The 113,913-nt window shown below is 72.2% G+C and carries 97 protein-coding genes, 5 tRNA genes and 4 pseudogenes (1 of these 106 running past the window's edge); 56 read left to right on the top strand and 50 right to left on the bottom strand.

Annotation, left to right across the window (positions count from 1 at the left end; all coding sequences use genetic code 11):
- From guaD to ACZ45Z_RS19990, 5 genes are all read right to left on the bottom strand, one after another.
- Positions 1-348, bottom strand: partial view of a guanine deaminase gene (gene guaD, locus ACZ45Z_RS20010; protein WP_468363895.1) — the start only. The gene continues 1,020 nt to the left of window position 1, outside the view; the window shows 348 of its 1,368 coding nt (coding positions 1-348); it begins with the start codon at positions 346-348; its stop codon lies beyond the left edge, outside the window.
- Positions 349-540: 192 nt separating this feature from the next.
- A complete protein-coding gene (locus tag ACZ45Z_RS20005) occupies positions 541-1,329 on the bottom strand; it encodes an Fpg/Nei family DNA glycosylase (protein ID WP_468363892.1) in 789 nt (262 codons plus the stop codon).
- A gap of 234 nt (positions 1,330-1,563) precedes the next feature.
- Positions 1,564-3,804, bottom strand: coding sequence for a terpene synthase family protein (locus ACZ45Z_RS20000; protein ID WP_468363890.1), 2,241 nt, complete (start codon positions 3,802-3,804; stop codon positions 1,564-1,566).
- A gap of 132 nt (positions 3,805-3,936) precedes the next feature.
- On the bottom strand, positions 3,937-4,812 hold the full coding sequence (locus tag ACZ45Z_RS19995) for an ATP-grasp domain-containing protein (protein ID WP_468363888.1): 876 nt from the start codon (positions 4,810-4,812) through the stop codon (positions 3,937-3,939).
- Positions 4,812-5,747, bottom strand: coding sequence for an ATP-grasp domain-containing protein (locus tag ACZ45Z_RS19990; RefSeq protein WP_468363885.1), 936 nt, complete (start codon positions 5,745-5,747; stop codon positions 4,812-4,814). The genes ACZ45Z_RS19995 and ACZ45Z_RS19990 overlap by 1 nt, the downstream gene beginning before the upstream one ends.
- Positions 5,748-6,629: 882 nt before the next feature.
- Between ACZ45Z_RS19990 and ACZ45Z_RS19985 the strand changes: the two genes are divergently transcribed.
- Positions 6,630-7,916 (top strand): amidohydrolase family protein, encoded by a 1,287-nt coding sequence (locus ACZ45Z_RS19985; RefSeq protein ID WP_468364188.1) that lies wholly within the window; start codon positions 6,630-6,632, stop codon positions 7,914-7,916.
- A 198-nt stretch (positions 7,917-8,114) separates the two neighbouring features.
- On the opposite strand, the gene ACZ45Z_RS19980 is transcribed toward ACZ45Z_RS19985, so the two are convergent.
- Entirely contained in the window at positions 8,115-8,879 is a 765-nt protein-coding gene (locus ACZ45Z_RS19980; RefSeq protein ID WP_468363882.1) for a GntR family transcriptional regulator, read from the bottom strand.
- A gap of 334 nt (positions 8,880-9,213) precedes the next feature.
- Between ACZ45Z_RS19980 and ACZ45Z_RS19975 the strand changes: the two genes are divergently transcribed.
- The 3 genes from ACZ45Z_RS19975 (at position 9,214) to rocD (ending at position 12,139) form a co-directional block, all read left to right on the top strand.
- Positions 9,214-9,720: an Lrp/AsnC family transcriptional regulator gene (locus ACZ45Z_RS19975; RefSeq protein WP_468363879.1), complete on the top strand. Its 507-nt coding sequence runs from the start codon at positions 9,214-9,216 to the stop codon at positions 9,718-9,720.
- A 326-nt stretch (positions 9,721-10,046) separates the two neighbouring features.
- A complete protein-coding gene (gene ddaH, locus ACZ45Z_RS19970) occupies positions 10,047-10,856 on the top strand; it encodes a dimethylargininase (protein WP_468364186.1) in 810 nt (269 codons plus the stop codon).
- Positions 10,853-12,139 (top strand): ornithine--oxo-acid transaminase, encoded by a 1,287-nt coding sequence (gene rocD, locus ACZ45Z_RS19965; protein ID WP_468363876.1) that lies wholly within the window; start codon positions 10,853-10,855, stop codon positions 12,137-12,139. Before ddaH ends, rocD begins: the two co-directional genes overlap by 4 nt.
- Positions 12,140-12,170: 31 nt before the next feature.
- Here rocD and ACZ45Z_RS19960 read toward each other — a convergent pair whose 3' ends face one another.
- The gene (locus ACZ45Z_RS19960) at positions 12,171-12,737 is read right to left on the bottom strand and encodes a TetR/AcrR family transcriptional regulator (protein ID WP_468363874.1); all 567 of its coding nucleotides are present in this window, start codon (positions 12,735-12,737) and stop codon (positions 12,171-12,173) included.
- 179 nt (positions 12,738-12,916) lie between these two features.
- Between ACZ45Z_RS19960 and ACZ45Z_RS19955 the strand changes: the two genes are divergently transcribed.
- On the top strand, positions 12,917-13,396 hold the full coding sequence (locus tag ACZ45Z_RS19955) for a nuclear transport factor 2 family protein (protein WP_468363872.1): 480 nt from the start codon (positions 12,917-12,919) through the stop codon (positions 13,394-13,396).
- 19 nt (positions 13,397-13,415) lie between these two features.
- Here ACZ45Z_RS19955 and pdxR read toward each other — a convergent pair whose 3' ends face one another.
- The gene (gene pdxR, locus ACZ45Z_RS19950; protein WP_468363869.1) at positions 13,416-14,957 is read right to left on the bottom strand and encodes a MocR-like pyridoxine biosynthesis transcription factor PdxR; all 1,542 of its coding nucleotides are present in this window, start codon (positions 14,955-14,957) and stop codon (positions 13,416-13,418) included.
- A 28-nt stretch (positions 14,958-14,985) separates the two neighbouring features.
- Here pdxR and ACZ45Z_RS19945 point away from each other — a divergent pair, with 28 nt between their 5' ends.
- Positions 14,986-15,858 carry a methyltransferase domain-containing protein gene (locus ACZ45Z_RS19945; protein WP_468363866.1) on the top strand — a complete coding sequence of 291 codons (873 nt, stop codon included), beginning with the start codon at positions 14,986-14,988 and terminating at the stop codon, positions 15,856-15,858.
- 64 nt (positions 15,859-15,922) lie between these two features.
- On the opposite strand, the gene ACZ45Z_RS19940 is transcribed toward ACZ45Z_RS19945, so the two are convergent.
- Positions 15,923-16,801, bottom strand: a complete 879-nt coding sequence (locus ACZ45Z_RS19940; protein ID WP_468363863.1) for a helix-turn-helix transcriptional regulator — start codon at positions 16,799-16,801, stop codon at positions 15,923-15,925.
- A gap of 129 nt (positions 16,802-16,930) precedes the next feature.
- On the opposite strand from ACZ45Z_RS19940, the gene ACZ45Z_RS19935 reads away from it, so the two are divergent.
- Complete coding sequence (locus ACZ45Z_RS19935) at positions 16,931-18,427, top strand: MFS transporter (protein WP_468363861.1); 1,497 nt, start codon at positions 16,931-16,933, stop codon at positions 18,425-18,427.
- Between the two features lie 100 nt (positions 18,428-18,527).
- On the opposite strand, the gene ACZ45Z_RS19930 is transcribed toward ACZ45Z_RS19935, so the two are convergent.
- Positions 18,528-18,959, bottom strand: coding sequence for a nuclear transport factor 2 family protein (locus tag ACZ45Z_RS19930; RefSeq protein WP_468363858.1), 432 nt, complete (start codon positions 18,957-18,959; stop codon positions 18,528-18,530).
- 102 nt (positions 18,960-19,061) lie between these two features.
- Between ACZ45Z_RS19930 and ACZ45Z_RS19925 the strand changes: the two genes are divergently transcribed.
- Positions 19,062-19,652 (top strand): PadR family transcriptional regulator, encoded by a 591-nt coding sequence (locus ACZ45Z_RS19925; protein WP_468363855.1) that lies wholly within the window; start codon positions 19,062-19,064, stop codon positions 19,650-19,652.
- A gap of 1 nt (position 19,653) precedes the next feature.
- Here ACZ45Z_RS19925 and ACZ45Z_RS19920 read toward each other — a convergent pair whose 3' ends face one another.
- Positions 19,654-20,574 (bottom strand): helix-turn-helix domain-containing protein, encoded by a 921-nt coding sequence (locus ACZ45Z_RS19920; RefSeq protein WP_468363852.1) that lies wholly within the window; start codon positions 20,572-20,574, stop codon positions 19,654-19,656.
- A 118-nt stretch (positions 20,575-20,692) separates the two neighbouring features.
- Here ACZ45Z_RS19920 and ACZ45Z_RS19915 point away from each other — a divergent pair, with 118 nt between their 5' ends.
- Together ACZ45Z_RS19915 and rpmF are read left to right on the top strand one after the other, a co-directional pair.
- Positions 20,693-21,751 (top strand): NAD(P)-dependent alcohol dehydrogenase, encoded by a 1,059-nt coding sequence (locus ACZ45Z_RS19915; RefSeq protein ID WP_468363850.1) that lies wholly within the window; start codon positions 20,693-20,695, stop codon positions 21,749-21,751.
- A gap of 174 nt (positions 21,752-21,925) precedes the next feature.
- A complete protein-coding gene (gene rpmF / locus ACZ45Z_RS19910) occupies positions 21,926-22,096 on the top strand; it encodes a 50S ribosomal protein L32 (RefSeq protein WP_468363848.1) in 171 nt (56 codons plus the stop codon).
- A 64-nt stretch (positions 22,097-22,160) separates the two neighbouring features.
- On the opposite strand, the gene ACZ45Z_RS19905 is transcribed toward rpmF, so the two are convergent.
- On the bottom strand, positions 22,161-22,994 hold the full coding sequence (locus ACZ45Z_RS19905; RefSeq protein WP_468364183.1) for an alpha/beta fold hydrolase: 834 nt from the start codon (positions 22,992-22,994) through the stop codon (positions 22,161-22,163).
- Positions 22,995-23,430: 436 nt separating this feature from the next.
- Here ACZ45Z_RS19905 and ACZ45Z_RS19900 point away from each other — a divergent pair, with 436 nt between their 5' ends.
- The 3 genes from ACZ45Z_RS19900 to ACZ45Z_RS19890 all read left to right on the top strand — a co-directional run bounded on the left by ACZ45Z_RS19900 (position 23,431) and on the right by ACZ45Z_RS19890 (position 25,618).
- Positions 23,431-24,210 carry a DUF4232 domain-containing protein gene (locus tag ACZ45Z_RS19900; RefSeq protein ID WP_468363845.1) on the top strand — a complete coding sequence of 260 codons (780 nt, stop codon included), beginning with the start codon at positions 23,431-23,433 and terminating at the stop codon, positions 24,208-24,210.
- A gap of 233 nt (positions 24,211-24,443) precedes the next feature.
- Complete coding sequence (locus tag ACZ45Z_RS19895) at positions 24,444-24,740, top strand: type II toxin-antitoxin system VapB family antitoxin (RefSeq protein WP_006604254.1); 297 nt, start codon at positions 24,444-24,446, stop codon at positions 24,738-24,740.
- Positions 24,741-24,964: 224 nt separating this feature from the next.
- The gene (locus ACZ45Z_RS19890) at positions 24,965-25,618 is read left to right on the top strand and encodes a LytR C-terminal domain-containing protein (protein ID WP_468363842.1); all 654 of its coding nucleotides are present in this window, start codon (positions 24,965-24,967) and stop codon (positions 25,616-25,618) included.
- Positions 25,619-25,715: 97 nt separating this feature from the next.
- Here the strand turns inward: ACZ45Z_RS19890 and upp are convergent, their stop codons facing one another.
- The gene (gene upp, locus ACZ45Z_RS19885; RefSeq protein ID WP_468363839.1) at positions 25,716-26,354 is read right to left on the bottom strand and encodes a uracil phosphoribosyltransferase; all 639 of its coding nucleotides are present in this window, start codon (positions 26,352-26,354) and stop codon (positions 25,716-25,718) included.
- 177 nt (positions 26,355-26,531) lie between these two features.
- On the opposite strand from upp, the gene ACZ45Z_RS19880 reads away from it, so the two are divergent.
- The 4 genes from ACZ45Z_RS19880 (at position 26,532) to ACZ45Z_RS19865 (ending at position 28,404) form a co-directional block, all read left to right on the top strand.
- Positions 26,532-26,738, top strand: coding sequence for a hypothetical protein (locus ACZ45Z_RS19880; protein ID WP_468363837.1), 207 nt, complete (start codon positions 26,532-26,534; stop codon positions 26,736-26,738).
- Between the two features lie 190 nt (positions 26,739-26,928).
- Positions 26,929-27,477 (top strand): tRNA adenosine deaminase-associated protein, encoded by a 549-nt coding sequence (locus ACZ45Z_RS19875; RefSeq protein ID WP_468363834.1) that lies wholly within the window; start codon positions 26,929-26,931, stop codon positions 27,475-27,477.
- 202 nt (positions 27,478-27,679) lie between these two features.
- On the top strand, positions 27,680-28,246 hold the full coding sequence (locus ACZ45Z_RS19870; protein ID WP_468363832.1) for a nucleoside deaminase: 567 nt from the start codon (positions 27,680-27,682) through the stop codon (positions 28,244-28,246).
- 68 nt (positions 28,247-28,314) lie between these two features.
- Positions 28,315-28,404 (top strand) — tRNA-Ser (locus ACZ45Z_RS19865).
- A gap of 128 nt (positions 28,405-28,532) precedes the next feature.
- Here the strand turns inward: ACZ45Z_RS19865 and ACZ45Z_RS19860 are convergent.
- The gene (locus ACZ45Z_RS19860; RefSeq protein WP_468363829.1) at positions 28,533-29,267 is read right to left on the bottom strand and encodes a GAF domain-containing protein; all 735 of its coding nucleotides are present in this window, start codon (positions 29,265-29,267) and stop codon (positions 28,533-28,535) included.
- A gap of 345 nt (positions 29,268-29,612) precedes the next feature.
- Between ACZ45Z_RS19860 and ACZ45Z_RS19855 the strand changes: the two genes are divergently transcribed.
- Entirely contained in the window at positions 29,613-29,828 is a 216-nt protein-coding gene (locus ACZ45Z_RS19855; protein WP_468363827.1) for a hypothetical protein, read from the top strand.
- 81 nt (positions 29,829-29,909) lie between these two features.
- On the opposite strand, the gene ACZ45Z_RS19850 is transcribed toward ACZ45Z_RS19855, so the two are convergent.
- Entirely contained in the window at positions 29,910-30,344 is a 435-nt protein-coding gene (locus ACZ45Z_RS19850) for a hypothetical protein (protein ID WP_468363824.1), read from the bottom strand.
- Between the two features lie 413 nt (positions 30,345-30,757).
- On the opposite strand from ACZ45Z_RS19850, the gene ACZ45Z_RS19845 reads away from it, so the two are divergent.
- The 6 genes from ACZ45Z_RS19845 to ACZ45Z_RS19820 all read left to right on the top strand — a co-directional run bounded on the left by ACZ45Z_RS19845 (position 30,758) and on the right by ACZ45Z_RS19820 (position 35,118).
- A complete protein-coding gene (locus ACZ45Z_RS19845) occupies positions 30,758-30,922 on the top strand; it encodes a hypothetical protein (RefSeq protein ID WP_468363821.1) in 165 nt (54 codons plus the stop codon).
- A gap of 61 nt (positions 30,923-30,983) precedes the next feature.
- Positions 30,984-31,277: a Dabb family protein gene (locus tag ACZ45Z_RS19840; RefSeq protein ID WP_468363818.1), complete on the top strand. Its 294-nt coding sequence runs from the start codon at positions 30,984-30,986 to the stop codon at positions 31,275-31,277.
- A gap of 366 nt (positions 31,278-31,643) precedes the next feature.
- Positions 31,644-32,453 (top strand): RNA polymerase sigma factor SigF, encoded by an 810-nt coding sequence (locus tag ACZ45Z_RS19835; protein ID WP_468363815.1) that lies wholly within the window; start codon positions 31,644-31,646, stop codon positions 32,451-32,453.
- 190 nt (positions 32,454-32,643) lie between these two features.
- On the top strand, positions 32,644-33,480 hold the full coding sequence (locus ACZ45Z_RS19830; protein WP_468363813.1) for an RNA polymerase sigma factor SigF: 837 nt from the start codon (positions 32,644-32,646) through the stop codon (positions 33,478-33,480).
- Between the two features lie 170 nt (positions 33,481-33,650).
- Positions 33,651-34,457, top strand: a complete 807-nt coding sequence (locus ACZ45Z_RS19825; protein ID WP_468363810.1) for a hypothetical protein — start codon at positions 33,651-33,653, stop codon at positions 34,455-34,457.
- A gap of 187 nt (positions 34,458-34,644) precedes the next feature.
- Positions 34,645-35,118, top strand: coding sequence for a VOC family protein (locus ACZ45Z_RS19820; protein ID WP_468363807.1), 474 nt, complete (start codon positions 34,645-34,647; stop codon positions 35,116-35,118).
- A gap of 130 nt (positions 35,119-35,248) precedes the next feature.
- Here the strand turns inward: ACZ45Z_RS19820 and ACZ45Z_RS19815 are convergent, their stop codons facing one another.
- Positions 35,249-35,470, bottom strand: coding sequence for a hypothetical protein (locus ACZ45Z_RS19815; protein WP_468363804.1), 222 nt, complete (start codon positions 35,468-35,470; stop codon positions 35,249-35,251).
- Between the two features lie 262 nt (positions 35,471-35,732).
- Here ACZ45Z_RS19815 and ACZ45Z_RS19810 point away from each other — a divergent pair, with 262 nt between their 5' ends.
- The 4 genes from ACZ45Z_RS19810 (at position 35,733) to ACZ45Z_RS19795 (ending at position 41,372) form a co-directional block, all read left to right on the top strand.
- On the top strand, positions 35,733-36,206 hold the full coding sequence (locus ACZ45Z_RS19810; RefSeq protein ID WP_468363801.1) for a MarR family winged helix-turn-helix transcriptional regulator: 474 nt from the start codon (positions 35,733-35,735) through the stop codon (positions 36,204-36,206).
- A gap of 89 nt (positions 36,207-36,295) precedes the next feature.
- The gene (locus ACZ45Z_RS19805; RefSeq protein WP_468363798.1) at positions 36,296-38,827 is read left to right on the top strand and encodes an MFS transporter; all 2,532 of its coding nucleotides are present in this window, start codon (positions 36,296-36,298) and stop codon (positions 38,825-38,827) included.
- Between the two features lie 249 nt (positions 38,828-39,076).
- The gene (locus tag ACZ45Z_RS19800) at positions 39,077-40,015 is read left to right on the top strand and encodes a YceI family protein (protein ID WP_468363795.1); all 939 of its coding nucleotides are present in this window, start codon (positions 39,077-39,079) and stop codon (positions 40,013-40,015) included.
- 280 nt (positions 40,016-40,295) lie between these two features.
- Positions 40,296-41,372, top strand: a complete 1,077-nt coding sequence (locus ACZ45Z_RS19795; RefSeq protein ID WP_468363793.1) for a YVTN family beta-propeller repeat protein — start codon at positions 40,296-40,298, stop codon at positions 41,370-41,372.
- 244 nt (positions 41,373-41,616) lie between these two features.
- Here ACZ45Z_RS19795 and ACZ45Z_RS19790 read toward each other — a convergent pair whose 3' ends face one another.
- From ACZ45Z_RS19790 to ACZ45Z_RS19765, 6 genes and pseudogenes are all read right to left on the bottom strand, one after another.
- On the bottom strand, positions 41,617-42,393 hold the full coding sequence (locus ACZ45Z_RS19790) for a TetR/AcrR family transcriptional regulator (RefSeq protein ID WP_468363790.1): 777 nt from the start codon (positions 42,391-42,393) through the stop codon (positions 41,617-41,619).
- 201 nt (positions 42,394-42,594) lie between these two features.
- The gene (locus ACZ45Z_RS19785) at positions 42,595-44,241 is read right to left on the bottom strand and encodes an MFS transporter (protein ID WP_468363787.1); all 1,647 of its coding nucleotides are present in this window, start codon (positions 44,239-44,241) and stop codon (positions 42,595-42,597) included.
- Positions 44,242-44,373: 132 nt separating this feature from the next.
- Entirely contained in the window at positions 44,374-46,788 is a 2,415-nt protein-coding gene (locus tag ACZ45Z_RS19780; protein WP_468363784.1) for an ArnT family glycosyltransferase, read from the bottom strand.
- A 172-nt stretch (positions 46,789-46,960) separates the two neighbouring features.
- Positions 46,961-48,205: pseudogene (locus ACZ45Z_RS19775) on the bottom strand (bifunctional glycosyltransferase family 2/GtrA family protein); the annotation flags it as partial.
- 196 nt (positions 48,206-48,401) lie between these two features.
- The gene (locus tag ACZ45Z_RS19770; RefSeq protein WP_468364181.1) at positions 48,402-50,003 is read right to left on the bottom strand and encodes a sensor histidine kinase; all 1,602 of its coding nucleotides are present in this window, start codon (positions 50,001-50,003) and stop codon (positions 48,402-48,404) included.
- A gap of 399 nt (positions 50,004-50,402) precedes the next feature.
- Positions 50,403-51,107, bottom strand: coding sequence for a response regulator transcription factor (locus ACZ45Z_RS19765; RefSeq protein WP_468364178.1), 705 nt, complete (start codon positions 51,105-51,107; stop codon positions 50,403-50,405).
- A gap of 626 nt (positions 51,108-51,733) precedes the next feature.
- Here ACZ45Z_RS19765 and ACZ45Z_RS19760 point away from each other — a divergent pair.
- The gene (locus ACZ45Z_RS19760) at positions 51,734-52,297 is read left to right on the top strand and encodes an NADPH-dependent FMN reductase (RefSeq protein WP_468363782.1); all 564 of its coding nucleotides are present in this window, start codon (positions 51,734-51,736) and stop codon (positions 52,295-52,297) included.
- 131 nt (positions 52,298-52,428) lie between these two features.
- On the opposite strand, the gene ACZ45Z_RS19755 is transcribed toward ACZ45Z_RS19760, so the two are convergent.
- The 3 genes from ACZ45Z_RS19755 to ACZ45Z_RS19745 form a co-directional block, all read right to left on the bottom strand.
- Complete coding sequence (locus ACZ45Z_RS19755) at positions 52,429-53,304, bottom strand: amidohydrolase family protein (RefSeq protein WP_468363779.1); 876 nt, start codon at positions 53,302-53,304, stop codon at positions 52,429-52,431.
- Positions 53,305-53,349: 45 nt separating this feature from the next.
- Positions 53,350-54,423 carry a DUF2797 domain-containing protein gene (locus ACZ45Z_RS19750; RefSeq protein WP_468363777.1) on the bottom strand — a complete coding sequence of 358 codons (1,074 nt, stop codon included), beginning with the start codon at positions 54,421-54,423 and terminating at the stop codon, positions 53,350-53,352.
- A gap of 406 nt (positions 54,424-54,829) precedes the next feature.
- Complete coding sequence (locus ACZ45Z_RS19745; RefSeq protein ID WP_468364176.1) at positions 54,830-55,783, bottom strand: GlxA family transcriptional regulator; 954 nt, start codon at positions 55,781-55,783, stop codon at positions 54,830-54,832.
- 429 nt (positions 55,784-56,212) lie between these two features.
- On the opposite strand from ACZ45Z_RS19745, the gene ACZ45Z_RS19740 reads away from it, so the two are divergent.
- A complete protein-coding gene (locus tag ACZ45Z_RS19740) occupies positions 56,213-57,007 on the top strand; it encodes an NAD(P)H-dependent oxidoreductase (RefSeq protein ID WP_468363774.1) in 795 nt (264 codons plus the stop codon).
- A gap of 103 nt (positions 57,008-57,110) precedes the next feature.
- On the opposite strand, the gene ACZ45Z_RS19735 is transcribed toward ACZ45Z_RS19740, so the two are convergent.
- The 5 genes from ACZ45Z_RS19735 to ACZ45Z_RS19715 form a co-directional block, all read right to left on the bottom strand.
- Positions 57,111-57,184, bottom strand: a tRNA-Met gene (locus ACZ45Z_RS19735).
- A gap of 96 nt (positions 57,185-57,280) precedes the next feature.
- Positions 57,281-57,727 carry a hypothetical protein gene (locus tag ACZ45Z_RS19730; protein ID WP_468363771.1) on the bottom strand — a complete coding sequence of 149 codons (447 nt, stop codon included), beginning with the start codon at positions 57,725-57,727 and terminating at the stop codon, positions 57,281-57,283.
- 451 nt (positions 57,728-58,178) lie between these two features.
- Positions 58,179-59,600 (bottom strand): hypothetical protein, encoded by a 1,422-nt coding sequence (locus tag ACZ45Z_RS19725; protein ID WP_468363768.1) that lies wholly within the window; start codon positions 59,598-59,600, stop codon positions 58,179-58,181.
- 37 nt (positions 59,601-59,637) lie between these two features.
- Positions 59,638-61,329, bottom strand: a complete 1,692-nt coding sequence (locus tag ACZ45Z_RS19720; protein ID WP_468363766.1) for a hypothetical protein — start codon at positions 61,327-61,329, stop codon at positions 59,638-59,640.
- A gap of 372 nt (positions 61,330-61,701) precedes the next feature.
- Complete coding sequence (locus tag ACZ45Z_RS19715; RefSeq protein WP_468363763.1) at positions 61,702-61,848, bottom strand: hypothetical protein; 147 nt, start codon at positions 61,846-61,848, stop codon at positions 61,702-61,704.
- A 266-nt stretch (positions 61,849-62,114) separates the two neighbouring features.
- Here ACZ45Z_RS19715 and ACZ45Z_RS19710 point away from each other — a divergent pair, with 266 nt between their 5' ends.
- Positions 62,115-62,276, top strand: coding sequence for a hypothetical protein (locus ACZ45Z_RS19710; protein ID WP_468363760.1), 162 nt, complete (start codon positions 62,115-62,117; stop codon positions 62,274-62,276).
- Positions 62,277-62,378: 102 nt separating this feature from the next.
- On the opposite strand, the gene ACZ45Z_RS19705 is transcribed toward ACZ45Z_RS19710, so the two are convergent.
- A tRNA-Arg gene (locus ACZ45Z_RS19705) sits at positions 62,379-62,451 on the bottom strand.
- 528 nt (positions 62,452-62,979) lie between these two features.
- Positions 62,980-63,070 (bottom strand) — tRNA-Ser (locus ACZ45Z_RS19700).
- Positions 63,071-63,312: 242 nt separating this feature from the next.
- Between ACZ45Z_RS19700 and ACZ45Z_RS19695 the strand changes: the two genes are divergently transcribed.
- A complete protein-coding gene (locus ACZ45Z_RS19695; protein ID WP_468363757.1) occupies positions 63,313-63,894 on the top strand; it encodes an SSI family serine proteinase inhibitor in 582 nt (193 codons plus the stop codon).
- Between the two features lie 429 nt (positions 63,895-64,323).
- The gene (locus ACZ45Z_RS19690; RefSeq protein WP_468363755.1) at positions 64,324-69,063 is read left to right on the top strand and encodes a PAS domain-containing protein; all 4,740 of its coding nucleotides are present in this window, start codon (positions 64,324-64,326) and stop codon (positions 69,061-69,063) included.
- A gap of 170 nt (positions 69,064-69,233) precedes the next feature.
- On the opposite strand, the gene ACZ45Z_RS19685 is transcribed toward ACZ45Z_RS19690, so the two are convergent.
- From ACZ45Z_RS19685 to ACZ45Z_RS19675, 3 genes are all read right to left on the bottom strand, one after another.
- Positions 69,234-70,883: a long-chain fatty acid--CoA ligase gene (locus ACZ45Z_RS19685; RefSeq protein WP_468363752.1), complete on the bottom strand. Its 1,650-nt coding sequence runs from the start codon at positions 70,881-70,883 to the stop codon at positions 69,234-69,236.
- 237 nt (positions 70,884-71,120) lie between these two features.
- The gene (locus ACZ45Z_RS19680) at positions 71,121-71,654 is read right to left on the bottom strand and encodes a SigE family RNA polymerase sigma factor (protein WP_468363749.1); all 534 of its coding nucleotides are present in this window, start codon (positions 71,652-71,654) and stop codon (positions 71,121-71,123) included.
- 144 nt (positions 71,655-71,798) lie between these two features.
- On the bottom strand, positions 71,799-72,257 hold the full coding sequence (locus tag ACZ45Z_RS19675) for a hypothetical protein (RefSeq protein WP_468363747.1): 459 nt from the start codon (positions 72,255-72,257) through the stop codon (positions 71,799-71,801).
- A gap of 128 nt (positions 72,258-72,385) precedes the next feature.
- Here ACZ45Z_RS19675 and ACZ45Z_RS19670 point away from each other — a divergent pair.
- Positions 72,386-73,243 (top strand): annotated as a pseudogene (locus ACZ45Z_RS19670) (MmyB family transcriptional regulator); the annotation flags it as partial.
- Between the two features lie 103 nt (positions 73,244-73,346).
- On the opposite strand, the gene ACZ45Z_RS19665 reads toward ACZ45Z_RS19670, so the two are convergent.
- The 5 genes and pseudogenes from ACZ45Z_RS19665 to ACZ45Z_RS19645 all read right to left on the bottom strand — a co-directional run bounded on the left by ACZ45Z_RS19665 (position 73,347) and on the right by ACZ45Z_RS19645 (position 79,353).
- Positions 73,347-74,522 carry an anhydro-N-acetylmuramic acid kinase gene (locus ACZ45Z_RS19665; RefSeq protein ID WP_468363744.1) on the bottom strand — a complete coding sequence of 392 codons (1,176 nt, stop codon included), beginning with the start codon at positions 74,520-74,522 and terminating at the stop codon, positions 73,347-73,349.
- Positions 74,523-74,590: 68 nt separating this feature from the next.
- Positions 74,591-75,946 carry an MFS transporter gene (locus ACZ45Z_RS19660; RefSeq protein WP_468363741.1) on the bottom strand — a complete coding sequence of 452 codons (1,356 nt, stop codon included), beginning with the start codon at positions 75,944-75,946 and terminating at the stop codon, positions 74,591-74,593.
- Complete coding sequence (locus ACZ45Z_RS19655) at positions 75,943-77,121, bottom strand: lipid-transfer protein (protein ID WP_468363738.1); 1,179 nt, start codon at positions 77,119-77,121, stop codon at positions 75,943-75,945. Before ACZ45Z_RS19655 ends, ACZ45Z_RS19660 begins: the two co-directional genes overlap by 4 nt.
- A 548-nt stretch (positions 77,122-77,669) precedes the next feature.
- Positions 77,670-78,707, bottom strand: a pseudogene (locus ACZ45Z_RS19650) (bifunctional MaoC family dehydratase N-terminal/OB-fold nucleic acid binding domain-containing protein); the annotation flags it as partial.
- Between the two features lie 340 nt (positions 78,708-79,047).
- Positions 79,048-79,353 (bottom strand): hypothetical protein, encoded by a 306-nt coding sequence (locus ACZ45Z_RS19645; protein ID WP_468363736.1) that lies wholly within the window; start codon positions 79,351-79,353, stop codon positions 79,048-79,050.
- Between the two features lie 442 nt (positions 79,354-79,795).
- Between ACZ45Z_RS19645 and ACZ45Z_RS19640 the strand changes: the two genes are divergently transcribed.
- Entirely contained in the window at positions 79,796-80,890 is a 1,095-nt protein-coding gene (locus ACZ45Z_RS19640; RefSeq protein ID WP_468363734.1) for a bifunctional DNA primase/polymerase, read from the top strand.
- Between the two features lie 335 nt (positions 80,891-81,225).
- Positions 81,226-82,827, top strand: coding sequence for an ABC-F family ATP-binding cassette domain-containing protein (locus tag ACZ45Z_RS19635; RefSeq protein WP_468363731.1), 1,602 nt, complete (start codon positions 81,226-81,228; stop codon positions 82,825-82,827).
- Positions 82,828-82,941: 114 nt separating this feature from the next.
- Here the strand turns inward: ACZ45Z_RS19635 and ACZ45Z_RS19630 are convergent.
- The 4 genes and pseudogenes from ACZ45Z_RS19630 to ACZ45Z_RS19615 all read right to left on the bottom strand — a co-directional run.
- Positions 82,942-83,319, bottom strand: a pseudogene (locus tag ACZ45Z_RS19630) (SAM-dependent methyltransferase); the annotation flags it as partial.
- Positions 83,320-83,393: 74 nt separating this feature from the next.
- Positions 83,394-83,897 (bottom strand): GNAT family N-acetyltransferase, encoded by a 504-nt coding sequence (locus ACZ45Z_RS19625; protein WP_468363728.1) that lies wholly within the window; start codon positions 83,895-83,897, stop codon positions 83,394-83,396.
- Between the two features lie 136 nt (positions 83,898-84,033).
- A tRNA-Ser gene (locus ACZ45Z_RS19620) sits at positions 84,034-84,120 on the bottom strand.
- A 42-nt stretch (positions 84,121-84,162) separates the two neighbouring features.
- Positions 84,163-85,779, bottom strand: coding sequence for a S1C family serine protease (locus tag ACZ45Z_RS19615; protein ID WP_468363725.1), 1,617 nt, complete (start codon positions 85,777-85,779; stop codon positions 84,163-84,165).
- Between the two features lie 314 nt (positions 85,780-86,093).
- Between ACZ45Z_RS19615 and ACZ45Z_RS19610 the strand changes: the two genes are divergently transcribed.
- The 3 genes from ACZ45Z_RS19610 to ACZ45Z_RS19600 all read left to right on the top strand — a co-directional run bounded on the left by ACZ45Z_RS19610 (position 86,094) and on the right by ACZ45Z_RS19600 (position 88,961).
- The gene (locus ACZ45Z_RS19610) at positions 86,094-86,939 is read left to right on the top strand and encodes a glycerophosphodiester phosphodiesterase (RefSeq protein WP_468363722.1); all 846 of its coding nucleotides are present in this window, start codon (positions 86,094-86,096) and stop codon (positions 86,937-86,939) included.
- Between the two features lie 54 nt (positions 86,940-86,993).
- Positions 86,994-87,671, top strand: coding sequence for an ATP-binding protein (locus ACZ45Z_RS19605; protein ID WP_468363719.1), 678 nt, complete (start codon positions 86,994-86,996; stop codon positions 87,669-87,671).
- Positions 87,672-87,959: 288 nt separating this feature from the next.
- A complete protein-coding gene (locus ACZ45Z_RS19600) occupies positions 87,960-88,961 on the top strand; it encodes a DUF5926 family protein (protein ID WP_468363716.1) in 1,002 nt (333 codons plus the stop codon).
- A 284-nt stretch (positions 88,962-89,245) separates the two neighbouring features.
- Here ACZ45Z_RS19600 and ACZ45Z_RS19595 read toward each other — a convergent pair whose 3' ends face one another.
- Positions 89,246-89,914: a hypothetical protein gene (locus tag ACZ45Z_RS19595; RefSeq protein ID WP_468363713.1), complete on the bottom strand. Its 669-nt coding sequence runs from the start codon at positions 89,912-89,914 to the stop codon at positions 89,246-89,248.
- A 154-nt stretch (positions 89,915-90,068) separates the two neighbouring features.
- Positions 90,069-90,779 carry a bifunctional DNA primase/polymerase gene (locus ACZ45Z_RS19590; RefSeq protein ID WP_468363710.1) on the bottom strand — a complete coding sequence of 237 codons (711 nt, stop codon included), beginning with the start codon at positions 90,777-90,779 and terminating at the stop codon, positions 90,069-90,071.
- A 653-nt stretch (positions 90,780-91,432) separates the two neighbouring features.
- Here ACZ45Z_RS19590 and ACZ45Z_RS19585 point away from each other — a divergent pair.
- Positions 91,433-93,007 (top strand): PP2C family protein-serine/threonine phosphatase, encoded by a 1,575-nt coding sequence (locus ACZ45Z_RS19585; RefSeq protein WP_468363707.1) that lies wholly within the window; start codon positions 91,433-91,435, stop codon positions 93,005-93,007.
- 136 nt (positions 93,008-93,143) lie between these two features.
- On the top strand, positions 93,144-94,613 hold the full coding sequence (locus tag ACZ45Z_RS19580) for an aminopeptidase P family protein (protein WP_468363705.1): 1,470 nt from the start codon (positions 93,144-93,146) through the stop codon (positions 94,611-94,613).
- Positions 94,614-94,706: 93 nt separating this feature from the next.
- Here ACZ45Z_RS19580 and ACZ45Z_RS19575 read toward each other — a convergent pair whose 3' ends face one another.
- Positions 94,707-95,333 carry a TetR/AcrR family transcriptional regulator gene (locus tag ACZ45Z_RS19575; RefSeq protein WP_468363702.1) on the bottom strand — a complete coding sequence of 209 codons (627 nt, stop codon included), beginning with the start codon at positions 95,331-95,333 and terminating at the stop codon, positions 94,707-94,709.
- Between the two features lie 648 nt (positions 95,334-95,981).
- Here ACZ45Z_RS19575 and ACZ45Z_RS19570 point away from each other — a divergent pair.
- From ACZ45Z_RS19570 to ACZ45Z_RS19560, 3 genes are all read left to right on the top strand, one after another.
- On the top strand, positions 95,982-96,185 hold the full coding sequence (locus ACZ45Z_RS19570) for a cold-shock protein (RefSeq protein WP_468363700.1): 204 nt from the start codon (positions 95,982-95,984) through the stop codon (positions 96,183-96,185).
- A gap of 357 nt (positions 96,186-96,542) precedes the next feature.
- A complete protein-coding gene (locus tag ACZ45Z_RS19565; RefSeq protein ID WP_468363697.1) occupies positions 96,543-98,060 on the top strand; it encodes a DEAD/DEAH box helicase in 1,518 nt (505 codons plus the stop codon).
- A 123-nt stretch (positions 98,061-98,183) separates the two neighbouring features.
- Positions 98,184-98,495, top strand: a complete 312-nt coding sequence (locus ACZ45Z_RS19560; RefSeq protein ID WP_468363695.1) for an SCO5918 family protein — start codon at positions 98,184-98,186, stop codon at positions 98,493-98,495.
- A 58-nt stretch (positions 98,496-98,553) separates the two neighbouring features.
- Here the strand turns inward: ACZ45Z_RS19560 and ACZ45Z_RS19555 are convergent, their stop codons facing one another.
- Together ACZ45Z_RS19555 and ACZ45Z_RS19550 are read right to left on the bottom strand one after the other, a co-directional pair.
- A complete protein-coding gene (locus ACZ45Z_RS19555; RefSeq protein WP_468363692.1) occupies positions 98,554-98,931 on the bottom strand; it encodes a hypothetical protein in 378 nt (125 codons plus the stop codon).
- A gap of 84 nt (positions 98,932-99,015) precedes the next feature.
- Complete coding sequence (locus tag ACZ45Z_RS19550; protein WP_468363690.1) at positions 99,016-99,480, bottom strand: ATP-binding protein; 465 nt, start codon at positions 99,478-99,480, stop codon at positions 99,016-99,018.
- Positions 99,481-99,726: 246 nt separating this feature from the next.
- On the opposite strand from ACZ45Z_RS19550, the gene ACZ45Z_RS19545 reads away from it, so the two are divergent.
- The 9 genes from ACZ45Z_RS19545 to ACZ45Z_RS19505 all read left to right on the top strand — a co-directional run bounded on the left by ACZ45Z_RS19545 (position 99,727) and on the right by ACZ45Z_RS19505 (position 109,997).
- Complete coding sequence (locus ACZ45Z_RS19545) at positions 99,727-100,590, top strand: hypothetical protein (protein ID WP_468363687.1); 864 nt, start codon at positions 99,727-99,729, stop codon at positions 100,588-100,590.
- 132 nt (positions 100,591-100,722) lie between these two features.
- A complete protein-coding gene (locus ACZ45Z_RS19540; protein WP_468363684.1) occupies positions 100,723-101,532 on the top strand; it encodes a YcnI family copper-binding membrane protein in 810 nt (269 codons plus the stop codon).
- Positions 101,533-101,607: 75 nt separating this feature from the next.
- Complete coding sequence (locus tag ACZ45Z_RS19535) at positions 101,608-102,249, top strand: SCO family protein (protein ID WP_468363681.1); 642 nt, start codon at positions 101,608-101,610, stop codon at positions 102,247-102,249.
- Complete coding sequence (locus ACZ45Z_RS19530) at positions 102,246-102,752, top strand: copper chaperone PCu(A)C (RefSeq protein ID WP_468363679.1); 507 nt, start codon at positions 102,246-102,248, stop codon at positions 102,750-102,752. Before ACZ45Z_RS19535 ends, ACZ45Z_RS19530 begins: the two co-directional genes overlap by 4 nt.
- Before the next feature lie 70 nt (positions 102,753-102,822).
- Positions 102,823-104,850 carry a copper resistance CopC/CopD family protein gene (locus tag ACZ45Z_RS19525; RefSeq protein ID WP_468363676.1) on the top strand — a complete coding sequence of 676 codons (2,028 nt, stop codon included), beginning with the start codon at positions 102,823-102,825 and terminating at the stop codon, positions 104,848-104,850.
- On the top strand, positions 104,850-106,163 hold the full coding sequence (efeB, locus tag ACZ45Z_RS19520; protein WP_468363674.1) for an iron uptake transporter deferrochelatase/peroxidase subunit: 1,314 nt from the start codon (positions 104,850-104,852) through the stop codon (positions 106,161-106,163). Before ACZ45Z_RS19525 ends, efeB begins: the two co-directional genes overlap by 1 nt.
- Before the next feature lie 98 nt (positions 106,164-106,261).
- Positions 106,262-107,188 (top strand): prephenate dehydratase, encoded by a 927-nt coding sequence (gene pheA / locus ACZ45Z_RS19515; protein WP_468363671.1) that lies wholly within the window; start codon positions 106,262-106,264, stop codon positions 107,186-107,188.
- Between the two features lie 683 nt (positions 107,189-107,871).
- Positions 107,872-109,170, top strand: a complete 1,299-nt coding sequence (gene serS / locus ACZ45Z_RS19510; protein ID WP_468363668.1) for a serine--tRNA ligase — start codon at positions 107,872-107,874, stop codon at positions 109,168-109,170.
- Positions 109,167-109,997, top strand: a complete 831-nt coding sequence (locus tag ACZ45Z_RS19505) for an HAD family hydrolase (RefSeq protein ID WP_468363665.1) — start codon at positions 109,167-109,169, stop codon at positions 109,995-109,997. Before serS ends, ACZ45Z_RS19505 begins: the two co-directional genes overlap by 4 nt.
- Here the strand turns inward: ACZ45Z_RS19505 and ACZ45Z_RS19500 are convergent.
- Positions 109,985-110,779, bottom strand: coding sequence for a rhomboid-like protein (locus ACZ45Z_RS19500; protein WP_468364173.1), 795 nt, complete (start codon positions 110,777-110,779; stop codon positions 109,985-109,987). The two genes, ACZ45Z_RS19505 and ACZ45Z_RS19500, sit on opposite strands and share 13 nt — an antisense overlap.
- A 276-nt stretch (positions 110,780-111,055) precedes the next feature.
- Here ACZ45Z_RS19500 and ACZ45Z_RS19495 point away from each other — a divergent pair, with 276 nt between their 5' ends.
- From ACZ45Z_RS19495 to ACZ45Z_RS19485, 3 genes are all read left to right on the top strand, one after another.
- The gene (locus tag ACZ45Z_RS19495; RefSeq protein WP_468363662.1) at positions 111,056-111,370 is read left to right on the top strand and encodes an SAV_915 family protein; all 315 of its coding nucleotides are present in this window, start codon (positions 111,056-111,058) and stop codon (positions 111,368-111,370) included.
- 17 nt (positions 111,371-111,387) lie between these two features.
- Positions 111,388-112,869 (top strand): diaminopimelate decarboxylase, encoded by a 1,482-nt coding sequence (gene lysA / locus ACZ45Z_RS19490; protein WP_468363659.1) that lies wholly within the window; start codon positions 111,388-111,390, stop codon positions 112,867-112,869.
- A 287-nt stretch (positions 112,870-113,156) separates the two neighbouring features.
- Positions 113,157-113,867 carry a FadR/GntR family transcriptional regulator gene (locus ACZ45Z_RS19485; RefSeq protein ID WP_468363657.1) on the top strand — a complete coding sequence of 237 codons (711 nt, stop codon included), beginning with the start codon at positions 113,157-113,159 and terminating at the stop codon, positions 113,865-113,867.
- Positions 113,868-113,913 lie beyond the last annotated feature (46 nt).

Here is a 113,913-nt window from a genome sequence, read left to right as displayed (position 1 = left end):
GAAGCGCAGTTCCTCCGCGTACGTGTAGCGGTTGAGCCAGTCGATGAGTTCGGCCCCGAAGGAGGCGATGACGCCGGTCTGTACGTAGTGCAGGTGGGTGTCGACGAATCCGGCGCTGATCACCTGGCCGGGGTAGTGGACGGGCGTGACGCCGGCCGGCAGTCGCGGGCGCAGGGCGGTGTGGTCGCCCGCCGCGGTGATCCGGCCGTTCTCGCAGATCAGCAGGCCGTCGGGCTCGTACGCGAACGCCTCCTCGTAGGGGGTGCGGAACGGGTCCGCCCGGAAGTGGACGAGGGTGCCTCGTACGGCGGTGACCTGGGGGGCGGGAACTCCGGGCTCGCTCGTCATCGTCTGCACTCCCGCACTTCAGGGTCGCTCGTCATCATCCGCACTCCCGCACTCCCGCACTTCGGGCTCCTTCGTCATCGTCCGCGCTCCTTCTCGCGCCTCATCGCCCGCACTCCTCTCTCGCGTGTCAATCGCCCGCGCTCCTTTCTCGGATCACCTGCCGGTCTCATACGGGCAAAGGCCGCCTCGCCCTCAGGGAGCCTGGGGCTGGCAGCGGGGGCACCACAGGGTGCCGCGGCCGGCGATCCGGGCGCGGCCGAGCGTCTCGCCGCAGCGTGGGCAGGCCGGGCGGGCGTCGTCGCGGTGGCCGGTGAGCCAGGACGGGTGCGGGGGGACGCAGCCCTCGCGGACCGCCGGCCGCAGCGTGCGGCGCATGTCCGTATACAGGCGGCGCCGTTCGTCGCCCGTCAGGTCACCGGACCGGCGCGCGGGGTGCAGTCGGGCGCGCCAGAGGATCTCGTCGGCGAGGAGATTGCCGAGACCGGCCAGGATCGACTGGTCCATGAGGACGGCCTTGACGCTGCCGCGCCGCCCGGCGAGCGCGTCCTCGAACGCCGCACGGGTCACCGTCGCGGCGTCCGGTCCCTGCGGCCCCATGATCCGGGTGATGCCGGCTTCGTCGTCGGCGAGCCAGAGGCCCTTGAGTTTGCGCTGGTCGCGGTAGCGCAGTTGCCGGTCGCCGCTCAGCGCGAACGTGATCCGGTCGTGGGGGTGGGGCGGGTCGCCGGGATCGGCGCACACCAGGCGCCCGGTCATCCCGAAGTGCAGCAGCACGGTGGGGCCGTCGGTGCGGGCGAGCAGCCACTTGCCGTGCCGTCGCGCCTCGGCGAAGTGGCGGCCTTCCAGCGCCTGGCGCAGCCGCCGGGCGCTCACCTCGTGCAGCACGCCCGCGTCGTGCACGTCGACCCGCCGGATCAGCCTGCCCCGCGCACAGGAGTCGAGGATCTCGCGGAACGCTTCGACATCGGGCAGCTCGGGCATCCACGGTCACCGCCCCTCCTGAGGGTCCCGGCTGAAGGTCCCGACGGCCGGTTCCGGCGCCGGTCCCCCATTTTTACCCGTAATCGGGACATTCGGGAGATTCGGGAGAGTGGGAGGGCTTTCTTCGGAGGGCCGGACGCGGCGGGGGCCGCCCCGGCCCGCCCGAAGCTCTTCGGGCGGGCCGGAAGACGGCTTCCGGCCTCGACGGGCCGTGCGGCCGTGCGGCCGCGGGCGCTACCCCGCCCGCAGAGCCGGCCACGGGGCGCGCGCCCCCGAGGTGCCCAGGCCCGTGGGGCCGGGGAGCCAGGACGGGGTGCCCGGTGCGTGGTGCAGGTCTTCCTCGCGGTAGCGGCGGCATTCCCGGTGCCAGGTGAGGATGCCCGACAGCCAGTTCTCCAGCTCCCGCACATATCCGTCGAGGGTCGCGCGGGCCTGTGCCGACAGCTTGAAGTCGTCGTAGACGACGGGCAGTTCGTTGGCGGCGACGTGCTGGAACTCGCGCATGCGGGAGTTCATCAGGTCGTGGATGACGGCCAGCCCGGTGGCGTAGTCGCAGCCGAAGAAGTTCTGGACGACGAGGATGCCGTTGTGGACCTCGCCCTCGTACTCGATCTCCTTCTGGTACGAGAAGACGTCGTTGAGCAGGGCCGCGTAGTCGGAGGCGGCGTTCTCCAGAGCGCGCATCGGACCGGTGCGGTAGATCTCCGGCGGCACCTCGCGGCCGTGCCCGAGGCGGCTCAGGCTCATCGTGAGGTCGGAGCCGAAGGTCGCCCGGCGCATCTCGATGTAGTCCACCGGGTCGGGGATACGGTTCTGCGCCTGGTTGTCCAGCTCCCAGAGCCAGCTCGCGGTCATGGTGTCGACGGTGGCGCGGAAGGTGCGCCGTGCGTCGGGGGCCATGGGTCCGGCCGTGCGGACCCACAGGTCGGCCAGGGCCCGTTCGAGGGCGCCGACGGGTTCCGGCACCGGGGTGGCGGAGTCGAGCGGCATGAGGGCGGACAGGCGTGCGGTGCAGACCTTGGCCGCGGCCAGGTCACGGGTCCGGCCGAAGACCGCGGGGTAGTAGTCGTCGGCGTACGTGCCCCAGGTCAGCCACTGGGAGCCGAGGTCGAGCTCCTCGGGGGTGGCGTCGGGGTGGAGACCGGCGGCGCACAGCGGCAGGTCGTACCCCACCAGCGCGTCCTCGTCCCAGATGTCGGAGAACGGCACCCCGGGCTGCGGCTCCAGCAGGCCCATGCGGTGCGACCAGGTGACGATGTTGCGCCGGGCGGCGTCCAGATGCGGGCTGAGCCGGGCCTCGAACGGCATGTGGATGTCGGGGATCCGGGAGGGCCCCACCCGCGTCGGCACGTGGCTGTGGCCGCGCAGGCGGGGTCCCACGGCGGTCGCGAGGGCTGCGCTCAGGTCCGCGGCCGAGGTGCCGAGTCCGCCGACGGCGAAGGGCGACCAGGGCGCGGACGCGTCGGCGGGTCCGGCCGCGGTGCCGCCGCCGTTCATGTAACGGCTGGAGCGCATATGCCATTCGTGGCCTCCGGACTGCCAGTCCTGGAGCCCCTTCGCGTACGCCAGGACATCCGCGCAGGCGTGCGGGTCGAGGCCCTTTTCCAGGAAAAGCGCGGGGAGTTCGGTCACGACGGTGTGTTCGAACTGCTGGAGACGTGAGGTGATGAGGTCATTGACCGCGTCCGCGGCTTCCTGGGTGGTGCAGCCGAGGAATTTCTCCAGGACGAGGACGCCATTGCTCAGCTCCCCCTCGTCCTCGGTTTCCCGCTGGTAGGAGAAAAGGTCGTTGCGCAGATGCACACCGTCGGAAAACGTGTCCTTCAGGACGCGCAGGGGCCGGGATTCGGCGACGGCCGCCGGGACCTCGGCGCCGGTCGCGTACTCCACCAGGCCCGCGGACCAGGGCGCCCCGCCGACCTTGCGGCGCATTTCGATGTACTCGACGGGGTTGGGGACGCGATGGATATTGATGTTCGACAGTTCCCACAGCGACTCGTTGAGCAGATGTTCGGTGCTCTCGGCGAATCGCGCCCGCCACTCCAGGGACATGTCCGGCACCGTGCGGGCCCAGAGGTCGGCCAGGCCCGCCTCGACGGGGTTGGTGGGCTCGGGGACGGGCGTGGCCAGGTCCATCGGCATGAACGCCGGCAGCCTGTCGAGGTACTTCTTGCCGCCCTCGCGGTCCAGGGTCCGCTTGAACTTCTCCAGGAAATGGTCGTCGAAGAAGAAGACCCAGACATACCAGTCCGTGACGAGCGAGAGCGCACGGGCGGGGGCGTCCGGGTGGGTGTAGGAACACAGCAGCGCGTAGTCGTGGGCGTCGAGGTCCCGCTCTTCCCAGATATTCGAGCCCTCCAGCATTCCCATGCCACGGGCCCACGCCTTCGAATGCGCGCGCGCCTCCTCCAGGTGCGGATTCAACCGCGCCGGGTGCGGCGTGTAGAACTTCGGCAATTCGAATGGCTGTGTCACTGTTGCCGGCCTTTCGCGATGCGTGCGGAAGGAAGGCGTGGCGGTACGCCCCCCTGACGGCACAGCACTACCCGGGGCGGCCGGAAAGTAGACTCATCTGCTCGCGAACTTGCGTGCGGGGGTGGGTTGTTGCTAAGGAAATTCGGGCACGCTCGTACGCGTATTCGGTATTCCCGCCGGTGTCGGCGCCTTGTGGTGTCCCGATGCGGCCCTGAGGGCCAGGTCCGCAAGCGCCTCGGGCGCGCCCGACTGGCCGCGGATGCCCGGGAAGGCGTTGATGTCGACGATGAGCGGCGTGCCGTCGCCCGCGTCGAGAAGGTCCACGCCGTAGACGTCGAGCGCGAAGGTCTCGCCTACGCGAAGCACCAGGTCGGCCCAGCCGTCGGGCAGTTCGCCGAGCGCGAGGGGACGGGTCGGACCACGGCCGCCGGGGGCCAGCTCCGAGCGGCGCAGGCCGGCGAAGAGCCGCCCGCCGATCGCCCACAGCTTGTGGTCCCAGCCGTCGTTCGGGGTGAAGCGCTGCGTGATCACGGGCTCTTCGGGCCAGACGGCGGCCAACTCCCGAAGGCGCGCGGCGGTGTCGGCGAGGACCACCAGGTCGTGGCGTCGGCTGAACCGGCTCTTGACCACCAGCGGACCGGCCGGTTCGCCGTCCCGCGCCAACCGCCCCAGCGTGGTCGGGGCGGTGGTCCCGGCGAACGGCAGACCGGCCTCGCGGGCCAGCCGGGCCATGGCGACCCGGTCCTGGCAGAGCGCGGTGGCCGCCGACGAGTTGAGCACCGGCGCGCCGCTCGCCTCCAAGGCGGCGGCGAGGGCCAGCGCGCGGGGCGTACGGGACTTGAGCAGGTAGACGTCGGCCGGCGCGGCCGAACCGGTCGGCGCGCCGGGTGGTACGCGGCCGGGCGCGCCGGGGTCCAGGTGCTCGACCCGGTGCCGGGGGGTCAGCAGCGCGGTGGCGGCGGCCAGCAGCGGGTGCCCGGGCTCGGGCGTGATCAGGCAGATCCGCATCAGGCACCGCCTACGGCCGCGGCGGACCGGGCGGGAAGCGGCTCGGGCTCCGTGGGGAGCGGCTCGGTGGGGAGCGGCTCGGTGGCCGGGCCCCTGCCCGCCCCCGGTCCCACTCCCGCCCCCGTTCCCGTACGGGCGAGACGCAGCACGGCCGCCGAGACCCGCGCGACCGCGTCCGGGACCTGCCGGAAGCTGGGGAAGTCGTTGATGTCGACGACCACGGGCCCGTCGGGGCCAAGCAGGATGTCGGCACCGTAGAGGTCGAGGCCGAAGACCGTACCGATGTCGGTGGCGATCCGGGCGACTTCGCGGGTGAGCGGCACCCGGCGTTCGCGGACCGTACGGCCGGGGTGGAGCGGGGAGCACCGCTCGGTCGCGAAGAGTTCACCGCCGACGCAGTAGACCTTCAGGTCCGTACCGGAGTTGGGGACGTAGGGCTGGGCGATGAGCAGGCCGCCACCGGCCGGCTCCGCCTCCGGGCCGGTCAGCCGGTCCGGCGTCGCCACCAGGCGTACGGCGCGCCCGGCACTGCCGTCGGCGGGCTTCACCACCAGGGGGAAGTCCGCCTCGGGTATCGCGGCGAACTCCTCGGGCCGGGCCGCCGCGTAAGTGACGGGAACGGGCAGCCCGCTGCCGCGCGCGATGACCGCGGCCAGCGCCTTGTCGCGTACGCCGCGGATCGCCCGGGCGTCGTTCACCGTGGTCAGCCCGACGGCGGCGGCCGCCTCTAACAGCGTCAGGCCGGGCCCGCCGGAGACGGTCTTGAGGACCCAGGCGTCATGGCTGCCCGCGCGTATCGCCTCGGACATGCGGATCAGCGAGCGGCCGGGGCGCAGGACGTCCACCTGGTGGCCCCAGGCGGTGAGTTGGCGGATCACGTCCAGCGGCATGCCGTCGTAGCGGTACTGCTCCTCCACCAGGAAGCAGAGTCTCATCGGTACATCCTCGAAATATCGCCGCACGTCCACCGTCCGTCCGGCAGATCCAACGTACGAGCATCCCATGCGTTCCCGTGCGTCGATCACGGGGAAGCGGGCGCGGCTCACCGGCCGCTCCGCGTGTTTCGGCGAAGTTACGCCACCTCGGGAAGGCGGGACGACGGGCCTGACCAGGGGCGCGTCGAAGGCTGTCGAGCGTTGCGCCACCGGCCCGCCCCGAAGCGAAAATCCCGCATGCCGGAAGCCTTGTTCCGCTTCTGGGGCGGTTCTAGGGTCGGGCCACCCGGCGCGGCTGACCTCGTTCACGGGTGTTTTCCGGGCTTCGTCGCGTGCACAGCACCACCCCGCTGCTGCCCGTGCGCGGACGCCCCAGGGACGAACGTGCTCAGTGAAATCGCAGGCCAGTTAGTTGGTCAGAAGGACCGGAAGCGGGCGAGCGGGTTGGCGAACGAAGAGAAGGACCAGGGAATGCCGTCGGGTGGCGAGCGGCCGGAGAGAACGGACCGGCGGGACGGAACGGACCGGCGGGAAGGAACGGACCGGCGGGAAGGAACGGACCGGCGGGACGGAACGGACCGGCGGGACGGAACGGACCGTCAGGAGTGGGCGTATCTGCCGGAGAGCGTGAACCAGGCGGAGGGGGCGGACCCGGCGGGCCCGGCGAGCCAGGCGGACCCGGCGGGCCAGGACCCGGCCCCGGCCGCGCCACCCGGCCGATTCGACCGGCGGAAGTTCCTCGTCAAGGCCGGGCTGACCGGCGCGGGCGGGTTCCTCGGCGCGTCGGTGGCCGGTGGCGGGAGCGCGGCCGCCGCCACGCCGCCCCCGGCACCGGGCAGGGCGCGTACGCCGCGGCCCGAGCAGTTCAGCGGCGCGAAGCAACTGCTCGTGCCCGAGCTGCTGCTGTTGCCGGACGGGCTCGCGCGCGGGCGGGCCGTACTCGTCGAGGGCGGCAGGTTCCGCGACATCGGTCCGGCCGAGCGGCTGATCGCCAAGTACCCCTCGCTGCGGCCGGTGCGCCTGGACGGCCACCTGCTCATGCCCGGCTTCGTCGACGCGCACCACCACCTGACCCAGAGCTTCGGCAAGGCCCAGTCGTTCGGGCAGCCGTCGGAGATCTTCAAGACCGTCTGGGAGCCGCTGGAGCATGCGCTGGACGAGGAGAGCGCCTATCTGTCGGCGAAGTTGGCCGCGCTGGAGGCGCTGCGCGGCGGCTTCACGACCGTCGCCGATGCCGGGACGCGGGCGCCGGTCGACGTGGCGGCGGTGGCCAAGGGCACGGAGGAAGCCGGCATCCGGTGCGTCCTGTCCAAGATCGTCTCCGACGGGAAGGGCGGTCCGGCGCACCTGGGACGCTGGGACGGGCATCCGCTGGTCCATCCCTCGCTGGCGATAGCCGTCCCCGAGGACGCGCCCGCCGAGGTGATCAAGAGGACGGCGGCTCTGTGCGCCGACGCCGACGCGGTGCTCCAGATCCACGTCAACGAACATCTCGCCTCCGTCGAACGGTCGTTGAAGAGTGTGGGCCGGCGGCCGCTGGAGTACCTGCACCACATCGGCGCCCTGGGGCCGCACACCCTGGGCGCGCACGCCACCCTGCTCACCCCCTCGGAGATGCGCCTGCTCGCCGACTCCGGTGCGGCGATCAGCTACAACCCCGTGGCCAGCGCCTGGAAGGGCAACGGCGTCACCCACGCCACCATGCTGGCCGCGATGGGCGTACGGTTCGGCACCGGCACCGACGGCACCCGCGGCGACGGCTTCCGGCTGATCGACGCCGCGGAGACGGCACAGCGGCTGGCGTACGGCATGGGGGCGGGCGACTCCGTCTGCGGCACCGGACGGCTCTGGCTGGAGCACGCCACCTCCCTGAGCGCCGACGCCCTCGGGCTGGGCCGCGTCACCGGGTCGATCGCCGTGGGCAAGGCCGCCGACTTCCTCGTCGTCGACATCGACGTCCCCGAGCTCACGCCCTCCTACGACCTGGGGTGGGAACTCGTTCGCCTGGCGAACCGCGACCAGATCGCCGCGGTCGTCGTGGGCGGCCGCCTGCGCCTGTGGCACGGCTGGCCGCCGGACTGGGACGGGCCGGCGCTGGTGGCGCGGGCCGCGAAGACGGGTCCTGAGGTGGTACGCCGGGCGAACATCCAGCGGGTCGAACCGAGGTGAGCCGGCGGCCCACGAGGTGAGCCGGTCCCCGAGGTGAGCCGCCCCCTCAAGTGAGCCGACCCCAAGTGAACCGACCCCTTTGACCCCTGTCACGGAGGCCCGGCCCCCTGTCACGGAGGTCCGGGCCTCGGCCGCCGCCACGATCACGAGTGGCCCGGGCTCGGCCGCCCCCCCGATCACGGGGGTGGCCGAGGCCCCCTACTTCCCCCGCGCCATCGTCGCGTGCAGGGTCAGCCGGTCCCCCCGCAGGTGGATGAACTCCAGGTCGGCGGGCCGGCCGTCGGCGAGCCGGGTGAGGCGTTCGACGGCCAGCACGGCGCCGCCCTCGGGCATCGCCAGCACCGCGCACGTCGCCGGATCCGCGACCACGGCCCGTACCGACACCTCGGCCGTGCCCAGCGGCGCCCCGGCCGCCGACTCGATCAGGTCGAAGACGTCCTGGTGCTCCAGGGTGTCCCGGGCCAGCGCCAGCAGCGGTTCGCCCACCTCGGGGAGGAGGTAGGTGCAGTCCAGGGACAGCGGCACGCCGTCGACCCGCCGCAGTCGTTCCAGATACACGGCCGGGCCGCCCTCGGGCAGGCCCAGCCGGCGGGCGACCGACCCCGGCGGCCGTACGGTCCGCGCCTCGCGGACCTCGTTGACGACCACGCCGTGCCGCTGGAGGACCTCGGCCAGCCCGGACAGTTCGCCGAGCGGATGCGCGTACGTGCGCCCGGCCACGACCGTGCCCACGCCCCGGCGGCGCACCACCAGCCCCTCGTCGCGCAACAGCCCCAGCGCCTCCCGGACGGTGTTGCGGGAGGTGGCGAACTCGGCGACCAGCGCCCGCTCGTCGGGCAGCACACCGGTGGGAAAGGCCCCGCCCAGCACCTGCCCGCGCAGGACGTGCGCCACCCGCCGGGCCCGGTCCGCCCGCGTCAGCGGCTCACCGGGCGCGCCCGCACCCGCCGTCGGCCCGTCCATGGCGCCTCCCCTCCCCTGACTGACACCCCCGCGGCCCCGACGCTAGGCGACCGACGTTGCGGCGAGGTTACGCCACCCACTCTGACCTGCATCGATGCCTGACCTGCGGGTCCGGCGTACGCGGCGCGGGCAACGCCACCGGGCACGCCGCCCCCGAACCCGCGCCCCGCCCGCGCCCGGGTCTCGCTCCCCCGCCCGCGCCCGGGTCTCGTTCCCCCAGGTGTCGGCCGCGTCCGCGCCCCGGCCGTATCGCTACCGTGGGGCGACTCCGGGCCGATCACACCCGATGGGGGAGCGCCGACGATCGCGGAGTGGAACAGGAGGGTCGCCCGTCATGACCACCAAGGCCGCGCCGTTCGACGACTTGGACCGCAAGATCGTCGCGGCGCTGATCGAGAACGGCCGGGCGAGCTTCGCGGAGATCGGCGCCGCCATCGGCCTGTCGGCCACCGCGGTCAAACGCCGCGTCGACCGGATGCGGGAGACCGACGTCATCACCGGCTTCACCGCCACGGTCCGGCCCGCCGCGCTCGGCTGGCTCACCGAGGCGTACGTCGAGGTGTACTGCGACAGCGCCGCACCGCCCCGGCGGCTGGCCGAGGTCGTCCGCAACCATCCCGAGATCGCCGCCGCCATGACCGTGACCGGCGGGGCCGACGCGCTGCTGCACGTCAGGGCCACCGATGTCGAGCACTTCGAGGAAGTGCTGGAGCGCATCCGGGCCGAGCCCTTCATCCGAAAGACGATCAGCTACATGGTCCTCTCCCACCTGCTGCCGGAGAGCCCGGAGGCCGGGGCCCGTCACCCGTCCGCCCCAGCCGACGCAGCAAACCTGCGCTGACCAGGCAGATCACGCAGGATTCCGGCGCCGGCACGCAGCGTTCGACGCTTGTCGCGCGACGACTTCGCTCCTTACCGTGGGGACACACCCGGACACCGCCCGTCACCCCTGGCCGTCTCCGGGCATCCCGCAGCGAGCGAAGGGATCCTTCATTGCCGACGAGCCTCCTGCCACCGGACCTGCCGCCGGATCTGCCGCCCGACCCCCTGCCCCCGGGCACCCCCGGCGTCCTCCCCACCGGCACCCTCCCCGCCGACGCCCCGCCGGACGGCGCCGCGGCCCTCGTCCCGCAGCCCACACCGCGCGAGGCGCTCCCCCGGCAGTTCCTGGTCTGCGCACCCCGCCACTTCGACGTGCGGTACGCCATCAACCCCTGGATGCGCGAGGACGCGCGGGTGGACACCGCTCGCGCGCGCCACCAGTGGGAGACCCTGGTCCGCGCCTACCGCGACCACGGCCACACCGTGCGGACGGTGGAGCCGGTGGCCGGCCTGCCGGACATGGTGTTCGCGGCCAACTCGGCCCTCGTGCTGGGCGGCCGGGTCTTCGGCTCGCACTTCCACGCGCCCCAGCGGCGGCCGGAGTCCGCAGCGTACGAGAGCTGGTTCCGGGCCGCCGGCTACGACGTCCACCGGCCGGAGTCCGCCTGCGAGGGCGAGGGCGACCTCGTACCGGCCGGCGGCTGGATCCTGGCGGGCACGGGCTTTCGCACCACCCGGGCGGCCCACGCCGAGGTCCAGGAGTTCTTCGGCGTCCCGGTCATCGGACTGCAACTGGTGGACCCGTACTTCTACCACCTGGACACCGCCCTGTTCGTCCTCGATCCGTCCGCCGACGACGGCCCGCCGGACCCCGCCCGCCCCCGCGTCGCCTACTACCCCGAAGCCTTCTCCCCCGGCAGCCGCGAGGTGCTCCGCCGCCTGTTCCCGTATGCCGTGCTCGCCACCCGGGACGACGCCATGGCCTTCGGCCTGAACTCCGTCTCCGACGGCCGCCACGTCTTCGTCGCGCCCGGTGCGACGGCCCTCATCGACCAGCTCGCCCACCGCGGTTACGTCCCCGTCCCCGTCGACCTGTCGGAATTCCACAAGGCCGGCGGCGGCATCAAATGCTGCACCCAGGAGATCCGTCCATGACCGCTCCCACGTCCGTCACCGGCACCCAGGCGACGCCCCTCCCGACCCCCGCCACCACCACCCCCACCCCACGTTCCTCCCCCTACTCCTCCTCCGCGGCCGTCATCCGCGCCGAGGAGCCGGTCCTGGCGCACAACTACCACCCCCTGCCCGTCGTCATCGCGCGCGCCGAGGGCGTGTGGGTCGAGGACGTCGAGGGCCGGCGCTACCTCGACATGCTCGCCGGATACTCCGCCCTCAACTTCGGCCACCGCCACCCGGCGCTCATCGAGGCCGCCCACCGCCAGCTCGACCAGCTCACCCTGACCTCCCGCGCCTTCCACCACGACCGCCTGGCCGGCTTCGCCGCCGCCCTGGCCGAGTTGACCGGCCTGGACATGGTGCTGCCGATGAACACCGGCGCCGAAGCGGTCGAGAGCGGCATCAAGGTGGCCCGCAAGTGGGCGTACGACGTCAAGGGCGTCCCGGCGGACCGCGCCACCATCGTCGTGGCCGCCGGCAACTTCCACGGCCGTACGACCACCATCGTCGGCTTCTCCGACGACGAGACCGCCCGCGCCGGCTTCGGCCCCTTCGCCCCCGGCTTCCGCGTGGTCCCCTACAACGACCTCGCCGCCCTCGAAGCCGCCCTCGACGAGACGACGGCCGCGGTGCTGATCGAGCCCATCCAGGGCGAGGCCGGCGTCCTCATCCCCGACGACGGCTACCTCACCGGCGTACGCGACCTGACCCGGCGCGCCGGCTGCCTCTTCATCGCCGACGAGATCCAGTCCGGCCTGGGCCGCACCGGCCGCACCCTCGCCGTCGACCACGAATCCGTCGTCCCCGACGTCCTGCTGCTCGGCAAGGCGCTGGGCGGCGGCATCGTCCCGGTCTCCGCCGTCGTCGCCCGCCGCGAGGTCCTGGAGGTGCTCGGCCCCGGCGCCCACGGCTCCACCTTCGGCGGCAACCCCCTGGCGGCCGCGGTCGGTTCGGCCGTCATCGACCTGCTGAACACGGGCGAATTCCAGCGCCGCGCCACCGAACTGGGCGAGGTCCTGCGCACCGGCCTCGCCGCCCTGACCGGCAAGGGCGTCACCGGCTTCCGCACCCGCGGCCTGTGGGCCGGCGTCGACATCGACCCCGCCCTCGGCACCGGCCGCGCCCTCAGCGAACGCCTCCTGCACGAAGGCATCCTCGCCAAGGACACCCACGGCTCCACGATCCGCCTCGCCCCGCCCCTGACCATCACCCACGAGGAACTCCAGTCGGCCCTGGCGGGCTTGGAACGGGCGCTGGGGTAGCGGAAGGGGGCCGGCTCCCGGGCCGGCCCCCTCATCCGCCCGCCGCCGCCACCAACACCCCCGCCGCCGCCCGGGCGTGGTCGGCGGTGGTGGGGTCGCCGGTGAGGGCGGCGGTGGTGAGGGCGCCGTCGATGAGGAGGGCGAGTTGGGTGGCCAGGTGGGCGGGGTGGGGGACGGGGAGGTCGCGGGCGAGGTCGGTGAGGTAGGCGTGCAGCGCGTGCTTGTGGGTCCGGGCGGCGTGGGTGACGGCGGGTGAGGTGGGGCCCAGTTCGCCGAAGGAGTTGATGAAGGCGCAGCCGCGGAAGCCGGGCTCGGCGAACCAGGCGGCCAGCCAGTCGAAGACGGCGGCCGGGCGGTCCTGCGGGGTGGCGGCGTGCTGGGTGACGTACGCGGCGAGGGAGGCGCGCCAGCGGGTGTCGCGGCGGCGGAGGTAGCCCTCGACCAGGTCGTTCTTGGAGGGGAAGCAGGCGTAGAGGCGCTTGAGGGAGACCCCGGCGGCGGCGCGGAGTTCGTCCATGCCGACGGCCTGGATGCCGCGCTCGTAGAACAGCTTCTCGGCGGCGTCGAGTATCCGCGTGCGGGCTTCCTCGTGGTCCATCGTGAGCCTCCTCGCTCGGGCGGGTCTCATCCGGGGCTGCCAGGTCTCCGGGCTTCCGACGTTCGGCTCCCGGCGTCCCTTCCCAGGAGAACGAACGTTCTCTAGGGTAGCCGGACGGGATGGAGAACGACCGTTCTCCCTCTCCTCTTCCGGTTGTCCACACGAGCGAGGAGTCCGCCATGTCACCACGGCCACCGTTTCCGCCCCGTCCGCCCCTTCCGCCGTTCGACGAGCAGAGCGCGAGACGGAAGGTGCGGGCCGCCGAGGACGCGTGGAACACCCGCGACCCCGAACGCGTCGCGCTCGCGTACACCGAGGACTCGGTCTGGCGGAACCGCGACACGTTCCTGACCGGACGGGAGGCCATCGTCGCCTTCCTGCGCGGGAAGTGGGCGCGCGAGCTGGACTACGCGCTGCGCAAGGAGCTGTGGTCGTTCAGCGGGAACCGGATCGCGGTGCGGTTCCAGTACGAGTGGCACGACGCCGGCGGCCAGTGGTGGCGCAGCCACGGCAACGAGTTGTGGGAGTTCGCGCCGGACGGGTTGATGCGGCGCCGCGAGGCCGGCATCCACGACGTTCCGATCGGGGAAGCGGAGCGCCGCATCTTCGGCCCGCGCCCGGCGGAGGAACGGGAAGGCGCCGCGCTTCCCGTGCGATGAGAGGAAGGACGGGGGTCCGTCATGTGCGTCCGCGCGTCAGGGGGCGGAGCGCCGTGCCGAGGGTGGCCATGGCTTCGGTGAGGTCGTCGGGGGTGCGTGCCGCGTAGCCGAGGACCAGGCCGGGGTGGGCCGGGCGCTGGGTGTGCCAGGACAGTGGCTGGACTTTCACGCCCCGTTCCAGGGCGGCGGCGGCCAGGTCGGTGTCGGCGAACCCTCCGGCCGCGAAGGTGATCGTCAGGTGCAGGCCCGCCGCCGCGCCGTGCACGCGGGCGCCCGGCAGATGTCGACGGATCGCGTCGGTCATGGCGTCCCGGCGGCGGCGGTGCCGGCCGCGCACCAGCCGCAGGCGGCGTTCCAGCTCGCCCGACTCCATCAGCCGGGCGACGACCAGTTGGGGCAGGAGGGGGTTGCCGAGGTCGGCGAAGCGCTTGGCTTCGATGAACGCGTCCCGGTACTGAGGCGGGGCGAGCAGCCAGCCCACACGCACGGCGGGCGCCAGGATTTTGGAGACGCTGCCGGCGTAGCAGACCCGCTCGGGGAGCAGGGCGCGCAGGGCCGGCACCGGAGCCCGGTCGTAGCGGTGCTCGGCGTCGTAGTCGTCCTCGATGACCAGGCCGCCGTCGCCGGCCCAGCGCATCAACTCGCGACGTCTGGGGCCGCTGAGCACCACCCCGGTCGGGAACTGGTGGGCCGGGGTGAGCAGGACGGCTCGCGCACCGCAGGCGCGCACCGCGTCGACGCGTACCCCCTCGGCGTCGACCGGGACCGGCGGCGTCGCCATCCGCCCGTACCGCAGGTGCTGACGGGCTCCCAGCGAGCCGGGGTCCTCCACCGCGAGGGCGTCGAGACCGTCGGCGCGCAGCACCCCCGCGATCAGCCCAAGTGCCTGTGCGGTGCCCGCGACGACGAGCACCTCGCCCGGGTCGGCCCTGATACCGCGGTTACGGGCCAGCCAGTTGGCGACGGCGACGCGCAGCGCCGGGGCGCCCCGGGGATCGCCGTATCCCAGGTCGGCCGCCGCCAGGTCGGCGAGCACCGCGCGTTCGGCGCGCAGCCAGGCCGCGCGCGGGAACGCGGTCAGGTCGGGGACACCCGGCGTGAGATCGATCCGGGCGGGCGCGGCGCGCAGGGCGTCGTAGACGTCCGCGCCGGGCGCCGCGTCGAACAGGGCGGCGGGCGCGGCTTCGGCCGGGGACGCACCGCCCGGCGCGAGGTCGTGCGCGGCCGGAGCGGTGACGGGTGCGGCCACGACCACCGTTCCGCCGCGCCCCCGCCCCGCCACCTGCCCGTCCTCGCTCAGGCGTTGGTACGCCTCGGTGACCACACCTCGGGAGACGCGCAGGTCGGCGGCGAGCACTCGGCTGGCGGGCAGCCTGCTCCCCACCGGCAGGCGGCCGTCGGCGATGGCGAGCCGCAGGTGCCGGGCCAGCCAGTCGGCGCGCCCACCGGCCGGCGCGTCCTCTATGGCGAGTTGGAGGAAGTCGGAGCCGCCGGTGGTGGCGGGCGCGCCGGACGCGTCGATTATGGACCGGTCATCGAGGTGATCTTTGGACCTGTTCACCGGGCCATTGTGGGACCACGGTGAACCCATGGACACAGCGAGGGAAGACATGGCCGACATGGCGGTACGGGCGGTCGCGAGCGGATACGTGCACGGCTACTCCGAGGACGAGGCGCGGCGGCTGGCGGACCAGGCGGACACGCTGGCGGCTCTCCTCCATGACGGCACGGCGTATCCGGCCGGCAGCCGGGTACTGGAGGCGGGCTGCGGGGTGGGCTCACAGACAGTGCGGCTGGCCGGCAGCAGCCCCGGGGCGCGGATCGTCGCGGTGGACCGGGACGAGGCGTCCCTCGCACGGGCGCGCGCACACGTGGCGGCCCACGCACCCGCGGCGAACGTGACGTGGCAGAGGGCCGACTTGCTCCAACTCCCCTTCACCGGCGGCTCGTTCGACCACGTTTTCCTGTGCTTCGTGCTGGAACACCTGCCGGACCCGGTCCGGGCACTGGTCGAACTGCGGCGTGTGCTGCGGCCCGGCGGCACGCTCACCGTGATCGAGGGGGACCACGGCTCGGCCCTCTTCCACCCGGACAGCCGCCGGGCCCGGGACGTGATCGCCCACCAGGTCCGCCTGCAAGCCGCCGCCGGCGGCGACGCGCTGATCGGCCGGCGGTTGCGGCCGCTGCTCACCGCCGCCGGGTTCGGACAGGTGGCGGTCCGTCCCAGGACCGCCTACGCCGACGGGAGCAGGCCCGCGCTGGTCGACGGCCTCACCCGGAAGACCTTCATCGCCATGATCGAATCCGTGCGGGAGCGAGCGCTGGGCGCCGGCCTGACCACTGCCGCCGACTGGGACCGGGGGATCGCCGACCTGCGCCGGGCCGCGGACGACGGGGGCAGCTTCCACTACACGTTCTTCAAGGCCGTCGCCGTACGGGAGGGGGCAGGCGGCCGCCCGTAAGCTCCCGGGAGACCGCCGCCTCCTCACTCCGCCCCCACCACCGCCCGGGCGGTGATCAGGCGCATCACGCGCGCGAGGCCGCCAGCTCCTCCACGGCGTCCGCCGCAGCCGCCGCGCCCGCCGCGCAGCGCTGGAGCGCGGGCAGTTTCCCGGCCGTCTCGGCGTCCCCCGGCATGCAGGCGAAGAGCTTGACGCCGGGTGCGTCCAGCGCCGCCAGCTTCACGTAGTCGAAGGCCAGCCGCCCGACCCAGGGGTGGTCGAACTCCCGGCGGTTGCTGCCGAAGTCCGCGAGGTCGTGCGCCTCCCACCACACCCCGAACTCCGCGCTCGCCTCCCGCAGCGCGGCCGTGAGCCGCTGGAAGCGCGGATCGCCCAGGCGCCGCTGGGTGTCCGCCCGGAACTGGGCGAGCAGATTCCGCGCCTGCGCCTTCCAGTCGACCATCAGCGTGCGCATCGCCGGATCGGTGAACACCAGCCAGATCAGGTTGCGTTCGTCCGGCGCGAGCGTGCCCGGGTCGCCGATCAGGCCCGCCTCGGCGCGATTCCAGCCGACCAGGTCCCAGTTGGCGTCCAGGAGGTAGGCCGGATGCGGTTCGAGCGCGTCCACCAGCCGTTGGAGGGCAGGCCCCGGTCCGCGGCCGACCGGCTGCTCCGGCGCCTGCACACCGGCCAGCGCGAACAGGTGCCGGCGCTCGACCGAACTGAGCATCAGGGCGCGCGCCAGGCTGGTGAGGACCTGCCGGCTGACGGTGATGTCCCGCGCCTGCTCCAGCCACGTGTACCAGGTGACGCTGACCCCGGAGAGCTGGGCGACCTCTTCGCGCCGCAGCCCGGGCGTACGCCGCCGGGGCCCGGCAGGGATGCCCGCGTCCTTCGGCGTGATCCGCTCCCGGCGCGAGCGCAGGAATTCCGCGAGAGCGCGCCGTCGCTCCTGGTCAGCCATCGCGCTCCCGTTCGCAGCCGTCTCCGCCGGTGCCGGCCGGACCGCGGCCCGGACACGGAAAGGGGGTGGTAGCGACACCAGCATAAGCGGTCTCTGTATCTCCGGTCCGGCCTCAACGACCCTTGCGGCATGACCCAGACCCAACCCTCAGACGCCACCGGGCAGCAGGCCGCGCCGACGTCACCGGCGGTGCCTGAGGCCGACCGGCGATCCGGTGCGGACCGGGGTGCGGCGCCGTGGCGGGCCCTGACCATCGTGCTGGTCGGGGCCTTCATGGCCGTTCTCGACACGTTCATCGTGCTCGTCGCGGCCCCCGCCATCCAGGCCGACCTGCACGCGAGCGCCGCCGACATCCAGCTCATCCTGGCCGGCTACCAGCTCACCTACGCCATCGCGCTGATCACCGGCGCCCGCCTCGGCGACCGCTACGGCCGCAGGCGGATGTTCGTGATCGGCATGGCGCTGTTCACGCTGTCCTCGGTGGGCTGCGCGCTCGCCCCCGACCCCGGCAGCCTGATCGCCGCCCGGCTGGTGCAGGGGCTGAGCGCGGCCGCGATGTTCCCGCAGGTCTTCGCGATGATCCAGGTACTGGTCCCGGCCGAGAAGCGGCCCAAGGCGTTCGGCGCGCTCGGCGCGGTCATCGGGATGTCCACGATCGTCGGCCAGTTGCTCGGCGGCGTACTGATCTCCGCCGACCTCTTCGGCTCCTCATGGCGCCCGGTCTTCTGGGTCAACGTCCCCATCGGGGTGGCCACGATCCTCCTGGCGCTGCTGTTCGTCCCGGAGTCGCGGGCCCCCGAGGCCCGGCGGCTCGACCTGCCCGGCGCCCTGGTCCTGACCGTGGCCCTGTTCCTGCTTGTTGTGCCGGTGGTCGAGGGCCGCTCGTACGGCTGGCCGCTGTGGACCTGGCTCAGCCTGGCCGGCAGCGTCCTCGCCTTCGCGGCGTTCGGCCTGGTGGAGCGGCGGGTGGACGCGGCGGGCGGAGCGCCGCTGGTCCGGCTCCAGTTGCTGCGCGAGCGGCCGTTCGCGGTCGGCATGACCCTGGTCGTGCTGGCGTACGCCGGCATCAACTCCTTCTTCCTCATCCTCTCGCTCACCCTCCAGGACGGCCTGGGGATGGACGCGCTCGGCGCCGGCCTGGTCTACACCCCGCTCGCCGTCGCCTTCTTCGCGGCCAGCCTCGTCGCCGGCCGACTCGCCCGCTTCGGGCGCCGCGTCCTGCAACTGGGCGCGCTGGTGGGCGCGGTGGGCTTCCTCGCCACCATCGGCCTGGCCGTGAGCGCCGGTTCCGCGCTGACCGCCTGGTCGCTGGCGCCGACGCTGGTCCTGGTCGGTGCGGGCAACGGGCTGCTGGTCACCCCGCTGCTCAACGCGGTGCTCGTCAACGTCGGCCCCAAGGAAGTGGGCATGGCCTCCGGCGTGCTCTCCACCGGCCAGCAGGTCGGCGGCGCGGTGGGCGTGGCGCTCGTCGGTGTCCTCTACTACAGCGCCCTGGGCGGCGCGGCGCACAACGACACCGGCGCGTACGGCCACGCGCTGACCGTCGCCGTCGTCTTCAACGTCGTCCTGTCCGCGTCGATCTCGGCCCTGCTGCCGGCCCTGCCGCACGCCACCCGCCGCACCTGACCCCATCCGCCCCCACCCACCCCTCTACGCCGGTCCTTCCGCGTCCCCCGTCGCGGAAGGACCGGTCCCGCTTTCCGGGACACCGCACCCCTCGGCTCCGCTACGGCTGCGGCACGAGCCCGTCGGCGACCAGGCCGGCGAGTACCGCCTCCCCCAGGGCCAGCACCGCCGACTGCGGTCGCACCATCACCGTGAATTCCTTGACCAGGCCGGCCTCGTCGAACTGCAGCAGGTCGATGCCGTGGATCTGCTTGCCGTTCACGGTGGCCCGGAAGATCAGGACCGCCGACTCGGCCCGGCCGGCGTCCGCGCCGGCCGCCGTTTCGGCGTCGCCGGTCAGCTCGCCCACGTAGCGGAAGTCCTCGAAGGTACGCAGCAGCACGCCGAACAGGCCGAGCACCATCGGCCGGCCCTCGAACGGCGTGAACTTCACCGGGCTGAAGAGGCGGATGTCCTCGGTGAAGAGCTCCTCCAGCGCCTCCAGCCGTCCCTCTTCCACCGCTGCCCTGAACCGGTCCGTCGTCGTCGCCATGACGCCTGCCTCTCTCTGCCCGAAGCCCGCTAGCCGCTAGTCATGGATATGATTAGTCAGATTCTTGAGTATGGGAAGAGGGAACGGGGAGGAGGTCGCGCGATGGCTCTCAAGCACGCGGTACTGGCGGCCCTGCTGGACGGTGAGTACAGCGGTTACCAACTGGCCAAGGCGTTCGACGCCGGTGTCGCCAACTTCTGGCACGCGCTGCCGCAGCAGCTTTACGCGGAACTGGCCCGGCTGGAGTCGGAGGGGCTGGTCGCCGGCCGCGAGGTGGTGCAGGAGACCCGGCCCAACAAGCGGCTGTTCCAGGTCACCGACGCCGGCCTCGCCGAGCTGGAGCGCTTCGCGGCGGCCGCCTCGAAGCCGTCGTTCATCCGTGACGACCTGCTGGTCAAGGTGCAGGCGGTCGACGGGATCGACGCCGCCCCGGTCATCGCCCAGTTGACCGAGCGGGCCGCGGTCGCCGCCGCCAAGGTGGAGGTGCTGGACAAGCTGCTGACCCGGCTGCGCGGCGACCGGGACGAGGCCGCGTTCCTGGCGCACGGCACGCGGATCGGCCCGTATCTGACGTGTCTGCGGGGTGTGGGATTCGAGCGGGAGACCCACGACTGGTGCCTGCGGGTCGCGGCGGTGTTGCGGGCACGGCACGGGGACGACGGCGCCAACGATGCGGCACGGCAGGGGAGTTGACCTACGAGGGGCCCGCCGCATCTTCGGGCCCACGGCGGCCGCGCCCTGGACCATCCGCGTCCAGCGTCCACGACAGCAGCAGCCGCAGCGATTCGGCCGACGCCGATCCCGGCCGCGCGTGGTAGGTGATCAACTGCCGGCCCGGGTCGGCGGGCAGCGTCAGCGTCTCGTAGGCCAGCGACAGCCGGCCGACCAGCGGATGCCTGAGGTGCTTGACGCCGAAGCCCTTGTCCTGGACGTCGTGCCTGGCCCACAGCCGGCGGAACTCCGCGCTCTTGACCGACAGTTCGCCGGTCAGCGAGGCCAGCTCGGGATCGTCCGGATCTCGGCCGGCGTCACGTCGCAGAAAGCCGACGACATCGGCCGCCTTGTCGTCCCAGTTCTCGTACAGCTCGCGCGCGGCGGGGTCCAGGAACACCAGCCAGGCCATGTTCCGCTGCCGCGGCGGCAGGGCGGAGAAATCGCCGAGCAGCGCGCGGGCCGGCCGGTTCCAGGCCAGGATGTCCAGCCGCCGCCCCACGACGTAGGCCGGCACGCCCTCCATCGCGTCGATCAGGTCCCACACCGCGCGCCGCACCCCGTTCCCGGCCGCCGCGCAACGGCCGCCGGCGCCGGTCCGCCCGGCGGGCCGCAGCCGGTGGGAGACCGGGCGGGCCAGGTGGCTCAGGTGATCCCGCTCGGCGTCGGTCAGCCGCAGCGCGTTGGCGATGGCGTCCAGCACCGCGGCCGAGACGTTCCGGCCGCGGCCCTGTTCGAGGCGGATGTAGTACGCGACGCTGACGCCGGCGAGCTGCGCCAGCTCCTCGCGCCGCAGCCCCGGCACCCGCCGCAGCCCGCCGCGCTCGGGCAGGCCGACGTCCCCCGGCCGCAGCCGGGCCCGCCGTGAGCGCAGGAACTCGCTCAATTCGGTGCGCTGGTCCATGGCCGAAAGTATGCGGCGCTTCCTGGATGGCTGGGTGGTCCCGTCAGTAGTAGGAACAGCGTGCATATGTTGAACGGGGCACTGGTTAGGCATCCGCGAACGGCTCATTCTCGATGCCATGACCACCCATACCTCTGTCGCCGCGTACGCCGCGCCCGCCCCCAAGGCACCGCTGGAGCGGACCACGATTCCGCGCCGCGAGCTGGGTGCCCACGACATCCTGATCGACATCAAGTTCGCCGGTATCTGCCATTCCGACATCCACACCGTGCGCGCCGAGTGGGGCGACGGCGGGACCTTCCCGATCGTTCCCGGCCACGAGATCGCCGGTGTGGTGGCCGAGACCGGCTCCGCGGTCTCCCGCTACCGGGTGGGCGACCGGGTCGGCGTCGGCTGCTTCGTGGACTCCTGCCGCGAGTGCGAGAACTGCCGGGCCGGCCTCCAGCAGTACTGCACCGGCGAGCTCGGCAACGTCGGCACCTACGCCGCCACCGGCCGCGACGGCCTGCCCACCTACGGCGGCTACTCCACCCACCTCGTCGTCGACGAGAACTACGCCCTGCGCATCCCCGAGAGCATCCCGCTGGACGCCGCCGCCCCGCTGCTGTGCGCGGGCATCACGCTGTACTCCCCGCTCGCCCACTGGCAGGCGGGCCCCGGCAAGAAGGTCGCCGTCGTCGGCCTGGGCGGCCTCGGCCACATGGGCGTGAAGCTCGCGCACGCGATGGGCGCGGAGGTCACCGTCCTGAGCCAGTCGCTGCGCAAGAAGGACGACGGCCTGCGGCTGGGCGCGGACCACTACTACGCGACCTCCGACCCGGCCACCTTCGAGCAGCTCGCCGACACCTTCGACCTGATCCTCAACACGGTCTCCGCGGACCTCGACCTGAACGCCTACCTGGGCCTGCTGCGCACCGACGGCACCCTGGTCCAGCTCGGCGCCCCCGAGAAGCCGCTCGAGATCGCGCCGTTCGCGCTGATCCCGAAGCGCAGGTCGTTCGCCGGCTCGATGATCGGCGGCATCCCGCAGACGCAGGAGATGCTCGACTTCTGCGGCGAGCACGGCCTGGCCGCGGACATCGAGGTGATCGGCGCGGACCGGATCAACGAGGCGTACGAGCGGGTGCTCGCCAGCGACGTGCGCTACCGCTTCGTGATCGACACCTCCACCATCTGACGGGCGGGGACGACGCCCGGGGCGGCCTGCGACGGGCCGCCCCGGGCGCTTTGTGTGCCGCGACCCCTCGGCACGCCGGTCCCCGGCGGCATTCCGGGGACTCTTTGAAAACGGTACCCATTTCCATATAGCCTAACCTTCGGACGCCCACCGCCCCGAAGGAGGCCCGAATCCATGGCCGTACCCAAGCGCAAGCTCTCCCGCAGCAACACCCGCCACCGCCGCGCCCAGTGGAAGGCCACCCCGCCCCAGCTCGTGCCCGTCACCGTCGACGGCTCGGTCTACCAGGTCCCGCGCCGCCTCGCGAAGGCCCACCGCCTCGGCCTGATCGACCCGCAGGGCTGACCGGCCCCGCCCCGGGCTGCGGGCCACCCTGGCCCGCAGCAACGCAGCCCGCCCGCGGGCCCGCTCACACGGCCGTAGGCGCACCCGTGTGCGCGACGATCGCCGCCGCCAGTTCGCCGTGCGTCTCGGGCGGGAGCGTATGGCCCATACCCTCGACGGCGAGGAACGTCGCTCCGGGGATCGCCTCGGCGATCAGGCGTCCGTGCCCGGGCTTGACCGGTTCCTCGGTGCCCTCGATGACGAGGGTGGGGGCGCGTACGCCGCCCAGCGCACCGGCCGGTTCGAAGTCGGGGTCGGCGGCCCAGGCGAGGCGGTGGTTGGCCACCGCCGCCGGGTTCCGGGCGCGGTCGAACAGCCGCTCCTCGAAGCGCCGTTGCGCGGGCGCGTCGAACGGAAGGGCCGTGCCGTGCAGCACCCGGGCCACCTCGACCTGGAAGTCGATCAGCTCGTCCCGTCCGGCGGGCGGCGGAGCGACCGCCGCCTTGGCGAACAGTTCGACGAACGCGGGCAGGGGCACCGGAAGGCTGCCCGCCGGCTGCGGCTCACCGGTCAGCGCCCGCATGACGACCCGGCCCTCCCGGCCGCCCAGCGGTGACGCCCCGATGGTGGTCAGCGTCGCGACCCGCTCGGGATGCTCGGCCGCGATCCACTGGGCGAACAGCCCGCCCGCCGAGTGGCCGACGAGATGCGCCCGCTCGATGCCCAGCGCGTCGAGCAGGCCCACCGCGTCATCCTTGAGGGCGGCACAGGTGTAGGGGTGCGCGGCGAAGTCCCGGGAGGTCGAGGCGGTGGTCGTAACGGATGACGCGCCGGCCGCCGGCGACCAGTCGGCCGACGAGTGCGTCGGGCCACAGCAGCCCTTGGGACATCGATCCCATGAGGAGCAGCACCGGCGGATCGGACGGATCGCCGTACTCCTCCGTCCACAGTTCGACCTCCCCCACCGGCACCATGCGACCGACCTGCATCATGGGGGCGTCCCCGGAGAGCCCGTCCGGCCTCTCCACCCCGTCCGTCCCGTCCACCCCATGCGCCCCGTCCGGCCGGTGCGATCCCTCAGTTGTCATGGTCTGCTTCCCCCTCGCAGCGACGATGCCGATGCGCGGGACTCTACCGAGTGGCGAACCGACCCCCCGGGGGCGTGCGTCACTCGTCATACGACCCCACGGCCCGCGCCGCCGTCGGCGCGCGTTAGCCGGGCGTTAGCGGATCGCCAGCGACCGCGCTGAAGATCGTGCACACGTCACCCCCGGTGGCCGTGCCGGCGGCCGGCGCCCGCGGGGCCGCACCCGCCGTACTCGCGTCACCCGCAAGCCCGTCCCAGGGGAGCCCAGATGTCGTCCTCCGTCAGCACCCGCCGCGGTCGCCGGTTCGCCGCCGTCGCGCTGGTCGCCGCCGCGCTCTCGCTCTCCGCCTGTCACGGCGACGGCGGCAAGGCGAACGCCGCCTCACCCGCCCAGTCCGCCCCACCGTCCTCATCCACCACATGGCCCGTCTCCCCCACCTCACCCACCGCACCGCCCGGCGCCTCCTCACCGGCGGACGGCGGTACCCGCTCCCCCGGTGGTCGCGTCGCGTGCACGCCCGACATGCTCGGGTTCCACGCCGGCGCGGTACGGCGGCCGGCCCACCGCATGCTGCTGAGCGTCACCAACCTCTCCGACCGGACCTGCGACTTCGCCGCCCAGCCCTATCCGTTGCTGCGCTTCGACGGGGAGCAGCGGGCGGCCACCCCGGTGATACGGGCCAGCGCGCCGCCGGCCGTGGTGTCGCTGGCTCCCGACGCGACCGCGTACGCCGCGATCACCACCTGCGCCGGTCGCCCGGGCGGCCGGCATGCCGGTGGCGGGTCGCACCACCAGGACGGCGCGGACCCGACACCCCACCGGGGCGGGTCGCACCACCAGGGCGCCGCGGACCCGACGCCGCACCAGGGCGGCGCGGACATCCCCGGCGACCGCGGCCAGAAGATCTCCCAGTTCGGTGTCGCGCTGGCCCGCCACACCCCGCCCTCCCAGGTCGGCCTCGACAGCGGCGCGCCCGTATACGTCGACCGGGACACCGCCGAGGTCACGTACTGGCAGTCGCGCCGCGCGGACGCCCTGCGGTGGTGAGACGCAGGGCCACGCGCCGCCCGGCGCCGGAACGCGCCACGCCGCGGTAGCTCTTTCGGGTGTCGGAGGGGCGGCATGCGAACGCCACCGGCCACGGCGCGCCCTGGCCGCCCGCAGCGGCCGGAAACGGGATACACCGACCCGGGCAATGCACCCGTTTTGCGGCACTTCGAGCTCATCACGCTCCCGTGGCATGGCTGCGCCCGGTGCCGCTCGCCCGGTAGGCTTTCCGTGTGATCTTCAAGCGCATCGGAAATGGGCGGCCGTACCCGGACCACGGCCGGGAGAGCACCCGCCAGTGGGCGGACGTCGCCCCGCGCCCGGTACGCCTCGACCAGTTGGTGACGACCAAACAGCAGCTCGATCTCGAAACGCTGCTCGCCGAGGACTCGACGTTCTACGGCGACCTCTTCGCGCACGTCGTGAAGTGGGAGGGCGACCTCTACCTGGAGGACGGTCTGCACCGCGCCGTCCGCGCCGCCCTCCAGCAGCGCCAGGTCCTGCACGCGCGCGTCCTCGAACTGGACTGACCGCCGGACGGACGCCGCCGGACGAACGCCGCCTGCCGGACCGACCACCGGCGACCGCCGCACCCCCGCGCCCGGCCCTGGCGCCTTCGCGACCGGCCCTCCCCGCACCCCTCCCGGCCCGCCCGGCGCCCGCCCCTGCCCGGATTGATCCTTTTGGGTTGGGTCTCGCGCCACGCGTTGATCATTTAGTAGGCATGGCCCCCGCCCCGCACTACGCTGCGCCCATGAGCATGCTGACGCCCCCAGGCATGGGCGGTAAGAAGTACCGCATCACGGGCGACAGGTACCCGAGGATGCGCCGTCCCCGACACCGCCGCCGCATTGCCCTCACCATCGTGGCCGCCGTCTGCGCCCTCGGCCTCGTCGGCTGGGGGACCCTGCAGCTCATCGATGTCTTCGGTGGCAAGGGCAGGACCGCCCAGGCCGCCCCGGGCAAGCACAAATGCCGGGACGGCGCCCCCGCCGGCGGCCCGCACGCCAAGCCCGCCGCCGCCAAGCCGCTGCCCAAGCCGGGCGCGGTGACCGTCAACGTCTTCAACGCCACCTCGCGCGGCGGCCTCGCCAAGCAGACCGCCGACGAGCTCAAGAAGCGCGGCTTCAAGATCGGCAAGGTGGGCAACGCGCCGCCCGCCTACGACAAGAAGGTCAAGGGCGCCGGGATACTGCTCGGCCCCAGGACCGCGGACGGCGGCGCGATGAAGGTGCTGGCCACCCAGCTCGCCGGCACCGAGCAGAAGACCGACGCGCGCAAGGGCACCGAGATCGACCTGATCATCGGCGACGGCTTCAAGGCGCTCGCCAAGCCGCAGGACGCCGAGAAGTCACTGGCCCTGCTGACCCACCCGTCCCCGGCCCCCTCGGGCCTCGACAAGTGCTGACACCGCACCGCCCCCGCACCGCACACGCTCGGGCCCCTCGCCAACCTGTGGCGAGGGGCCCGAGCGGTGCAGAGGGGCGGGGGGAAACGGGTGGGCCTCAGCCGCCCGCCGTGCCGTACATGCGGTCGCCCGCGTCGCCGAGCCCCGGCACGATGTAGCGGTCGGCGTTCAGCCGCTCGTCGACCGCCGCGGTCACCACCGTCACCGGCGCGCCCGCCAGCTCCCGCTCCATGACCTCGACGCCCTCCGGGGCGGCCAGCAGGCAGATGGCGGTCACGTCGTCGGCGCCGCGCCGGATCAGCTCCCTGATCGCCGCGACGAGCGTGCCGCCGGTGGCGAGCATCGGGTCGACGACGTACACCTGGCGGCCCGAGAGGTCGTCGGGCATCCGGGTGGCGTAGGTGTGGGCCTCGTAGGTCTCCTCGTTGCGGACCATGCCCATGAAGCCGACCTCGGCGGTGGGCAGCAGCCGGACCATGCCGTCCAGCATGCCCAGACCGGCCCGCAGAATCGGTACGACCAGGGGCTTCGGGTGCGAGAGCCGCACGCCGGTGGTCGCCGTCACCGGCGTCTCGATGTCGACCTGCTCGGTGCGCACATCACGGGTGGCCTCGTAGGCGAGCAGGGTGACCAGCTCGTCGGCGAGCCGCCGGAAAGTCGGGGAGTCGGTGCGCTTGTCGCGCAGTGTGGTGAGTTTGTGCGCCACCAGCGGGTGGTCGACGACGTGGATCCGCATGGCATCGACAGTAGCCGAGCCGGAAGGCACCCCGTGCCCGTCGCGCTGTACCCGGTGGCCGTCCCGGGTACGCGGTATCGCTGGCATCAAACCACCGAATGGAGGGAAAGTTGGCACGTACGCCCGATTAGTCGTCTCGGCATCGGGCGAGAACCTCGGCCGAGGTGGTGTGTGCGCGTGCCCGATCGCAAGCGGACCGACGACATACGAAGCGCCCCGTCCCGCGCCCGGGACAGCGAGGACGACGCGGCGCGCCGAAGGCGCCGATCGCAGTTCCTGCGCGAACTGCACGAGGCCAAGGAGCTGCGGGACCGGGTCCAGCCGCGCCGCGCCCGGGCCGCCCGCATGCGTCAGGCCATGCGGATGCGCACCTTCCGCTGGTAGCCGCACGCCCCCGCGCCCCCGCTCACGCTCCGGCACGTGAGCGACATCTCTCACAACCAGCTCACGACGCAGCGCCGAAGACCCCGCGCGAACGCGTTGTTTCTGCCACGATTCCGAAGGGGCGGGTCCCGCGGCGCACCAGCGTCGCCCCGCCCGGCCCGGCACGCCTATGACCAGTGGGAGAGTCACGGTGTACTTCGCCGCACTGCTCGCGCGCACCGAAGACGGGTGGGAAGCGAGCGATACGGAGCTCGACGATGTGGAGACCCTGACCGATCTGGCCGATCTGGCCCGAGAGGCGGCGGTCGACGACGACACAGTGGTGGCGTTCATCGAGCAGGAGGGCGCCTGGTTCGGCGTCATCCGGGTGGACGGCGAGGACGACCCCCGGGTCTTCCTCTCCAACGCAGCCGCCGCTGCCAAAAGCTCGTACGGCGCGATGCTGACCGACGAGCTCCTCGGCCGCGAGGAGGACGACGCGGCCGATCTCGACAGCCTCGACCTCGACGGTACGGAGGACGGCGAACCCGAATCGGACGACAACGTTGATGACGACAACACCCCGGACCCGGTGAGCGGCCCGACCGGCCTCGTACCGCCGGCCGGCCCGCTCGGCGACGCCGAGCTCCTGACCGATCTCGGCGTCAGCGGCAAAGAGCTGCTCACGCTGGACAGCGACGCCCTCTCCACCATCGTCGACCTCCTGGGCTGCACAGAGGTCCTGGAAGCCGTGCGCTGACCCGGCCGGGCCCGTGTCGACCGCGCACGGCCCGGCACACCGACCGCACCGACCCCGGCACGGCTCCACGTGCCGGGTCCGTGCGCTACCCACGGGGTCGGGCGCGAGCCGCCGCGCCCCCGTCGCCCCACCTGTCCACCCAGCCCGGCACGCCTTGGCCCGGGCCTCCTGCCCCGCCCCGCCCGTCCCCGACACTGGGGACATGACCGTGCACTCCTCCGCCTCCCCGCACTCCCCCGAGCCCGCACCGGGCCCCGATCCGCTGCGCGATCCCTGGATCGCACCGATGCGGCGGGCGCTGGCGGAGGCCGCGCGCGCGCCCGCAACCGGCGACGTCCCGGTCGGCGCCGTCGTGCTGTCCCCGGACGGCCGGGTGCTCGGCACCGGCCACAACGAACGCGAGGCCACCGGCGACCCCACCGCGCACGCCGAGGTCCTCGCCCTGCGCGCGGCGGCCCGCGCGCTGCGGGAGGAAGCCCTGGGTGCGACTCCCGGCCAGGAGGGCGGCGTCCGGCGGCCGGGCGACTGGCGGCTGACCGGGTGCACCCTGGTCGTCACCCTGGAACCGTGCACGATGTGCGCGGGCGCGAGCGTCCTGTCCCGCGTCGACCGCGTCGTCTACGGCGCCCGCGACGCCAAGGCCGGGGCCGCCGGGTCGCTTTGGGACGTCCTCCGCGACCGCCGCCTCAACCACCGCCCCGAGGTCATCACCGGCGTCCTCGAAGCCGACTGCGCCGCCCTTCTCACCGCCTTCTTCCGCGACCGCTGACGTCCCGGCCGGCCCCCACCCGTAATCCGATTTCGGAGCACGGCCCCCCGTGGGCTAAGCTCTCTCTCGGTAGCGTGTCCGAGCGGCCGAAGGAGCACGCCTCGAAAGCGTGTGAGGGGGCAACTCCTCCGTGGGTTCAAATCCCACCGCTACCGCCAGCAACACCCCTCCGACCTGCGGAAACGCGGTCGGAGGGGTGTTTTTTGTGCGGCGTACGCACACACGACGAGGCCGGCGCATCATGGCGCCGGCGCCCCCGTCGGACTTCGCTCGACCGGTCTCCCGGTTACTTCTTCACGGCCAGCGCGACGCCCAGCATGCGGGCGAAGACCCCGACCATGGTCACATCGTCCTGGTGCAGGTCTCCCGGCCGGAGACAGTCGACCGCCAGTATTCCGAACGATTCGTCCCCCGCCGTCACCGCACAGGCGATATACGACTTGTAGGTGTCGCTGTCGGGCTTTAACGCGTCGGGTAATTGGTCCACGTTTTCGACAAACGTACTGGTGCCGTCATCGAGCAGCTTCAATAACTCCTTGCCCCGGAGATCCGTCTCCCGGAACGTCGTCACCGGTGCCACATTCCGGCCCGACCAAAGGCTGTTACGGCATTTCACCTCGCGCTGCCCGGGCGGCGTACCGGGCACCTGCTCCAGAAAGCAGGCCCGCACGTCCTGAGGGCCGATCAAAGAGGCGGTGAGGGAAACGATCGCCTGCTTGGTCTGCTGCTGGAGCGCCATCCGTTCGGCCTTGGTGGAGGCCGAAACGATCTGTCCGAGGTTGGCCGCGAGCGGAACGAGTACGTCCTCAAAGGCGCGCCGCTGATTCTTCGTCGCGGCCGTGGCCGCTTCGTTGGCGGTGGTCACCCGGCGACTGGCCAGCCAAACGGTGGCCACTGTGGCCACACTTCCCACACCCGTGATCACCCAGAACAGCCACGTGGCCATATCCAGGCCGATGACCATTTGCGCCACATATGCCAGCACCGCCAGCGCGCCGGCGGAAAACGCACCCCACCCCATGTGCAACCCCTCCCCTGTCCCCAACCGAAGGCTGCTGTGTGTGCTGTCACGCAGGATACACGCAGAGTAGTTCCATTGGGCGAAATCCGTTTAGTTCCGGGGTTGTTCGGGTATCCCTCGGCTAGTGTGTGATGCAGGTAAGGACGATGTGCTCGGCTTACCCAGTGTGCACGTCGTGATCATGACCGTTCATGATCGGAACATGAGCGGGCAGTGGTAGTGATCTCGCCGTGGTGCGGAGGAACAGGCCGCGACGGGTCTTCACCTCGGGGGTTAGGGATGGAACCTGTGCCCAGCCACCGCGACAAACGCGCACGCGATGCAGAATCCTGGGGGGATTCAGTCATGAGTACGACTGCAGGTGTCTGGAACGGTGTGGCCTTAGAAACCGACCCGCGCATCGGGGAGTTTCAGGCCGACCCGGCCGCCTATATGGAGCAGCGCGCCGGAATCTTGCGCTCAGGTGACCTCGCGCAGGAGCAGGCCCGCATCCTCAAGCAGAAGAACCAGTCACTTCGACTGACGTTGAAGACCCTGCTGGGCCGCTTCCGCACCAAGTGACACGGCTCGGGCGGCAGTCGGCCGCGATGAGACGGCGAAGGCCCCGATCCGCTGGGATCGGGGCCTTCGCCGTTTCCGCCGCTACCCGCGGCGCAGTGCGCGCCGGATGAAGTGGACGATCAGCCAGACCGCCGCGACGGCGAGGATCAGGAAGACGACGAAGAGCACGATGGCGAAGATGCCGAGCTTCTTGAAGAAGCCGCGCTTCTTCTTCACCTTCGACTTCCACTTCGACTTGGACTTCGACTTGGCATCCGACTCCCACGTCGCCTTCGAGAGGCGGGCGTGCGAAGAGGTGCTCACAAGGCCGGCGGAGCCGGCGGCGGCCCGGTCGGTGGTGGCGGCGGTCGTCCGCGCGTCGGTGACGGTGTGCGGGGCGGCGGACGGCGCGTGCGCCGCGGCGGGTGCGGCGGCCGCCGCGAACAGGCCGATGAGCAGGGCCAGGACGACGGCCGGCCGGCGGCGCGCCGAGCGTCCGGCGGCACCTGAACGGGCCTCGCGGTGTGCGGAGTTCATGGGCATGGAAGTCTTCCCCCTCGGATGATGTGGCTCAGCCATTATGGGCAAGCACGGGCATCCCCGCGGAAGCCGGCGAAGTGGCGGGCCACCGGGGCGGATCACGTCGGCGTTCTCGTGCGGGTTCTCGTCGTACGGGGTGAGGGACGCGGGGCGCCGTCCGGCCGGTTGCACGGCGGCGGGTCGGGTCGGGGTCCGTACTCCCCCTGGGCGACCCCCGCGTTCCCCAAGAGGCGGGCGCGCCACCCGCCTTGGCAACCTTCCGCCCGTGGAGGCGGGATCGGGGGCCGGGCCGCCCGCGGCCGCGCCGCCCCTCGGCGGTGGGCTCGGCTGCCGCCGGTCGAACACGTGTGGTTACACTCGCCCGACTGCGTCCGGGAACTGCGGGTACGGCCATAGGAGAGACGGGACTGATGGTGCAGGCGAAGAAGATCGCGTTGTATTTGGTCATCGTCTTCGTGCTCTACACGATCATCACGTCCCCGCAGCGGGCCGCCGACCTGGTCCAGATAGGCTTCGAGGGCATCTCGTCCGCCGCTCAGGGCGTCGGCGAGTTCATGACCCAGCTGATCAGCTAGACCGGCTGCGCCCGGTCGGCCGGCGCGGCAGGCTCGTCTCGTTCGCCGCACGGAGGCCCCAGTGATCCGCCACCTGGTCCTGTTCAAGCTCAACGAAGGTGTCTCCCGTGACGAGGAGCGCGTACAGGCGGGCGTCCGCGCGTTCGCGGAGCTGGAAGGGCTGATTCCGGAGCTCCAGTTCTGGGAGTGCGGCTGGAACGTCACCGATCGCCCGATCGCCTACGACTTCGCGATCAACTCCGCCGTGGCCGACACCGACGCCCTCAAGCGTTACCTGGAGCACCCGGCCCACCAGGCGGCCGCGGGCCAGTGGCGAGAATTCGCCACCTGGGTGATCGCCGACTACGAATTCTGAGCCGTCACCCCGACGCGCCACCGCCCCTCGCCCCTACGGGCGGGGGGCTTCGTCATGCCGCCGTGGCGACTTCCCACCCGCGCGCACCCGGCCTCCCGCGCCCCCGTACGGCCCGTACGCGCCCTCGCACCCCGTTCGCCCCTCCGGGGGACTCGGAGGGCTGAGCGGGCCGCGCCGCCCCCGTACCGGCGCGCCACGACCCTCCCTGGCGCTGCCCACCTTCCCCATGCACCCCTCACGTCACACTCGCCACCCTCTCCTCAGCCAACTCTGCGCCCAACACGGAGTTATGGGGTGCTTGCACACAGTGCACATGTCTTGTGATGCTATGACCGCTTTTGCCGGATACATGCACTGAAGGGTGGCGTGACCGTGACGGCCCGTACTGCGCCCAAGGCTCCATCCCGCGAGAGCCGAAGCGCGGACACGCGGGCGCTCACGCAGGTGCTGTTCGCGGAACTGGCGGGTCTCGAACCGGGCACCCCCGAGCACACCCGGGTCCGCGCCGCCCTGATCGAGGCCAACCTGCCGCTGGTCCGCTACGCCGCGGCGCGCTTCCGCAGCCGGAACGAGCCGATGGAGGACGTCGTCCAGGTCGGCACCATCGGGCTGATCAACGCCATCGACCGGTTCGACCCGGACCGCGGCGTGCAGTTCCCCACCTTCGCGATGCCGACCGTCGTCGGCGAGATCAAACGCTACTTTCGAGACAATGTCCGCACGGTCCATGTACCGCGCCGGCTCCACGAGCTGTGGGTGCAGGTCAACGGGGCCACCGAGGACCTGACCGTGCTGCACGGACGGTCGCCCACCACCGCGGAGATCGCCGAGCGCCTGAAGATCGGCGAGGACGAGGTGCTGGCCTGTCTGGAGGCCGGCCGGTCGTACCACGCGACCTCTCTGGAGGCCGCCCAGGAGGGCGACGGGCTGCCGGGCCTGCTGGACCGCCTCGGCTACGAGGACCCCGAGCTCGCCGGCGTCGAGCACCGCGACCTCGTGCGCCACCTCCTCGTCCAGCTTCCCGAACGCGAACAGCGAATCCTGCTCCTGCGCTACTACAACAACCTGACGCAGTCACAGATCAGCGCGGAATTGGGGGTGTCGCAGATGCATGTCTCGCGGCTACTGTCGCGGAGCTTCGCCCGTCTCAGGTCCGCAAACAGGATCGAAGCCTAACCGGGACGAGCGACGCAGTCCTGCGCAGATATGTCGACTTGGCGCTACAGCGTGTTGCCGACATGTGACATTCTGCAGGAACCGCGTTTGCCGTGGCGCTGCTTCCGGTATTCAGGTGGAGGCATAACTTCCCGGTCCGCCTCGGTCCGGGGACGCCGCAGCGACCCGACCGCGACCTCAAGGGGGTGGCATGTCCGTAGAACTGGGCAGCTCGAAGGTGCTTCCCGCGATTCCCGCGCCAGCACCGCACGTGCATGACGACGACGCCATCAACACCCGCACGCTCTCCCGCTCCCTCTTCCTGCGGCTGGCCACGCTCGACAAGGACTGCGCGGAGCGGACGTACGTCCGCGACACCCTCATCGAGCTCAACCTCCCGCTGGTCCGCTACGCGGCGGCGCGCTTCCGCAGCCGGAACGAGCCGATGGAGGACATCGTCCAGGTCGGAACCATCGGCCTGATCAAGGCAATCGACCGTTTCGACTGCGAACGCGGCGTGGAATTCCCGACGTTCGCGATGCCGACCGTCGTCGGCGAGATCAAGCGCTTCTTCCGCGACACGTCCTGGTCGGTGCGGGTGCCGCGCCGGCTCCAGGAGCTCAGGCTCGCCCTCACCAAGGCCAGCGACGAGCTCGCCCAGAAGCTGGACCGCTCCCCGACCGTCCCCGAACTCGCCCTGTGCCTGGGGGTGTCGGAGGAAGACGTCGTCGACGGCCTGGCGGTCGGCAACGCCTACACCGCCTCCTCCCTCGACTCGCCCTCCCCCGAGGACGACGGCGGCGAGGGCTCCCTCGCGGACCGCCTCGGCTACGAGGACACCGCGCTGGAGGGCGTCGAATACCGCGAGTCCCTCAAGCCGCTGCTGGCCAAACTCCCGCCCCGCGAGCGGCAGATCATCATGCTGCGCTTCTTCGCCAACATGACGCAGTCCCAGATCGGCGAGGAGGTCGGCATCTCCCAGATGCACGTCTCCCGTCTCCTCACCCGCACGCTGGCGCAGCTCCGCGAGGGGCTCATCGCCGACTGAGGTCCGGTCCGCCGAGGGGCCACTCGCACCTCGCCTCTCGCGCCACTCGGCGGACAACTCGACGAACCACTGCCGGCTCCCGCGCCGGCACCCGTACCCGACGACCGCACCCGTACGCGGCCCCTTGCGCGCCCCTGTACTTCTGACGGCCCGTCATCAACACTGGCCGCATGCGACGGACGACGACTGTTGCCTCCGCCACGGCCGCCCTGGCGTGCCTGAGCGTCCTGCTCACCGGCTGCGGCAGCGCGCCGGAGCAGGGCTACGCGGCGGTCGGCGCCGCAGGTCCCGACGAGGGACGCGGCCCGGCGAAGTCCGGCCCGCCCGCGGGCGGAGTCGAGCTGACGCCCCTGGACGGTGACGACGGCGGACGCGCCGGCACCGGGCCGGGCGCCTCCTCCCGGACGGGCGAGAACGGCAAGGACGGCCCCGGCGCCGCTTCGGACGGCCACCGCACCGGCGGCTCCCCCGCGCCCGCGACGTCACCCGCGCCTCCCGGTTCCCCGGCTTCCCCCAACGCGCCTTCCCCGCCCGGCGATTCCCGGCCATCCTCACCTGGCGGATCCAGCCCCTCCAACCCCTCCCGCCCCTCCGACGGCGGCGCGGACGACGGGCCGGGCACTCCCCTGCCACCCGCCCCCTCCCCCACCGTTCCGGCCGGACCGGGCGCCCCCGCCGGCCTGGTGATCGGCAGGCCCGCCCTCGCCGACACCGGCGTCCGCTGGTGCGAAAGGGTCTCGTTCGTTCTCCTGAACACCGGCGGACGCCCGGTCACCAGGGGCACCGTCGCGTTCGGCACCCACGTCATCGGCGGCCTCGGGGTCGACTGGGCCACGATCCGCTCCACCCGCGACCTCCCCCTGCCGCTCGCCCCCGGGGAGCGGCAGACCGCCACCTGGCGACTGTGCGTGGACGCCTGGCGGGTGCCCCTGGGTATGCACATCGACACCCAGGACGTGTCCTTCACCTGGAAGTGAGCCCCGGAGGCCCGCCCCGGAGACCGGCCCCGGAGACCCACCGGGAGACCGATCCTGAGATCCGGCCCGCCGAACCGCCTCAGTCGACCGAACCGCTTCCTGGGATAGCGATGACTTCCGACCGGTGCGACGGTCTAAAGAGGGACAGGCACAGGCACGGCAGCGACACCGCTACAGGGAGAAGACCATGCCGAAGATCATCCCCAACCTCTGGTTCGACACCGAGGGCCAGGAAGCCGCCGAGTTCTACTGCTCGGTCTTCCCGAACTCGAAGATCACGGACGTCACGCACTACAACGAGGCGGGCCCGCGGCCGGCCGGCACCGTACTGACCGTCGAGTTCGAGCTCGACGGCCAGCCGTACATCGCGATCAACGGCGGCCCCGAGTTCTCCTTCAGCGAGGCGATCTCCCTCCAGATCGACTGTGCCGACCAGGAAGAGATCGACTACTACTGGGCCAAGCTCACCGAAGGGGGCGAGGAGGGACCCTGCGGCTGGCTGAAAGACAAGTACGGCTTGTCGTGGCAGGTCGCCCCGGGCGGTATGGCGGAGATGCTGAACGACCCGGACCAGGAGCGCGCCGTACGCGCCATGAAGGCCATGTTCGGCATGAAGAAAATCGACATCGCCGCCCTCCAGGCCGCCGCCGACCAGGCATGACGCACTGACGTGAAAGGGGCCCGGCGGTGCCGGGCCCCTTTGTGTGCGGAAGTTCGTGTGGCGGGGTGTCGACCGGGCCGTCCGTCGCCGGTCGCCCCTCGGCTCTCGCGCGCCGTGGCGGCGGGCCGGGTCAGGACAGGGCGAGCCAGGCCGCACCCGCCACGACCAGGAGGGCGACGATCACGCCGGCGATGAGGCCCACGCGCGGGCCCGAAGAGGACTGCTGCGCGGCCGCGGCGCGGCGGGCGCCGGCCGGGGCGGGGCCGCCCTCGTCCACGAAGGCGCGGAACATCTGGGTGCTGCCCGCCGGATCGTAGTTGCCGTCGGCCGGGTTCTGCGGGTTGGTCGCCATGGGGAAGGACCCTAGCGAACGGGGGGCGGGGAGGCACCCCTGGGGCGCGCGTCGGGGGTACGGGGCGCAGGTGCGGGCGAACGGCGGGGGCTGCGACGCCACATCGTCTGACCAGGCCCTTTACACCTCGCATACGCGATTTGACCAGCCGCCACCCCAGACTTTTCGCTCCCTTTACCCACCCCGGCCCCGAATCGTTTGCCTTCAGCAACCAACCAATCTATGGTTGCCTAAAGCAACAAAAGATCGCGGGGAGGAGCCCATGGCCGCTCACAGTCAGTACGAGGAGCTGGCCAGGCAACTCAGTGCCATCGGTGCCGTGAAGCGGGAGATGGGCCGGGTCCTGCCCCAGGACTGCCCGCCGGCCTCCGCCGGAGTGCTCACCCTCCTCGACCGGCACGGCGAGATGCGGATGAGCCAGCTCGCCGAGCTGCTCGCGATCGACATGTCGGTGACCAGCCGGCACGTCGCGCATGTCGCGGATCGCGGCTGGATCGAGCGTGAGCCCGACCCGGCGGACAAGCGGTCGCGGCTGCTGCGCCTGACGCCGAGCGGAAAGAAGCTCCTCGCGGAGCTCGCCGCGCGGTACACCCAGTCGCTTGCCCGGTATCTGGACGACTGGACCGACGCCGACGTCGGGCACCTCATCGAGCTGCTCGCCAGGCTCCGTACGAGCTTCGGCGACTGCCGCACCCGGGCGCATCACGACTCCACCACCCGTACACCCGCAGGATGAAAAGGAACCACATGGCTACGACCACACCAGCCGGTGTGCGGGGCGGCCACGCCAAGCATGGGGGCCACAGCGCCTCCCACGGGGCGCCCATGACGCATCGTCAGATCATGGAGGCACTGTCCGGGCTGCTGCTCGGCATGTTCGTCGCCATTTTGTCGTCGACGATCGTCTCGAACGCCCTGCCGGAGATCATCCACGATCTCGACGGCGGCCAGAGCGCCTACACCTGGGTCGTGACGGCCTCGCTGCTGGCGATGACGGCGACCACCCCGCTGTGGGGCAAGCTGTCCGACCTCTTCAGCAAGAAGCTGCTGGTCCAGTTCGCCCTCGTCATCTACGTCGCGGGCTCCGTCGTGGCCGGGCTGTCGCAGAACACCAGCATGCTGATCGCGTGCCGTGTGGTGCAGGGCATAGGCGTGGGCGGTCTGTCCGCCCTGGCCCAGATCGTGATGGCCGCGATGATCTCCCCGCGCGAGCGCGGCCGCTACAGCGGCTACCTCGGCGCCACCTTCGCCGTCGCCACCGTCGGCGGCCCGCTGCTCGGCGGCGTCATCACCGACACGAGCTGGCTGGGCTGGCGTTGGTGCTTCTACGTCGGCGTGCCGTTCGCCGTCATCGCGCTCATCGTGCTCCAAAAGACCCTCAAGCTCCCCGTCGTCAAGCGCGAGGGCGTCAAGGTCGACTGGGCGGGCGCCTTCTTCATCAGCGCGGCCGTCTCGCTGCTGCTGGTGTGGGTGACGCTGGCCGGCGACAAGTACGACTGGCTGTCGTGGCAGACCGCCGCGATGGTCGGCGGCTCGGTCGTGCTCGGCGCGATCTTCGTCTTCGTGGAGTCGAAGGCGAAGGAACCGATCATCCCGCTGCGGCTGTTCCGCAACAAGACGATCACCCTGGCCTCGCTGGCCTCCCTGTTCGTCGGCATCGCGATGTTCTCCGGAACCGTCTTCTTCAGCCAGTACTTCCAGCTCGCGCGCGGCAAGTCGCCGACGATGTCGGGCGTCATGACGATCCCGATGATCGGTGGCCTGTTCATCTCCTCGACGGTCTCCGGCCAGATCATCACCAAGACCGGCAAGTGGAAGGCGTGGCTGGTCGCCGGCGGCGTGCTGGTGACGGCGGGCCTGGGCCTGCTGGGCACCATCCGCTACGACACCGAGTACTGGCACATCGCCCTCTTCATGGCCCTGATGGGCCTGGGCATCGGCATGATGATGCAGAACCTGGTCCTGTGCACGCAGAACCAGGTCGCCCCCCAGGACCTCGGCTCCGCCTCGTCCGTCGTCACCTTCTTCCGCTCCCTGGGCGGTGCGGTCGGCGTCTCGGCGCTCGGTGCGGTGCTCGCCAACCGCGTCACCCACTACGTCAAGGACGGCCTGAGCGAACTCGGCCCGAAGGCGGCGAAGGCGGCCACCCAGGGCGGCACCGGCGGCGGCATCCCGGATCTGGACGCCCTGCCCGCGCCGCTGCGCACCGTCATGGAGAGCGCGTACGGCCACGGCGTCGGCGACGTCTTCCTGTACGCGGCGCCCTGCGCGCTGCTCGCCTTCCTCTTCACCCTGTTCATCAAGGAGGTCGCGTTGAAGACCCGCGGCGGACTGGCGCAGAGCGCGAGCGGCGAGGAGGGCGGCACGGCCGCGGCCACGGCGCCCGCCACCGCTGCCGCCTCGACCGCCGCCCCGGCGCCGGTCGAGGACCGGGAGCCGGCACTCGTCGGCGCGCCTCCGGCCGGCTCCGACTCCTCCGGCGAGGACGGCCGCACGCCGTCCTGGGCACAGCCGGCCGCGGCGGCGGCCACCCAGCCCCTGGCGGCGCAGGCGTCGGCCGGCGGCGGTGACGGCGCCCCGACCGGTTCCGCGATCCACGGCTTCGTGCGCAACGCGGAGGGCAATCCCGTACCGCGCTCGGCGGTCACGCTGATCTCGCTCGGCGGGCGCCAGCTCGGCCGTTCGGTCGCCCAGGCCAACGGCTCGTACGTCCTGAACGCCCCCGGCGCCGGCTCGTACGTGCTGATCGCGGCCGCCGACGGCCACCAGCCGCAGGCGTCCACGGTCGTCGTCGGCGACCAGCCGCACGGCTACGACATCCTGCTCAGCGGCACCAGCGGCCTCGGCGGCCAGGTCCGCAGCGCGGTCACCGGGGAGCCGGTCGAGGGCGCGATGGTCGTCGTCACCGATGTCCGCGGGGAGGTGCTGGCCACCGGAAAGACCGGCGCCGAGGGCCACTTCGCCTTCGACGAACTGACCACCGGGACCTTCACCGTCGCCGTGAACGCGCCGGACTTCCGGCCCACCGCGCTGCCGGTCGAGGTCGGCGGCCAGGGCACCACCCGTATCGAGGTGGAACTGCTGGCCGGCGCCCGGCTCCAGGGCACCGTGCGCGCGGGCAGCCCGAGCGGCACCCGCCGCCCGCTGCCCGACGCCCGGGTCACGCTGGTGGACGCGGCGGGCAACGTCGTCGCCACCTCCACCACCGGTGAGGACGGCGCGTACGCCTTCACCGACCTCGACGCCGGCGACTACACGGTCATCGCGAGCGGCTACCCGCCGGTCGCCACCGGCCTCGCCGTCGAGGCACACGGGGTCGATGGCTACGACATCGAACTCGCCCACCCCGGGGACTGACCCGGACGCCCGGCACGACCGGCCGGGCGGCGAAAACCCCGGGCCGGGGCGCGCGTCGAGCGGAGACGCGCCCCGGCCCGGACCACAGGGCTCCGGCGGCGGCCGTGCGCACAGGCAGGGGACGGCCTGCACGCCGCCGCCCGGAGCCCGACACTCCCCCGAGCTCTCGGCTTCCCCACTCTCGGCTTCGCTCCGAGCGGGGAGCCCCCATGTGCCGGGGCACCCCATCAGGCAACAACGGGAGAGGTAATGACTTCGACGGGCGCGGGAGCGGGCAGCGGAGCCGGATCGGACACCGGAGCGGCATCGGGAGCCGTAGCGGCGTCGGGAGCCGGGACGGGCGCGGGCACGGGGGCCGGCGCGGGCACCGCGGGCGTGCGGGCGCAGATCCGGACGCGGGACGGCTGGGCGGTCCAGCACGCCGTGCTGACCGTCACCGACATGACGGGCGCGCAGGTGCTGCGCGTCGCGGCCGACGACGAGGGCGCCGTACGCAGCGCGCGGCCGGTGCCCGCCGGCCCGTACACCGTCATCGTGACCGCCGTCGGCTACGCGCCGGTCGCCTCCACCGCCATCGTGACGGCGAGCGGCCGGATGGACGTCGGCCAGGTCGTGCTCGCGCGGCAGGGCGGCGCGGAACTCCCGCCCCCCGGCGCCTGGACGATCGACCCGATGCACTCGACGGTGGCCGCGGTCGCCCAGCATCTGGGGATCTCCAGCGTGCACGGCCGGTTCACCGACTTCGGCGGCCGGATCGAGATCGCCGAGGACCTGGCGAGGTCGACGGTCCAGGCGTCCCTCCAGGCCGCGTCGATCGACACCGGCAACGCGATGCGCGACGGCCATCTGCGGTCGGCGGACTTCCTGAACGTGGCGGAGTTCCCGGAGATCACCTACCGCGGCACCGGCGTGGAACCGGCCGGCCCGGACCGCTGGACGGTGCACGGCGAGCTGGCGCTGCACGGCGTCGTACGGCCCGTGGACCTCGGCCTGAGCTACCTCGGCACCGGCCCCGACCCGTGGGGCGGCGTCCGCGCGGCCTTCCGGGCCACGGCCGAGCTGCGCCGCGAGGACTTCAAGATGAACTACAACCAGGTGGTCGCGGCCGGCATCGCGGCCATCGGGACCACGCTGAAGGTCGAGCTGGACATCCAGGCGGTGCGGGGGGAGAGGCTGCCGATGGGGTGAGCGGCGGGGGAGCGTGGGGCGGGCGGCGACGGCGGGCCGGCTGCTCCGGATGGCTTCAGAGCACCCTCCTGTCACTCTGTGCAACGATTTGCCGTTTTCCGCGGACTTCTGGCGACGTTGAGTGAGGGCCGGATGGCGGGCACCCGCCCGGCCCGAGTAATCCTCCCGCGTGGCAGCAAGGGGATGCATGGGCGCATACGGATGCGAATGTCTGTATCGGTGTGTTCGACTGCGGCTGGCTTCCCCCCTCAAGCCGCCGCCCCGGAAGGACTGACCCCGCGTGCCACGACCCACCGTTTCCCCCGCCTCCTCGTCCCTCGGCCTGCCACCCCACCGGGCAGCGTCCGCACCGCCCCCGCGTCACCGCCGAACGCGGTGGCTGGTCACGGCCATCGCCGTGCTGGCCACCCTGCCGGCGGTCATGGGCCCGGCCGGGGCGAGCACCGCAGAGAACTCCGCCAAGGCCCAGTGGCCGGCGCGGATCAACGCCTTCGTCGCCAACAGCGGCTCGCACGCCGTCTCGGTGTACGACACCCGCCCCGAGCGCCCGCTGGGATCCACGCGCGTGGGGGCGGCCCCCACCGGGGTCGGCGCGGCGCCGGACGGCAACACCGTCTACGTCGCCAACAGCCAGTCTGACAACGTTTCCTTCCTGGACACGGCCACCCGCATGGTCACCGCCACCGTGCCCGTGGGCGACCGGCCCTTCGCCGCGACGCCCACCCGGGACGGCGACGAGGTGCTGACGACCAACTTCGGTGCCGACACCGTCTCCGTGATCAGCGTCCGCGCCCGCCGCGTGATCGCCAAGGTGCGCGTCGGCCGCCTCCCGCACAGCGTCGCCACCACCCCGGACGGCTGGGCGTACGTGACGAACAGCGGCTCCAACACGGTGACCGCCATCGATCCCGACCACCACGCGGACCGGGTCATCCCGGTCGGGGACTTCCCCAGCGGCATCAGTGCCACCACCGGGGGAGACAAGCTCTACGTTTCCAACACCGGCTCCGGAACCATTTCGGTCATCGACACCGAGACGGGCAGGGTGAGCCGGACCATCCCGGCCGGTAAGGCCCCGCTCGGCAATGTGGTCAGCCCCGACGGGTCATGCCTGTACGTGGTCGACACCGCGACGAACACCCTGCTGATCATCAACGCCCGCAGGGGAGCGATCGTCGCCCGCGTCCCCGTAGGGCTGAACCCCCAGGGCGTCGCCGTCACCCCCGACGGCAGCCGGGTCTGGGTCACCAATGAGGACTCCCACACCGTGTCCGTCATCGAACCGGCGATCGCGAGGGTCCGCACCACGCTTCCCACCGGGATCAAGCCGGAGGGCATCGCGATCACGCCGCGATAAGGGGAGGAGGGGAGAGAGGGGAGCTCCCCCACCTCACCGGCCTCCTCCGTCGCCTCGTCCGCCCCTTCGTCGCGTCAGCTCACCGCGTCAGCGCCGGTCGTCGCGTCAACCCCTGCGTCGCGTCAGCCCCTGCGTCGTGTCAGCCCCTGCGTCGTGTCAGCGGCGCTCGTCTCGTCAGGCCCCTTCGTCTCGACAGCCCTGGCCGGCCTGTCGCTTCGTCAGCTCTGGCCGTCCTGCCGATACGTCAGCCCTGGCCGTCCTGTCCATCCCGCATGGCCTCGATGCCCGCGATCTGGAGGTCGAGCGCGAAGGCGAATTCGCTGTCCAGCATCTCCAGAGCGCTGCGCCCCTCGCGGGCGTACGCGGCCCTGATGGACAGCTCCATCGTCTCGGCGAACTCCGGACGGTCCGAGATCGCGGCGACGACCTGCGCGAAGTAGTCGTCCAGGCTGATGCCCGCCGCCCGGCAGCGCGCCTCGTGCAGGCCCCGGATCGTGGAGAAGCCGTAGACGAAGTGGAAGACGGAGGCCAGCGCGCCGGACGTGCGCTCGGCGTCCAGGCCGCTGCGGCCCATCACCCGCAGCGTGGCGTTGGAGAAGGCCGTCGCATGCGGGCCGACGTTGATGAACTCGCCCAGCAGCCGCGCCGCCCAGGGATGGCGCAGCAGCATGTCGCGGTAGGCGACGGCCAGGACGCGCAGGTGAGCGCGCCAGTCGGCGTCCGCGTCCGACTCGTCGGGCAGCGTCATCTCGCCGGCCACCGCGTCCAGGGCCAGCTCCAGCAGGTCGTCCTTGGTGTCGACGTACCAGTAGACCGACATGGCGGTGACGCCGAGTTCGGCGGCGAGCCGGCGCATCGAGAACTTCGCCAGGCCCTCGGCGTCCAGCAGCCGCACCGTCGCCGCGACGATCTTGTCGAGGTCCAGTCCGGCCGGCTGGTCCGCCTTGCGTTTCAGGGGAGGGCGCTCGGTCAGCCACACGCTTTTCGGCCGCTCCCTGCCGAGCCCGTTCGTCGCTGCCATGGCGCCCCTTCCCTTCGCTGCCCTTGCCGGACGGGCCCTGCGGGCGTTACCCACCGAGGTACGTGCATGACCCACCGAGGTAGGTACGGTCGGTCGCCGGCGCCGCCCCATACGGATCTGGATACGGATCTGGATACGGATCTGGATACGGATCTGGCGCCGTCCCCGTACGGACCATCCCGTCACGGCCCGTACGGATCTTCACCGTCGCGGCCCGTACGTACCGTCACCGTCACGGCCCGTACGGATCTTCACCGCCGATGCTATTCCGCCGGGGCCGGGGTCCGTTCCGGGGTGAGGGTCGACGCCTTCCCCGCCGCCGCGTTCCGCCCGGCGCAGCAGTACCGCGGCGAGCAGTCCGCCCAGGAACACCGCGGCCGCGCCGACGAGCTGGCTGGTGCCGATGCCGGCCGCGAACGCGTCGTGGACGGCGGCGCGTTCGGCGTCCGTACGGGTGCGGGCGAAAGCCGCGGGCAGCGAGCCGGCGCCCGCGGCGACCAGCGGCAGCAGCGCCACGAACCGCGAGTTGAGGACCGCGCCCAGAACGGCCACGCCGAGACCTTGGCCGAATTCCATCAGTGTGCCGTTGACGCCGGCCCCCACACCGGCCTTGGCCGGGGGTATCGCGGACATGATGGCGTTGGCCATCGTCGGCATGGCGAGCGCCACCCCGACGCCCATCACGACGAGGCCGGCCAGCATGCCGCCGTAGCTGTCACCGCCGAGCGTGGAGACGGCGGCGAGGCCCGCCGCGAGCAGCGTCATCCCGGAGACGATCATCCCGGGGGTGCCGAGCTTCGGCGTCAGGCGGGCGCCGAGGCCGGTGAAATTGACCAGGATGACGGTGACGGCGAGCGGCGCCATCCGCAGCCCCGCGTCCAACGGGCCGTATCCCAGGACCAGTTGAAGATGCTGAGTGAGCAGGAACATCGAGCCGCCCATACCGAAGGCGACGAGGATGCCGCCGGAGACGGCGCCGATGAACCGGCGGTTGCGGAAGAAGTGCATGTCCAGCATCGGGTGCGGGACGCGCAGCTCCCACAGCGCGAAGACGGCGAGGCCGGCGAGGCCGATGGCGGCGGAGAGCAGTACCCGGCCGGACAGCCAGCCGGACCCCGGGCCGGAGATGATCGCGAAGACGACGCCCACCATGCCGATCATGGAGAGCAGCGCTCCGACCAGGTCCGGGCGGTCCCCGCCGGTGCTCTTGGACTCGGGGACGAGGGTGACGACGGCCGCGAGCGCGACGAGCGCGACCGGCAGGTTGATCAGGAAGAGCGAACCCCACCAGAAGTGGTCGAGCAGTGAGCCGCCGATCAGCGGCCCGGCGGCGAATCCGAGGGAGTTGACCGAGCTCCAGATGCCGATGGCCTTGGGGCGCTCCGCGTCGTCGAAGATCTGCATGACGACGGCGAGCGTGGTGGTCACCAGCAGCGCGCCGCCGACCCCCATGCCGGCGCGGGCGGCGATCAGTTGGCCGGGCGACTGGGCGAGGGCGGCGCCGAGCGAGGCGAGACCGAAGAGGACCAGGCCGACGGCGAGCATCTTCTTGCGGCCGTAGCGGTCGGCGGCGTTGCCGGCCGTCAGCAGCAGTCCGGACTGGACGAGCGAATAGGCGTTGATCATCCACTGGACGTCGGCGGTGGTCGCGCCCATTCCCCGGGTGAGCGAGGGGACCGCGACGTTGAGCACCGTGTTGTCGAGGACAACGGTGAGCTGGGCTACGCAGATGACGGCGAGGATCAGCCAACGGGTGGCGTGAGTGGGAAGGGTGGGTGGGGTGGGAGGGGCAGGAGGGGCGGTACCGGCCGGGGTTTCCGTCGGGGTGGAGGGGGAGGGGGTGGGCATGCGGCTCCCTGTACGGTGCGGGCGGGGTGCTTTACACCGTACAGGGGTTACTTATACGCCGTACATTTGTTTTTGGGTTGAGGGTCTGAGGACTCGTGTCTGGGGGCTGGGCCCCTGGGGAGGCTCGGCCGGCTAGTCCACCGTCCGCGTCAGGTCGTAGAACGTGGCACTGCCGGACGTGGCACTGCCGACGGTGGCACTGCCGACGGTGGCCTTCTTGAAGGTCTTCTCCACCCAGGAGGTGATCTTCGACGCGCCGCCCGCGCCGCTCCCGGGACCGCCACGACCGCCCTGCGCGCCCTGCGCGCCCGCGATGAAGTAGTGGATCTTCCCCTCCCCCACATACCTCTTGAACTGCGCGAGGCTCGGCGAGGGATCGCTTCCGTTGAAGCCGCCGATCGCCATCACCGGCTTCTCGGTGGCGAGTTGGTAGCTCGCGGCGTTCTGCGAACCGATGGCGGCGGCCGCCCAGGTGTAGTCGTCCGCGTCGTGCGCCAGCAGCGCCTTGACCGCGCCGCTCACCTTGCTGCCGTTGAGCAGACCGCCCATGCCGCCACCCATCCGGCCGCCCCGCTCGGCGAATCCGCCCGCCGGGCCGCCGCCGGGAAAGCCCTGCGGGGCGCCGGCCTGGTTGCGGCCGGGGCCTGCGGCAGTTCCTGGGGGCAGGCCCTGGTTCCGACCCTGCCCGGTCCCGGGTTGGCCGGGCGGTCCGGGCGGTCCGGGCGGCGTACCGTCGGCGGCCATCCGGCCGCCCCCTCCACCGGCACCCGGGAATCCGCCCCCGCCACCCAGGCCGCCCCGGCCACCCACGACCGAAGGCCCGGCCGTGATGATCGATCCCCCCTTGGGGGTGTTGACCGTGCTGAGCGTGTACGCGAGCGGTCCGGCCAGCGCCGTGGCCACCCCGAGCGCCGCCGCGAACATCGCGACCCCACGGCCGCCCCTGGCCGTACGGCCGCCCCGTGCCGCCGCCGGCAGACCCGGCGCCCGCAGCAATCCGAGCGCCGCCAGCAGTCCGAGCGCCAGTACGGTCCAGCGCAGCCACGGCAGCCAGTCCGGCGAACGGTTCAGCAGCACGTACGACCATCCGGCGGTCGCCGCGACCGTCACCGCGAGGACAAGTGGGGCGAGCCGTCCGCCGCGCCGCCACAGCAGCGTCGCGCCCATGCCGACCAGCGCCGCGATGTAGGGCGCCAGCGCGATGTTGTAGTACTGGTGGAAGATCCCGGACATGAAGCTGAAGGTCACGAACGTCATCAGCAGCGCACCGCCCCACACCAGGAACTCCGCCCGCTGACCGGCCTGTTCGGCCGCGTCCGACCGCTGACCGGCCTCGTCCGCACACCGGGCCGCATCCGCGCGCCGCGCCCGCCACAGCACACACACGGCGGCGACCAGCAGGATCAGCGCGGCGGGCAGCAGCCAGGAGATCTGCCCGCCCATGTCGGACGAGAACAACCGGGTGACGCCGGTCTCGCCCCAGCCGCCACCCCCTGTGCCACCGCCGGGGCCACCCCCGCCGACGCTCCCGGTCTCGTTGCCGCTGATCCGGCCGAGTCCGTTGTAACCGAAGGTCAGCTCCAGAAAGCTGTTGTGCTGCGAGCCGCCGACGTACGGACGCGACGACGCCGGCCACAGCTCGACGATCGCCACCCACCAGCCGCCGGAGACCACGATCACCAGGCCGGCGAGCAGCAGTTGCCCGAACCGGCGCCGCCGCGCGACCGGCGCGCATGCTGCGTGGACAACGGCCAACGGCGGCAGGATCAGCCACGCCTGGAGGGTCTTGGTGAGAAAGCCCAGCCCGAAACAGAGCCCGGCCAGCAGCAGCCACTTGGTCCGCCCGTCCTCCAGGGCGCGCAGGACGGCGGCGATGGCACAGACCATGAGCAGGCACAGCAGCGCGTCGGGGTTGTTGAAGCGGAACATCAGGGCGGCGACCGGCGTCAGCGCCAGCGCCGCGCCCGCCAGCAGTCCGGCCGCCGCACCGAACCGGCGCCGCACCGCCCCGTACAGCACGCCGACCGTCGCGACCCCCATCAACGCCTCGGGCACCAGGATCGCCCACGAACTCAGACCGAAGAGCCGTACGGACAGCGCCATCGGCCAGAGTGCGGCGGGGGGCTTGTCGACGGTGATGGAGTTCGCCGCGTCGGACGAACCGAAGAAGAACGCCTTCCAGCTCTCGCTGCCGGCCTGCACGGCGGCCGAATAGAACTGGTTGGCGTAACCGGAGGCGGACAGGTTCCAGAGATAGAGCACGGCCGTGACCAGCAACAACGCCAGCAGCGCGAGCCGCGCCCCACGCGGATCCATCGGCCGCCCGCGAACGATCCGCTCGATCGGACCGCGCGGCTGGCTGCGGGGCTCGTGGGCACGTGCGGGCGGTGCGGGCGCCACGGCCGCCTTCCCTGCGGCCGCCTCCACGGCGGGCTCCGACGCGGACGTCTCCCGAGGAACGGCGACCGACGCCAGCGCTCTTTCCTGCGCGGGGAGCGGTGGCGGGTGGGGCGGATCGGCGGGAGTAGCGGGCGGCTGCGGGGTCATTTAGGGCTCCTGGTGGGGTGTTGGGGGCGAGGGTCTCAGAGGGGCTCATGGGTTGGTTGGGGGAGGGGGGTTGCTTGAGGGAGGGGAGGTGGTTGGGGGAGAGCGGCTTATCGGGAGTGAGGGGGTGGCTCCGGGTGAGGGGGTGACGCCGCTCGGGCTCCCGCTCCCGCTCCCCCTCCTGAAAGACCCACGCGCGGAAGAGCAGGAACCGCAGCACCGTCGCCGCGAGGTTGGCGGCGACCAGCACGGCCAGTTCGGTGCCGTGCGCCGGGCTTCCCGTAGCCGCGTCCAGAGCCGCGAGGGAGCCGCTGGTCAGGGCCAGTCCGATAGCGAAAACCACCAGCCCCTGCGCCTGGTGGCGGACCGCCCGGTCCCGCCCGCGCACCCCGAACGTCAGCCGACGGTTGGCGGCCGTATTGCCCAGGGCGGAGACCAACAGTGCCGCCGCATTGGCCAGTTGAGCGCCCACTCCGAGCCGGAAGAGGGAGTACAGGCCGAGATACAACAGCGTGCTGAGCGCGCCGACGACGCAGAAGCCGACGACCTGGCGCGCCAGCCCACCCGGCACCCCGGACAGCTCACGGTCGCGCGGGTCGTCACCGAAGGGCCGGGCCAGCCGGTCGAGCGGCAGCCGACCGGTCGCCAGCGCCCGCCCGACCCGCCAGACTCCCTTGAGATCCTCGGCGGCGGTACGCACCAGGTGCACGGTGCTGTGCGGGTCGTCGACCCAGTCCACCGGCACCTCATGGATCCGCAGCCCCGCCCGCTCCGCCAGCACCAGCATCTCGGTGTCGAAGAACCAGCCCGTGTCCTCCACCATCGGCAGCAGCCGCTCGGCGACATCGCCGCGTACGGCCTTGAATCCGCACTGCGCGTCGGAAAACCGGGCCGCTAGCGAGCCGCGCAGGATGAGGTTGTAGGTACGCGAGAGGAACTCGCGCTTGGGCCCGCGTACGACCCGCGAACTGCGCGCGAGCCGCGAGCCGATCGCGAGATCGGAGTGGCCGGAGATCAGCGGCGCGACCAGCGGCAGCAAGGCGTTGAGGTCGGTGGACAGGTCGACGTCCATATAGGCGAGCACCGGCGCATTGGAGTGCGTCCACACCGTGCGCAGCGCCCGGCCGCGCCCCTTCTGCTCCAGCCGTACGGCCGTGACCTCGTCGAGCGCGTCATCGAGCCGGGCGGCGACCTCGGGAGTACGGTCCGTGCTCGCGTTGTCGGCGATCGTGATCCGGAAGCCGTACGGGAAGGTGCGGGTAAGGTGGTCGTGCAGCCGCCGCACGCAGGGTTCGAGGTCGGCCTCCTCGTTGTAGACGGGAATCACTACATCGAGGACCGTCTCGATCTGGCCGAGACGCAGATGCGCGCGTGGCGGCAGGGAGCCCAGCGGTGCGCGGGCCGGCTGTGTCGTCGTCATGCCAACGACACTCGCCGCGCCCGCTGTCATGAGGGTGTGCCGAGCCTGTGCCGGGGCTGTGAGTGGGGAGGACGGGGTGACCGACTACAGGGGTCGGCGAACGGGGAGGGGCTGGCCGACTACCGGGTCGACGGGGACAGGGTGACCGACTACGGGGGACGACGGGCCAGGGGTGACCGACTACAGGGGTGACCGACTACAGGGGCGACGCACCCGCCCGCGCCCGCACACCTACGTCCGCATCCGCATCCACATCCGCGTTCGCATCCGCACCGGAGCCCGGCCCCGTACGCACTCCCGCACCGGCATCGGCGGCACCCGCAGCCACAGCCTCCCTCACACCCGGCTCACCCGGATCACCCGGATCACCCGCACCCAGATCGCCCACCCCTGGCAGCGTCACCGTGAAGACCGTCCGCCCCGGCTCGCTCTCCACCTCCACCGTGCCGCCGTGCGCGGTGACCACCGCCTGCACGATGGCCAGGCCGAGGCCCGTACTCCCGGCGGCACGCGAACGGGAGGCGTCACCGCGCGCGAACCGCTCGAAGACGTGCGGGAGCAGGGCGGCGGGGATGCCCGGCCCGTCGTCCCGCACCTCCATCCGTACGGCGCTCCCCCGTCCCGCGCCGCGCACCCGGGCGGTGACCGTGGTCCCTTCCGGGGTGTGCGTACGGGCGTTGGCCAGCAGGTTGACGAGAACCTGGTGCAGCCGCGCGGCGTCCCCGCGTACCACCACCGGCTCGTCGGGAAGCTCCAGCCGCCAACGGTGGCCGGACCCGGCGGCCCGCGCGTCACTCACCGCGTCCACGACCAAGGGCGAGAGATCAGTGCTCTCGTACGAGAGCGGCCGTCCGGAATCGAGTCGGGCCAACAGCAGAAGATCCTCCACCAGCCCCGTCATCCGCTCCGCCTCCGACTCGATACGCCCCAGAGCATGCCGGGTCTCCGGCCCGGGCTGTTCGTGCCCGCGCCGCGTCAACTCGGCGTAACCCCGGATCGACGCCAGCGGAGTACGCAGCTCATGACTGGCGTCGGCGACGAAGCGACGCACCCGCGTCTCGCTCTCCTGACGCGCCGAGAGCGCGGCACCGACATGGCCCAGCATCCGGTTGAGCGCCGCACCGACCTGCCCCACTTCCGTCCGCGCGTCCGCCTCGGCCGCCGGAACCCGCACATGCAAGGCCACCTCCCCCCGATGCAGCGGCAGTTCGGAAACCCGGGTGGCGGTCGACGCGACGCGCCGCAGCGGCCGCAACGCGATACCGACCATCGCCGCTCCGGCGATCCCGGCCGCGACCAGCCCGGCGACCGTCACACACGCCTCGACGGCGACGAGCCGCCCCACGGTGCTCTGAACCGTCCCGAGCGGCATGCCGACCACGAGCGAACCGTCCTTCGCGGACCGGACGCGGTAGTCGCCCAGGCCGGGCAACTCGGTGGTGTGCGGTGCGCCGTCGCGCCTCACGGCGTTCAGGGCGGCGGTCTGTCCGGCGGTCAGTTCGGCCAGGCGGTCGGTGGGCAGCCGGCTGGGCGAGTTGGTGCTGCGGACCCCCTCCTCGACCGTGCCGCCCGGCCCGACCCGCGCGCCCACGGTCGCCACCGGCTGACCACCCATCGCGACGAATTCAAGGCCGGCGCCCCGCGTCGGATCATGCGGCCTCGGCCCCAGCGCCCGAACGACGGACTCCTTCAACTGAGCGTCCAACCGGTCTTGCAGGTACGAGTGCAACGCGATGGTGGTCACCGCCCCGATAACCGCCGCCACCACACCGATCAACCCCACCGCCGACACCACCAGCCGCGTCCGCAAAGACCAGCGACGGGGGGCGGGGGTGGATGCACAGCCAGGGGCGGCGGTACGGCCCGAGGCGGGAGTACGACCAGGGGCGGCGGTACGGCCAGAGGCGGGAGAACGGCCAGCGGCGGCGGTACGGCCAGAGGCGGGCCCCTCACCGCCGGAACGGCCAACGGGCCCAGGCCCAGGACCGGGCCCCGATCCAGGCCCAGAACGGGGGCCGGGCCCAGAACCAGGCCGAGGCCCAGGACCGGCACCAGGCCCAGGACCCGCCGCACCCGCCGTACCCGCACCCGCACCCGCACCCGCACCCGCACCCGCACCCAAACGAACCTCAGGCTCGCTGCCGGTACCGCGATCGGACGGCGTCATCGACCGCTTCCCCTACTCCGACCGCTTCCCCTACTCACCCGGCTTGATCAGATAGCCCGCGCCCCGCCGGGTGTGGATCATCGGCGCCCGCCCCGCGTCGATCTTTCGTCGCAGATACGAGATATACAGCTCGACGACATTGGCCTGGCCACCGAAGTCGTAGCTCCACACCCGGTCGAGTATCTGCGTCTTGCTCAGCACCCGGCGCGGATTACGCATCAGGTACCGCAGCAACTCGAACTCCGTGGCCGTCAGACGGATCTCCTGTCCACCCCGCCACACCTCATGGCTGTCCTCGTCGAGCACCAGATCGCCCACCGTGAGCAACGACTCGCTCCGCGCGGCAGCCGCCCCCGCCCGCCGCAACAGCCCCCGCAGCCGCGCCACGACCTCCTCCAGGCTGAACGGCTTGGTGACGTAGTCGTCGCCCCCCGCCGTCAGCCCGGCGATCCGGTCCTCTACGGCATCCTTCGCCGTCAGGAACAGCACCGGAACATCGGGCAGGTCACGCCGCAGCCGGCCGAGCACGGTCAGCCCGTCCATGTCGGGCAGCATCACATCGAGCAGTACGGCATCCGGCCGCCAGTTGCGCGCACACCGCAGGGCGCCCGCGCCGTCGCCCTCCGACCGGATATCCCAGCCCTCGTAGCGCAGGGCCAGCGACAGCAGATCGGCGAGCGAGGACTCGTCGTCCACCACCAGCACCCGCACCGGACTGCCATCCGCCCGCAACATCTCCGGCCGCCGTCCGGCCGCCCGCGCCACCGCCCCCTTCACGGCCACAGGCCCATCAGTCCCCACGGCCGACACCCGCCGGGCCGGCGCGGACAACACACCGGCCAACACGGAAGGCGCCTCGGAACACGGCGTCGCCACCGACTCGCCGGAAGGCCCGGAAGGCGGTACCGATGACGGCCTCGAAGCCGTCCCGGAAGGCACCGCAGAAGACAACGGAGTCACGGTCATGCCCCCAAGCGTGGCCACTCCCCGTGAGAGCCCCCTTGCCGCTCCCTGTGAATCTCCTGAGAATCCCCCCTCCACCCCCGCCCCCAGCCCACTCCCCCCCCCGCTCGGCAACCGGACTGGGCCGCCCCCCGCGCGGTCCAGTCCGATCACCACTCCGTCAGCATCGCACCCACCACTGACAATTCCCCTGACCAGCCGAACACATCCCCTGACACCCCACCACCGCTCCCCAACCGGTCCTCGATCACAACATCGGCGCCACCGCCCCCCCTCAACTCCGTGCCCTCAGCCTCCGAGCGCCCACCTTCCACCCCGCCCCCACCCACAGCTTCTACGGCCCTCCGCCGCTCCCCCCTCAACCCCACCACCGCCGCCGCCACCCGTACGGTCGCCACATGAGACTCCTCGCCCTCTCCGGCAGCCTGCGTGCCCGCTCCTCGAATGGCGCCGTGCTGCGCTCCGCCCTCGACGCCTTCGACGGCCCCGCCACCACCGCCGACATCGGCGCGCTCCCGCACTTCAACCCCGACCTGGACGGCGAGGGTGCCACTCCCCCTGCCTCCGTAGCCGCCCTACGCGCCGCCGTGGCCGCCACCGACGCGCTCCTCCTCGTCAGCCCCGAGTACGCGCATGGAGTCCCCGGCGTCCTCAAGAACGCTCTCGACTGGTTGGTGAGCAGTGGCGAATGCGTCCACAAGCCGGTCGCGGTGATCACCGCCTCACCGTTCCCCTCCGGCGGCGACCACGCGAACGCCCAACTGCGCGAAACCCTGCGCATGATGACCGGGGACGTCATCACGGCCGCCTGCCGCGAAATACCCGCCATCGGCCCCAAGATCGACCCCACCACGGACCGCGTCTCGGACGAGGCCACCCTCGCCGACCTACGCGACGCCATGGCTCAACTGACCCTCGCAGCAGCCAAGTCAGCCGCGTCAGCCACCAACGGCCTCAACTAAGACGGAGACGGAGACGAAGAAGGATGCGGATCCGGATGCGGATGCGGATCCGGATGCGGATGCGGATGCGGGTTCGACAGCCGCAACGCGCCCTCCCCCGGCCCCCTCCTCCCCCGCGCCCACCAACGCTCCTAAATCCCGAACAACCGCGCCCCGTTCCCGTAACAAACTCCCCGCAGCCACTCCTCTCCCAAGTCCAGCCGCGCCAAGGCGTCCAGTGCGTGGGCGTACCCGTACGGGATGTTGGGAAAGTCGCTGCCGAACAGGACCCGGTCGCCGAGATCCACGAGCCGGCCGCGTTCCGCGCTCGGGAACGGCGCGGAACGTTCGGCGAAGTCGGTGAACGCCATCGTCGTGTCCAGGTAAACGCCCGGATAGCGCTGCGCCAGGTCCAGGAAATCGGTGTACTCGGGCATGCCCATATGGGCGATGATCAGGCGCAGTCGCGGGTGGCGTGCCAGCAGTCGCGCGACCGGCTCCGGGCCCGTGTGCTTGCCGGGCGCCGGGCCCGAGCCGCAGTGGATGACGACCGGCGCCCCGGCCTCGGCGAGGGCGCCCCACACGGGATCGAGCAGCACGTCAGCCGGGTCGTAACCGCCGACCTGCACGTGAGCCTTGAAGACCCGCGCACCGTCCGCGAGCTCCTTCCGCACGTACACGCCCGCCCCGTCCTCGGGGTAGAACGTCGCCGTCCGCAGGCAGTCCGGCGTACGGGCCGCGAAATCCGCCGCCCAGGCGTTCAGCCACTGGGCCATGCCGGGCTTGTGCGGGTAGACCATCGACGTGAAGGCCCGTATGCCGAAGCCACGCAGCACCGCCAGCCGCTCTTCCTCCTCGAACCGGTAGGCGATCGGCCACGCCCTGCCCACCAGCGGCCCGGCCGCGTCGAAGTACGCCCAGACCTTGGCCATCACCCGCTCGGGCATGAAGTGCGTATGCACGTCGATCAACCCCGGCAGCCCCAGCTCCCGCCAGAACCTGCCGACCCGCTCATCACCCTCCGCCACGCCCCGGCCCTCCCCTTCCTCCGACCACCGTGCAGGCCGCGCCCCTCAGAACAATCCCTCTTGCCCTCCGTCCCCACTCCCCGGGCTCGCCCCCGCCCCGTACACCCCGTACGCCCCGTTCGTTTTCCCAGCACGCACCGGCACCGTCGTCGCCCGTCCCTCAGCCGGCCCCAGCACCCACCCGGACAACAGACGGGCATCCAACACAGCGACCACGCCCCTCCCCGGCGCCTCCGACTCGTTAGCCCCCTCCGCCCCTTCCAGCCGCTCCAGCCGCTCCAGCCGCTCCAGCCTCGCCGACCTCTCCGATCTCTCCAGCCTCCCCGGCCCTTCCACCTCCACCAACCGCAGATACACATCGGACCCGACCCCGGCCACCACCTCGCCCACGATCTGCGCCCCCGCCGCCATCCCTCCCAGCTCCGCCGCATCCGCCCGGATCCGGTCCAGCCCGAACAGTTCCGTATGGTCCGTACAGTCGAACTCCGCCGGCTCCAGCGTCTCCGGCCACCCTTTCAAACACCGTGCGTCACCATGCAGTTGCGCCAGGGCGCCCACCCGCTCGGACAGCGGCGGCAACGCCGCCCGCGCAGCCCGCTTCGCCGCCTTCCCGAACCGGTCTGGCACCCCCAGCGCGCTCCCCAACAGCGCTTCGGCCCGCCGCGCGGCCATCAGGGGCCCATGCCCCAGCCACGCGTACGCCACCGCCCCCTGCTCCACCAGCCGCACCGGCCCGCGCTCGGCGGCCGTGATCCCCACCTTCAGCAGGCCGGGACCGAAATACGCCAGGTAAACGCCATACGGACGCGGATCGTCGGCCATGGTGTCCGCGGCCACCGACCGCGACCGGTCCAGTTGGGCGCACGGCGCGCACTGGTCCTTGGCACTCGCGCCGTCGAGCACCGCTGCGTACGGGCACACGATCCAGCGACCCGCCCGCCACACCCCCAGGCAGCGCCGCTCCTCCCGCGCGGCGAAGGCCAGCACCTTGCCGGCGGGGAGCAGGCTCACCCGCGTCTCGCGCCGCTCGGCGCAGTACCAGCCGAGCCGCTGCTCATACCGCCCCGCCGGCCCCGACCCACCGCCGCCCGACCAGCGCGGCCCCGTACAACGCCACACACCGCCAGCGTACGACCGGCCACTGACACACCCCGCCGTCCGCACACCCGACGACCGATACCCGACGACCGACCGCCCAGCCCAGACCAGCCCGCCCCCAGCCGCCAACCACCAGCCACCAGCCACCAGCCACCAGCCACCAGCCACCAGCCACCAACTGTGAGCGCTGAGCCCTTGCGCCTGTCCCAAGCCCTCAGCTCTACGCCAGTCCAGCTCTACGCCAGTCCAGCTCTACGCCAGTCCCACCCGGCCCCGAGCCGCGCCCGCCCTTACCCCCGCCGCCCGGCCACACCCCGACGCCCCGCCCGCACACCACCCGAACAGCACACACACCGGCCACCGCGAACCCGCCCTCTAGCCGGCCGGCGCCCACCCCCACTCACGCACCCACCCACCACCCCAACCCCTACGCGACCCCCGCCCCCTCCGGCCCCCGAAACGTGCTCCGGTAAGCCCGCGGCGAGACCCCCAGCGCCGCCTGCAAATGCTGGCGCAGCGAAGCCGACGTGCCGAACCCGGCCTCCGCCGCGATCCGTTCCACCGTCAGGTCCGTCTCCTCCAGCAACTGCCGCGCCCGCTCGATGCGTTGCTGCGTCAGCCACTGCAACGGCGAGATCCCGACCTCCTCCCGGAACCGCCGGGTGAAGGTCCGTACGCTCATCGCCTCCCGCGCCGCCAACTCCCGCAGGCTCAGCGGCCGGTCGAGGTGTTCCAGTGCCCACGCCCGTGCCGTACCCGTCGACGCCACCTGTGGCTCCGGCACCGGCCGCCGGATGTACTGCGCCTGCCCGCCCTCCCGGTGCGGCGGCACGACCGTGCGGCGAGCCACGTCATTGGCCACCGCCGCACCATGATCGCGACGGAGCATGTGCAGACACAGGTCGATGCCCGAGGCGACCCCGGCCGCGGTCAGAACATCACCGTCCTCCGTGTACAGGACGTCCGCGTCCAGCTCGACCGCCGGGAACATCCGCCGGAAGTCCGCCACCGACCGCCAGTGCGTCGTCGCCCGCCGCCCGTCGAGCAGACCCGCCGCGGCCAGCACGAACGCCCCCGTGCAGATCGACGCGATACGGGTCCCCGGCCGGATCCGGCCCAACGCGTCGGCCATCGCGGGGCTCAGCAGCCCGGCGCCGCGCTCCGCCCGCAGGTCGTAGTCGGCCCCGGAGGCCGGGATGACGACCGTGTCGGCCTCCTCCAGCGCCTCCGGCCCGTGCGCGACATTCACCGTGAAGTCCGTGTCCGTACGCACCTCACCCGGCTCCAAGGCACAGGTCACCAGCTCATACAGCTTCTCCCCCGGCCGATCCACCACCCGGCCAACCGCCCCGAACCCCACCCCGCCCACCGCACCGTCCACCGCCCGGCCAGACACCCGACCAGAGACCTGCCCAGGCACTCGGCCGGACACCCAGCCCCCCACCCCGTCCGCAGACCGTTCCCCGCCCCGCTCCCCCACTCGTTTCCCCACCCGCTCGGGGACCCGCTCCAGCACCCGCTCGGGCGCCCGCCCCAAGCCCCGCTCCCCCACCACCGACCGCGCCTCGCCGAAGATCCGGTGCGCGATCCCCACCTCGATCGGCAGCATTCCGTCCCGGACCAGCACCGCGACCCGATGCCGCCCATCCCCAGAAAACACCCGCCGGCTCGGACCGCCCGCACCGCTACGACCACTCACGTCACTCATCCCAGCCCGCTCCTCGCCCCATGTCGCCTTGGCCCGATCCTTGCACAGTATGGTCATCCAGCCACTCGTTCGCGCCCCGCACGCCACCCGACAGTGGTACGTATGAAGGTCCTCTGGTTGTTCGCCCACCCCGACCCGCGCTCGCTGAGCGGCGCCCTCAAGACCGAGGGACTGCGCGCCCTCGACGCCCAAGGCCACCAGCACCGCGTCTCCGACCTGCATGCCATGGGATGGAACCCCGTGGTCGGGGCCGACGACTACGCCCACGACCCCGCCGCCCGCCTACGGGTCGGCGAGGTCTCCGAACGCGCCTACACCCACGGCCACTTGAGCCCCGACATCCGCGCCGAACAACGAAAACTCGCGTGGGCAGACACGCTCGTCATCCAGTTCCCCCTCTGGTGGTACGGAATGCCCGCCATCCTCAAGGGCTGGTTCGACCGTGTCTTCGTCAAGGGCTTCGCCTTCGGCCTCACCGACCCCGCCACCGGGCGGCCGCGGCGCTACGGAGACGGAGAGCTGGCCGGCAAGCGCGCCATGGTCGTCGTCACGGCCGGAGCCCGCGCCGCCACCCTCGGCCCGCGCGGCGTCAACGGCGATCTCAACGACCTCCTCTTCCCCCTCCAGCACGGCACCCTCTGGTACACGGGCATGACCGTCGTCCCGCCCCTCCTGATCCCCGGCGCGGACCGCGCCATCCCGCACTACTACGAAACGGCCACCGCCCGGCTACGCGAACGCCTGCGTACCCTCCCCACCACCGAGCCGCTCGCCTTCCGCCACCAGAACACCGGCGACTACGACGACGACCTCCTGCTCCACCCCCACCTGGCCACCGCCTCCCACCCCGGCCCCGCCGCCCACTACACAACCCCGCCCCCACCACCCCACACCTGACCACCACCGCCCACCTGAACCAGCCCGCCCTGAGCCCCGGCGTCCACCAGACGCAAAAAAGCCGCAGGCCGGTGGATTTTCATCCACCGGCCTGCGGCGTTCGTAGCGGGGACAGGATTTGAACCTGCGACCTCTGGGTTATGAGCCCAGCGAGCTACCGAGCTGCTCCACCCCGCGTCGGTAGACCAGACACTACGCGACAACCACACCAGCACCTAATCCTTTCCCTGCCCCACCCCTACGCCCGCCGGCGTGCCCCCTCTCCGCTTCCGCTCACGGCCGCGAGGAAGGCGACCAACTGATGGGCCCGGACGGGTGGTTGGCGGATGGGGTGACGACCACCTGGTAGCTGTCTTCGTAGACGATGCGGCCGGGGGCCACCGAATGGACCCGGCGGCAGGGGATCCGGTGCGCCGCGAGGATCGCGAGGTAGCCGTCCACGCGGCTGATCAAGTGGTGAGCCGAGGACTTGAACCAGGCCACGGCACCGGGGTTCAGGGTTGCGTCGTAGACGGTGGGGTCGACGGTGGAGGGATCGGGGTAGTTCGCGTCGTACCAGTCGTTGTTCACACGCCGGAAGCGTTCCTGGCCGGGCGTGAGCCGGCCTTCCTTGGCAAGCGTGTTGACCAGCGCGAAGACACCGGGAAAGTGGCCCCGGGGACTCCGCGTGGCGCCTTGAAACCGGACGAAGTGAGGGAGGGGTGGGGTGGTGGACGACATGCCGCGATTCTGAGACGAGGCCGAAGGCGGGCGGAAGGGGGCCGGACGCGGACCAGCCCGCGTTCCCATCGAGCCACCGAGTCGCCGCGCGACCCGGATTCAAACAGCAAAAAGCCCCACCCGGCGACCCGGGTGGGCTTCTTGCTGCTGTGCGCTCGGCAGGATTCGAACCTGCAACCTTCTGATCCGTAGGAGCGGGCAGCTCGTTGCGCTAGGGCTCCGCCTGCTTCCGGGCTGATCACTGACGTTCGTGATCGTCGGTCTTCGTTTGCCGTCGTTGCCGTCAACGTTGCCGTCAATGAGCCAAGCCACCCAGGCCACAGGGAGGCGCATCGATGGGACCTGGAGAATCGCATCCCCCTGCTGCATGAAACTTCGCAGCAGGTCGGCGCCCATTACCACAGAGGCTCAACCGGGCCTGGAAATCGGTGTCTTGTTCTTCTGCAAGCCCTTACTCCCAGGGGCCGGCGCCGGGATTGGGCGTAACCTGCTGGAAGAAGTGGTTCTTGAACCCGATGATCTGCATCCCGGGTACCTCGACGGTGCTCTCGTCGAAGGTAGAATGGAAGCTCTTGCCGTCCTTTCCGCCGTTGTACTTGCCCTGGAAGCTGAAGGGCCCGTACCCCACGGAGGCGTCGCCGCCCGCCTTCTGCATCTCCTCCTTGAGGGCGGTGACGAATTCCTTGCACTTAATCTTCAGCCCCTTGACGAAGATCATGTGCAGGGGGTAGGCGACCATGAAGCCGTTCGGTGGCTTCTTGCCATCCGACAATTTTCCGTCTTGCCAACTATCGGGCAGCATCCAGCCCCGGCCCTCAAGGAACTCGGGATAGAACCAAGGGCGGATGATCTGAGCCTGGGTGATTTCGAACGAGACCTCGAACTCGTCGACCTTGTGCTCTTCGGTGTGTTTCCTGGACTGTTGGTACGCCCCGCCCGAGGCGGACCACATGCTCCACTTGCCACGCGCGCCGACCTGCCAGTCGGAATAAGTGGTCACCCTGTTGTCGTCGATCTGCTGGTGCTTGAGGGTGTACTTCGTCCACCCGTCGCTGGCGGAGACGTTGGCCGGGGTGAGTGTGGTGAAAGGGTACTGCGTCGGCTGCCCGGAGAGGGTCAACTGGTGGACGCGGTAGGTGTCCTGGATCTCCTTCTTCCACAGTTTGAGGGCGCGCTGCTCATATTGCGCCACGGTGGCGAAGGCGCCTTCGATCTCGTTCTTGAAGCCGGCCGTTTCCCACTCGCTGAAGGCGGTGTTGACCTTCTGCAGATACGATGCGCCGTTGACCTGCCAGTCGGTCTCCCACTGATTCTTTTCGCTATTCTGGCAGGTCAGGGGCCGTAGGCGCTTGCGGTTGTACTCCTGGACGGCTTCGGCGTACTCCTCCATGTACTTCTTGTACTTCTTGTACTTGGCTGTGAATTCCCATACTTCGTCCTCACCCTCCTTCTTTACGGTGAAGATCACCTTCCGCGCCTTGTCCACGGATTTCTTCTCGTCCTCGGTGAGAGTCTGCGCGGCGACCTTGGAGCCCTTCAGGACACGGTCGTACTTGACGTGAAGGCGCGATCCGCTGTCGATCGTCCAGACACCGACCCCGTTGAGGACGGACTTATGGCTGGGCACGACGTTGGTGAGCATCGAGAAGTTGAACGCCGCCACGGAGCGGGCCTTGGTCTCCTCCGCGGTAGCGCCCGTCATTCCTTTGGTGGCGAAGTCGAAGTCACCGGCGCGGTAGGGAAGACCGGGCATGCACCAGGTCAGGAAGGTCCGTGGGTCGGTGTTGCCATCAGTGCCCTTGGCGACGGCGTAGTACAGCTGGCTCTGGAGGGCCTCGCCGATCGTTTGCAGCGTGTATTTTCCTGGGGACATGCCCGCTCCTTGCGTTGTTCGGTGGCGATTTGGTCGATCAGGTCCAGGGGAGATGGGGATCGGGATCCGGGCTCTTGGGCAGCAGCCGACACTTCAAGGCCGCGAGGTAGACGGTGTCGGGGTCGGTGGATTCCCGGCCGACCTTGGTATAGGTCGTCCACTTAATTTTGGGAAACCAGTCGTCGTCACCGATCGCGGAAAACACCACTTTGGCGAGATCACCGGAGCGGGTTTTGATCGCGAGGAGAACCCCCTTACTAAGGGAAGTGCCTCTCTCGAAGCGCAATGATTCCGTTTTGAAGCTGACCTTTTTGAGTTGCTGATAGGTGGCACTCTCGTACGTGGCTTCTTTGGGGAGGTATCCCCAGCCAACGGAAGGCGCCAGCGTCAGGTAATACCACATCACGTTTTCGAGGCAGATCCGAAGCCACCAGTCGGTCTTGGTCTCCCACCCGACATCCTGGCGCTGATGGAGGCCGGTCTCCAAAGAAAGGGCGTACCCGTTACTCCATACCTGATCGCCGGTGCGCCGGACGTCCATCTCTTCCTCCATCCGGCCCTCCGCCGGCGCGGGATGGAGCGGGAGTTCCGGGACACCTTCGTGAGCGGCGGCGGGCTCCTGTGGGTCGCCCTCTCTGCCGGTCAAGGTGCGGTACACGGTGATGTTCCGGGTCATCGCCACCGATTCGACGTATCCAGGGCAGCGTCCCTTGGGCGGCGTTCCCCCGTCGCTGAGGGCCTCCTCGTCGTCACGCCACCACTTCCAGGCGCGCGAGCCGAACATGGTCATGGGCTGCTCGAACCAGGACCGCACGACATCGACGGGGCAGTAGTCGAACGTGAAGCTGGTGATCCTGGGGTCCACCGAACTCGGGTTGATACCCGATTCTCCGGCCTTGAGGAGGTCGAGAAGTTCCTGGCGGCCGACGCGTCGGCGGGGCCAGTCCTTGTCGAGTGCCTCACCTGGCGCGAACGGGCTCGGCGCGTACCTGGCCCCGTTGGGGGCCGTGTACCAGTCACTCGGACGCGCGGGGTCGAACCACTGACGGAAACGCCGCCACTCCTGGGCGGGCGATTTACTGCCCAGAGCGGACAGGATCTGCACGTGCTTCTCCACGGCCTCCTTGTGGCCGAGGTTCTGCCAGTCACTGCGGGCGTCGTTGCGCGCTGCGGCCAGCCGCGGCTCGTCGACTTCCTTCCACCGCTTCTTGACCTCGGGGTTGTGGGAGTTGGCGGCCGCCTGTTCGGCCTGGTGGTAGGCAAGTTCGGCGTGAAAGTAGGTGTCCCGGTACTTCCGGTAGTCCAACAGGTTCTTCGACGGCTTGGTCTCCCCGTTCACCTCGGTGTACAGGTAATTCCGAGCCCCGTCGTAGCTCTTCTGCTCATCGGCTGTCAGATCGCTCTTGGCGAGTTTCGCGTTGAGCACGAACCCGTAGATGTCCCACAGGTACCCCGCGTGCTTCCATCCGCCCGGGGTAGCCTCCGGCAGCCGGTTGACCAGCTGGGAGAACTCGGCGTACGTGACTTTCTGCTCGTGGGTCGCGGGCTGCGCCGAGAAACGCAAGTGGTCGACCTTGTAGGCATACGTGGCCGGCGGGGCCTTGACCACGTGTCCCTTCTGGGCGCCGAGCTGCTGGACCTTGGCCAGCAGAGCCGCCACCACGGCGACGTCCAGAGACCGGCCTTCCCCGGTGGACCCCGCCTCCCTCGCTCTGTCTGTCGTCGTCATCGCGTCGCTCCCAACCCGCATATCTCGGAGCCCGTGAGATCCGTCCGCAGATGAAGAGCGCGGCAAGCCCGCCGGGCGGCATCTCCTACACCATGCCCACAGGGACCGAACCATTCGAACAAAACACGCCGATGGTGCAAAGTCAGTGAATACGGGTGATGCACTCCGGCGCACGATCCGGGGATGTGTCTCACCGGCCAAACGGGGTCCCATCAGATCGCCGGGCAGCCGGGCCTGATGCCAACCTGCGCTCAGAGCCGTGGGGCTTGGCGTCAGGCATGCGTCTTCACTGCAGGTCACGGCAGATGAAGCACCAGAAAGCTCAGCGGAGAACTGTCGTGCGGTCCCCCACGGAACTGCCACGCACATACGTCAGTTCAGGGACTTCTCGATGGCCTCGAAGATGTCCGCGTCGGTCTCCTGCTGCCACCCGGGCAGCTTCGGCCACTCCGCGACGTAGCCGGGCTTCGGGTCGTCGAAGTGCTTGTACATCTGGGCCGTCCAGCACGTCGCGACCATGCGGCTCTTCTGCTCACGACACCCGCGATCGACGTCTCCCGGAACAGTCGGGCGTCCTCGGTCTGCGACATGCCTAGCCCTCTCCTCACGTCGTGCTCAGTGCTCGGATCTCTGACCCCAGCCCGGCCACACGACCGTCACCGACCAAGGGGCCGAACTCAGCTCGTAGGCCCTGAAGTCTCCGGGCGACGTATCCGGAGGAAGATTCCTGAGCCAGTTGCAGCGCCTGGCAGCCGAAGGTGAGCAGCTGGTCAGGGTCACGCCGCTTGGCGCCGATCGCCACAAGGTCCGTCAGCACGGCACCGCGCACCCTGGTGCGGCTCGACGCCCAGCGCTCCGCCTTCGACCGCGTGGGAGACGCGCTGAGGGGTGACGGCAACCCACCGGACGATGACGACGGCACGGACGGAGTCCCGGTAGCCACCTGATCGACCTCGCTCCGACTGCCTGAGGCGGTTGCCGTCAATCACTGCCGTCAAGAGAAACACCAAAGGCCCCCTGGACGATGTCCAGGGGGCCTTTGACCTGTGTGCGCTCGGCAGGATTCGAACCTGCAACCTTCTGATCCGTAGTCAGATGCTCTATCCGTTAAGCTACGAGCGCTTGGCTTTCCGGCGGTTTTTCTTGGCCGGTCGGCGTTGCGGGAACAACATTACATGACCTGCGCCGTGAGGCGAAATCCATTCCCTGTAGCCCCTCTGACCTGCGGAAACGTGCTTATGGGCGGGCTTTGGGGCTCGCTGCTTCCGGGGGGAGTCCTCGATGATCCGGACGAAGTTCGGGCGGGTGTAGCCCTCTTCGAAGGGGTGGAGGCGGTCGGCCTTCACCGCTGCCGAAGGTCGGGGGCCGAGGCGGTGGGCGATCTTGCGGTGGGCGATCTTGCGGGTCTCGGCGTGGGCGAGGTGGCAGGGGGAGGCCCGCGGGCGGCGAGGGTGAAGGCGACCAGGTGAAGACGACCAGATCGCGGGCGACGCGGGATCCCAGGCCCCGTGTCCCGCGCCCCGCGCCCTTGTCCCGCGTCCCGTGTCCCGTGTCCCGTAAGAGGAGTGCCCGGCGGGAGTGCGGGCAAGCGTTGTGGGAAATGCGTTCAGGCCCCGGTCCTGTGGGACCGGGGCCTGAACGGAAGAGAAGCGGAGGCGGAGGGATTTGAACCCTCGATGGGTGGTAAGACCCAAACCGCATTAGCAGTGCGGCGCCATAGACCGGACTAGGCGACGCCTCCACACACCCCACGCGCGCAAGCGCGCTGTGGCGTGTCCAGATGATGGCACAGCTCTGCGGGCTGTCACCAATCGCCCCCTACGGTACTCGGCGGGCGGCCCACCCGGCAAAGACGTTCCTGCGGCGCAACGTCGGGGTCGGCGGCGCGTTAGGAGTGTCGGGGCCGTACAGCGAGGCAGTACGTACGCCCCCGGCGCGTACGTACCGCGTGCCCGCCCCGCACTCGCCTCTTTGGAGCCCGTGATGCCGCACCGCCGGACGTCCCTCTTCGCCGCGGCCGCGACCGCCGTCACCGCCGCCATGTCCGCCGCCACCGCCGCCTCCGCCCTCGCTCTGGCACCGATGGCCTCGGCCGCCCCCATCCCGCTCGCCCCCGAGCGGCTCTCCGCCTACCCCCTTCCGCTCGCCCCGGCCGGGTCGTACGCCGGACCGATCCCGCTGGCGCAGGACCATGCCCCGGTCGGCCTGGCGCGGGTCCTTCACGGCCGGGCGCCCAAGGACCACCTCACGGTGACCGTCGCGCACTCCGGCTCCCCGCGGACCGACGGCACGTTCGAGCTGTACTGCCACCCGAACGGCGGCAGCCACCAGGCGCCGGCCGCCGCCTGCGCCGCCGTCGACCGGCAGACGAGGTGGGGCAAGGACCCGTTCGCGCCCGTACCCGCCGGTGCGCGGTGCACGATGATTCACGGCGGTCCGGCCACCGCGCATGTCACCGGGACGTGGGCGGGGCGGCCGGTCGACGCCCGCTTCCGGCGCACGGACGGGTGCCAGATCGCGCGCTGGGATCGTTATGAGCCGCTGCTCCCGGCCATCAAGTCCTGAGAGCCCGGAAAGCCGAGTCCTGAGAGCGCGGGGAAGCCGAGTCCTGAGAGCGCGGAGAAGCGCGGAGAAGCGCAGAAGAGTGCAGAAGAGCGCAGAGAAGTGTGGCAAGGCGCGGAGATCGGAGTGGGCCCGGGGGCGGTCCGGGGGCCGGCCCGCGCGAAGGCCCCGTCGATCCGTGTGAGTCGTGCTTCGGCATAACAGGTGCCGTGCCGCCCAGGAGCCCGGCGCTTCCCCCGGTCCGATTCATGGCGGAGTAGCGCGGCAGGTCAGGACGCGGGGCACATGTCCGGCGTGCGGTGAGTCGCCCACAGGCGGGGTATTAGCTCCTCGTCATCCGCCTCCGCGTCGCGGGCAAGTGCCCGTAGACTCCATCCCAGCGATCCGCCGCGGTGGGTCGGCAAGGTGCGGTAACAGGGAGGAAGCGTCGTCGTGAGCAGCAGGCCATCCCGAGGCGCTGCTCGCCTCGCAGCCATACTCGACGCCCTCCCCGACGCGCTGTTGCTCGTCAACTGCAACGGCACGGTCGTCAACGCCAACGCCATCGCCCTGGAGACCTTCGAGGCGCCGGGCACCGCCCTGGTCGGGCGCGGCCTGCTCGATCTGCTGCCGTCCTTCGACTCCAAGCGGATCCCCGGCTCCATGCGGCGCCGCGACGAGGAGATCGAGGGCCCGCGGACGAAGCCGACCAGGATGGTCGCGCGGCGTACGGACGGCACGGAGCTGCTGGTCGAGGTGACCAGCGCCAATCTTGAGGACGGCCGCACCCCGTACGAGTCCGCCTTCGAGGCCGCGTACGCCGATCACCGGACCGGCTACACCGGCGACGAGCTGCTGATGCTCGTCGTCCGCGATCTGACGGGGACGCTCGACACCGAGACCGAGCTGGCCCGTCAGCAGCGGCAGACGGAGATGATCCTGCGGGCCGCAGCCGAGGGTGTGGTGGGTGTCGACGCCGAGGGCAAGGTCGTCCTGGTCAATCCGTCCGCCGCGCAGATCCTGGGGTTCCGGGCGAGCGAGCTGGGCGGCAAGGAACTGCATCCGCTGATCCACCACTCGCGGGCGGACGGTTCTCCGCTGCCGTGGGAGGACACGCCGCTCGCCGACACGCTGAAGTCCGGGCGCAAGCACCGGGTGCGCGGGCAGGCGCTGTGGGCGAAGGACGGGCGTGCGGTGGCCGTCGATCTGACGACGGCGCCGGTCCGCGACGGTGATCAGCTCGTCGGCGCGGTGATGACGTTCACCGACCGGCGCCCCTACGACGCGCTGGCCGCCCGGCACGCCCAACTGCTCGCGGTGCTCGAACAGGCGCTGCGCGGGCCGCTGGAGGAACTGACGGGCGAGCTGACGACGCTCGCCTCCGACCCGGCCGGGCAGCTTTGGCCCGAGGCCAACCAGATCCTGCACCACCTCGCCGCCGGGCACGCCCGGATGACGACGCTGGTGGACAACGTCCTGAGCTACCAGCGGCTGGACACCGGTACCGAGCGGCTCAACCGCGCCAAGGTGTCGCTGGACGGCGTCGTCGCGGCGGGTGTGGAGGGCGCGATCGAGCTGATCGGGCCCGGCCGCGCCCAGTTCGCGGTGCACGCGCCGCCGATAGAGGCCACGGTCGACGCCGGGCGGATCGCGCAGGCGCTGTCCCACCTGATCGCGGATGTCGCGGGCGTGGACTCCACGGGCCGGATGGCGGTCGGTGACGGCACGGCGGGCCCGGGCGGCCGGCTCGGTCCGGTCCCGGGTGACTCGACGATCGTGGTGGCGGCGGCGCAGCGCGGGGACGTCGTACGGATCGAGGTGCGCGGGCCGTACGGCGGCGGCGACCCGGTCCACGAGCCGATCGTGCGCGGGATCGTGCGGCAGCACGGCGGTCTGCTCCAGAGCCATGAGATGCCGGGGACGCCGGGCGCGGGCGGCAGCGCGTACGTCCTGGAACTGCCGATGGCGGCGGACGCCTCGGCGACCGGTGGCGCGGAGCGGGCGCGGGAGGCGGCCGGCGGTGAGCCGCCGACCGGGAACGAGACGACGGTGATGCCGGTACCGGCCGCCCGGGCGCGGGGAACGCACGCGCAGGCGGCCGGGAGCGGTGACGAGGGAACGGACGGGAGCGGGACGGGGCACGAGCCCGGTCTCGGTGCGGCCTCGGGGGCCGGGGGTGGCGACGAGGCCGGCGGTGACGCTGGGGTCGGCGGTGACGCTGGGGCCAGCGTTGGTGGCGGGGTCAGTGTTGGTGCTGGGACCGGTGTTGGTGGTGTCGGGCCGGAGGGTGACGACGGGGCCGATGGTGGTGACGGGGGTACGGACGGCTCCGGTGGCCCGGGTGGCTCTGGTGGCTCCGGTGTTGAGAGTGGTGCGGGACTGGCCGCGCAGGGGGGTGGTGCCCAGCCGACCGGGCGTCGGCGGGCGCGGCACTCCGGTGTGGAGCAGGCCGCGGGTACGGCCGCCGGGCAGCAGGCGTCGGGCGCGGTGAACGACCCGCGCAACGGTCGGGCGGACGGTTCGCGGAACGGTTCGGCGAACGTGCCGGACGCGGGTGCGGCGGCCGGACACGGTTCGAGCGGTACGGGCGGCGACGGCGCGGCCGTGGGCGGTGCGGCCGGCGGGGCTCACGGCGCCGGGCGGCCGGTGAGTGGTGGGCCGCAGGGCGCGGCGGGCCCGGGTGGTACGGGACCGGCCCCGGGTATGGCGGAGGCCGAAGCCGTAGCGCCGAGCGGGCGGCGGCGGGCCCGGCAGGCGTCTGCCGACGAGGGTGCGCTGCCCGCGTTGCCCGCCGGTGGCACGTCGTCCGGGGAGTACGAGCGGGCGCCGGGAGCGGCACCCGCATCGGTGCCCGCGGGCGCGCAAGCCCAGGGCCGGCGTCAGGGCCAGGGCCCAGGTCGGACGCTGGGGCAAGGTCCGTCCCAGGTGCAGGTCGAGAGGCCGGGGTCGGCTCAGCAGCACGCCCAGCCCCAGGTGGAGCACCACGGTCAGACGGCGGGCGGGCCGCACGGCCTGGCGCCGGTGCAGCCGGGTGGGCGTCGGGCGCGCCGGGCGCTGGCCGAGGCGCCCGAGCGGACCGCGGACGGCGGCCTGGCTCCCGGGCACGCGCGCGGGTCCACGGGCGCGGAAGCGCTGTCGCCCGCCGGGCCGCGCAGCGCCTTCGCGCTGCCGCCCGCCGCGGCCGACCAGACTCCGCAGTCCCTGCCCGCCCTGCCCGCGGTCGCCGACCAGGCAGCCGGTCAGCAGGGTGGCGTCGGTACGGGGCGGCGCCGGGCGCGTCGTCCGGTCGCCGGTGGCGTGGAGGGGGCGCCCGGCGCGCAGCCGGGGTACGAACTCGAAACGTCCGCCCCCGCCGTTGACGCGCACGACGTGGACAACGGAGAGCCGACCGGCCGCCGGCGGGCCAGGCGGGCAGCCGCCGAGGAACGGGCGGCGGCCGCGATGGCCGATGCCGAGGCGTCGGGCACGTTCGTGGCCGGCCCGGAAGGGCTGGTGGCGCAGGGCGCCGAGGCGGCCGACGGGGCGGGTACGGCTCCTCTGGCCCCTGGGGCCCCTGGGGCTCCCGGTACGCCGGGTGCCGCACCGGTGCCGGAGGGCGCGACCCCAGCGACCCCAGCAGCCCCCGCGACACCAGCGGCCTCAACAATTCCCGGCACACCAGGCGCCCCCGCCGTCCCCGGCACCCCCGGCGTACCGGCGACGCCTGCCGCCCCCGACGCCGCCACGCCCGACGCCCCCGCGCCCACGGGTCGTAGGCGCGGCCGCCCCAGCCCCGTCGAGGAACAAGCAGCCGGCCAGGCGCCGCAGCATTCCCCGGCCCACGGCCAGGCGGCCCCCGGGGTGCCCGACCCGCGGCAGGGTCAGCCGGCCGGGCAGGCGTCCGCCCCGGTGCCGCGGCAGCCGCTGCCGCCCGCCGAGGACGACGGCGGTCACTCCCACAACCGGGCCTTCAGCGTGCGCACGCTGGGGCAGGGCGTGCCGTTCGCCCAGCAGATCGCCGACCAGCAGCGTCCGGCCGCGGCGCCGCCCGGCAGCACGCCGCCCGGCGGTACGTCCGCCGGTTCCGGCCGCCGTCGCAAGCTCGCGGCACCGCCACGGGACGACGAGCGGGGCGCGGCCGCCGAGGCCACGCCGACCGACGCGCACCCGCACCCGGGAACGCAAGCGGGAACGCAGGCGGGGACACCGGCAGGGCCGACCGGAGCTCAGCCCGGTGCGCAGCCCGCAGCACCGGGCGGGACGCCTTCCGGAAGCCGGCCCGGAGACCAGCCCGGAGGCCACCCGGGGTCGCAGCCGCCGCCCGCCTCCCCGCAAGGCCAGCCGCAGCCGCACCTGATGGACGCGAGCGAGGGCCGCGCCTTCGCGATCTCCGCGCCGGACGAGGGCAGCGAGGGCCCCGAGCCGCTGGACGGCCCGAACGGCGCCATAGAGGTGATGGACCGTCCGAGGCTGCCGATGGACGACGAGCTGCCGCCCGAGCCGCTGGACAATCCGCGCCGGCTGCTGGTCTGGCCGGCCCCGGACGTCTCCACCCAGCAGGCGCTCAGCGAGCGTGGCTACCGCCCGGTGATCGTCAACTCCCGCGAGGAGGTGGACGCGCAGATCGCGGCGTACCCCGCGGCGCTCTTCGTGGACCCGCTGACCGGGCCGATCACCCGCACCGCGCTTCAGTCGCTGCGCCAGGCGGCGGGCGCGGCGGAGGTCCCCGTCCTGGTGACTGCCGGTTTGGGGCAGGCCACCAGGGAAGCGGCGTACGGCGCCGACCCGGCCGTACTCCTCAAGGCGCTCGCCCCGCGCGACAGCGAACACCACCCGGCCCGCGTGCTGTTGATCGAGCAGAACGACGCCATCGCGGGCGCGTTGACGACGTCACTGGAGCGGCGCGGCATGCAGGTCGCCCGGGCGGACGCGGACACCGACGCGGTGACTCTGGCGACGCAGATGCGGCCGAACCTGGTCGTCATGGACCTGATGCAGGTACGTCGGCGACGGGCCGGCGTCGTGGACTGGCTGCGCGCCAACGGGCTGCTCGACCGGACCCCCCTGGTCGTCTACACCTCGGCCGACATGGACCCGGCCCAGTTGCCGCGGCTCGCGGCGGGCGAGACGGTGCTCTTCCTCGCCGAGCGTTCAACGAGCGCCGAGGTGCAGGCCAGGATCGTCGACCTGCTGGCGAAGATCGGGACGAACTGACGGCTCACGGTTCACGGCTGTCAGCTCACGACTGCCGGTTCACGGCTGACGGCTGACGGCTGACAACGCCCAGATGCCAGCAGTCAGTTGACCGGGCTCAGGGATTCCTGTGGGCGGCCGCCCACAGAAACCCCTGAGCCGCCGGCCCCGGGCCCCGAGCCCCGCCACCCCTAGCCCAGCCGCGTGACCTCCAGCTCCCCCTCCGCGTACTGCCTGCGCAGCACCTTCTTGTCGAACTTGCCGACGCTCGTCTTCGGCACCGCCGGGATCACCGCCCACCGCTCCGGGAGCTGCCAGCGCGCGATGCGCTCGCCGAGGAACGCCTTCAGCTCCTCGTAGCCGGTGGTCGCGCCCTCGACCAGGACCACCGTCGCCAGCGGCCGCTCGCCCCACTTGTCGTCCGGTACGGCGACCACCGCGGCCTCCGCGACATCCGAGTGCGCCATGAGGTGGTTCTCCAGCTCGACGGACGAGATCCACTCGCCGCCCGACTTGATGACGTCCTTGGCGCGGTCGGTCAGGGTCAGGTAGCCGTCGGGGGTGATCGTGCCGACGTCACCCGTGCGCAGCCAGCCGTCGGGGCTGAACTTGTCCTCGGGGCACAGCGGTTCGCCCTGGGCGCCGCCGTAGTACGCGCCCGCGATCCACGGCCCGCGTACCTCCAGCTCGCCCGCTGCCTCGCCGTCCCACGGAAGCTCCTCGCCGCCGGGGCCGATCAGCCGCGCCTCGACGGAGGCGGGGAAGCGGCCCTGGGTGGCGCGGTAGGCCCACTGCTCCTCGTCGCTCACCCCGGCCGGCGGATGGGAGACGGTGCCCAGCGGAGAGGTCTCGGTCATGCCCCAGGCGTGCACGACGCGGATGCCGTGGCGCTCCTGGAAGCCGCGCATGAGGGCGGGCGGGCAGGCGGAGCCGCCGATGACGACCGTGTGCAGACAGGACACCTCGCGCGGCTTGGCGTCCAGTTCGGCCAGCAGGCCCTGCCAGATGGTGGGTACGGCGGCGGCCATGGTGGGCCGCAGCGTCTCGATCATCTCGGCGAGCGGGCCGGGCTGGAGGAAGCGGTCCGGCATCAGCAGCGAGGCCCCGGCCATGAACGCGGCGTGCGGCAGGCCCCAGGCGTTGACGTGGAACATCGGGACGACCGGCAGCGCGAGGTCCCCGGAGCCCAGCGCGAACGCCTCGGCGTTGTTGACCTGCATCGAGTGCAGGTAGAGGGAACGGTGGCTGTAGAGCACGCCCTTGGGGTCGCCCGTGGTGCCGGAGGTGTAGCAGAGCGCCGCGGCCTGTCGTTCGTCGATGTCCGGCCAGCGGTAGGTGTCCGGCCGGTCGGCGATCAGTTCCTCGTAGTCGTGCACCCGCTGCGTCGCGCCGGCCAGCGGCGAGCGGTCGCCGGGGCCGACGACGACGAGGTGTTCGACACCGGTCAGCTTGGGCAGCAGAGGGGCGAGCAGCGGGATCAGGCTGCCGTTGACGAGGACGACCCGGTCCTCGGCGTGGCGGATGATCCACGTGAGCTGTTCGGCGGGCAGCCGGAGGTTGAGGGTGTGCAGCACCGCGCCCATGGAGGGGATCGCGAGATACGCCTCCATGTGCTCGGCGTTGTTCCACATGAGGGTTCCCACGCGTTCGTCGGTCGCGACCGCGAGTTCGTCGCGCAGGGCGTGGGCCAGCCGGGCGGCACGGCGGCCGATCTCGGCGAATGTGCGCCGGTGCGGGTCCGCGCCGGTCCAGGTGATGACCTGCGACTTCCCATGGACGGTCGACCCGTGGGTCAGGATTCGCGAGACCGTGAGCGGTACGTCCTGCATCGTGCTGAGCACCGGGTGCCTCCGCTTGTTACGGGCGGGTAGTGGTGCTGTGATTGTCGGCGCATACCAGCCGGTATGTCACGCCCCCGGAATGTGTTCTTTCCCGCCTCGTATCTTTTCCGTCCCCGCCTCGCGTCTTTTCCGTCCCCGCCTCGCGTCTTTTCCGTCCCCGCCTCGCGTCTTTTCCGTCCCCGCCTCGTATCTCTTCCGCCCGAGCCCATCCCCTCCGGGAGCCAAGCCGGCGCGGCCTCACAGCGTCAGGGAGAGTTCCGGGTCCTCGCGGAGTTTGGCCAGGGCGCGGGAGACGGCGCTTTTGACCGTGCCGACCGAGACCTCCATGACCTCGGCGGTCTGGGCCTCGCTCAGGTCCTCGTAATACCTGAGGACGACCATGGCCCGTTGACGGGCGGGCAGCCGCATGACCGCGCGCCACATCGCGTCCCGTAGGCCCTGGAGCTCGGCGGGGTCGGGGGCCGGGGTGGGGTCCGGCTCGGGGAGTTCCTCGCAACTGAACTCCTCGACCTTCCGCTTGCGCCACTGGGACGTACGGGTGTTGATCAGCGCGCGGCGGACGTAGCCGTCCAGGGCGCGGTGGTCCTCGATGCGCTCCCACGCCAAGAAGGTCTTGGCGAGCGCGGTCTGGAGCAGGTCCTCGGCGTCGTTCGGATTGGCGGAGAGCGACCGCGCGGCGCGCAGCAGCACCGGCCCCCGGGCCCGTACATAGGACGAGAACGACGGGAACACAGCGGCGGTCGAGGCGCTTGTGCACACTGGCGTGGTCATGGCTCCACGCTAGAAGCGGCGGAGGGGTCGGGGGATCGCCCGAAGGTGCCGAAACACCCTCCCTCTCAAGTTGTACAGGTGGGGCCCGCTCCACCTCCTCAGGGCGGAGGGGCGGGGACGGTCCCCTAGGGCCTGCCCTCCGGGTCACGCTCCGGTGGGCGCGCCACCGGACCGGCGGAGGCCGACGAATTCGAGCGCGGCGAAGACCGCGACGACGAGGGCGCCGATCAGCAGGAAGACGGTCCCCAGGGCGGTGAGCGGGATCAGGCCCGTCGCGACGAGCAGGACGAGCGCCACGCAGGACAGGGCGTTGCCCGCGATGACGGTCACGGCGAGGCGCGACGGGATGCGGGGGTAGCCGGCGATCAGTGCCAGAGCGGCGGCGCCACCCAGCATCGCGACCCCGAACGGTACGGACCAGGTGAGGGGCAGGCCGAGCGGGCCGCTGAGCGGGCCGCCGCCGACCAGCAGGAAGACGCCGAAGGCGGCGGTGCTCCAACTGTCGACGCGAAGGCTGGTGCGCAGCGGGTCCGACGCGGGGCCGCCGGCGGACGGGCGGCGGGAGGCGGTGGCGGTGGACGTGGCTGTGGCGGTGGGATTCATGGGGGCGTCTCCTTCAGAGAGCGGACGGTGCTGACCGGTTCCGGGGAAACGGTGCAGCACAGGAGGCATGGGCTCAATGACCTCCGAGGTCATGGCTCCGGTGATCAGCGGCTGGATATCCTCCGGCCATGGATGCGAAGCAGACGTCACGGGTGGGGACCCTGTTGCGGGAGTGGCGTCGGCGCCGCCGGCTCAGCCAGTTGGAACTGGCCCTCCTCGCCGACAGTTCCGCGCGGCACCTGTCCTGTGTGGAGACCGGCCGCGCGCTCCCCAGCCGGACGATGGTGCTGCGTCTGTCCGCCGCCCTGGACGTCCCCCTCCGCGAGCGCAACACCCTGCTGCTGGCCGCCGGTTACGCCCCCGCCTACCGGGAGAGCAGCCTCGACGACGAGGAGATGGCTTCGGTGCGTTCCGCACTCGACATGATGCTGACGACGCACGAGCCGTACCCCGCCGTCGTGGTCGACCGCTGCTGGAACCTGCTGACCGGCAACCGGGCCATGTCCGTCCTGATGGACGGCGTTCCGCCGCATCTGCTGACACCGCGGCCGAACGTGTTCCGGCTGACCCTGCACCCCGACGGACTCGCCTCGCGGCTGGTCAACTTCGACGAGGTCCGCGACCTGTTCCTCAAGCGGCTGCTGCGCCAGGTCAACGCCACGGGCGACGCGGAGCTGCGGGCGCTGTACGAGGAGGTGTGCGGGTATCCCCTGCCGGCGGGAGGGGGCGGGGAAGCCGCTTCGGAGGGCGAAGCCGCCCCGGAGGGGAAAGCGTCCCAGGAGGGGGCGGCGGCCGGGGTTCCGGGGGCGCGGCCCGGTCCGGTGCAGGTGCCGCTACGGGTGCGTACCCCGCTGGGTGAGCTGTCGATGTTCAGCACGATGGCCACGTTCGGCGCGCCCGCCGATGTGACGCTGTCGGAGCTGGCGATCGAATTGTTCTACCCGCTGGACGAGTTCACGGCGAAGACGCTGCGCGGGCTCGCCGCGATGGCGGACGGGAGCGGGGACGGGAGTAGGGACGCGAGGAGGGGCCAGGACGGGGCTGGGGGCGAGGCTCCAGGGGAGAGTGAGGCCCCCGGACCGGACCGCCTCACCCGCTCGGCGTCACCACGAGATGAGTGGGTGCCGTACGCGGAGCCGGCGGGAGGCGCAGCCCACCCGAGCCGGGCGTGAGCGAGCCCAGGACGGTGGGACGGCGCGCGCCGGTGCAGGAGGGGACGGTGCCCGGCAGACCGTGGACGGTGAGGAAGCCGAGGACGGCGAAGGCGTACGCCTCCTTGGCGGCGGCCGGCAGACCGAGGTCGTCGGAGGTGCGCAGGGGAACGCCGCCGAGTTCCGTACGGAGCAGCGCCATCAGGGTCGGGTTCCGCGTGCCGCCGCCCGAGGCGATCACCTCCGTGGCTCCCGCGGACCGGACCGCGGCGGCGACGGTGCGGGCCGTGAGGAGGGTGACCGTGGCGAGGACGTCCTCGGGTGGCAACGGCTCGCACCGGTCCAGGGCCGCGAGGAGATACGGCAGGTGGAAGAGTTCCTTGCCCGTCGTCTTCGGGGCGGGCCGGGCGTAGTACGGCTCGTCGAGGAGGAGACCGAGCAGACGGGCGCTGACCGTGCCCCGGGCGGCCAGCGCGCCGTCGGTGTCGTAGCGCAGGCGTCCGCCGGTGAAGTGCTGGACGGCCGCGTCGGCGAGGGCGTTGGCGGGGCCGGTGTCGAAGGCGATCGGATCGCCGGATTCCGGGAGGGCGGTGAGGTTGGCGATCCCGCCGAGGTTCAGCGCGACGGGGACGCCGGGCCGGCCCCGCAGCCACAAGGTGTCGACCATGCTGACCAGCGGCGCGCCCTGGCCGCCGGCCGCGACATCGCGGGCCCGCAGATCCGACACGACGGGACGGCCGGTCACCTCGGCGATCCAGGCCGGTTGCCCGATCTGGAGGGTGCCGCGCACCCGGCCGTCCTCCGTCCAGTGATGCACGGTCTGCCCGTGCGAGACGATCAACTCGGCGCGCCCGCCGCACAGGACGCGGTCGGCGCGGGCGGCCACGGACGCGAAGGCCCGGCCGACACCGGTGTCGAGGCGGCACACCCGCTCCATGCTCGCCGTCGCCGGGGGCAGCGCCGCGGCGAGCGCCGCGCGGAGTTCGTCCGGGTACGGCTCGCTCAGCAGCCCCAGCGGGGTCAGTGCGAGGCGGTCGCCGTCGAGGGTGAGGTCCGCGGCCGCGGCGTCGATCGCGTCGTAGGAGGTCCCGGACATCAGGCCGATCACGCGCATCGCTCTCGTCTCCTCGGTGGCCGTGTGGTCAGTCGGCCGTCCCGGGCCGGTCCGCCGGCCGCCCGGGCTCAGTCGGGCAGCGGGCGGCGGTGGTCGTCGCCGCGCAGGGTCAGCAGGGCGGCGACGCTGACGGCGCAGGTCACGGCCACGTAGTAGGCCGGTATGTCGGCATCGCCGGTCCGCTTGGTCAATTCGGTGATGACGAGTCCCGCGCAGCCCGAGAAGACGGCGTTGGACAGCGCGTAGGACAGACCGAGGCCGGTGCACCGGACGCGGGTGGGGAACATCTCGGCGAGCATGGCCGGCCCGGGACCCGCCATGAGGCCGACGACGGCACCCGCGGCGAGCACCGCGCACGCCTTCGCCGGGGCCGGTGCCCCGGCGTCCTGGAGCAGGTGCAGCAGCGGGAAGGCGAGGACGACGACCAGCGCGGCGCCGGCCGCCATCACCGGACGCCGCCCGATCCGGTCGCTGAGCGCGCCGGCCGGCAGGAGGACGGCGGCGAAGCCGAGGTTGGCCAGGACGGTGGCGACCAGTGCCTCCTGGAGGCCCGCGTTCAGCGTGCTCCGGAGGTACGACGGCAGCACGACCAGGAAGGTGTAACCGGCCGCCGACCAGCCCATGAGCCGTCCGATACCCAGGACGATCGCCCGAGCCACCTCCCCTGCCCGGGGCATCTCCACGGCCCGTGGCACCTCCCCGGCCCGTGGCACCTCCCCGGCCGGCCCGGCGGCCTTCCGCTCCGTACGGTCGAAGGCGGGGGTCTCCTCCAGTCCCAGGCGCAGCCACAGCGCGGCGAGCCCCATCGGCAGGGCCAGCAGGAACGGCAGCCGCCACCCCCAGGCGCCGAGTTCGGCCTCCGTCAGCACGGTGGTCAGCAGCACGGCGGCGCCCGCGCCTCCAAGGAGGCCGAGAGCGACCGTGAACGACTGCCACGCGCCGTACAGGCCCCGCCGCCCCGGCGGCGCGAACTCCGTCATCAGCGACACGGCACCGCCGAACTCGCCGCCCGCCGACAGTCCCTGCACGACGCGCAGCAGCGTGAGCAGCCACGGGGCGGCCGCGCCCGCCGTCGCGTACGTCGGCAGCAGGCCGATGAGGGTCGTCGCCCCGGTCATCAGCAGGACGGCCAGGACGAGCGTCGGCCGCCGCCCGATCCGGTCGCCGATCCGGCCGAAGAGTGCGGCGCCGACGGGGCGGAAGAAGAACGCCAGCGCGAAGGACGCGTACGTCTTGATGAGCGCCTCCACCTCGCCCCCGCCGTCGGGCGTGAAGAAGTTCGCCGCGATGACCGTCGCGAAGTAGCCGTAGACGCCGAATTCGTACCACTCGATGAAGTTGCCGACCGACCCCGCCGCCAGCGCCCGCCGGGAGCGGGGCGGCCCGGCGCGTTCGCGGGCGGGAGGGCGCACCGCGCCGGTCATGGCGCCGCCCCGCCCTCGGCGGTGAGGATCAGGCCCGACGTGGGGACGCCCGTGCCGGCGGTGACCAAGACGCGGGCGGCGTCCGGGGTCTGGTTGACGGAGGTGCCGCGCACCTGGCGTACGGCCTCGGCGATGCCGTTCATGCCGTGCAGATACGCCTCGCCGAGCTGCCCGCCGTGGGTGTTGAGCGGCAGCGCGTCCGCGGCCACGAAACCGGCGGCCTCGCCGGGCCCGCAGAAGCCGAACTCCTCAAGCTGCATCAGCACGAACGGCGTGAAGTGGTCGTAGAGGATCGCGACATCGATATCGGCGGGTGACAGCGCCGCCGTACGCCACAACTGGCGGGCCACCACGCCCATTTCGGGCAGGCCCGTCAGATCGTCACGGTAGAAACTGGTCATCTGCTCCTGCGCCCGGCCCGCGCCCTGCGCCGCGGCCGTGATCAGCGCCGGCGGGCGGCGCAGATCGCGGGCCCGCTCGGCCGAGGTCACCACGAGCGCCTGGCCGCCGTCGGTCTCCTGGCAGCAGTCCAGCAGCCGCAGCGGCTCGACGATCCAGCGGGAGGCGGCGTGGTCGGCGAGGGTGAGGGGCCTGCCGTAGAAGTAGGCGGCCGGATTGCGCGCGGCGTGGCGGCGGTCGGTGACGGCGACGTGCCCGAACGCCTCCGGTGTCAGCCCGTACGCGTGGAGGTAGCGCTGGGCGGCCATGGCGACCCAGGACGCGGGGGTGAGCAGGCCGAACGGCAGGTTCCAGCCGAGCGCCGCGCCCTCGGCGGTCGGCTCGCGCCGCTGCACGCCCGCGCCGAAGCGGCGGCCGGAGCGCTCGTTGAAGGCGCGATAGCAGACGACGACCTCCGCGACGCCGGACGCGACCGCCAGCGCCGCCTGCTGGACGGTGGCGCAGGCCGCGCCGCCCCCGTAGTGGACACGGGAGAAGAAGGACAGCTCGCCGATGCCGGCCGCCTGCGCGACGGTGATCTCGGGGCTGGTGTCCATGGTGAAGGTGACCATGCCGTCCACGTCGGCGGGCGTGAGTCCGGCGTCGTCCAGGGCGGCGCGCACCGCCTCGACGGCGAGTTTCAGCTCGCTGCGGCCGGAGTCCTTGGAGAACTCGGTCGCCCCGATGCCCACGATGGCGGCCCGGCCGCCGAGGGAGTCCGCGCGGCGCAGGCTCATGGGGCCACCTCCGGGGCGGCGGCCTCTGTGGGGTGGTCCGGGACCGTGACGGTCACCGTGCCCGTGACGTGGTGGCCGAGACCGTTCGCGCCGACGATCCGCACCCGCGCGGCAGCACCGTCGACGGCGGTGACCGTGCCGCTCAACACCATGGTGTCCCCGGGGTAGTTGGGCGCGCCGAGCCGGATGACGGCCTCGCGCAGCACCGCCCGGGGGCCGAAGTGGTCGGTGATGTAGCGGCCGACCAGGCCGTTGGTGGTCAGGATGTTCATGAAGATGTCCGGCGAACCCTTCTCCCGCGCGGCCTCCGCGTCGTGGTGCACGTCCTGGTAGTCGCGCGAGGCGATCGCCCCCGCGACGATCAGCGTGCGGGTGACGGGGACGGTGAGCGGCGGCAACTCGTCACCGGGGCTGACGAACGGGGGCCGGCCCGGGCGCCCGGTCTTCCGGATTCCTCCCCCGGCCCCGTCCGCACGGCCTTCCGCCGCCGGTCCGCCCGGCACCCGCCGCTCCCGGGTCGGCGTGCGGTCCACGTCAGCGGTCCCCTCCGCCCGGAAGACGGGCAGGTCCCACTCCCCGTCGACGCGCCGGAACTCCAGCCGTACGGGCATGCCGATCCGCACCGCGTCGTACGGCACCCCGACCACGTTGCTGACCATCCGCACCCCTTCCGCGAGTTCGATCAGGGCCACCGCGTAGGGGCCGCCCGGCTCGCTTGTGTCGGTGTCGGCGTCGGACTCGGAGTTGTACTCGGACCTGTACTTGGACTCGGTGAAGGCGGGGAACGGCGGGTGGTGCATCACCACGTAGGAGAAGACGGTCCCCGCGCCGCTCGCCCGGAACGTGTCCCACTCCGGCGATCCGCACGCGGCGCAGCCGGGCAGCCAGGGGAAGCGGGGCCTATCGCAGCCGCGGCACCTCTGGATGAGCAGTTCGTGCGCGGCGACACCGTCCCAGAATCCGGCGTTGTCCCGGTTCACGACGGGTCGGGGGCGGCGCGGGGACGGCCCGCCCGGCCGCCCGCCCGCCGGTTTCCTGGCGGCGGGCACGTACTTGAGGATCCGGAAGCGGTGGGTGCCCGCGAGCGTGCCGTCGGCGCGTACGTCCATCCGCGTCGTGACGAAGTACCCGGCGCCCAGCTTGGTGGTCTTGCGCGCAGAGACCGACTCGATCACCGCGTCGAAGGTGATCCGGTGGCCCGGGCGCAGCGGCCGCAGGTACTCCTGCTCGCAGTCGGTGGCGACGACGGAGGTGTAGCCGGCGTCGTCCAGCAGCGTGAGGAGTTCGTCGTATGCGGCGGAGCGGCCGGTGGGGCCGGTGTCGCCCGTGTGGTCGGTGGGGTCTGTGTGATCGGTGGGACCCGCGTGGCCGGACAGTCCGCCCATCGTCCAGGTCTGGAGCATGGTGGGCGGGGCGAGGGGGTCAGGGCCCTGGTAGGCGGGGTTCGCATCGCCCATCGCCTCGCACCAGTGCCGGATCATCGGCGCGTTGACGGGGTCCTTGCCGACGCCCGCCGTGACGGCGGCCCGCCCCTCGAAGCGCCGCAGCCGGTCGTACAGCGGGTCGGAGGGCCCGTCGACCGTCATCGCGGCCCCCCGGTCAGACGTGACCGGCGGGGCCGACGGGTCGGGCGGTGCTGACGGGGCCGGCGGGACCGGCAGGAGTGGCGCGCGATGGGGGCGAGGTGCACGTCGGCGGCTCCCCTTCTGGTGGCGGCGTGGGGCGTACGGGTTCCGGGCGCACAGGAGCGAGAGGGTTTCTGACTGTCCGTCAGAAACCCTCTCGCTGTCAAGGCCGGCGCGGCCAAGCCCGGAGCAGCCCAACGCCCCCGCGCCGTACCTCACTCATCCGCCGGTCAGCTCCCGGTCGGCCGGCGGCCGGCCGCCGCTCGGCCCGCCGCCCGGTCCGCCGACCCGCGGCGCGCCGTCACCAGAGGTCGCTGAAGTTGACGGTGGCGTTGTCCTGGTCGATGTGGGTGAAGCCGGAGCCGTTCACGCTGGCGGTGTTGTTCTGGTTCGCCGCGCCCGGGCCGTTGGCCACCTGCTGGGTGCTCGTGGAGTTGCCGTGGTTGCTGCCGCCGACGCCGGTACCGGCCTGGCTGACCGCCGCCGAGCTCGACCCGTGGTTCGCAAAGCCGCCGTTGTCGGCCTGCGCCACGCCGGTGAAGAGGGCGGCCGCGAAGGGCAGTGCGGCAGCGAGAGCGATGACGCGGGCGGTACGGATGCTTGCCATGTCTATTCCTCCTACGGAACACAACTTTTGGAGATCTGCCGGAACTCGCTGGTCCTGTGGCACCCAGCCAGCCGATGCCACTTATGGAAGCTCTTGACCTGCCGGAACTCCGTTTGTTCACCGGGTAGTTGGCCAACCACCGCGATGCTTTCTCGACGTCGCGAACTCAGGATTGCCCACCGAATCCCCGGCGAACCCGCCGCGAAGGGTCGATTCCCTCGCAAGCATGAGGAACCCCGGGTAAACCCGCACCGCGCCCCGACGCCCCCGCACACGCCCCTTTGGCGACCCCGCCGACCGCGCCCGCCCCGTCGCATGCGGCCCCACCCGGGCCACGCAAGCGCCGCACCCACGGGGCCGCCGCCCCCTCTCCCTTCCGGCCACCCCCGGCGCGCGGCTCGACCCCCTTCCCTTCATCGAACATTCGTACGAAAATAGATTCATGGCCGCCACGCCCCGAAGCCATGCCGAACCGCCCACGAGGACCCGTCCCGAGCCACGGGCCGAGCCACCAGTCGAGCCGCGAGCCGAGCCATGGCCCGACACCCGAACCACCGCCCGCCCCTCACCACCACACTCCGGTCCGCAGTCCGACCCGCAGCCCTACGCGCCACCGCCCTCCGACCCGCAGTCCTACGCGCCACCGCCCTCCCCCGCCCCGGCCGGCTCCCCACCCCGCCACCCGTATCCCGACGCGCACGCCGCCGCCCTCGCCCACGCCCTCCTCGCCGCCGAGCAGGGCTACGCCGTCATTCCGCTGACCCGCACGAAGCTCCCCGCCGTCCGCTCCCCGCACCGCGGCCACCCCGAGACGCCGCCCTGCCGCGGCGCCTGCGGCCGTATCGGGCACGGTGTCCACGACGCGACGACCGATCCCCTCGCCATCCGCCGGCTGTTCGCCGCCGCCCCCTGGGCCACCGGTTACGGCATCGCCTGCGGGCTGGCGCCGCACCACCTCATCGGCATCGACCTCGACACCAAGAACGGCGCCGACAGCCTCACGGCCCTCCTGCTCATCGCCGAGGAGCACCGCTTCGCGCTCCCGCCGACCGTCACCGTCCGCACCCCCTCGGGCGGCCGCCACCTGTGGCTGACCGGGCCGCCGTCCCCACCGGCCCCGCACGTCCCCAACTCCGTCGGCCGCCTGGCCCCCGGCATCGACATCCGCAGCACCGGCGGCTATCTCGTCGGCCCCGGATCCCTCACGGTGCACGGCCGCTACGTCCTCGCCCCCGGCTCCCCGCCCCACCCCGCGCCCGTACCGCGCGCCCTGCTCGCCCTCCTCACGCCTCCACCACCCTCCACGCACCCGAGCGCCCCGCCCGCCGGACCGCCCCACACGGCCGGCGCCCTCGTCCGCTTCGTCCGCACGTCCCCCGTAGGCCAACGCAACGCCCGCCTGTTCTGGGCCGCCTGCCGCGCCCACGAGTCCGGCCTGGACCGGGAACTGGCCCCCCGCCTCCTGGAAGCCGCCCGCCACACCGGCCTCTCCGACGAGGAGGCCCGCGCCACCCTCGCGTCGGCGGGACGGCGATGAGGCGCACGACGACGCGGGCGATGACGCGGGCGCCGCGATGTGGGTGACGCGGTGGGTGATCAGGCGGTGGGTGATCAGGCAGTCGATGACGCGGGCGACGCCGTGCGCGAAGACGCGGGCGACGACATCGACGGACCGAGGTATCGGGGGATCCGGGGACCGAGGCACCGAGGTAACGAGGCACCCAGGGATCGGGGATAGCGGGACGGAAAACCCCATGCGCCCGCCAGACCGCCGCCGCTAACCTGACCCCATGTCTACGCCCCGGATTTCCTAGCTCGGACACCGCTTCCACGCCACCCGTGTGTCCTTGAGCTTCTCCGGAGCGTTATCCCATGATCACCGTGCGCGGTGTCGACGTGCGCGTCGGCGCCCGACTTCTGCTGTCCGACCTCTCCTTCCACATCGCCCCCGGCGACCGCATCGGCCTCGTCGGCCGCAACGGCGCCGGCAAGACCACCCTCCTGCGCGCCCTCGCCGGCCAGGACCGGCCCGCCGCCGGATCCATCACCCGCACCGGATCCCTCGGCCACCTCGCGCAGGACTCCCGTACCGCCGACCCGGACACCACCGTCACCAACCGCATCCTCTCCGCCCGCGGCCTGGACCGCGCCGTACGGGCCCTGCGCGCCGCCGAGACGGCGATGGCCGCGGCCACCCGCCCAGCCGCGCAGGAGCGGGCGATGGCCGCGTACGCCCGGGCCGAGGCCGACTTCCAGGCACGCGGCGGGTACGCGGCCGAGGCCGAGGCGGCCCGCGTCGCGGCCGGTGTCGGCCTGCCGCAGCGCGTCATGGAGCAGCCCGTCGGCACGCTGTCCGGTGGCCAGCGGCGCCGGGTCGAACTGGCCCGCATCCTCGTCGCCGACCACGACACCCTGCTGCTCGACGAACCGACCAACCACCTGGACGCCGACTCGATCGCCTGGCTCCGGACGTTCCTGACCGGCCACCGGGGCGGGCTGATCCTCATCAGCCACGACACCGACCTCCTGGCCGGCACCGTCAACCGCGTCTTCCACCTGGACCCCGGACGCGCCACGATCGACGTCCACAACACGACCTGGAGCGCCTACCTCGCCCAGCGCGCAGCCGATGAACGGCGCCGGACCCGCGAGCACGCCAACGCCGAACGCAAGGCGGCCGCACTGCGCACCCAGGCCGACAAGATGCGCGCACATGTCGCGACGGCCGTCGCCGCGAAGAACATGGCGCGCCGCGCCGACCGGATGCTCGCCGGCCTGGAACCGGCCCGCCGCACCGAAAAGGTCGCCCGGATCCGGCTGCCGGAGCCCGCGCCGTGCGGCCGGACGCCGCTGGGCGCGATCCGCCTGACCAAGGCGTACGGCGCCCACCAGGTGCTGTCGGGCGTGGACCTGGCCGTCGACCGGGGCAGCCGACTGGTCGTCCTCGGCCTCAACGGCGCCGGCAAGACGACGCTGTTGCGGATCCTCGCCGGTCACGAGACGCCGGACACCGGCCGCGTCGTACCCGGTCACGGGCTGCGCCTGGGCTACTTCGCCCAGGAACACGACACCCTGGACCCGGCCCGCAGCGTTCGCGCGAACCTGACCGCCGCGGCGCCGCACCTGACCGACGGCGAGGCCCGGCACGTCCTGGGGTCGTTCCTGTTCACGGGCGACGACGCCGACAAAGCCGCCGGCGTGCTCTCCGGCGGCGAGAAGACCCGGCTGGCTCTGGCCGGTCTCGTCCACTCCGGCGCGAACGTCCTCCTGCTGGACGAGCCCACCAACAACCTCGACCCGGCCTCCCGGGGCGAGGTCCTCGCGGCCGTCGACAACTACCCGGGCGCCATCGTGATGGTCACCCACGACCCGGGCGCCATCGAGTCCCTCCGCCCCGACCGCGTACTTCTCCTCCCGGACGGCACGGAAGACCTCTGGAACCCGGACCACTTGGAGCTGGTCACTTTGGCGTGAGACCCGGCCGTAAGACGCAGGCGTGACGGGCCAAGGGTGACGGACCGGGGGTGAGGGGGCGGGGCGGAGGAGGCGGGGCTCAGGAGGCGGAGGCTCGTCAGGGGCGGAGGCTCGTCAGGGCAGGGCCGGAGTGTGCCGCTCCTCCCCACCCCCCGCCGCCTTCCGCGCCTCGATCAAAAACCGCGTCGTGTGGGCGCCGAAGGCCCCCTCCCGACATATCACCGCATCCAACTCCCGCAACTTCTCCCGGTGTTCCTCGACGGTGAACCCGGGCACCATCCCGACCACCTTCCGCAGGAAATAGACCACGGCGCCGATGTCGAAGAACTCCGTCCGCAGCGACTCCGACCGCAGATCGACCACCTCCAGCCCGGCCGCCTCCGCGTCCCGGCGGGCGTCCTCGGGATGACGGGCCCGCCGTACGTCCTCCGGCTGCGGCCCCAGGAAATACTCCACCGGCTCGAACACACCGGCCGGACCGAGCTGTTCGTTCGGCGGCCAGGACTCCGTGGCGAGCAACACCGCACGTCACCGGGAACCCGTAAGCCACCGTCAGTCATCGTCAGTCACACGTTATCCCCATCCCCACCCTCCGCCGGAAGGCTGAGCTCGGGCCTGTCCCACATCACCGCCGGCGGGTTCGCCCGCACCGTCCCGACCCACCGCGCGCCGACGCTGCGATAGAACCCCTCGGCGGGCGGATGCGACACCACCCGCACACTGCCCAGACCGGCCCGCCGCGCCTCGCCCCGCAAGTGCTCGATCAACACCCGGCCGATCCCGGCGCCCTGCTGGTCATCCGCCACGAACATCAGATCCAGCTCCGCCGCCTCGACCAGCAGCGCGTAAAACCCCACCGTCCGCCCGTCGTCCGCCACGGCGACGAACACCCGGTGCGCCTCGACGTAATCCGGCCCCACCCGGAATCCCTCGACCATCGCGCCATACGGCCCCCCGTAAGCCCCCGACCCCCGCACCATCCGACTGATCCGCCTGGCATCCCCCGCCCCGGCCCGCCGCACCACCACCCCACGCCCGACGCCCGCTCCCCCCGCTCGCCGCACAGCCATCTCACCCACTCCCTCTCCCCCTCTACAACACCGAACGAGCCCCGACCGATGCCGCGCGACCCCGCCCAACCCACGACAAAAGGGGCCCCCGGCTGCGCCGGAAGCCCCTCTCACCTGCGTATTTCCACTACCTCTGCGGAGGCTGTGGGATTTGAACCCACGGTGACGTTGCCGCCACGACAGTTTTCAAGACTGTTCCCTTAGGCCGCTCGGGCAAGCCTCCCCGCGGCACCGGTGAACGGTGTCGCGGGATCAGACTAGCGCGTCACTTGTCGCCCGTGCGCTGGCCCAGGGTGACCTGGACGGTGTGCTCCTTGCCGTCGCGCTTGTAGGTGAGGGTGACCTCGTCGCCGGGCTTGTGCTGCCAGATCTCGCTGATGAGGGTGGGGCCGCTGTCGATGACGGTGTCGTCGAGTTTGGTGATGGTGTCGCCGGGCTGGAGGCCGGCCTTGGCGGCCGGGCCGTTCGGGGTGACCGCGTCGGAGCCGTCGTTGCCGGTCTGGGCGATGGTGGCGCCGTCGCCGGTGTCCTTCATGCCGACCTGGACGCCGATCTGCGGGTAGATCGGCTTGCCCGTCTTGATCAGGTCCTGGGCGACCCGCCTGGCCTGGTCGATGGGGATCGCGAAGCCCAGGCCGATGCTGCCGGACTGCTGCGGTTCGCCGCCCAGTCCGCCGCCGCTGCCGGCGGACTGGATGGCGGAGTTGATCCCGATGACGTTGCCGCCGGCGTCCATGAGCGGGCCGCCGGAGTTTCCGGGGTTTATCGACGCGTCGGTCTGGAGGGCGCTCATGTACGAGGCGCTCGTGCCGCCGCCGTCGCTGGAGGCCACCGGGCGGTCCTTGGCGCTGATGATGCCGGTGGTGACCGTGCCGGACAGCCCGAAGGGCGCGCCGATGGCGATCGTGGCGTCGCCGACGCGGACGTTGGCGGACTTGCCGAGGGGCAGCGGGGTGAGCCGGGCGCCGGAGGCGTTCTTCAGCTTGATGACCGCGACGTCGTAGCCCTGGGCGCGGCCGATGACCTCGGCTTCGTACTTCTTGCCGTCGGAGAACGTCGCGGTGAGCTTGCCGCCGCCCTCGGCCGCGCTGGCGACGACGTGGTTGTTGGTGAGGATGTGGCCCTGCTTGTCGTAGACGAAGCCGGTGCCCGTGCCGCCCTCACCGGTCGCGCCCTGGGCCTCGATCGTCACGACGCTGGGCAGTGCCTTCTGCGCTATTCCGGAGACGGAGGTGGGCTTGCGGTTGAGCGCCTCGGGGTTGCCGGAGGCGGTGACCGTCGTCGAGGCGCTGTCGTCGCGGTCCGCGGCCCAGTAGCCGATGCCACCGCCGACGCCGCCCGCGACCAGCGCGGCGGCGAGCACCGCGGCGACCAGGCCGCCGTTGCGCTTCTTGGGGGCGTGGGGGCCCGGTGCGCCCCAGGGGCCACCGCCGCCGCCACCGTAGGGCGGCTGCTGGCCCCAGCCGCCTCCGGAGCCGTGCCCGCCCGTGGCGTACGGGGGGATGCGGGTGGTCGGCTCCCCCGGGCCGTCCTGCTGGCCGCCGGCGGACGGCGGTCCCCAGCCGGGCGTGGAGCCGCCGCCCGAGGCGGCCGTCGCGGTCGGGATGCGGGCGGTGTCGTGCGCGCGGTGATCGTCGCGCGCACGGTGGTCGTCATACGGGCCGTGGCCGTCTCCCGGGTGGGCGGCGGGCGGCTGGGCGGGGCCGGGCGCCGCCGGGGGGCCGACGGGGGCGGCGGCGACGGTCGGTGCGAAGTCCGGCGGCGGCGGGGCGTCCGGAGTCCGGTCACCGGAGGCGGACGCGGGGGCGCTGTCCGACGCCTGCGGCCCGTTCGGGGGCTTGGCCTCCGACGGGACGGCGGCTCCCTCGTTCTCGGTGCTCACAGCTCTCTCCTCAGCTTCACGACTGTGCCGGCCGACGGCCCCGTGGCCGTCTTCGCGGTTCTCTGTTCTCCACGTTCTCCACCACCCGTATTCCAGGTCCGCGACCCCGGTACTCCAGGATTCACGGGATTCCGGATCCGGCGCTACGGGCGGGGCCCGGTGTCCCAAGCCTTTCCCACGCCGCGTCAGGGCGCCGTAAGCCGAGGCTGTGACTGTTCCCCTCATCCTTTATGCCGGACAAATCCGGCGCATCCCGGTGAGGTGCCCGGACACCGCCCGAGCGGCCCGTCGGCGGTGGGTGGCACGATAACGCGGTGACCTATGCACGCCCCGCCAAGGACGCCCGTCCGGGCCCTTCCGCCATTTCCGTCGTAGCCCATCGAGGCGCCTCCGAGGACGCCCCGGAACACACCCTGGCCGCCTATCGCAAGGCGATCGAGGACGGCGCGGACGCCCTGGAATGCGATGTCCGGCTGACCGCGGACGGCCACCTGGTCTGCGTGCACGACCGGCGGGTCAACCGCACCTCCAACGGGCGCGGGGCCGTCTCCGCCCTGGAACTCGCCGATCTGGCCGCGCTCGACTTCGGGTCCTGGATGGCCGGGCCGGACGAGGCCGAGGCCCCCGACCGGCAGGACGAGGACCCCGAGCGCACGTCCGTCCTGACGCTGGAGCGCCTGCTGGAACTGGTCGCCGACGCCGGCCGACGGGTCGAGCTGGCCATCGAGACCAAACACCCGACCCGCTGGGCCGGACAGGTGGAAGAGCGGCTGGTGGAGCTTCTCGCCCGCTTCGGCCACACAAAACCGGCCATGCCCTCCGGCCCGGAGCCGGCGGTGCGCGTCATGAGCTTCTCGGCCCGCTCCCTGCACCGCGTACGGGCCGCCGCGCCGGATATCCCCGGCGTCTACCTCATGCAATTCCTCACACCGCGCTATCGGGACGGCCGGCTGCCGCCCGGCGTGGGCATCGCGGGACCCGGTATACGCATTCTTCGCTCGCACCCCGACTACGTCGCCAAGGCGCACCGTGCCGGTCACCGGGTCCACGTCTGGACGGTGAATGACGCGGCGGACGTCGAATTGTGCCGGGCCATGGGCGTGGACGCGGTTATTACAAATCGCCCCAAACAGGTTCGAAAGCAACTGAGCTCTCCCTAAAGCTCCTCACAGGGTGTGCACCGGCGCATTCGGCCTGTCGATGGATCGGGCCGAGTGCGTCACCGCGTGCCGCTTGGCCGGTTTCCGGTCCAGTCCAATGGGGCATTCATCCCCTGGCGTGGGGCAAAGGAGGTCTCGGGGGTGACGTTGGTGGTGGCACAAGAGGTGCCGACGTCGTCGATCATGGCCGTACCCCATGGACCAGCGGGTGTGGGCATGGCCAGGCGGCGCATGCGTAAAGAGCTGTCGGCAAGTGGAGTTCAGGACAGCGTCGTCGATGACGCGGTCCTTATTCTTTCGGAGCTGTTGAGCAATTCGTGTCGGCATGCCCGTCCGATATACGAACCCGGCTCGCCGGAATGCGCACGGGACGCCCCTCCGGGTAGCCCACCCGCTTTCATCCGGGCCTCGTGGCGGATCGACGCGCAAGGAAAGCTGACCGTCGCGGTCACGGACGGCGGCGGCCCGACCCGGCCGCTTCCGGCCACTCCGTCGGTCACGGCACGCGGCGGCCGCGGGCTGGCGATCATCCGCTCGCTCGCCAAGGACTGGGGTGTCCGCGACACCGTCGCGGGCGAGGTGACGGTCTGGGCCGTGCTCCCCCTTCCGGACGCCTTCGCGGCGCGGCTGCGCCTGGCGCCCGCCCTGCCGCCGCTCTCGGCGGATCTGTCGGCGGAGTTGTCGGGGCTGCCGGCGGAGCTGGCCTTCGCGGAGTTCGACGACCCCGCGTAGCCGCGTTTCTGTGCAGCCGCGTTCCTGTGCGCCCGTACCTGTGTGCCCGTACCCGTGGAGCGGCCTTCCTGCGGAGCCGCCTTCCTGCGGAGCCGCCTTCCCGTGGAGCCGCGTTCCTGTGGAGCCGCGTTCCTGTGGGCCGCGTTCCCGTGGAGCCGCGCCGGACACGCCCTCGGGGGCGAGCGATCCTCTAGGCTCGCGCCGAAACGCGTCCGTACGCCACGGAACACGTCCGTACGCCACGCAAGGCGTCCGTACGCCCAGGATCGACCAGGAGACTCCGCCGCCATGGCCAAGAAGCGCCGTCCCCAGCCCCAGGCCGCAGCACCGCAGATCAAGGACGGCGAGGTGCCGGTCGTCGGCGCCCGCGAGCCCTGTCCGTGTGGTTCGGGCCGCCGCTACAAGGCCTGCCACGGCCGGGCCGCGGCGCACGCCGTCACCGAGCTGGTGCGGCGTCCGTTCGAGGGCCTGGCCGGCGAATGCGACTGGGTGGCGATGCGCGAGCTGGTGCCCGCCGCCACCGCCGAGCTGACTCTGAAGGGCGGACTGCCCGAGGGCGTCCCGTCGGTGACGCTCGCGACGGTGCTCCCCATGGCCTGGCCCGCGCTGCGCCGCGACAACGGCGCCGTCCTGCTGGGCCTCCAGAACGACACCGCCTCCGGCGACCTCAGCCGCGACCTGGCGGACACCCTCCAGCGCGCCCTGACCGCGGAGCCCGGCACCCCGGTGGCCGCCGGGCGGGCCGCCGCCGACGGACCGCGGCTTCAGGACCTGCTCGACACCGACGCCGCTTTCGAGCCGACCGTCCACACCGGTTTCGAGTTCTGGGTGGAGAACGCCGAGAACGCCACCGGTGAGGTCGCCGCCTCTCTGGAGCGGGCCAACGCCGCGGCCATCCCCACCGCCCGGATTCCCGGGATGGAGGGCGCGTACTGGTGCAAGGCGCCGGAGAAGAACCACCTGCGCTGGGTCACCACGTTCCCCGAGGAGCAGCTCCTGGACGCGCTCGCCCGGCTGCACGCCGCCGGCGCCTCCTCCCTCGGTGACGACACCCTCCCCCGCAGCACCAAGGGCACGGGCGCCGCCCCTCTCGTGGGCTCCTTCCGGGCCCACGGGCTGGTCGTTCCCGTCTGGGACCTGCCCTCCACGATGAGCGCGGAGGATGTCACGGAACCGGCCCTGGCGTTCGCCGAGCGGCTCGCCAAGGCGCTCGCCTCCGACGCGCCGCTGACCGCCGAGGAGCGCAGGTCGCGCGGCGGGCTCACCAACCGCCAGGTCACCCTGAGCTGACGCCGCGCGCCGCCGTGGGGGCAGCCGTGGCGCCCGTCACCGCTGCCCGTCGGCCATCCGGAAAAAGACGCGTCCGGAAATCCACGATCGAATTTGCGAACCGCCGATCTCTTGTTACGGTTCTAGAAGCCCGGTCGCTGGTGCATCCCCCGTCGCCAGCGACCGGGCGCTTCCATGTCCGGAGCCGGACGCGTTTCCCCGCGCGCCTCCCGCGCTTTCCCGTGCGCTCACCGCGCCGCCGGCCGACCGGGAGCCACCGCCCACCGCCGTGTCCCGACCGGCCGCTAGCCGTCCGAACGGCCGCCGCCCGGCGCCGCGTTACCGGCCCGCAGCAGCATCCGCTCCTCCGCCGCGTCGGAGATCTCCGCCACCGCGCCGTAGCCCGCGCCGTCCCCGCGCACGGTCGCGCCGGTCGGCGTCTCGCACATCCCCGGCACCTTGGCCGTGGCCACCTCGCAGTGCACCTGCACCGTTCCGCCGTCCGGCCGCAGCAGCGTCAACACGGCGCGCAGCGGATCACCCGTGAGGTTGCGGTAATACGTCCGCGCCCACGTCAGTCCCTCCTCGGCGAGCACACAGGTCTGCGCCTCGATCCCCCGGACGGAGGCGAGTTCGGGGCCGCAGCGGGCGGTGCGCCGGTCGCCGGAGAGCGGGGGCAGTACGGGGCCGGCGGCGGGGTGGGCGCGGCGGCCCGAGCCGGACACCCGCGCGGCGCCGGAGGTGACGGACATGCCGGAATCGGCCGCCATAACGGCCTTGCCCGGCTTGACCGACGTGCTCCTCTTGCCCGGCCCGCCGGCCTCAACAGCCCTGCCGGACGCGGATTTTCCGCCCGCGGGCCGGGGGGCGGGAAGCTCCGCCGGGCCGGCCGTCGCCGCGGCCAGCGGGACGGCGACGGCGAGCACCGACGTGCCGACGAGCGCGATCATGCGGGGATTCAGCGCACGCTGCATGGGACCACCTGGCGGTTGAATAGGCCGCGAACGGCGGCTTGAACGGTGCGCCGAACCTATCGGTCGACGCGGACCGCTCCGGGCGCCCGCACACCCGTTTCCCGTAGTCCTCCGGCCCACTCACACCCTTACGGGTGACCCGCCGACGCGCCGGTCAGTACGCGAGCCGGCTGCCGCCGTCGGGGGTGCTGGTGCTCGCCGTGACCAGGGCGTCGACGATGGTGGCCACCCGCGGCAGCCAGGGCGCGGCCGACGTGGCGGCCGGCGGTCGCTCCCAGCGCACCTTGCCGGCGCCGATCTGCGACGGCGGGAGCACGACGTAGCCGCCCTCGCCGTGGAACCGCAGCGAGCTGGGCACCCAGTCCCGGGAGTGCAGCAACTCACCCAACTCTGGCAGGTCGTACGGCGAGACGAGCAGCGACCAGCGGGTGGGGGTGGCCACCACCGGGCCCAGGCGTACGCCGAAGTGGTCCAGGGCGGCCAGCGCCCGGGCGCCGGCGACGGCCGGCAGGCTGACCGCGCAGGGGGCCCGGCCGCCGGTGGCCAGGACGATCGGGGCGTCGGGACGGTTCGCCCACCACCAGCGCACCATCCGGGGATCGGTCGTGGCCGCCAGGAGGCCGGGGTCGAAGGGGTGCGCGCCGGGCACCACACAGTCGGGGTCGGGGCAACTGCACTGGCGCGTGCCCCGTTCTCCCAGGCCGAGCCGGGCGGCGCCCGTCTGCCGGCCGCCGGACCTGAGTCCCACGCCGGGGAGTACCGGCCACTGCCACTCGGTGGCGCAGTGCAGCGCCGCACCGAGCAGTGCCGACCTTCCGCCGCGCCGGAACAGGAGCTTGCGTCGCCTTCCGAGGATCTCGCGCATGAGCGCTCGTTCCTTTCCGTTAACGCCGAGGGCTATGTCCATCGCACTACATACCGGTTCGTGCCGCTGTATGGCGTTTCATGCGACCTGGTCATGCGACCCGGGGGTCGATCACGCCACGTGGATCATTGGTGACCGCGTGTACAAGGCAGCGCATCACGCCGTACGCCGAGCGTGGAACGTGGCGGAGGGTGGCGCGCGCATGGCGCTTGCGCTTTCGGTAGAGCAATCCCGCCACTTGGGAGTGCGTCGCGGTCGTCGACGTATGAGACGTCCGTGCCCGCCGGAGAGTTCCGGTGCGGCCCCAACTGGCCCCGCGCCTTTCCGAGTACGTACCCGCCACTGTGGAGATGACGCGCTGTCGATCGCCGTCAGTCGACCGCAAATTGACGCTCGGGGGGCAATTTTTAGGCCAATCTACAGACCTCGTTGACACCACAAACCCCATGAGGACAATGCTGGACATCGTGTCGTGGGTGCGTGTAGATGTGGAGACATTGATAGCTGAGCAGCATGACATGGGGGTTTGCGATGCTATTGAGGAAATTGAGCGGCCGGAGAAACCGCACAAGATCACTCAACAAAATGCCGCACTCCCTACCAAAAGGCGGCCTGACCTGGGAAAATCTCAGACGCGACGATAGCCGTCGGCCATGACCTCTCACCACGTACCGAAAGTGGCTGGAATCGAACCAGCACTTCCGGCCCCGGCGCACACTGCCGATCCGCTTGCGGCGGAGGCCGGCACGGACACGCCCTCGGGCACCACCGCCGACGCGGACGCCGACCCAACCACGGGCACCCGGCCGGACGCCGGCGCGGACCTCTCCCCCGTCGACCAGCTCGCCGCCGTCCAGGACCGGCTCGCCGGCTGGATCTCCGACCTCACCACGCTGCACGATCTCACCCAACAGCTCGCGCACACCCGCACTTTGGAAGAAGCGCTCAGGGAAGTGCTGCGGGCCGGCGCCTCGCTCGCCGGGGCACGGCGCGGTCTGGTCGTCATCGAACCGGCCGACGGACTCGGCCCGGAAACCACCCTGGGACTGGGCCTGGGCCACGCCGACATCGGGCACATCGAAACCATCCCGCGCCGCGCCCTGTCGTACGCGCGGATACTGGACGGCCTGCCCGAACCGAGCGCGACCGAAGAGGTGGACCCGGGCGACGACGCCGCCCGGCCCGACGGCCCCCTCGACATCACCGAGCCCGACATCCCCGGCGAGAAGGACCTCGACCCCCGCCTGCGCGAGGTCGCCGCCCGCCTCGGCTACGCCGCCAGCTACGCCGTCGCGCTGACCGCCGAGCCGATCGGCCGCATCGGCGCCGCCGTCTGGCTCTACGACGAACCCGCCGAACCCACCGAGCGCCGGCGCCACCTCATCGGCCTCTACCGCGCGCACGCCTGCGAGCACCTCGCCCGGCTGCTCGAACTCCACCGCAGCCGCCGAACCGCCCGCACCCTCCAAGAGGAACTGCTGCCCAGCCGGCTGCCGCGCGTCCCCGGCGTACGGCTCGCGGTGCGCCACGCCACCGGCCCGCGCGGCGGCGGCGACTGGTACGACGCGCTGCCGCTGCCCGACGGGGCCCTGGGACTGGCCGTCGGGTCGGTGACCGGCTCCGGGCCCAGCGCGGTGGCCGCCATGGGCCGGCTGCGCGCCTCGCTGCGCGCGTACGCCGTCATGGAGGGCGAGGACCCGGTCGCGGTGCTGTCCGACCTCGAACTGCTGCTGCGGCTGACCGAACCCGCGCGCAGCGCCACCGCCCTGTTCGCCTTCACCGAGCCACCGCCCGGCACACCGGGCGGGCCGCCCGCGCCGCCGATGCCGGCCGGTATCACCGACCCCTTCCCGCGCAAGGTGCTGCTGGCCGGGGCCGGCCACTGCCCGCCGCTGATCCTCGGCGACCGGCGCACCGAGTTCGTCGAGACCTCCCTGTCCGCGCCGCTGGGGATGCTCGCCTGCTGGGAAGCGCCGAGCGTGGAGATCGGCGCGGGGCCCGGCGAAACGCTCCTGCTCTACAGCGACGGCCTGCTGCACCGCACCGGCGACCCCATGGACCGCGCCTTCGCCCGACTGCACGCCGCCGCGGCGGGCGTCCCCAGGGCGAGCCGCCGCGACCCGGAGGCGATCGCCGACCACGTGGTGCGCGCGATGCTGCCGCAGGGGCTGGACGACCCGGCGTCGGAGGAGGACGTGGTGCTGCTGGCCGTCCACTTCGAGGAGTAGCCGGCACACGGGCGGGCACCGGCGGCGCCGGCCCGGGCCAGGTGCCGCAATGGCCGGAAGGTCATACGCACCTCCCCTGGACCGCGCCCGATTCGCACCTACGATGGGAGGCGGTTCACTCTCAAGAGGAGGCATTGTGGCCGACGAGCTCACCCCGGAGACCCCGGACGAGGACGAGCAGCCGATCAAGCAGCGCAAGAACGGCCTTTACCCGGGCGTATCGGACGAGCTCGCGGAGAACATGAAGAGCGGCTGGGCCGACACCGAGCTGCGTGATCTCCAGCCGATCGAGCAGGCCCCGCACGCCGCCCGGCGCCGTGCCGCGCTGTCCGCGCGCTTCCCCGGCGAGCGCCTGGTGATCCCGGCGGGCACGCTCAAGACCCGCTCGAACGACACCGAGTACCCCTTCCGCGCCGCCACGGAGTACGTCTACCTCACCGGCGACCAGACCGACGACAGCGTCCTGGTCCTGGAACCCCGCGCCAACGGCGCCGAGGGCCACGACGCGACGCTCTACCGCCTGCCCCGCTCCAACCGTGACAACGGCGAGTTCTGGCTCAACGGCATGGGCGAGCTGTGGGTCGGCCGCCGCAACAGCCTCAGCGAGTCCGAGGCCCTGCTCGGCGTCCCCTGCAAGGACGTCCGCGAGCTGGCCGACGCGCTGCGCGAGGGCACCGGCCCGGTCCGAGTCGTGCGCGGACACGACGCCGAGATCGAGGCCGCGCTGACCGACAAGGTCACCGCCGAGCGCGACGAGGAACTGCGCGTCCACCTCTCCGAGGCGCGGGTGGTCAAGGACGAGTTCGAGATCGGCGAGCTCCAGAAGGCCGTCGACGCCACCGTCCGCGGCTTCGAGGACGTGGTGAAGGTCCTCGACAAGGCCGAGGCGACCTCCGAGCGCTACATCGAGGGCACGTTCTTCCTGCGCGCCCGCGTCGAGGGCAACGACGTCGGCTACGGCTCGATCTGCGCCGCCGGTCCGCACGCCACCACCCTGCACTGGGTCCGCAACGACGGCCCGGTCCGCTCCGGCGACCTGCTCCTGCTGGACGCGGGCGTCGAGACGCACACCCTCTACACCGCGGACGTCACCCGCACGCTGCCGATCAACGGCCGCTACACCGCTCTCCAACGCAAGATCTACGACGCGGTCTACGACGCCCAGGAGGCGGGCATCGCGGCCGTCAAGCCCGGCGCGAAGTACCGCGACTTCCACGACGCCTCGCAGCGGGTGCTCGCCGAGCGGCTCGCGGAGTGGGGCCTGGTGGAGGGCCCGGTCGAGCGGGTCCTGGAGCTGGCGTTGCAGCGCCGCTGGACCCTGCACGGCACCGGCCACATGCTCGGCCTGGACGTGCACGACTGCGCCGCGGCCCGCACCGAGGCGTACGTCGAGGGGACCCTGGAGCCCGGCATGGTGCTCACCGTCGAGCCCGGCCTGTACTTCCAGGCGGACGACCTGACGGTGCCCGAGGAATACCGCGGCATCGGCGTCCGGATCGAGGACGACATCCTGGTCACCGAGGACGGCAACCAGAACCTCTCGGCCGGCCTGCCCCGGCGGTCGGACGAGGTCGAGACCTGGATGGCCGGCCTGCTCGGCAAGTAGGCCCGCGGGCGCGCGGCGAGCGCCGCACCGCGTCCGGCACGGCGGCCGGTGATCCCTCGGCGGGGTCACCGGCCGCCGCGCGTCCGGGCGGGCTCAGTCCGCCGCCGGACCGTCCGCCCGCCGGTACGCGCCCGCCCGGGCCGCCGCCCACACCGCGGTCGCCGTGGACTCGGCCAGCGCCATGTCCACGGGGCGGCGCGCGATCAGCATCCGGTAGTAGAAGGGCGCGCCGAGGGCCGCCATCACCTTCTCCGGATCCGTGTCGGACGGCAGCTCGCCGCGCGCCATGGAGCGGCGCACCATCTCCCCGGCCAGCGTCAGCCGCTCGTCGAAGAAGCCGCGCAGCACGCCGGCCGCCTCCGGGTCGCGGGCGGCGGCGGAGACCACCGCCTCGATCAGGCCGCGCATCCGCACGTCGCCGTAGAACGCGCCGATCGAGCGGGCCAGCGCCCGCAGGTCGCCCGGCAGCGTGCCGGTGTCGGGCAGCGGCACATCCGCGCTGAGATCGGTCAGCAGATCGCAGACCACTCTCTCGACGCTGCGCCAGCGCCGGTAGAGCGTCGCGGGATGGACCCCCGACCGCTGGGCGATCTTCTCCATGGTCAGCGCGGCGAACCCCCCGGAGCCCAACTCCTCCAGTACAGCGGTCAGTACGGCCTGCCGGGTGCGGGCCGTACGCCCCCCGGGTCGGCTCTCGCCCGGGGCCTGGTGCGCTGTCACGGTGGCTCCGTATTGCAGTGCGGGTTCACGCCAAGTATTGTCCGGGACAGGTTAATGCGAGCAACTTCGCGTTAATCGTGGTGCACGCCGGTCTCGCAGGACAGGGGACGCCGCGGGGGAGGTCCTCTCGCTGCGAGACGGCGCTGCCCAGTCCGGCCCCGAGAGCGATTTCCGGCCAGCTTCCCGGCTGCCGAGGTTCGCCCGGTTTGACAAGTCCGGCCTCAGGGGCAAATCCGGCGTCGTGGATGACGATGCGGCGAGCGGCATGAAGTAAATCTACCGCGTCCACTACAGACTTTCCGGACGCTCGCGGCCCCCGCACGGAGCCCGCGGGCGCGGTCGGCCCGTGAGCCGCCCGCGGCGGCGAGGAATATCTAATGCCGCAACTACAGAAATAATTCTGCGGCGCGACCGGGCTTTTTTATTCCCGGAAAGAGCGGGAGGAAGTTCCGTGCACGTCCGGTGGGGCCGTGCTACTGTCGATCTCAGTTGCAGTTGTGGTTCCCAAAGACTTCAAGTGCCCTCGCCGTCGTATACGGCGGGAGCACTTTTGTATTTTCCGGGTTATTTCCGGACGGGGCAATCATCGCGGCGACGCGGGGTCCGCACAGTGCGGACACCGGGCTCTGCCCCGAAGGAGATATGAACATGGCTACTGGCACCGTGAAGTGGTTCAACGCGGAAAAGGGCTTCGGCTTCATCGAGCAGGACGGCGGCGGCGCCGACGTCTTCGCCCACTACTCGAACATCGCCGCCCAGGGCTTCCGTGAGCTCCAGGAAGGCCAGAAGGTGACCTTCGACGTCACCCAGGGCCAGAAGGGCCCCCAGGCGGAGAACATCACTCCCGCCTGACGCTGACGCGTACGACGAAGCTGGGGCCCGCACCTTGGGTGCGGGCCCCAGCTCGTTGCTTTTTGTGCGACTCCCCGTGTGTGCCGTGACGGCCGCACGAGCGGCGGGCCCAGCCCCTTCGGTCGCCCTCCCGCCAGGCGCCGCGGCCCGACGGCCCGCCGCCCGGCTTCTCGACCAGGCATCGTGATCGCCCTTCTTGTGGCGCGTGCCGGTCTCCTTTTCGGAAGCGCCCCCGGACCGTTCTTTTCCGGCCCACCGCGCTTCATCTATTTTCTTCGGTTCGTTCTTGCGATTCTCTTGTGTGCGGCTCATGGCTGCCGGGAATTCCTCGACGTGCCGCATCGAGGAAGGTTCTGCATGAACCGCACAGCTCGCTCGAACGACCGCTCCTCCCGCACCCGTTCCTCCGGCTCGGCCGGCTCCTCCGGCTCCGGCCGCGGCGGCTACCGCTCGCAGGGATCGGGCCGCTCCGGTGGCTACGGGCGCCGTCCCGCCGCACAGCAGGGCGAGTTCGCGCTGCCGGTCACCGTCACCCCCGCGCTGCCCCCGGCGGAGACCTTCGCCGCGCTGGACATGCCGCGCGAGCTGCTGGCGTGCCTCGCCGCGGAAGGGATGTCCGCGCCGTTCCCGATCCAGGCCGCGACGCTGCCGAACTCCCTGGCCGGCCGCGACGTCCTGGGCCGTGGCCGCACCGGCTCCGGCAAGACGCTCGCCTTCGGCCTGGGCCTGCTGGCCCGTACCGCCGGTCAGCGCGCCGAGCCCCGCCAGCCTCTCGCGCTGGTGCTCGTCCCGACCCGCGAGCTGGCCCAGCAGGTCACCGACGCGCTCACCCCCTACGCCCGGTCGCTGAAGCTGCGGATGGCCACCGTCGTCGGCGGCATGTCGATCGGCCGTCAGGTCAGCGCGCTGCGCGGCGGCGCCGAGGTGGTCGTCGCGACCCCGGGGCGGCTCAAGGACCTCATCGACCGCGGGGACTGCCGCCTGAACCAGGTCGGCATCACCGTGCTGGACGAGGCCGACCAGATGGCCGACATGGGCTTCATGCCCCAGGTCACGGCCCTGCTGGACCAGGTACGGCCCGAAGGGCAGCGGATGCTGTTCTCGGCCACGCTGGACCGCAACGTCGACCTCCTGGTGCGGCGCTACCTGACCGACCCGGTCGTCCACTCCGTCGACCCGTCGGCGGGCGCGGTCACCACGATGGAACACCACCTGCTGCACGTCCACGGCGCGGACAAGCACGCGACCACGGTCGAGATCGCGGCCCGCGACGGCCGCGTGATCATGTTCCTGGACACCAAGCACGCGGTGGACCGCCTCACCAAGGACCTGCTCGCCAGCGGCGTCCGCGCCTCCGCCCTGCACGGCGGCAAGTCCCAGCCGCAACGCACCCGCACCCTGGCCCAGTTCAAGACCGGCCACGTCACCGTGCTGGTGGCCACCAACGTCGCCGCGCGCGGCATCCACGTCGACAACCTCGACCTGGTCGTGAACGTCGACCCGCCCAGCGATCACAAGGACTACCTGCACCGCGGCGGCCGCACCGCCCGCGCCGGCGAGTCCGGCAGCGTCGTGACGCTGGTGCTGCCCAACCAGCGCCGGGACATGACCCGCCTGATGAACGATGCCGGCATCACCCCGCAGAGCACGCAGGTCCGCTCCGGCGAGGCCGAACTGAACCGCATCACCGGCGCCCAGGCCCCGTCCGGCATCCCGGTCACCATCACCGCGCCGGTCGTCGAACGCGCCAAGCGCAGCGGCTCCTCCTCGCGCGGCCGCCGCAGCCGCCCGGCCCAGGCCCGCCGCTCGGCCGGCTCGGTCCGGACCGCGACCGGAACGGCTCCGCGCCAGTCCTCGCTCGGCTCGGCCGCGTAGGTCCCGCGTCACCGCGGTGGGCGAGGACCGGTACGTCCGGACGTCCTCGCCCGCCCGCTGTGAATACCCCGGGCCGGCAATCCGTTGCGTTACCGGCTCACTCTTCGACCCTGTTGAGGCACCATGCGCTGCGTCATCGCCCGCTTCCCCTTCGACCTGATCAAGAGCGAGGTGCAGCACATGATGAAGGGCGTCAAGCCCGAACCCGTCACGGGTGAGTCCGTGCTGATCGGCCGCCGCCACTACCCCGTCAAGCAGGTCGGGGAGATCATCACCCGGCAGGACCGCCGCGACTTCACCGCCGGCGAGGTGACCCGGGCGCTGAGCCGCCTGGGCTTCACCTGCCGCGCCGCGCCGGAGCCCGTCACCGCGAACGCGCTCACCCCTTTGGAGACGGCGTCCGCCCTGCTGGGATCGCCGGCCCTGAGCGACTGACACGGCACCGGCGCGCGACCGGCCGCCGCGTGAGCCGTCCGCCGAGCGAGCGGGCGGCTCAGCGGTCGGAGTAGCTGAGGTCGCCCACCGTCCAGGCGCCCACGTCCTCGATGGCGACGCGGTACATGCCGCCCGTCTCGGGCAGGCCGAGGGTGCCCTGGAGGATGCGGGCGACGTGGAAGTGCAGGTGGGTGGGCGGTCCGTCGCGGCGCGCTGAGTCGGCGCCCGGACGGTCCGAGGTGAAGAGACCGGCGAACGGCCGCAGCCGCTCGGACTCCGCGAACACCTCGGCCACGCGTTGCCTCCACACGGCTTCGGGTGCCAAACGTCCGGTCAGGACAGCGCCTTGGACAACCACGGTGAGAGACATCTGATTGCTCTGCTCCGACTCCACCTTGGCGGCGATGTCGACAAGCAGCTCATCGGGCTTCGACATGGGCAAAGACTTTACTACGAGGCGGCCGCCCGCAGAGCGGGCCCAGTCCCGGCCCCCGCCCGCCGGACGCCGCCGGCCGACCGGTCATGACGCCATCGGAAGCGCCGCGCCCTCGCGCCACTTGAGGATCTTGTCGAAGCTGACGACGGCGCCGGGGCGGCCCGTGCGGTCGCGGTAGCGGACGTGGTCGGTGAGGGCCTCGATCAGGAAGAGGCCCCGGCCGTCCTCGGCGTCCGCGGGAGCCTGGGCGGGGACCGGGGTGCGGGGCGCGGTGCGCCGGCCGCCCGAGGAGCGGAAGCCGGGGCCGGAGTCGGTGACCTCGATGCGGCAGGTGTCGCCGTCGATGAAGGCCGTGACGCGGTAGTCCTCGGTGGCGGTGTCCCCGCCGTGTTCGACGGCGTTGGCGCAGGCTTCCGAGAGGGCGACCGACAGGTCGTAACAGATCTCCGGATCGACGCCCGCCGTTTCCATCGTGCCCAGCAGCAGGCGGCGGGCCAGCGGCACGCTCGCGGCCTCGCGGCGCAGATGGAGGGTCCACCAGATGCTCATCGCTCCAGCCTCCTGGCCGCGGCTCGACATATCGATACGTATTGCCGCGCGGTGAGGTCGGTAAGCATGTCCGGGATGTGACGCCGCTCATTCGGCGGAAGCGGGCACCGAGCGCAGGGGTGTAGACGGGTCCGGGGACGTGCGCCCCCGCGCGCCCCCTCGGGCTCCGGTACGGCCCCCGGGCGCGGCGGTGAGCGGTGCCCTGCCGTAGGCGGCCGGTGGGCGCAGTGGCATGATGGCGCCGCCATGACTGCCCCCACCGCACCCACCGCACACGCGGCCGCCGATCTCCGGCTGCTGCGGGCCGCGGTGTTCACCGCGGTCTGTGTCGCGCTCTCCGCGGCCGGGCACATGGCGGCGTCCTTCACCACGGTCCCCTTGTGGTCACTGGGTGTCGCCGCCGCGGCGGTGTTCGCGGTCGCGGCCCCGCTCGCCGGGCGGGAACGCTCACTGCCGGGGATCGCGCTGGGACTGGCCGTCGGGCAACTGGCGCTGCACGCGCTGTTCGGGCTGAGCCGGCCGATGTCCGGCGGGTCCGGGTCGGCGGCTTTCGCTTCCGGCGGCGGGGGCGGCGCAGCGGGACTCTCCGACCAGGCGGCGATCACCCTCGCCCGCCATGTGACCTGCGGACTGGACGCCGTACGGCTGGGCGGCGCCGAGGCGCGCCGGATCCTCGGCTCGGGCGGTTACGACCCGGCCACCGCGGCCGGGCACGACCTGGCCGGTGGCGCGGCGGCCGGTTCCCCGTGGGCCGATCCCTCGATGGCGCACTGCCTGCTGCCGTCGCTGCCCATGCTGCTGGGGCACCTGCTCGCGGCGCTGGCCGCCGGCTGGCTGCTGCGGCGGGGCGAGGCGGCCGTGTGGCGGCTGGTGCGGATCTCGGCGCCGGCGGCGCGTGAGGTCGCGGCCCAAGCCCTCGTCGGCGCTCTGCGCGGGGCGCTCACGCTCGTCCGCGCCCTGCTCAACGGCCTGGGCGCGGCGCACGCCGACGCCCTGGGCGCCCCCGTTTCGTACGGGGATGACAAACCCGGCCCGAAGGAGCTCGCGCTCCAGCACAGTGTCGTCAGGCGAGGACCCCCCGGCCTGGCCCCCTTCGCCCTCGCGGCCTGACGTCACGCGAAGCACGCCCACGGAAATCGGGGTACGGGCTCCCGCGTCGTCGCCGCGCGCGCCGAGCCGCACCGTCACCCGAGTCTTCCTCCTTCTTCGTGGAGTGTTTCCCACATGTCGAACATGTCGAATATGACCGACTTCTCGCGCCTGGCCGATGTCACTGACCCCGCCGGTGCGGCCGGCGGCCGGGCCGCTGCCCCCGGTGCCGTGCGGCAACTGGCGCGGCGGCTGCCGGTCCTGGGCGCCGTCGCGGCGGGCAGCGTGCTGCTGCTCGCGGGCCCGGCCCTGGCGCACGTCAGCGTGCAGCCCGCCGGTACGGCCGCGAAGGGCGGCTACGCGACCGTCAACTTCAAGGTGCCCAACGAGCGGGACGACGCCTCGACGGTGAAGCTGGAGGTCAACCTGCCCGCCGACCACCCGCTGGCGTCCGTCATGCCACAGCCGGTGCCCGGCTGGAAGGTGGAGGTCACCAAGTCCAAGCTCGCCAAGCCGCTCCAGATGCACGGCAAGAAGATCAACGAGGCGCCCTCGAAGATCACTTGGACCGCCGACGGCAAGGGCATCGCGCCCGGCCAGTTCCAGCAGTTCCCGCTGTCCGTCGGCCAACTGCCCGAGGACGCCGACCAGCTCGTCTTCAAGGCCCTCCAGACGTACGACAACAAGGAGGTCGTGCGCTGGATCGAGCCGACGAAGGAGGGCGGCGCCGAGCCGGAGAACCCGGCGCCGGTGCTCAAGCTCACCGCGGCCGAGGACGACGGGCACGGCGCCGGCGCCGCTGACGCCAAGAGCGGCGCCGGGCACGACGCCAAGAACGCCTCCGCCGCCCAGGACGTGTCCGACAGCGACACCACCGCACGTGTGCTGGCCGTCGTCGGCATCGTCGTGGGCGTCGTCGGAGTGGGCTTCGGCGTGCTCGCCGGACGCCGCCGCGGCGCCTGATCACCGACCGGGCCGGCGCACCGGGCGTGCGCCGGCCCGGCACTCCGCTTCCTGGACCAACGGGATTTCTCTGCAATGCGTAGAACGAACCTGCTCGGCTCCGCCCTCGCGGTGGCCGCAGCCCTCACCATGACCGCCTGCGGCACGGGGAAGGACAAGCCCGCCGCCGACGTCTCCGGCTCGACCTCGAAGCCGATCGTCACGCTCGACAGTCCGATGGAGAAGCCGGACCTCCAACTGACCGACTCCGACGGCGAGAAGTACGACCTGCTGGAGAAGACCAAGGGCCACCCGACCCTGATCTACTTCGGCTACACCAAGTGCCCGGACATCTGCCCGCTGACGATGGCCAACATCGCCGTCGCGGTGAAGCAGTTGCCGAAGGCCCAACAGGACGACCTGCGGGTGCTGTTCATCACCTCCGACCCCGAGCGCGACACCCCGGCCACGCTCAAGAAGTGGCTCGCCGGCATCGACAAGGACTTCACCGGTCTCACGGGTCGCTTCGAGACGATCCAGGCCGGTGCGCGCGACGTCACCATCGGGATCGAGAAGCCGGTCAAGAAGAAGAACGGCGACGTCCTCTCCACCCATGGCGCCCAGGTGCTGATGTCCTCCCCCAAGGACGACCGGATCCACTGGATGGGCATGCAGGACGCGACCTCCGACAACTACACCTCGGCACTGCCGAAGATCATCAAGGGACAGAACCCGTGAACCGCCGCACCACCGTCTCCGCCGCCCTCGCCCTCGCCGCCGCGCTCACCCTCGCGGGCTGCGGCGCCGGGGGGAACGGCGGAGAAGACGCAGGAAACAACGCCGGAAAAGACGCCGCGAAGGACGCCAAGTCCGCCCCCCGGCTGAAGGTCACGGGCGCCTACCTGCCGCAGCCGCCCAGCCAGGACATGGCCGGCGCGTTCTTCGTCATCAAGAACTCCGGGACCGCCGGCGACAAGCTCACCTCGGTCACCAGCGACCTCGCCGAGGACGTCACGATCCACAAGACGGCCGGCGGCAGGATGGAGCACGTCCCCTCCCTCGCCGTGCCCGCGGGCGGTGAGCTGAAGCTCGCCCGCGGCGGCAACCACCTGATGCTGATGGGCCTGAAGAAGAAGCCCGCCGAGGGCGACACCGTCACCCTCGAACTGCACTTCGACACCTCCGGGCCGATCACGGTGCGGGTCCCGGTCAAGGCCGCCACCTTCAAGCCGGCCGAGTAGGAGCGGCGGCGGACGACGCCGGCCGCGGGCCGTAAACGACAGGGAACGAGAAGGGAAGGTGAGCTGGACCATGGCCATCACCGCCTCCTGGCCGCGGCGGCCGGCCGCGCTGCGCCTGCTGGTCGTCGCGGCGGCACTGTTCGGCGCGGTGTTCGCCGGTGCCGCGCCGGCCGCCGCGCACGCCGCGCTGACCGGCAGCAACCCGGCGCGGGGGTCGGTGGTGGACCGGGCTCCCGAGCAGGTCTCGCTCACCTTCTCCGAGGGCGTCGCGATGGGGGACGACTCCATCCGGGTCCTGGACCCCAAGGGCAAGCGGGTCGACCGCGGCAAACTGCGCGACCTGTGTGCCGGCGGCACCGTCAAGTACGCGACGGGACTGCCGCCGGGCCTCGCGGACGGCACGTACACCGTGGCCTGGCAAGCGGTCTCGGCCGACAGCCATCCCGTCTCCGGCGCCTTCACCTTCTCCGTCGGCGCGCCCTCGAAGTCCGCCGCGGTGGTGCCCCAGGAGGAGGCCGGCGGCGGCCTGGTGGGCGCCCTCTACGGCATCGCCCGCTATCTCGCCTACGCCAGTTTCGTGCTGCTGACCGGCGGCGCCGCCTTCATCCTGGCCTGCCGACCGGCCGCCGCCCTGCTCCGGCCGGTCCAGCGGGTGGTCGTCCACGGCTGGGCGGTGCTCACGGCGACGACCATCGCGATGCTGCTGCTGCGCACGCCGTACACCGGGTCGGGCGAGCTGGCGGACGTGTTCGATCTCGGGGGACTCCGGCAGGTCCTGGAGACCAAGCCGGGTGCCGCGCTGGTCTCCCGGCTGCTGCTGCTCGCGGCCGCCGCGCTGTTCGTCGCGGTGCTCTTCGGGGCGTACGCGCGGACGCGGGAGGAGAAGCCGGCGGGTCCCGGCGACGGGACCGGGCTCGACGCCGCCGAGGAGGCCAAGCGGCGCAAGGACCTCACCGTGGGGCTGTCGGTGGGCGGCGTGGTCGTGGCCGCCGGACTGGCCGCGACCTGGGCGATGGCCGAACACGCCTCGACCGGTCTCCAGCCCGCCGTCGCCATGCCAGTCGACGTCCTGCACCTGCTCGCCGTCGCCGCCTGGCTCGGCGGGCTGACGGCGCTGGTCGCGTCCCTGTACGGCGGCCCGCCGGTGGAGCGGAGCGCCGTACGCCGCTTCTCGCGGATCGCGTTCGGCTCGGTGCTGGTCCTCGTGGCCACCGGGCTCTACCAGTCGTGGCGGCAGGTCGGCACCTTCGGCGCGCTGACCGGTACCGCCTACGGGCGGCTGCTGCTGCTCAAGGCCGGCCTGGTGGCGGTGCTCGTGGGCCTGGCCTGGCTGTCGCGGCGGTGGACGGGCAGGCTGACGGAGTTGCGGGCGGCGGGGGCGGGCGACGAAGCGGTGGACCCGGCGGAGAAGGTTGAGGCCGAGGCTGAGGAGGCTGGAGCGCAGGTTGAGGTTGGAGCGCAGGCTGAGATCGAGGAGCCCGTCGGCGTCGCCGCCCCCGCGGCCGGTGCCGCCGCCGATCCCGGGCGGGCCGCGCAACTCGCCCGGCAGCGGGCCGCGGTGCGCGCGGCCCGGACCAAGCGCCTGCGGGACGCCGACCCCGAGCGGCTGGGCCTGCGCAGGTCCGTGCTGGCCGAGGTGTCGGTCGCGGTGGTCCTGCTCGCGGTCACGACCGCGCTGACCGCCACCGAACCGGCCCGCACCGAGGAGGCGGTCAGGGCGGCCGGTGCGACCGGGGGTTCCGCCGACGCCGGCCGGCCCCAGGTGCTGACCCTGCCCTTCGACACCGGCGGGCCGCGCGGCAAGGGCACCGCCCGCGTCGACCTCGACCCCGGACGCAGCGGCAGCGGCAACGAGCTGCGGCTGCGGATCTCCGACCCGTCGGGCAGGACCATGGACGTTCCCGAGGTGAAGGTCTCCTTCACACTGAAGGCCCAGAAGCTCGGGCCGCTCCCCGTCGCCACCGACCACGTCGGCGTGGGCCACTGGAGCGCGCGCGGGGTACAACTGCCGGTTCCCGGGCAGTGGCAGTTGTCACTGCTCGTGCGGACCTCCGACATCGACCAGGTGACCGAGACCAGGAACGTGAAGATCGGCTGATGAGCGAGCACAGACCGGACAGCGAGAACCCGGGCGGGACGACCCCGCGACCGACCGCCCCGGCGGCGGGCCCCGCGCCCACCCTGGAACTGTCGCGCCGCCGCCTCCTGGGCACCATGGGCGCGGCCGGCGCGGCCGGACTCGTGGCCGGCGGGGCCGGCGGGGCCCTGGCCGTCTCCGGGGGTGACGAGGCCGCCCCCGCCGCCCTCACCACCATCGGCTCGACGGAGGTGCCCTTCCGCGACGCGCGCGCCGCGCACCAGGCGGGCATCACCACCCCGCTCCAGTCCCACGGCCACCTCATCTCCTTCGACCTGGCGCCGGGCACGGACCGCAAGGCCGCGGCCGCGCTGCTGCGCCGCTGGTCCCGGACGGCCGAGGAACTGATGGCCGGCCGCGCCCCGGACGCCGACACCGGGGTGGCGCTGGACGCGGGGCCGTCCTCGCTGACCGTCACCTTCGGCTTCGGCCACAGCTTCTTCGGCCGTACGGGCCTGGAGAAGCGGCGCCCGGCGGCGCTCGACCCGCTGCCCGACTTCTCCGCCGACGCCCTGGACCCCCGGCGCAGCGACGGCGATCTGTGGATCCAGATCGGCGCCGACGACGCCCTGGTCGCCTTCCACGCGCTGCGCGCGCTCCAGAAGGAGGCCGCCGGCAGCGCCCGTCCGCGCTGGCAGATGAACGGTTTCAACCGCACCCCGGGCGCCACCGCGCACCCCATGACCACCCGCAACCTGATGGGCCAGGTCGACGGGACCAACAACCCCAAGCCGTCGGACGAGGACTTCGACGAGCGGATCTTCGTGGGGCGGGACGCCGACCAGGAGTGGATGCGCGGCGGGTCGTACGCCGTCGTACGCCGGATCCGGATGCTGCTGGACGAGTGGGAGAAGCGTTCACGGGGCGAACAGGAGAGGGTCATCGGCCGCCGCAAGTCCGACGGGGCGCCGCTGACCGGCGGCTCGGAGACCACCCCGATGCGCCTGGACAAGACGGGCGCCGACGGCCTGCCGGTGATCCCCGCCAACGCCCACGCCCGGATCGCGGCACCGGAGTCCAACCAGGGCGCGGCGATGCTGCGCCGCCCGTTCTCCTTCCATGACGGGTTCCGCGACGACGGCGCCCCCGACGCGGGCCTGCTCTTCATCTGCTGGCAGGCCGATCCGCTGCGGGCCTTCACCCAGATCCAGCGCAAGCTGGACCGCGGTGACGCGCTGTCGCCGTTCCTGCGGCACGAGGCGAGCGGGCTCTTCGCGGTGCCGCCGGCCCCGGAGCCGGGCGACTACGTGGGCCGGCCGCTGCTGGAGGGCTGAGGAAAGAGCCCGCTGGGCCTTGGGAGGGCTCGGTATCGTGAGAGGGCAGGGGGAAGATCGGCGGGTTGCCCCCGCGATGACGCGAGGGAGTCCTTTGTATGTCGGCCAGTCGCTACACCTATCTCGGCCCCGAGGGCACGTTCACGGAGGCCGCGCTGCGCACGCTTCCCGAGGCGGCCACCCGGGAGCTGGTGCCGATGGTGTCGGTGCCGGCCGCCCTGGACGCGGTGCGCGCCGGTGAGGCGGCCGCCGCGCTCGTGCCGATCGAGAACTCCGTCGAGGGCGGGGTGACGACCACGCTGGACGAACTCGCTTCCGGCGAACCGCTGATGATCTACCGCGAGGTGCTGCTGCCGATCGCGTTCGCCCTGCTCGTGCGGCCGGGGACGGCGCTGCACGACGTGAAGACGGTCACCGGTCATCCGGTCGCCCAGCCGCAGGTGCGCAAGTGGCTCGCCGCCCAACTCCCCGAGGCGGTCTGGGAGTCGGCGGCCTCGAACGCCGACGGCGCGCGGCTGGTGCAGGAGGGGCGCTACGACGGCGCGTTCGCGGGTGAGTTCGCGGCGGCGACGTACGGGCTGGAGCCGCTGGTCACCGACATCCACGACGCACAGAACGCCACCACCCGCTTCGTGCTGGTGGGCCGCCCGGCCCGGCCGGGGGCACCCACCGGCGCGGACAAGACCTCGGTGGTGCTGTGGCTGCGCGAGGACCATCCCGGTGCCCTGCTGGAACTCCTCCAGGAGTACGCGGTCCGCGGCGTCAACATGACACGGATCGAGTCCCGGCCGACCGGCGAGGGCATCGGCCGCTACTGCTTCTCGGTCGACTGCGAGGGGCACCTCACCGACCGCCGGGTCAGCGAGGTCCTGATGGGGCTCAAGCGGGTCTGCCGCGGGGTGCGGTTCCTGGGCTCGTACCCGCGGGCGGACGAGGTCACGGCGACCGTCCGGCCGGAGATGACGGACTCGGCCTTCTCGGAGGCGTCGGACTGGCTGGCGCGCTGCCTGGACGGGCGGGGCTGAGCGGCCGCAAGGGCCGAGGCGAGTGGCCGGTCGAGGGGCCGGGTCGAGGGCCGGAAGAGCCGGGACCTGGGGTTTCGGCGGGCTGCCGGGTTGTCCACAAAGTTATCCACAGGCTCGGTTCTCGACCTGTGGGTAAGTCGACAGGGGATCCGGACAGAGTCGACAAATCCCTCTACCGACCCCACACCGCTCCACAGCACCCCACGCCGCCCCGCGTCAGCCTAATTCATGTGATCAATCCTTTAGAGCGAGTCAATCCCACACGAAAGAGTGCCGGAAGGGGGTTTGGGCAGGGAATCCGCAGCCGAACATTCCGACGTCGGAATGATCAGTTCCGACTTCCACAGATTTCACACACAGCCTGTGGATAAGAATCCCCGACACCGCCACCCTGTGGACAACCTGCTCCGAACCGACGCCCACGGCCGCCTCGCCGCCCGCCCAACTCCCCGCGCCGGCACAGTGGATCCCCCGGCACGGACGCCGCGAATGCCCCAAAGCGGGAATGCGCGCGAATTCCCCGGCGGCTTTTCCCCGCCGCCCGCCGAGCGCCCTTTCCCGGCATTTCCGCCGCCGCGCGGGAGTCGCCCCTGCCAGGGAATGAATGATCACAAATCCGGCAAACCACCGCACCGCCGAATATCGCGTCGAGCACCGGGGCGAGGCCCCGGTAGCCTGGTGGGGTGATTGACCTTCGCCTGCTTCGTGAGGACCCCGACCGTGTGCGCGCCTCCCAGCGCGCCCGTGGAGAGGACGTCGCACTCGTCGACGCGCTTCTCTCCGCCGACGAGCGGCGCAGGTCGTCCAGCGTCCGCTTCGACGAGCTGCGCGCCGAGCAGAAGTCGCTCGGCAAGCTCATCCCCAAGGCCACCGGCGAGGAGAAGGCCGAGCTGCTGAAGCGGGCCGGCGAGCTGTCCGCCGCCGTCAAGGCCGCGGACGCCGCGCAGGACGAGGCCAAGGAAGAGACGCAGGCGCTGCTGCTCAAGCTCGGCAACCTCGTCCACCCGGACGTGCCCGTGGGCGGCGAGGAGGACTTCACCGTCCTGGAGACGCACGGCACCATCCGCGACTTCGCCGCCGAGGGCTTCGAGCCCAAGGACCACCTGGAGATCGGCGAGCTGCTCGGCGCGATCGACGTCGAACGCGGCGCCAAGGTCTCCGGCTCGCGCTTCTACTACCTCACCGGCGTCGGCGCCCTCCTGGAGCTCGCCCTCGTCAACGCCGCCATCGCCCAGGCCACCGCGGCCGGTTTCACGCCGATGCTGACGCCCGCCCTGGTGCGCCCGCGCGCCATGGAGGGCACCGGCTTCCTCGGCCAGGCGGCGGAGAACGTCTACCACCTGGAGAAGGACGACTACTACCTGGTCGGCACCTCCGAGGTCCCGCTCGCCGCGTACCACATGGACGAGATCGTGGACGCGTCCAAGCTGCCGCTGCGCTACGCCGGTTTCTCCCCGTGCTTCCGCCGCGAGGCCGGCACGTACGGCAAGGACACCCGCGGCATCTTCCGCGTCCACCAGTTCGACAAGGTCGAGATGTTCTCCTACGTCGCGCCCGACGACGCGCAGGCGGAGCACCAGCGGCTCCTGGACTGGGAGAAGCAGTGGCTGACCGGTCTGGAGCTGCCCTTCCAGGTGATCGACGTCGCCACCGGTGACCTCGGCGCCTCGGCCTCGCGCAAGTTCGACTGCGAGGCGTGGATCCCGACCCAGGGCAAGTACCGCGAGCTGACCTCCGCCTCGAACTGCGACGAGTTCCAGGCCCGCCGGCTGTCGGTCCGCATGCGCGAGACCGTCGAGGACTCGGGCGGCAAGCAGCGGGTCTCGCCGCTCGCGACGCTGAACGGCACGCTGTGCGCCGTACCGCGCACCATCGTGGCGCTCTTCGAGAACCACCAGCGGCCGGACGGCTCGGTGCACGTGCCCGAGGTGCTCCGTCCCTACCTGGGCGGCCGCGAGATCCTGGAGCCCCTCTCCAAGTGACCGCCCCCGGTTCGGCCCCCTCTCCCGCACTGCCCTACAAGCTCATCGCGACGGATCTCGACGGGACGCTGCTGCGGTCCGACGAGAGCATCTCGGCGCGCACGCGTCAGGCGCTCGCCGCGGCCACCGCCGCGGGCGCCGCGCACATCGTCGTCACGGGCCGGGCAGTCCCCTGGACCCGGCACATCCTGGACTCGCTGGGCTACCGCGGCCTCGCGGTGTGCGGGCAGGGCGCGCAGGTCTACGACGCGGGCGCGCACCGGCTGCTGACGTCGGTGACGCTGGACCGGCAGCTCGCCGGCCTGGCCCTGTCCAAGATCGAGGCGGAGACCGGCCCGCTGCTGCTGGCGGCGAGCCGGGACGGCCTGGACGGCGAGGTCCTCGTCACCCCCGGCTACCGCGTCAAGGAAGGCCCGCTGCCCAACGTCCTGATCGACGACCCGGCCCAGTTGTGGGCGGCGCCGCTGAACAAGGTCTACCTCCAGCATCCGGCGCTCGGCGACGACGCCCTGGCGCAGGTCGCCCGCGAGATCGCCGGTGACCTGGTGGGCGTGACGGTGGCCGGTGAGGGCATCGTCGAGCTGCTGCCGCTGGGCCTGTCGAAGGCCACCGGGCTCTCACTGGCCGCCCGCCGCCTGGGCATCCGCGCCAAGGAGACGCTGGCCTTCGGGGACATGCCGAACGACATCCCGATGTTCGCCTGGTCGGCGCACGGCGTGGCCATGGCCAACGCCCACGACGAACTGAAGGCCGTCGCCGACGAGGTCACCACCTCGAACGACGCGGACGGCATCGCGGAGGTCCTGGAGCGTCTCTACCCGGCCTGAGGCTTCGGTCGGTCCGGGGGGTCCGGTCCGTCCGGTTGCCCTGACGGGGTGCCTGACGATTCCTCTGATGGCTCGCCTGACAGGCCGTCTGACAGCTCGACCGGCAGGTCGTCTGACGGCTCGCCTGACAGCTCGACTGACGGTTCGACTGACAGGTCGTCAAAAGCCGTGTCCCGGCCCTCCGGTGTCAGCGGCCAGGCGGTGAACCCCAGGGTCAGGGCGATGGCGTGACCGAAGTCGGTGAAGGTCGCGCCGGCCGTCAGCGGTACGCCGAAGAACAGCAGCACGCCCGCCAGGTAGCCGTAGCGCCAGGGCGGCCACAGGCGGTACGTCAGCACGCCGGCCGCGGCCGCCAGGCCGTAGGAGACGCCGATGTCCACGACGTGGGTCATCGACCGCGGCAGCCGGTGCCCCTCGATCGCCAGCAGGACCAGTTCCTGGCTCGCCAGGGTGGCGGCGACATGCGCGGCGCCCACGGTCAGCAGCCAGCGCCAGGTGCCCAGCCAGCGCTCGATGTTGGCGTGCAGCAGCTCGAACATCGCCACGTAGAGGAGGAAGGACGCGGGCCGCTCGATCCAGAAGCCGCTGATCAGCAGCGAGGGCAGCGGATGCTCGTTCAGCTCGTGGATGTTGCTGCTGGTGCGGTGGAGGAGGAAGTGGCCCAGCCCTTCGGACGCGGACGCGATGACCAGGCTGGTGACGCCGATGATCAGCAACCAGATGTGCGTACCGGGCGACGTACGCACCCACGCCCGCGCCCACCCCACGGGATCACCGGTCAGCGAGACGCGCCGGCCGCTCTCCCCGCCCTTCCCCCTGCCAAAGTCCCCACCCCTGTCCGTTTTCACCCTTGAAGGGTAGGTCCTTTCGACGTGACCCAACGCGCGCCGGATTACGCCACCGGGCGCCAGCATCGCGTCAACTCCCGTCCCTGATACGTCAATGAAGCGTCAGGGAGGAGAGGGCGGGGCGCCTTCCTGGGCATAGCGTCAGTGCCGAGCCCCGGCGTGCGCGTTCCCCGGTCCGGGGCCGCTGTTCTCTGCGAGGAGCGACGCCCCGTGTCCCACACCCTGTACGCGGAAGATCCCGAGCCCGTCGAACGGGTCCCGGCCGGAACCCTCTTCGTCCCGGTCCGGCCGGGCCCCGCGGGCTGCACGGCCCGCCTGTTCCGCACCGCCGTCGGCGGACGTACCGCCGTCGGTTTCACCTCACCGCAGCGGCTGGTCGCGGCGCTCGGCGGCGGCCAGCCGTGGATCAGGCTCTCCGAACCCGCGCTGCGTGCGCTGGCCGAGCCCGTCGGTGCGACCGTCGTGACGGTCGATCCGCGCTTCGCCCCCGCCATCTCCCCCAGGAACCACCTACGGGCCGTCTGAGGAGGGGCAACCCCGACATGAGCCACCCCACTCTGCCCCAGCCGGCGATGGATCCGTCTCTGCCCCAGCCCGCGAGGGCTCCGTCTCTGCCCCAGCCCGCGAGGGCTCCGTCCCTTCCCCAGCCGGCGCGGGATCCGCTTCCTCCTCAGCCGGCGCGGGATCCCTCGGCCGCGGCCCAACCCAGTACGGCGCCCGACCACCTCTCCCTCTGGCCCGGCTCCACCACCCCCCTCACCCCCTCCGCCCCCGACGACCTCGCCGTCGGCGGCGTCCGCCTCACCGAACTGGCCGACCGTTTCGGCACGCCCTCCTACGTCCTGGACGAGGGCGAGGTACGCCGCCGCTGCCGCGCCTACCTGCGGGCCTTCCCGGACGCGGACGTTTACTACGCGGCCAAGGCGTTCCTGTGCCGCGCCATGGTCCACTGGGTCCGGGAGGAGGGACTCGGCCTGGACGTCTGCTCCGCGGGCGAGTTGGAACTCGCCGTCACCACCGGCTTCCCGCCGGACCGGATCGTGCTGCACGGCAACGCCAAGAGCCCGGACGACCTGCGGACCGCCCTGCGACTCGGCGTCGGACGGATCGTCATCGACAGCACCTCCGAGATAGCCCGGCTGGCCGCCGCCGTCCCCGTGGGCGCGCGGCAGAAGGTACTCGTCCGGGTCGTACCGGGGATAGCCGCGGGCGGCCACGCCAAGATCCGTACCGGCACCGACGACCAGAAGTTCGGACTCTCGCTCGCCGACGGCTCCGCGCAGCACGCCGTCGCCCGGATACTGGGCCAGAGCCGCCTCGAACTGGTCGGCCTGCACTGCCACTTGGGCTCCCAGATCACCACCGTCAAGCCCTACCTGTCCGCCGTACGGCGACTCGTCGGCCTGCTGGCACGCATCCACGGGCAGCACGGCGTGACGCTGCCCGAACTCGATCTCGGCGGCGGCCACGGCATCGCCTACCGACGCGGCGAGCCCGCCCTGGACATCGCCTGCCTGGGCGTCAAGGTCCGCGGCGAACTCGCCCGCGGCTGCGCGGCGGCCGGGCTGCCCGTGCCCCGGCTCGCCATCGAGCCCGGCCGCGGCATCGCGGGGCCCGCCGGTGTGGTGCTCTACCGGGTGCTCGCCGTCAAACAGACGGGCGCGCACCGCTTCGTGGCCGTGGACGGCGGGATGAGCGACAACCCGCGGCCCGCGCTCTACGGAGTGCGTTACGCGCCCCGGCTGATCGGCCGGCGCCCGACCGCCGCGCCGGAGCCGGTGACCGTCGTCGGCCGGCACTGCGAGGCGGGCGACGTCCTGGCCGCCGACGTGCCGCTCCCCGGCGACATCCGACCCGGCGACCTGCTCGCGGTACCCGTCGCCGGGGCCTACCACCTGTCCATGGCCTCCGGTTACAACCTCGTCGGCCGCCCTCCGGTGATCGCCGTCACCGGCGGCCACGCCCGTCTCCTGGTACGCCGCGAATCACTGGCCGACATCCAGGAGCGCGACATCGGGTTGTGAGGGAGCGCTCCGGAAGGCAGGCGGGCGGCGCGGCCGTACGGCGTTACGTGGGCGTACGGCATTACGTGGGCGTACGGCCCTACGCGGCCCCTACGGCACTGCGGCACTGCGGCCCTGGTCGCCCGCCTTCCGGAGACCCGCTTCCGTGTATGATGAAGACATCAGTTGTAGGATGACCGGGCAACTGGGGCCAGCCGGGCGGCTGGGCCGGGCGCAACCCGTGCCGGCACCGGCGCCGGCGCCGGCACGGCCCATGCACCCACGGACAGAGAGGCGGCCCGACCGACATGACGCTGGGGGCGGCGGGACGGCAGTCCCTGGTGGACACCGTTGTCGAGGCCCTGCGCGCCCAGTTGGCCGCCGGTGAGTGGCGGGTCGGGGCCCGCATCCCCACCGAACACGCCCTCGCCGAGCAGCTTCAGGTCGGCCGCAACACCGTCCGCGAGGCCGTCCGGGTGCTCGTCCACGCCGGGATGCTGCGCACCCGCCAGGGCGAGGGGACGTTCGTGGTGTCCACCGCCGACCCGGGCGACATCATGCGTGGCGTCCAGCGAGCGGGCATCCGCGATGTCCTGGAGCTGCGGATCGCGCTGGAGGCGGAGGCCGCACGGCTGGCCGCGCTGCGGCACGAGCCCGCCGACCTGGAACGGATGCGGGCGGCGCTGGACGCGCAGGCGGCACTGTCGGACGCCGAGGGCCGGCCCGACTCGGGCAGCGTCGAGCTGTATGCCGATCACGACGTCGCCTTCCACAAGGCCGTCGTGGCGGCCGCGCACAACGCGGCGCTGACCGCGACGTACGGGTGGTTCAGCAGCTCCGTACGAGAGGCGCTGGTCAGCGCGCTGGACGACCAGGCGATGCCGAAGATCGTGCACGGTGATCACTGTGCCGTCATGGACGCGATCGCGGCAGGCGACCCGGTGGCCGCGGAACGGGCCACCCGCGATCTGCTGGAGAAGCCCAAGCGGGCCGTCGAGACCCTCCTCGGCCACCGCTGAGCCGTACGGCCCCACGCCCGCACGGCTCCCTTCCTCCCCCCACACA

This window comes from Streptomyces sp. NPDC031210, from assembly GCF_055570395.1.
The sequence above is the reverse complement of the archived record's forward strand: the minus strand, read 5'-3'. Positions and strand labels throughout refer to the sequence as shown.

Coding starts and splice junctions, on each gene's coding strand:
- ACZ45Z_RS20005 (WP_468363892.1), bottom strand. CDS start 1,329: ATGCCCGAGCTGCCCGATGTCGAAGCGTTCCGCGAGATCCTCGACTCC.
- ACZ45Z_RS19995 (WP_468363888.1), bottom strand. CDS start 4,812: ATGCGGATCTGCCTGATCACGCCCGAGCCCGGGCACCCGCTGCTGGCC.
- ACZ45Z_RS19990 (WP_468363885.1), bottom strand. CDS start 5,747: ATGAGACTCTGCTTCCTGGTGGAGGAGCAGTACCGCTACGACGGCATG.
- ACZ45Z_RS19980 (WP_468363882.1), bottom strand. CDS start 8,879: ATGGACGGGCCGACGGCGGGTGCGGGCGCGCCCGGTGAGCCGCTGACG.
- ACZ45Z_RS19975 (WP_468363879.1), top strand. CDS start 9,214: ATGACCACCAAGGCCGCGCCGTTCGACGACTTGGACCGCAAGATCGTC.
- rocD (WP_468363876.1), top strand. CDS start 10,853: ATGACCGCTCCCACGTCCGTCACCGGCACCCAGGCGACGCCCCTCCCG.
- ACZ45Z_RS19960 (WP_468363874.1), bottom strand. CDS start 12,737: ATGGACCACGAGGAAGCCCGCACGCGGATACTCGACGCCGCCGAGAAG.
- ACZ45Z_RS19955 (WP_468363872.1), top strand. CDS start 12,917: ATGTCACCACGGCCACCGTTTCCGCCCCGTCCGCCCCTTCCGCCGTTC.
- ACZ45Z_RS19945 (WP_468363866.1), top strand. CDS start 14,986: ATGGACACAGCGAGGGAAGACATGGCCGACATGGCGGTACGGGCGGTC.
- ACZ45Z_RS19940 (WP_468363863.1), bottom strand. CDS start 16,801: ATGGCTGACCAGGAGCGACGGCGCGCTCTCGCGGAATTCCTGCGCTCG.
- ACZ45Z_RS19935 (WP_468363861.1), top strand. CDS start 16,931: ATGACCCAGACCCAACCCTCAGACGCCACCGGGCAGCAGGCCGCGCCG.
- ACZ45Z_RS19930 (WP_468363858.1), bottom strand. CDS start 18,959: ATGGCGACGACGACGGACCGGTTCAGGGCAGCGGTGGAAGAGGGACGG.
- ACZ45Z_RS19925 (WP_468363855.1), top strand. CDS start 19,062: ATGGCTCTCAAGCACGCGGTACTGGCGGCCCTGCTGGACGGTGAGTAC.
- ACZ45Z_RS19920 (WP_468363852.1), bottom strand. CDS start 20,574: ATGGACCAGCGCACCGAATTGAGCGAGTTCCTGCGCTCACGGCGGGCC.
- ACZ45Z_RS19915 (WP_468363850.1), top strand. CDS start 20,693: ATGACCACCCATACCTCTGTCGCCGCGTACGCCGCGCCCGCCCCCAAG.
- rpmF (WP_468363848.1), top strand. CDS start 21,926: ATGGCCGTACCCAAGCGCAAGCTCTCCCGCAGCAACACCCGCCACCGC.
- ACZ45Z_RS19900 (WP_468363845.1), top strand. CDS start 23,431: ATGTCGTCCTCCGTCAGCACCCGCCGCGGTCGCCGGTTCGCCGCCGTC.
- ACZ45Z_RS19890 (WP_468363842.1), top strand. CDS start 24,965: ATGAGCATGCTGACGCCCCCAGGCATGGGCGGTAAGAAGTACCGCATC.
- upp (WP_468363839.1), bottom strand. CDS start 26,354: ATGCGGATCCACGTCGTCGACCACCCGCTGGTGGCGCACAAACTCACC.
- ACZ45Z_RS19870 (WP_468363832.1), top strand. CDS start 27,680: ATGACCGTGCACTCCTCCGCCTCCCCGCACTCCCCCGAGCCCGCACCG.
- ACZ45Z_RS19860 (WP_468363829.1), bottom strand. CDS start 29,267: ATGGGGTGGGGTGCGTTTTCCGCCGGCGCGCTGGCGGTGCTGGCATAT.
- ACZ45Z_RS19855 (WP_468363827.1), top strand. CDS start 29,613: ATGAGTACGACTGCAGGTGTCTGGAACGGTGTGGCCTTAGAAACCGAC.
- ACZ45Z_RS19850 (WP_468363824.1), bottom strand. CDS start 30,344: ATGAACTCCGCACACCGCGAGGCCCGTTCAGGTGCCGCCGGACGCTCG.
- ACZ45Z_RS19845 (WP_468363821.1), top strand. CDS start 30,758: ATGGTGCAGGCGAAGAAGATCGCGTTGTATTTGGTCATCGTCTTCGTG.
- ACZ45Z_RS19830 (WP_468363813.1), top strand. CDS start 32,644: ATGTCCGTAGAACTGGGCAGCTCGAAGGTGCTTCCCGCGATTCCCGCG.
- ACZ45Z_RS19825 (WP_468363810.1), top strand. CDS start 33,651: ATGCGACGGACGACGACTGTTGCCTCCGCCACGGCCGCCCTGGCGTGC.
- ACZ45Z_RS19820 (WP_468363807.1), top strand. CDS start 34,645: ATGCCGAAGATCATCCCCAACCTCTGGTTCGACACCGAGGGCCAGGAA.
- ACZ45Z_RS19815 (WP_468363804.1), bottom strand. CDS start 35,470: ATGGCGACCAACCCGCAGAACCCGGCCGACGGCAACTACGATCCGGCG.
- ACZ45Z_RS19810 (WP_468363801.1), top strand. CDS start 35,733: ATGGCCGCTCACAGTCAGTACGAGGAGCTGGCCAGGCAACTCAGTGCC.
- ACZ45Z_RS19805 (WP_468363798.1), top strand. CDS start 36,296: ATGACGCATCGTCAGATCATGGAGGCACTGTCCGGGCTGCTGCTCGGC.
- ACZ45Z_RS19800 (WP_468363795.1), top strand. CDS start 39,077: ATGACTTCGACGGGCGCGGGAGCGGGCAGCGGAGCCGGATCGGACACC.
- ACZ45Z_RS19790 (WP_468363790.1), bottom strand. CDS start 42,393: ATGGCAGCGACGAACGGGCTCGGCAGGGAGCGGCCGAAAAGCGTGTGG.
- ACZ45Z_RS19785 (WP_468363787.1), bottom strand. CDS start 44,241: ATGCCCACCCCCTCCCCCTCCACCCCGACGGAAACCCCGGCCGGTACC.
- ACZ45Z_RS19780 (WP_468363784.1), bottom strand. CDS start 46,788: ATGACCCCGCAGCCGCCCGCTACTCCCGCCGATCCGCCCCACCCGCCA.
- ACZ45Z_RS19765 (WP_468364178.1), bottom strand. CDS start 51,107: ATGTTGCGGGCGGATGGCAGTCCGGTGCGGGTGCTGGTGGTGGACGAC.
- ACZ45Z_RS19760 (WP_468363782.1), top strand. CDS start 51,734: ATGAGACTCCTCGCCCTCTCCGGCAGCCTGCGTGCCCGCTCCTCGAAT.
- ACZ45Z_RS19740 (WP_468363774.1), top strand. CDS start 56,213: ATGAAGGTCCTCTGGTTGTTCGCCCACCCCGACCCGCGCTCGCTGAGC.
- ACZ45Z_RS19730 (WP_468363771.1), bottom strand. CDS start 57,727: ATGTCGTCCACCACCCCACCCCTCCCTCACTTCGTCCGGTTTCAAGGC.
- ACZ45Z_RS19725 (WP_468363768.1), bottom strand. CDS start 59,600: ATGTCCCCAGGAAAATACACGCTGCAAACGATCGGCGAGGCCCTCCAG.
- ACZ45Z_RS19720 (WP_468363766.1), bottom strand. CDS start 61,329: ATGACGACGACAGACAGAGCGAGGGAGGCGGGGTCCACCGGGGAAGGC.
- ACZ45Z_RS19715 (WP_468363763.1), bottom strand. CDS start 61,848: ATGGTCGCGACGTGCTGGACGGCCCAGATGTACAAGCACTTCGACGAC.
- ACZ45Z_RS19695 (WP_468363757.1), top strand. CDS start 63,313: ATGCCGCACCGCCGGACGTCCCTCTTCGCCGCGGCCGCGACCGCCGTC.
- ACZ45Z_RS19680 (WP_468363749.1), bottom strand. CDS start 71,654: ATGACCACGCCAGTGTGCACAAGCGCCTCGACCGCCGCTGTGTTCCCG.
- ACZ45Z_RS19675 (WP_468363747.1), bottom strand. CDS start 72,257: ATGAATCCCACCGCCACAGCCACGTCCACCGCCACCGCCTCCCGCCGC.
- ACZ45Z_RS19665 (WP_468363744.1), bottom strand. CDS start 74,522: ATGCGCGTGATCGGCCTGATGTCCGGGACCTCCTACGACGCGATCGAC.
- ACZ45Z_RS19660 (WP_468363741.1), bottom strand. CDS start 75,946: ATGACCGGCGCGGTGCGCCCTCCCGCCCGCGAACGCGCCGGGCCGCCC.
- ACZ45Z_RS19655 (WP_468363738.1), bottom strand. CDS start 77,121: ATGAGCCTGCGCCGCGCGGACTCCCTCGGCGGCCGGGCCGCCATCGTG.
- ACZ45Z_RS19645 (WP_468363736.1), bottom strand. CDS start 79,353: ATGGCAAGCATCCGTACCGCCCGCGTCATCGCTCTCGCTGCCGCACTG.
- ACZ45Z_RS19640 (WP_468363734.1), top strand. CDS start 79,796: ATGGCCGCCACGCCCCGAAGCCATGCCGAACCGCCCACGAGGACCCGT.
- ACZ45Z_RS19635 (WP_468363731.1), top strand. CDS start 81,226: ATGATCACCGTGCGCGGTGTCGACGTGCGCGTCGGCGCCCGACTTCTG.
- ACZ45Z_RS19625 (WP_468363728.1), bottom strand. CDS start 83,897: ATGGCTGTGCGGCGAGCGGGGGGAGCGGGCGTCGGGCGTGGGGTGGTG.
- ACZ45Z_RS19600 (WP_468363716.1), top strand. CDS start 87,960: ATGGCCAAGAAGCGCCGTCCCCAGCCCCAGGCCGCAGCACCGCAGATC.
- ACZ45Z_RS19595 (WP_468363713.1), bottom strand. CDS start 89,914: ATGCAGCGTGCGCTGAATCCCCGCATGATCGCGCTCGTCGGCACGTCG.
- ACZ45Z_RS19590 (WP_468363710.1), bottom strand. CDS start 90,779: ATGCGCGAGATCCTCGGAAGGCGACGCAAGCTCCTGTTCCGGCGCGGC.
- ACZ45Z_RS19585 (WP_468363707.1), top strand. CDS start 91,433: ATGACCTCTCACCACGTACCGAAAGTGGCTGGAATCGAACCAGCACTT.
- ACZ45Z_RS19570 (WP_468363700.1), top strand. CDS start 95,982: ATGGCTACTGGCACCGTGAAGTGGTTCAACGCGGAAAAGGGCTTCGGC.
- ACZ45Z_RS19565 (WP_468363697.1), top strand. CDS start 96,543: ATGAACCGCACAGCTCGCTCGAACGACCGCTCCTCCCGCACCCGTTCC.
- ACZ45Z_RS19560 (WP_468363695.1), top strand. CDS start 98,184: ATGCGCTGCGTCATCGCCCGCTTCCCCTTCGACCTGATCAAGAGCGAG.
- ACZ45Z_RS19555 (WP_468363692.1), bottom strand. CDS start 98,931: ATGTCGAAGCCCGATGAGCTGCTTGTCGACATCGCCGCCAAGGTGGAG.
- ACZ45Z_RS19550 (WP_468363690.1), bottom strand. CDS start 99,480: ATGAGCATCTGGTGGACCCTCCATCTGCGCCGCGAGGCCGCGAGCGTG.
- ACZ45Z_RS19545 (WP_468363687.1), top strand. CDS start 99,727: ATGACTGCCCCCACCGCACCCACCGCACACGCGGCCGCCGATCTCCGG.
- ACZ45Z_RS19540 (WP_468363684.1), top strand. CDS start 100,723: ATGACCGACTTCTCGCGCCTGGCCGATGTCACTGACCCCGCCGGTGCG.
- ACZ45Z_RS19535 (WP_468363681.1), top strand. CDS start 101,608: ATGCGTAGAACGAACCTGCTCGGCTCCGCCCTCGCGGTGGCCGCAGCC.
- ACZ45Z_RS19525 (WP_468363676.1), top strand. CDS start 102,823: ATGGCCATCACCGCCTCCTGGCCGCGGCGGCCGGCCGCGCTGCGCCTG.
- efeB (WP_468363674.1), top strand. CDS start 104,850: ATGAGCGAGCACAGACCGGACAGCGAGAACCCGGGCGGGACGACCCCG.
- pheA (WP_468363671.1), top strand. CDS start 106,262: ATGTCGGCCAGTCGCTACACCTATCTCGGCCCCGAGGGCACGTTCACG.
- lysA (WP_468363659.1), top strand. CDS start 111,388: ATGAGCCACCCCACTCTGCCCCAGCCGGCGATGGATCCGTCTCTGCCC.
- ACZ45Z_RS19485 (WP_468363657.1), top strand. CDS start 113,157: ATGACGCTGGGGGCGGCGGGACGGCAGTCCCTGGTGGACACCGTTGTC.